The organism is Mesorhizobium sp. LSHC420B00, from assembly GCF_000503055.1.
GTDB lineage: Bacteria > Pseudomonadota > Alphaproteobacteria > Rhizobiales > Rhizobiaceae > Mesorhizobium.
Window position 1 is genome coordinate 1 of record NZ_AYVY01000004.1, and the last position, 110,821, is coordinate 110,821.

General features: G+C 63.6%; 116 protein-coding genes and 10 pseudogenes (1 of these 126 cut by a window edge). 71 read left to right on the plus strand and 55 right to left on the minus strand.

All coding sequences use genetic code 11. From position 1 onward, the window contains the following. From X760_RS49125 to X760_RS49140, 5 genes and pseudogenes are all read right to left on the minus strand, one after another. Positions 1-1,269, minus strand: a 1,269-nt coding sequence (locus X760_RS49125; RefSeq protein ID WP_023718094.1) for a phosphatase PAP2/dual specificity phosphatase family protein, incomplete at its 3' end; no start/stop codon positions are given. Between the two features lie 2 nt (positions 1,270-1,271). Continuing rightward, the gene (locus X760_RS49130) at positions 1,272-3,059 is read right to left on the minus strand and encodes a bifunctional alpha/beta hydrolase/class I SAM-dependent methyltransferase (RefSeq protein ID WP_023718095.1); all 1,788 of its coding nucleotides are present in this window, start codon (positions 3,057-3,059) and stop codon (positions 1,272-1,274) included. Between the two features lie 26 nt (positions 3,060-3,085). Beyond that, positions 3,086-3,688 carry a CDP-alcohol phosphatidyltransferase family protein gene (locus tag X760_RS49135; RefSeq protein ID WP_023718096.1) on the minus strand — a complete coding sequence of 201 codons (603 nt, stop codon included), beginning with the start codon at positions 3,686-3,688 and terminating at the stop codon, positions 3,086-3,088. A 928-nt stretch (positions 3,689-4,616) separates the two neighbouring features. Continuing rightward, positions 4,617-5,087 (minus strand): annotated as a pseudogene (locus X760_RS0137410) (Hsp20/alpha crystallin family protein); the annotation flags it as partial. Positions 5,088-5,116: 29 nt separating this feature from the next. After that, positions 5,117-5,593 (minus strand): Hsp20 family protein, encoded by a 477-nt coding sequence (locus X760_RS49140; RefSeq protein WP_023718098.1) that lies wholly within the window; start codon positions 5,591-5,593, stop codon positions 5,117-5,119. A gap of 341 nt (positions 5,594-5,934) precedes the next feature. Between X760_RS49140 and X760_RS49145 the strand changes: the two genes are divergently transcribed. Together X760_RS49145 and X760_RS49150 are read left to right on the plus strand one after the other, a co-directional pair. After that, positions 5,935-6,147, plus strand: a complete 213-nt coding sequence (locus X760_RS49145) for a hypothetical protein (RefSeq protein ID WP_245278542.1) — start codon at positions 5,935-5,937, stop codon at positions 6,145-6,147. Positions 6,148-6,284: 137 nt separating this feature from the next. Further along, a complete protein-coding gene (locus tag X760_RS49150) occupies positions 6,285-6,554 on the plus strand; it encodes a DUF982 domain-containing protein (protein ID WP_023718100.1) in 270 nt (89 codons plus the stop codon). 191 nt (positions 6,555-6,745) lie between these two features. Here X760_RS49150 and X760_RS0137415 read toward each other — a convergent pair whose 3' ends face one another. Both X760_RS0137415 and X760_RS49155 read right to left on the minus strand, forming a co-directional pair. Continuing rightward, entirely contained in the window at positions 6,746-7,264 is a 519-nt protein-coding gene (locus X760_RS0137415) for a DUF1579 family protein (RefSeq protein WP_023718101.1), read from the minus strand. 355 nt (positions 7,265-7,619) lie between these two features. Further along, the gene (locus X760_RS49155; RefSeq protein WP_023718102.1) at positions 7,620-7,889 is read right to left on the minus strand and encodes an usg protein; all 270 of its coding nucleotides are present in this window, start codon (positions 7,887-7,889) and stop codon (positions 7,620-7,622) included. 288 nt (positions 7,890-8,177) lie between these two features. Here X760_RS49155 and X760_RS49160 point away from each other — a divergent pair, with 288 nt between their 5' ends. The 3 genes from X760_RS49160 to X760_RS49170 all read left to right on the plus strand — a co-directional run bounded on the left by X760_RS49160 (position 8,178) and on the right by X760_RS49170 (position 10,498). Next, positions 8,178-8,492 carry a co-chaperone GroES gene (locus X760_RS49160; protein ID WP_023718103.1) on the plus strand — a complete coding sequence of 105 codons (315 nt, stop codon included), beginning with the start codon at positions 8,178-8,180 and terminating at the stop codon, positions 8,490-8,492. A 59-nt stretch (positions 8,493-8,551) separates the two neighbouring features. Further along, complete coding sequence (gene groL, locus X760_RS49165; RefSeq protein WP_023718104.1) at positions 8,552-10,183, plus strand: chaperonin GroEL; 1,632 nt, start codon at positions 8,552-8,554, stop codon at positions 10,181-10,183. A gap of 102 nt (positions 10,184-10,285) precedes the next feature. After that, positions 10,286-10,498, plus strand: coding sequence for a hypothetical protein (locus tag X760_RS49170; protein ID WP_023718105.1), 213 nt, complete (start codon positions 10,286-10,288; stop codon positions 10,496-10,498). Between the two features lie 67 nt (positions 10,499-10,565). On the opposite strand, the gene X760_RS49175 is transcribed toward X760_RS49170, so the two are convergent. The 6 genes from X760_RS49175 to X760_RS49200 form a co-directional block, all read right to left on the minus strand. Next, a complete protein-coding gene (locus X760_RS49175) occupies positions 10,566-11,045 on the minus strand; it encodes a GNAT family N-acetyltransferase (RefSeq protein ID WP_023718106.1) in 480 nt (159 codons plus the stop codon). Between the two features lie 108 nt (positions 11,046-11,153). Further along, positions 11,154-11,522, minus strand: a complete 369-nt coding sequence (locus tag X760_RS49180) for an endonuclease domain-containing protein (RefSeq protein WP_023718107.1) — start codon at positions 11,520-11,522, stop codon at positions 11,154-11,156. A 293-nt stretch (positions 11,523-11,815) separates the two neighbouring features. Next, positions 11,816-12,832: an ABC transporter permease gene (locus X760_RS49185; protein WP_023718108.1), complete on the minus strand. Its 1,017-nt coding sequence runs from the start codon at positions 12,830-12,832 to the stop codon at positions 11,816-11,818. After that, a complete protein-coding gene (locus X760_RS49190) occupies positions 12,829-14,412 on the minus strand; it encodes a sugar ABC transporter ATP-binding protein (RefSeq protein ID WP_023718109.1) in 1,584 nt (527 codons plus the stop codon). The genes X760_RS49185 and X760_RS49190 overlap by 4 nt, the downstream gene beginning before the upstream one ends. Before the next feature lie 223 nt (positions 14,413-14,635). Then, complete coding sequence (locus tag X760_RS49195; RefSeq protein ID WP_023718110.1) at positions 14,636-15,586, minus strand: substrate-binding domain-containing protein; 951 nt, start codon at positions 15,584-15,586, stop codon at positions 14,636-14,638. 229 nt (positions 15,587-15,815) lie between these two features. Continuing rightward, a complete protein-coding gene (locus X760_RS49200; protein WP_023718111.1) occupies positions 15,816-16,823 on the minus strand; it encodes an aldo/keto reductase in 1,008 nt (335 codons plus the stop codon). A 185-nt stretch (positions 16,824-17,008) separates the two neighbouring features. On the opposite strand from X760_RS49200, the gene X760_RS49205 reads away from it, so the two are divergent. From X760_RS49205 to X760_RS49230, 7 genes and pseudogenes are all read left to right on the plus strand, one after another. Further along, on the plus strand, positions 17,009-17,233 hold the full coding sequence (locus X760_RS49205) for a hypothetical protein (RefSeq protein ID WP_023718112.1): 225 nt from the start codon (positions 17,009-17,011) through the stop codon (positions 17,231-17,233). 155 nt (positions 17,234-17,388) lie between these two features. Further along, entirely contained in the window at positions 17,389-19,875 is a 2,487-nt protein-coding gene (ligD, locus tag X760_RS49210) for a DNA ligase D (protein WP_023718113.1), read from the plus strand. Positions 19,876-20,094: 219 nt separating this feature from the next. Next, complete coding sequence (locus tag X760_RS49215; RefSeq protein WP_023718114.1) at positions 20,095-21,009, plus strand: Ku protein; 915 nt, start codon at positions 20,095-20,097, stop codon at positions 21,007-21,009. Then, positions 21,006-22,100, plus strand: coding sequence for a tetratricopeptide repeat protein (locus tag X760_RS49220; RefSeq protein WP_023718115.1), 1,095 nt, complete (start codon positions 21,006-21,008; stop codon positions 22,098-22,100). Before X760_RS49215 ends, X760_RS49220 begins: the two co-directional genes overlap by 4 nt. Positions 22,101-22,314: 214 nt before the next feature. Further along, a complete protein-coding gene (locus X760_RS49225; RefSeq protein WP_023718116.1) occupies positions 22,315-22,938 on the plus strand; it encodes an alpha/beta family hydrolase in 624 nt (207 codons plus the stop codon). Beyond that, positions 22,905-23,033 (plus strand): annotated as a pseudogene (locus X760_RS77850) (alpha/beta family hydrolase); the annotation flags it as partial. The gene X760_RS49225 and the pseudogene X760_RS77850, both read left to right, overlap by 34 nt. Positions 23,034-23,042: 9 nt before the next feature. Next, entirely contained in the window at positions 23,043-23,813 is a 771-nt protein-coding gene (locus X760_RS49230; protein WP_023718117.1) for an exodeoxyribonuclease III, read from the plus strand. Between the two features lie 39 nt (positions 23,814-23,852). Here X760_RS49230 and X760_RS49235 read toward each other — a convergent pair whose 3' ends face one another. The 4 genes and pseudogenes from X760_RS49235 to X760_RS77855 form a co-directional block, all read right to left on the minus strand. Further along, positions 23,853-24,317, minus strand: a complete 465-nt coding sequence (locus X760_RS49235; protein ID WP_023718118.1) for a GFA family protein — start codon at positions 24,315-24,317, stop codon at positions 23,853-23,855. Positions 24,318-24,414: 97 nt separating this feature from the next. Further along, positions 24,415-24,618: a 4-oxalocrotonate tautomerase family protein gene (locus X760_RS49240; protein WP_023718119.1), complete on the minus strand. Its 204-nt coding sequence runs from the start codon at positions 24,616-24,618 to the stop codon at positions 24,415-24,417. Between the two features lie 34 nt (positions 24,619-24,652). Continuing rightward, positions 24,653-25,255, minus strand: a pseudogene (locus X760_RS49245) (SDR family oxidoreductase); the annotation flags it as partial. A 26-nt stretch (positions 25,256-25,281) separates the two neighbouring features. After that, positions 25,282-25,392 (minus strand): annotated as a pseudogene (locus X760_RS77855) (SDR family NAD(P)-dependent oxidoreductase); the annotation flags it as partial. A gap of 102 nt (positions 25,393-25,494) precedes the next feature. Between X760_RS77855 and X760_RS49250 the strand changes: the two are divergent. Both X760_RS49250 and X760_RS49255 read left to right on the plus strand, forming a co-directional pair. Beyond that, the gene (locus X760_RS49250; protein WP_023718120.1) at positions 25,495-26,406 is read left to right on the plus strand and encodes a LysR family transcriptional regulator; all 912 of its coding nucleotides are present in this window, start codon (positions 25,495-25,497) and stop codon (positions 26,404-26,406) included. Positions 26,407-26,701: 295 nt separating this feature from the next. Next, positions 26,702-27,097, plus strand: coding sequence for an isochorismatase family protein (locus tag X760_RS49255; RefSeq protein WP_245278543.1), 396 nt, complete (start codon positions 26,702-26,704; stop codon positions 27,095-27,097). 25 nt (positions 27,098-27,122) lie between these two features. Here the strand turns inward: X760_RS49255 and X760_RS49260 are convergent, their stop codons facing one another. After that, the gene (locus tag X760_RS49260; protein WP_031193722.1) at positions 27,123-27,602 is read right to left on the minus strand and encodes an Imm8 family immunity protein; all 480 of its coding nucleotides are present in this window, start codon (positions 27,600-27,602) and stop codon (positions 27,123-27,125) included. Positions 27,603-27,783: 181 nt separating this feature from the next. On the opposite strand from X760_RS49260, the gene X760_RS49265 reads away from it, so the two are divergent. After that, positions 27,784-29,406: an ABC-F family ATP-binding cassette domain-containing protein gene (locus tag X760_RS49265; RefSeq protein ID WP_023718122.1), complete on the plus strand. Its 1,623-nt coding sequence runs from the start codon at positions 27,784-27,786 to the stop codon at positions 29,404-29,406. A gap of 50 nt (positions 29,407-29,456) precedes the next feature. On the opposite strand, the pseudogene X760_RS49270 reads toward X760_RS49265, so the two are convergent. After that, a pseudogene (locus X760_RS49270) lies at positions 29,457-29,887 on the minus strand (methyltransferase domain-containing protein). A gap of 477 nt (positions 29,888-30,364) precedes the next feature. On the opposite strand from X760_RS49270, the gene X760_RS49275 reads away from it, so the two are divergent. Next, positions 30,365-31,465: a KamA family radical SAM protein gene (locus X760_RS49275; RefSeq protein ID WP_023718124.1), complete on the plus strand. Its 1,101-nt coding sequence runs from the start codon at positions 30,365-30,367 to the stop codon at positions 31,463-31,465. Positions 31,466-31,818: 353 nt separating this feature from the next. Continuing rightward, positions 31,819-32,637, plus strand: a complete 819-nt coding sequence (locus X760_RS49280) for a hypothetical protein (protein WP_051409634.1) — start codon at positions 31,819-31,821, stop codon at positions 32,635-32,637. On the opposite strand, the gene yghU is transcribed toward X760_RS49280, so the two are convergent. After that, positions 32,634-33,521 carry a glutathione-dependent disulfide-bond oxidoreductase gene (gene yghU, locus X760_RS49285; protein WP_023718126.1) on the minus strand — a complete coding sequence of 296 codons (888 nt, stop codon included), beginning with the start codon at positions 33,519-33,521 and terminating at the stop codon, positions 32,634-32,636. The genes X760_RS49280 and yghU overlap by 4 nt on opposite strands. Positions 33,522-33,808: 287 nt before the next feature. On the opposite strand from yghU, the gene X760_RS49290 reads away from it, so the two are divergent. Further along, a complete protein-coding gene (locus X760_RS49290) occupies positions 33,809-34,714 on the plus strand; it encodes a S1C family serine protease (protein WP_023718127.1) in 906 nt (301 codons plus the stop codon). 15 nt (positions 34,715-34,729) lie between these two features. Here X760_RS49290 and X760_RS49295 read toward each other — a convergent pair whose 3' ends face one another. The 5 genes from X760_RS49295 to X760_RS49310 form a co-directional block, all read right to left on the minus strand. Continuing rightward, a complete protein-coding gene (locus X760_RS49295) occupies positions 34,730-35,341 on the minus strand; it encodes a hypothetical protein (RefSeq protein ID WP_023718128.1) in 612 nt (203 codons plus the stop codon). A 43-nt stretch (positions 35,342-35,384) separates the two neighbouring features. After that, positions 35,385-35,582 (minus strand): hypothetical protein, encoded by a 198-nt coding sequence (locus X760_RS0137435; protein WP_031193725.1) that lies wholly within the window; start codon positions 35,580-35,582, stop codon positions 35,385-35,387. Between the two features lie 209 nt (positions 35,583-35,791). Continuing rightward, entirely contained in the window at positions 35,792-35,974 is a 183-nt protein-coding gene (locus X760_RS49300) for a DUF3606 domain-containing protein (protein ID WP_023675702.1), read from the minus strand. Between the two features lie 11 nt (positions 35,975-35,985). After that, the gene (locus tag X760_RS49305; RefSeq protein WP_023675703.1) at positions 35,986-36,294 is read right to left on the minus strand and encodes a hypothetical protein; all 309 of its coding nucleotides are present in this window, start codon (positions 36,292-36,294) and stop codon (positions 35,986-35,988) included. Further along, a complete protein-coding gene (locus X760_RS49310; protein WP_023718130.1) occupies positions 36,291-36,545 on the minus strand; it encodes a hypothetical protein in 255 nt (84 codons plus the stop codon). The genes X760_RS49305 and X760_RS49310 overlap by 4 nt, the downstream gene beginning before the upstream one ends. 122 nt (positions 36,546-36,667) lie before the next feature. On the opposite strand from X760_RS49310, the gene X760_RS76215 reads away from it, so the two are divergent. The 5 genes from X760_RS76215 (at position 36,668) to X760_RS49330 (ending at position 39,756) form a co-directional block, all read left to right on the plus strand. Continuing rightward, positions 36,668-36,838, plus strand: a complete 171-nt coding sequence (locus X760_RS76215; protein WP_023718131.1) for a hypothetical protein — start codon at positions 36,668-36,670, stop codon at positions 36,836-36,838. A 169-nt stretch (positions 36,839-37,007) separates the two neighbouring features. Continuing rightward, positions 37,008-37,334 carry a PadR family transcriptional regulator gene (locus X760_RS49315; protein ID WP_023718132.1) on the plus strand — a complete coding sequence of 109 codons (327 nt, stop codon included), beginning with the start codon at positions 37,008-37,010 and terminating at the stop codon, positions 37,332-37,334. Next, positions 37,331-37,897, plus strand: coding sequence for a DUF1700 domain-containing protein (locus X760_RS49320; protein ID WP_023718133.1), 567 nt, complete (start codon positions 37,331-37,333; stop codon positions 37,895-37,897). The genes X760_RS49315 and X760_RS49320 overlap by 4 nt, the downstream gene beginning before the upstream one ends. A 46-nt stretch (positions 37,898-37,943) precedes the next feature. Then, a complete protein-coding gene (locus tag X760_RS49325) occupies positions 37,944-38,651 on the plus strand; it encodes a DUF2807 domain-containing protein (protein WP_023718134.1) in 708 nt (235 codons plus the stop codon). A 151-nt stretch (positions 38,652-38,802) separates the two neighbouring features. Further along, the gene (locus tag X760_RS49330; RefSeq protein ID WP_023718135.1) at positions 38,803-39,756 is read left to right on the plus strand and encodes a prohibitin family protein; all 954 of its coding nucleotides are present in this window, start codon (positions 38,803-38,805) and stop codon (positions 39,754-39,756) included. A 59-nt stretch (positions 39,757-39,815) separates the two neighbouring features. Here the strand turns inward: X760_RS49330 and X760_RS49335 are convergent, their stop codons facing one another. Continuing rightward, on the minus strand, positions 39,816-40,382 hold the full coding sequence (locus tag X760_RS49335) for an alpha/beta fold hydrolase (protein ID WP_023718136.1): 567 nt from the start codon (positions 40,380-40,382) through the stop codon (positions 39,816-39,818). Positions 40,383-40,493: 111 nt separating this feature from the next. On the opposite strand from X760_RS49335, the gene X760_RS49340 reads away from it, so the two are divergent. Beyond that, the gene (locus X760_RS49340) at positions 40,494-40,967 is read left to right on the plus strand and encodes an Lrp/AsnC family transcriptional regulator (RefSeq protein ID WP_023718137.1); all 474 of its coding nucleotides are present in this window, start codon (positions 40,494-40,496) and stop codon (positions 40,965-40,967) included. Positions 40,968-40,991: 24 nt separating this feature from the next. On the opposite strand, the gene X760_RS49345 is transcribed toward X760_RS49340, so the two are convergent. Continuing rightward, positions 40,992-41,468: an Lrp/AsnC family transcriptional regulator gene (locus tag X760_RS49345; RefSeq protein WP_031193729.1), complete on the minus strand. Its 477-nt coding sequence runs from the start codon at positions 41,466-41,468 to the stop codon at positions 40,992-40,994. A gap of 156 nt (positions 41,469-41,624) precedes the next feature. On the opposite strand from X760_RS49345, the gene X760_RS49350 reads away from it, so the two are divergent. The 3 genes and pseudogenes from X760_RS49350 (at position 41,625) to X760_RS49360 (ending at position 43,828) form a co-directional block, all read left to right on the plus strand. Then, positions 41,625-42,377: a tryptophan 2,3-dioxygenase family protein gene (locus X760_RS49350; RefSeq protein ID WP_023718139.1), complete on the plus strand. Its 753-nt coding sequence runs from the start codon at positions 41,625-41,627 to the stop codon at positions 42,375-42,377. A 444-nt stretch (positions 42,378-42,821) separates the two neighbouring features. Then, positions 42,822-43,252, plus strand: a pseudogene (locus X760_RS49355) (DoxX family protein). A 222-nt stretch (positions 43,253-43,474) separates the two neighbouring features. Then, positions 43,475-43,828, plus strand: a complete 354-nt coding sequence (locus tag X760_RS49360; RefSeq protein ID WP_023718140.1) for a hypothetical protein — start codon at positions 43,475-43,477, stop codon at positions 43,826-43,828. 76 nt (positions 43,829-43,904) lie between these two features. Here the strand turns inward: X760_RS49360 and X760_RS49365 are convergent, their stop codons facing one another. Both X760_RS49365 and X760_RS49370 read right to left on the minus strand, forming a co-directional pair. Further along, positions 43,905-44,210 carry a hypothetical protein gene (locus X760_RS49365; protein ID WP_023718141.1) on the minus strand — a complete coding sequence of 102 codons (306 nt, stop codon included), beginning with the start codon at positions 44,208-44,210 and terminating at the stop codon, positions 43,905-43,907. Between the two features lie 212 nt (positions 44,211-44,422). After that, positions 44,423-45,241 carry a class I SAM-dependent methyltransferase gene (locus X760_RS49370; protein ID WP_023718142.1) on the minus strand — a complete coding sequence of 273 codons (819 nt, stop codon included), beginning with the start codon at positions 45,239-45,241 and terminating at the stop codon, positions 44,423-44,425. A 399-nt stretch (positions 45,242-45,640) separates the two neighbouring features. Between X760_RS49370 and X760_RS77150 the strand changes: the two genes are divergently transcribed. The 8 genes from X760_RS77150 to X760_RS49395 all read left to right on the plus strand — a co-directional run bounded on the left by X760_RS77150 (position 45,641) and on the right by X760_RS49395 (position 52,686). Next, positions 45,641-46,048, plus strand: coding sequence for a hypothetical protein (locus X760_RS77150; protein ID WP_023718143.1), 408 nt, complete (start codon positions 45,641-45,643; stop codon positions 46,046-46,048). Positions 46,049-46,051: 3 nt separating this feature from the next. Then, a complete protein-coding gene (locus X760_RS0137445; RefSeq protein WP_023718144.1) occupies positions 46,052-46,450 on the plus strand; it encodes a hypothetical protein in 399 nt (132 codons plus the stop codon). A 79-nt stretch (positions 46,451-46,529) separates the two neighbouring features. Beyond that, the gene (locus X760_RS0137450) at positions 46,530-47,081 is read left to right on the plus strand and encodes a terminase family protein (RefSeq protein ID WP_245278545.1); all 552 of its coding nucleotides are present in this window, start codon (positions 46,530-46,532) and stop codon (positions 47,079-47,081) included. Between the two features lie 276 nt (positions 47,082-47,357). Beyond that, positions 47,358-48,113 (plus strand): terminase family protein, encoded by a 756-nt coding sequence (locus tag X760_RS0137455; protein WP_051409635.1) that lies wholly within the window; start codon positions 47,358-47,360, stop codon positions 48,111-48,113. Next, positions 48,110-48,703 carry a hypothetical protein gene (locus tag X760_RS49380; protein ID WP_023718145.1) on the plus strand — a complete coding sequence of 198 codons (594 nt, stop codon included), beginning with the start codon at positions 48,110-48,112 and terminating at the stop codon, positions 48,701-48,703. Before X760_RS0137455 ends, X760_RS49380 begins: the two co-directional genes overlap by 4 nt. Positions 48,704-49,170: 467 nt before the next feature. Beyond that, the gene (locus X760_RS49385; protein ID WP_245278546.1) at positions 49,171-50,343 is read left to right on the plus strand and encodes an acyltransferase; all 1,173 of its coding nucleotides are present in this window, start codon (positions 49,171-49,173) and stop codon (positions 50,341-50,343) included. A gap of 280 nt (positions 50,344-50,623) precedes the next feature. Continuing rightward, positions 50,624-52,366, plus strand: coding sequence for a portal protein (locus X760_RS49390; protein WP_023718148.1), 1,743 nt, complete (start codon positions 50,624-50,626; stop codon positions 52,364-52,366). Then, positions 52,363-52,686, plus strand: coding sequence for a hypothetical protein (locus X760_RS49395; RefSeq protein ID WP_023718149.1), 324 nt, complete (start codon positions 52,363-52,365; stop codon positions 52,684-52,686). Before X760_RS49390 ends, X760_RS49395 begins: the two co-directional genes overlap by 4 nt. A 53-nt stretch (positions 52,687-52,739) precedes the next feature. Here the strand turns inward: X760_RS49395 and X760_RS49400 are convergent, their stop codons facing one another. The 4 genes and pseudogenes from X760_RS49400 to X760_RS74495 form a co-directional block, all read right to left on the minus strand. Next, on the minus strand, positions 52,740-53,342 hold the full coding sequence (locus tag X760_RS49400) for a hypothetical protein (RefSeq protein WP_156948043.1): 603 nt from the start codon (positions 53,340-53,342) through the stop codon (positions 52,740-52,742). A 73-nt stretch (positions 53,343-53,415) separates the two neighbouring features. Then, positions 53,416-53,733, minus strand: a complete 318-nt coding sequence (locus tag X760_RS49405; RefSeq protein ID WP_023718151.1) for a YMGG-like glycine zipper-containing protein — start codon at positions 53,731-53,733, stop codon at positions 53,416-53,418. A 194-nt stretch (positions 53,734-53,927) separates the two neighbouring features. After that, a complete protein-coding gene (locus tag X760_RS49410) occupies positions 53,928-54,329 on the minus strand; it encodes a type II toxin-antitoxin system HicB family antitoxin (RefSeq protein ID WP_023718152.1) in 402 nt (133 codons plus the stop codon). A gap of 9 nt (positions 54,330-54,338) precedes the next feature. Further along, positions 54,339-54,514, minus strand: a pseudogene (locus X760_RS74495) (type II toxin-antitoxin system HicA family toxin). A 109-nt stretch (positions 54,515-54,623) separates the two neighbouring features. On the opposite strand from X760_RS74495, the gene X760_RS49415 reads away from it, so the two are divergent. The 13 genes from X760_RS49415 (at position 54,624) to X760_RS49475 (ending at position 68,849) form a co-directional block, all read left to right on the plus strand. Next, on the plus strand, positions 54,624-55,196 hold the full coding sequence (locus X760_RS49415; RefSeq protein ID WP_023718154.1) for a hypothetical protein: 573 nt from the start codon (positions 54,624-54,626) through the stop codon (positions 55,194-55,196). A 278-nt stretch (positions 55,197-55,474) separates the two neighbouring features. Continuing rightward, the gene (locus X760_RS49420) at positions 55,475-56,383 is read left to right on the plus strand and encodes a hypothetical protein (RefSeq protein ID WP_023718155.1); all 909 of its coding nucleotides are present in this window, start codon (positions 55,475-55,477) and stop codon (positions 56,381-56,383) included. 86 nt (positions 56,384-56,469) lie between these two features. Beyond that, positions 56,470-57,459: a hypothetical protein gene (locus X760_RS49425; protein WP_023718156.1), complete on the plus strand. Its 990-nt coding sequence runs from the start codon at positions 56,470-56,472 to the stop codon at positions 57,457-57,459. 213 nt (positions 57,460-57,672) lie between these two features. After that, positions 57,673-57,918: a hypothetical protein gene (locus tag X760_RS49430; protein WP_023718157.1), complete on the plus strand. Its 246-nt coding sequence runs from the start codon at positions 57,673-57,675 to the stop codon at positions 57,916-57,918. A gap of 287 nt (positions 57,919-58,205) precedes the next feature. After that, a complete protein-coding gene (locus X760_RS49435; RefSeq protein ID WP_023718158.1) occupies positions 58,206-58,808 on the plus strand; it encodes a hypothetical protein in 603 nt (200 codons plus the stop codon). Next, entirely contained in the window at positions 58,805-61,261 is a 2,457-nt protein-coding gene (locus tag X760_RS49440; protein WP_023718159.1) for a hypothetical protein, read from the plus strand. Before X760_RS49435 ends, X760_RS49440 begins: the two co-directional genes overlap by 4 nt. A gap of 196 nt (positions 61,262-61,457) precedes the next feature. After that, positions 61,458-62,549 carry an ISAs1 family transposase gene (locus X760_RS49445; protein WP_245278547.1) on the plus strand — a complete coding sequence of 364 codons (1,092 nt, stop codon included), beginning with the start codon at positions 61,458-61,460 and terminating at the stop codon, positions 62,547-62,549. Positions 62,550-62,568: 19 nt separating this feature from the next. Continuing rightward, the gene (locus tag X760_RS49450; RefSeq protein ID WP_023718161.1) at positions 62,569-64,017 is read left to right on the plus strand and encodes a hypothetical protein; all 1,449 of its coding nucleotides are present in this window, start codon (positions 62,569-62,571) and stop codon (positions 64,015-64,017) included. A 163-nt stretch (positions 64,018-64,180) separates the two neighbouring features. Further along, positions 64,181-65,485: an ABC transporter substrate-binding protein gene (locus X760_RS49455; protein ID WP_023718162.1), complete on the plus strand. Its 1,305-nt coding sequence runs from the start codon at positions 64,181-64,183 to the stop codon at positions 65,483-65,485. An 86-nt stretch (positions 65,486-65,571) separates the two neighbouring features. Next, entirely contained in the window at positions 65,572-66,453 is an 882-nt protein-coding gene (locus X760_RS49460; RefSeq protein ID WP_023718163.1) for a branched-chain amino acid ABC transporter permease, read from the plus strand. Next, positions 66,450-67,412 carry a branched-chain amino acid ABC transporter permease gene (locus tag X760_RS49465; protein WP_023718164.1) on the plus strand — a complete coding sequence of 321 codons (963 nt, stop codon included), beginning with the start codon at positions 66,450-66,452 and terminating at the stop codon, positions 67,410-67,412. The genes X760_RS49460 and X760_RS49465 overlap by 4 nt, the downstream gene beginning before the upstream one ends. Beyond that, positions 67,409-68,137, plus strand: coding sequence for an ABC transporter ATP-binding protein (locus tag X760_RS49470; RefSeq protein ID WP_023718165.1), 729 nt, complete (start codon positions 67,409-67,411; stop codon positions 68,135-68,137). The genes X760_RS49465 and X760_RS49470 overlap by 4 nt, the downstream gene beginning before the upstream one ends. Then, positions 68,130-68,849 (plus strand): ABC transporter ATP-binding protein, encoded by a 720-nt coding sequence (locus X760_RS49475; RefSeq protein ID WP_023718166.1) that lies wholly within the window; start codon positions 68,130-68,132, stop codon positions 68,847-68,849. Before X760_RS49470 ends, X760_RS49475 begins: the two co-directional genes overlap by 8 nt. Here the strand turns inward: X760_RS49475 and X760_RS49480 are convergent, their stop codons facing one another. Then, complete coding sequence (locus X760_RS49480; protein ID WP_023718167.1) at positions 68,850-70,277, minus strand: sodium:proton antiporter; 1,428 nt, start codon at positions 70,275-70,277, stop codon at positions 68,850-68,852. It abuts the gene before it with no gap. Positions 70,278-70,317: 40 nt separating this feature from the next. Continuing rightward, positions 70,318-70,917 (minus strand): bifunctional nicotinamidase/pyrazinamidase, encoded by a 600-nt coding sequence (gene pncA / locus X760_RS49485; protein ID WP_023718168.1) that lies wholly within the window; start codon positions 70,915-70,917, stop codon positions 70,318-70,320. 272 nt (positions 70,918-71,189) lie between these two features. Here pncA and X760_RS49490 point away from each other — a divergent pair, with 272 nt between their 5' ends. The 6 genes from X760_RS49490 to X760_RS49515 are packed head-to-tail and all read left to right on the plus strand — an operon-like array spanning position 71,190 to position 78,251. Then, positions 71,190-72,050, plus strand: a complete 861-nt coding sequence (locus X760_RS49490; protein WP_023718169.1) for a xanthine dehydrogenase family protein subunit M — start codon at positions 71,190-71,192, stop codon at positions 72,048-72,050. After that, the gene (locus tag X760_RS49495) at positions 72,050-74,803 is read left to right on the plus strand and encodes a molybdopterin-dependent oxidoreductase (RefSeq protein WP_031193738.1); all 2,754 of its coding nucleotides are present in this window, start codon (positions 72,050-72,052) and stop codon (positions 74,801-74,803) included. Before X760_RS49490 ends, X760_RS49495 begins: the two co-directional genes overlap by 1 nt. Then, positions 74,800-76,341: a hypothetical protein gene (locus X760_RS49500; protein ID WP_023718171.1), complete on the plus strand. Its 1,542-nt coding sequence runs from the start codon at positions 74,800-74,802 to the stop codon at positions 76,339-76,341. The genes X760_RS49495 and X760_RS49500 overlap by 4 nt, the downstream gene beginning before the upstream one ends. Then, positions 76,341-77,216: a thiamine biosynthesis protein ApbE gene (locus X760_RS49505; protein ID WP_023718172.1), complete on the plus strand. Its 876-nt coding sequence runs from the start codon at positions 76,341-76,343 to the stop codon at positions 77,214-77,216. The genes X760_RS49500 and X760_RS49505 overlap by 1 nt, the downstream gene beginning before the upstream one ends. Continuing rightward, a complete protein-coding gene (locus X760_RS49510) occupies positions 77,209-77,793 on the plus strand; it encodes an amino acid synthesis family protein (RefSeq protein ID WP_023718173.1) in 585 nt (194 codons plus the stop codon). Before X760_RS49505 ends, X760_RS49510 begins: the two co-directional genes overlap by 8 nt. After that, positions 77,790-78,251 carry a MarR family transcriptional regulator gene (locus X760_RS49515; protein WP_023718174.1) on the plus strand — a complete coding sequence of 154 codons (462 nt, stop codon included), beginning with the start codon at positions 77,790-77,792 and terminating at the stop codon, positions 78,249-78,251. The genes X760_RS49510 and X760_RS49515 overlap by 4 nt, the downstream gene beginning before the upstream one ends. 69 nt (positions 78,252-78,320) lie before the next feature. Here X760_RS49515 and X760_RS49520 read toward each other — a convergent pair whose 3' ends face one another. Genes X760_RS49520 through X760_RS49530 form a run of 3 tightly spaced genes read right to left on the minus strand, consistent with a single transcriptional unit; the run spans position 78,321 to position 82,140 of the window. Continuing rightward, on the minus strand, positions 78,321-79,286 hold the full coding sequence (locus tag X760_RS49520) for a substrate-binding domain-containing protein (RefSeq protein WP_023718175.1): 966 nt from the start codon (positions 79,284-79,286) through the stop codon (positions 78,321-78,323). Next, complete coding sequence (locus X760_RS49525) at positions 79,283-80,596, minus strand: ABC transporter permease (protein WP_023718176.1); 1,314 nt, start codon at positions 80,594-80,596, stop codon at positions 79,283-79,285. Before X760_RS49525 ends, X760_RS49520 begins: the two co-directional genes overlap by 4 nt. Further along, positions 80,593-82,140, minus strand: a complete 1,548-nt coding sequence (locus X760_RS49530) for a sugar ABC transporter ATP-binding protein (RefSeq protein WP_245278549.1) — start codon at positions 82,138-82,140, stop codon at positions 80,593-80,595. Before X760_RS49530 ends, X760_RS49525 begins: the two co-directional genes overlap by 4 nt. Positions 82,141-82,393: 253 nt before the next feature. On the opposite strand from X760_RS49530, the gene X760_RS49535 reads away from it, so the two are divergent. Together X760_RS49535 and X760_RS49540 are read left to right on the plus strand one after the other, a co-directional pair. Then, on the plus strand, positions 82,394-83,413 hold the full coding sequence (locus X760_RS49535; protein WP_023718178.1) for a LacI family DNA-binding transcriptional regulator: 1,020 nt from the start codon (positions 82,394-82,396) through the stop codon (positions 83,411-83,413). 254 nt (positions 83,414-83,667) lie between these two features. Continuing rightward, positions 83,668-84,291 (plus strand): L,D-transpeptidase, encoded by a 624-nt coding sequence (locus X760_RS49540; protein WP_023718180.1) that lies wholly within the window; start codon positions 83,668-83,670, stop codon positions 84,289-84,291. A gap of 156 nt (positions 84,292-84,447) precedes the next feature. On the opposite strand, the gene X760_RS49545 is transcribed toward X760_RS49540, so the two are convergent. The 3 genes and pseudogenes from X760_RS49545 to X760_RS49555 form a co-directional block, all read right to left on the minus strand. Further along, complete coding sequence (locus X760_RS49545) at positions 84,448-85,449, minus strand: LLM class flavin-dependent oxidoreductase (RefSeq protein WP_023718181.1); 1,002 nt, start codon at positions 85,447-85,449, stop codon at positions 84,448-84,450. A 157-nt stretch (positions 85,450-85,606) separates the two neighbouring features. Then, positions 85,607-86,767, minus strand: coding sequence for an AI-2E family transporter (locus X760_RS49550; protein WP_023718182.1), 1,161 nt, complete (start codon positions 86,765-86,767; stop codon positions 85,607-85,609). Positions 86,768-86,885: 118 nt separating this feature from the next. After that, positions 86,886-87,937 (minus strand): annotated as a pseudogene (locus X760_RS49555) (LLM class flavin-dependent oxidoreductase). A 231-nt stretch (positions 87,938-88,168) separates the two neighbouring features. Between X760_RS49555 and X760_RS49560 the strand changes: the two are divergent. Continuing rightward, positions 88,169-88,597: a DUF6481 family protein gene (locus X760_RS49560; RefSeq protein WP_023718183.1), complete on the plus strand. Its 429-nt coding sequence runs from the start codon at positions 88,169-88,171 to the stop codon at positions 88,595-88,597. 83 nt (positions 88,598-88,680) lie between these two features. On the opposite strand, the gene sugE is transcribed toward X760_RS49560, so the two are convergent. Further along, positions 88,681-88,995 (minus strand): quaternary ammonium compound efflux SMR transporter SugE, encoded by a 315-nt coding sequence (gene sugE / locus X760_RS49565; protein ID WP_023718184.1) that lies wholly within the window; start codon positions 88,993-88,995, stop codon positions 88,681-88,683. Between the two features lie 153 nt (positions 88,996-89,148). Continuing rightward, positions 89,149-89,274: a hypothetical protein gene (locus tag X760_RS78810; RefSeq protein ID WP_013528464.1), complete on the minus strand. Its 126-nt coding sequence runs from the start codon at positions 89,272-89,274 to the stop codon at positions 89,149-89,151. A gap of 215 nt (positions 89,275-89,489) precedes the next feature. Here X760_RS78810 and X760_RS49570 point away from each other — a divergent pair, with 215 nt between their 5' ends. The 3 genes from X760_RS49570 (at position 89,490) to X760_RS49580 (ending at position 91,840) form a co-directional block, all read left to right on the plus strand. Further along, positions 89,490-90,299, plus strand: coding sequence for a transglutaminase family protein (locus tag X760_RS49570; protein WP_023718185.1), 810 nt, complete (start codon positions 89,490-89,492; stop codon positions 90,297-90,299). A gap of 106 nt (positions 90,300-90,405) precedes the next feature. Beyond that, positions 90,406-91,368, plus strand: coding sequence for a cation diffusion facilitator family transporter (locus X760_RS49575; RefSeq protein ID WP_023718186.1), 963 nt, complete (start codon positions 90,406-90,408; stop codon positions 91,366-91,368). Between the two features lie 67 nt (positions 91,369-91,435). Continuing rightward, positions 91,436-91,840, plus strand: coding sequence for a GFA family protein (locus X760_RS49580; protein WP_023718187.1), 405 nt, complete (start codon positions 91,436-91,438; stop codon positions 91,838-91,840). 43 nt (positions 91,841-91,883) lie between these two features. Here X760_RS49580 and X760_RS49585 read toward each other — a convergent pair whose 3' ends face one another. Continuing rightward, positions 91,884-93,146 carry a DNA recombination protein RmuC gene (locus tag X760_RS49585; protein WP_023718188.1) on the minus strand — a complete coding sequence of 421 codons (1,263 nt, stop codon included), beginning with the start codon at positions 93,144-93,146 and terminating at the stop codon, positions 91,884-91,886. Between the two features lie 103 nt (positions 93,147-93,249). On the opposite strand from X760_RS49585, the gene def reads away from it, so the two are divergent. Genes def through truA form a run of 4 tightly spaced genes read left to right on the plus strand, consistent with a single transcriptional unit; the run spans position 93,250 to position 96,006 of the window. Beyond that, positions 93,250-93,780, plus strand: coding sequence for a peptide deformylase (def, locus tag X760_RS49590; RefSeq protein ID WP_023718189.1), 531 nt, complete (start codon positions 93,250-93,252; stop codon positions 93,778-93,780). A gap of 16 nt (positions 93,781-93,796) precedes the next feature. Then, a complete protein-coding gene (gene fmt, locus X760_RS49595) occupies positions 93,797-94,726 on the plus strand; it encodes a methionyl-tRNA formyltransferase (protein ID WP_031193741.1) in 930 nt (309 codons plus the stop codon). Next, on the plus strand, positions 94,723-95,232 hold the full coding sequence (locus X760_RS49600) for an N-acetyltransferase (protein WP_023718191.1): 510 nt from the start codon (positions 94,723-94,725) through the stop codon (positions 95,230-95,232). Before fmt ends, X760_RS49600 begins: the two co-directional genes overlap by 4 nt. Positions 95,233-95,250: 18 nt before the next feature. Then, complete coding sequence (gene truA, locus X760_RS49605) at positions 95,251-96,006, plus strand: tRNA pseudouridine(38-40) synthase TruA (RefSeq protein ID WP_023718192.1); 756 nt, start codon at positions 95,251-95,253, stop codon at positions 96,004-96,006. Here the strand turns inward: truA and X760_RS49610 are convergent. Then, positions 95,988-96,596 carry a hypothetical protein gene (locus X760_RS49610; protein WP_023718193.1) on the minus strand — a complete coding sequence of 203 codons (609 nt, stop codon included), beginning with the start codon at positions 96,594-96,596 and terminating at the stop codon, positions 95,988-95,990. The genes truA and X760_RS49610 overlap by 19 nt on opposite strands. Before the next feature lie 2 nt (positions 96,597-96,598). Continuing rightward, positions 96,599-97,798: a succinyl-diaminopimelate desuccinylase gene (gene dapE / locus X760_RS49615; protein WP_023718194.1), complete on the minus strand. Its 1,200-nt coding sequence runs from the start codon at positions 97,796-97,798 to the stop codon at positions 96,599-96,601. Positions 97,799-97,927: 129 nt separating this feature from the next. Between dapE and X760_RS49620 the strand changes: the two are divergent. After that, a pseudogene (locus tag X760_RS49620) lies at positions 97,928-98,958 on the plus strand (2-dehydropantoate 2-reductase). Here the strand turns inward: X760_RS49620 and X760_RS0137475 are convergent. The 4 genes and pseudogenes from X760_RS0137475 to dapD form a co-directional block, all read right to left on the minus strand. Continuing rightward, positions 98,948-100,048: a GGDEF domain-containing protein gene (locus tag X760_RS0137475; RefSeq protein WP_023718195.1), complete on the minus strand. Its 1,101-nt coding sequence runs from the start codon at positions 100,046-100,048 to the stop codon at positions 98,948-98,950. The pseudogene X760_RS49620 and the gene X760_RS0137475 sit on opposite strands and share 11 nt — an antisense overlap. Before the next feature lie 233 nt (positions 100,049-100,281). Beyond that, a pseudogene (locus X760_RS49625) lies at positions 100,282-101,110 on the minus strand (hypothetical protein). Between the two features lie 21 nt (positions 101,111-101,131). After that, complete coding sequence (locus X760_RS49630) at positions 101,132-101,503, minus strand: DUF805 domain-containing protein (RefSeq protein ID WP_031193743.1); 372 nt, start codon at positions 101,501-101,503, stop codon at positions 101,132-101,134. A 24-nt stretch (positions 101,504-101,527) separates the two neighbouring features. Beyond that, positions 101,528-102,382, minus strand: a complete 855-nt coding sequence (dapD, locus tag X760_RS49635; protein ID WP_023718197.1) for a 2,3,4,5-tetrahydropyridine-2,6-dicarboxylate N-succinyltransferase — start codon at positions 102,380-102,382, stop codon at positions 101,528-101,530. 145 nt (positions 102,383-102,527) lie between these two features. On the opposite strand from dapD, the gene X760_RS49640 reads away from it, so the two are divergent. Further along, positions 102,528-103,367 carry an LOG family protein gene (locus tag X760_RS49640; RefSeq protein WP_023718198.1) on the plus strand — a complete coding sequence of 280 codons (840 nt, stop codon included), beginning with the start codon at positions 102,528-102,530 and terminating at the stop codon, positions 103,365-103,367. 34 nt (positions 103,368-103,401) lie between these two features. On the opposite strand, the gene X760_RS49645 is transcribed toward X760_RS49640, so the two are convergent. Next, positions 103,402-104,109: a pyrimidine 5'-nucleotidase gene (locus X760_RS49645; RefSeq protein WP_023677476.1), complete on the minus strand. Its 708-nt coding sequence runs from the start codon at positions 104,107-104,109 to the stop codon at positions 103,402-103,404. Between the two features lie 161 nt (positions 104,110-104,270). Here X760_RS49645 and X760_RS49650 point away from each other — a divergent pair, with 161 nt between their 5' ends. Then, positions 104,271-105,032, plus strand: coding sequence for a GGDEF domain-containing protein (locus tag X760_RS49650; RefSeq protein WP_023718199.1), 762 nt, complete (start codon positions 104,271-104,273; stop codon positions 105,030-105,032). Between the two features lie 69 nt (positions 105,033-105,101). Here the strand turns inward: X760_RS49650 and X760_RS77155 are convergent, their stop codons facing one another. Continuing rightward, a complete protein-coding gene (locus tag X760_RS77155; RefSeq protein WP_023718200.1) occupies positions 105,102-105,269 on the minus strand; it encodes a hypothetical protein in 168 nt (55 codons plus the stop codon). Between the two features lie 93 nt (positions 105,270-105,362). Between X760_RS77155 and X760_RS49655 the strand changes: the two genes are divergently transcribed. Beyond that, positions 105,363-105,863 (plus strand): MarR family transcriptional regulator, encoded by a 501-nt coding sequence (locus X760_RS49655; RefSeq protein WP_023718201.1) that lies wholly within the window; start codon positions 105,363-105,365, stop codon positions 105,861-105,863. Here X760_RS49655 and phhA read toward each other — a convergent pair. Further along, complete coding sequence (gene phhA, locus X760_RS49660; protein ID WP_023718202.1) at positions 105,858-106,691, minus strand: phenylalanine 4-monooxygenase; 834 nt, start codon at positions 106,689-106,691, stop codon at positions 105,858-105,860. The two genes, X760_RS49655 and phhA, sit on opposite strands and share 6 nt — an antisense overlap. A 140-nt stretch (positions 106,692-106,831) precedes the next feature. Here phhA and X760_RS49665 point away from each other — a divergent pair, with 140 nt between their 5' ends. The 3 genes from X760_RS49665 to X760_RS49675 all read left to right on the plus strand — a co-directional run bounded on the left by X760_RS49665 (position 106,832) and on the right by X760_RS49675 (position 109,580). Beyond that, positions 106,832-107,308 carry an Lrp/AsnC family transcriptional regulator gene (locus tag X760_RS49665; RefSeq protein ID WP_023718203.1) on the plus strand — a complete coding sequence of 159 codons (477 nt, stop codon included), beginning with the start codon at positions 106,832-106,834 and terminating at the stop codon, positions 107,306-107,308. Positions 107,309-107,410: 102 nt separating this feature from the next. After that, entirely contained in the window at positions 107,411-108,958 is a 1,548-nt protein-coding gene (gene bchE / locus X760_RS49670) for a magnesium-protoporphyrin IX monomethyl ester anaerobic oxidative cyclase (RefSeq protein ID WP_023718204.1), read from the plus strand. A gap of 223 nt (positions 108,959-109,181) precedes the next feature. After that, complete coding sequence (locus tag X760_RS49675; protein WP_023718205.1) at positions 109,182-109,580, plus strand: RidA family protein; 399 nt, start codon at positions 109,182-109,184, stop codon at positions 109,578-109,580. Between the two features lie 132 nt (positions 109,581-109,712). On the opposite strand, the gene argB is transcribed toward X760_RS49675, so the two are convergent. Together argB and X760_RS49685 are read right to left on the minus strand one after the other, a co-directional pair. Next, entirely contained in the window at positions 109,713-110,606 is an 894-nt protein-coding gene (gene argB, locus X760_RS49680; protein WP_023677482.1) for an acetylglutamate kinase, read from the minus strand. Positions 110,607-110,702: 96 nt separating this feature from the next. Continuing rightward, positions 110,703-110,821 carry the 3' portion of an amidase gene (locus X760_RS49685; RefSeq protein ID WP_023718206.1) on the minus strand. Its footprint extends 1,378 nt past the window's final position, so 119 of the gene's 1,497 nt are visible here — the last part of the coding sequence; the start codon falls outside the window, past its right edge; it ends in the stop codon at positions 110,703-110,705.

Below are 110,821 nucleotides of genomic sequence, written 5' to 3' on the forward strand. Positions count from 1 at the left end.
GTCGGCCCGGCCGCTGGCGACCAGCCATTCGGCGACGACGGCGGCGCTGCGCTGGAAGCCAAGCGCACAGCAGACCAGCACCGTGCCCTGGCCCCGCGCCGTCTCGATCGCCGCCACCGCTTGCGCACGCGCCTCGCGAGACGGCGGCAAAAGGTCGACCATGGGCAGGCTCACCCAGCGGATCGAGGCGCCACGCGGCCTTTCCAATTCGCCGGCAAGATCGACCACCGTGCCGAAGGCGTCGGCCTCGGCGGCAGTCGGAAAACGGCCGAGGCAAACACCGTCGGCGATGACGATCTGCGCTGGAAGCTTTCGCGTCCACGCCCACACATTGACCCTGGCAACAAGGCGGTAGGGCCAAAGCAGGAGACGGCTGGCCAGCGACACGCGGCCATCAGCTGTTTTCTGGAACACTTTGGCGCCGGCGCCGGCATAGGCGAAAGCGACGATGGCCAGCGCCAGTGCCGGCCACAACAGGATGAGCCACAGCGCCGAGACCAACGCGCCGGCAGCGGCACTGGCCAGCGCAAGGCTTGCGCCGAGCGCATAGAACAGCGCCAGCCGCCGCGCTTTCGGGTCAACGCTCATACGGAAGCCGGCGAACGGCAGCTCGCCGTCGCGCGGAAACAGCCACAGAGCGAAAAGGCCGAGCAGCGCGCCGGTCGGAATGTCGATGAAATGGTGCTGCCACGTCGTCAGCACCGAGGCGCCGATCAGGAAACACCAGACATGCCAGGCGGCGCCGGCGATGCCGGTCAACCTGTGACGCCAATGGTCCCAGATGATGACCAGTAGTGCGATGTGCAGCGACGGCGCCTGGTTGAAGGGCTTGTCGAAGCCGCCGAGCACGGCGAACATGAAACCGGGCAGGCCGCTTGTCTGCGGACGCACGAAGGTCGCCGTCAGCGGGAACAGGATAAAGCAGGCGACGGCGATGATCTGCGCCGTCAGATAGCGGCCGGCGAGGCGGTCGACGCCGTTCTTCGAATTGTTCAACAGCAGCGACAGGCCGTAGAATAGATTGATCGACCAGTAGGGCACGATCGTCCAGGCAAGGAACGGGATGCCATGCTCCCAGCCGAAGACGATGCTGCCGACATCGTCGCGCCGCGACGCCAGCCAGTTGGCGAAGCCGTAGGTGGAGTAGAAGAACGGCGCCAGAAATGCCAGCCACAGCGCGGCGCGCAGGACTATCCCGGGATACGGCTCGCGCGGCAAGGCCGGAAGGGCAGGGGCATCGCGAGGCAAGGCAGAGGCAGGCAAGTCCATGCTCAGACGCGCCGGGCGATCGAAACGGTGAAGATGCCCCACTGGTCGATGCGCTGGTCGAGCTTCTCGAATCCGGCGCCCGCCACCAGCTGGTCCATCTCGGCCTGCGTGCGCCGACGCATCACCCAGGCCTGGCCGCCGCGATGCGAGGTCAGGCTGCGCGCGATCATCTCGAGCTGCGGATGCCAGGGCTGGTTGGTGTAGACGAGCAGGCTTCCGGGCTGCATGGCGCCGGCCAGTCCACCGAGCGAGCGGGCGATCATGGCATTGTCGGAAAACAATTCGTAGAGCCCCGAGACGATGGCGAGATCCGGCGCCGGGTCGAGGCCGGCCAGCATCGTGGCGTCGAAGGCGTCACCTTGATGGAACGAGACGCTCGCCGGCAGCTTGCGCTCGGCGATCAGCTTGCGGCCGAGCGAGATGTTGAGCTCGGAGAAATCCTGCAGCCGCACGCTGGCCGGCGGCTCGGCGCATTTCTGCACAGCATCGAGCACGTAGCGGCCATGGCCGGCGGCGATATCGACGATATGGACCGGCCGGCCGGCGGCCTTCAGCGTCTCAGCGGCACTGCCGATCAGCTCTTCCAGATGCAGCTTGCGCTGGCGGATGCCGCGCCAGCCAATAGCATCGAGAAAGGTGCGGTCGATCATGCGGCCGCCGGGGCCGATGCCCCGCGCATCGTTCTCGTAGACATAGTCGAGCGTCGAGCCGGAATCGAAGCCGGTGGCAATCCCGGTCTTCATGCCGGACGACAGCCATGCGCCCATGCGGATCGAGGCGCGGCTCGTTGCCCAGTAGAGACCTTTGGGTGACAGTAGCGGCAGCGGCGAGGCCAGCCGGTCGGCCTCGTCGCGTGTGTAGCCGGCGCGGTCGGCCCCGGTCAGGTCGAGCGGCTTTTCCGGCGCCGCGAACTGCTTTTCGAGGAAAGGCCTGATCAGGTCGAGTGCCTTGTGGCGGTCGCGCTCGCCCAAAGTGTCGTGGAAGAAGCCGGGCAGCACATGCCGCTCCTTGGCCGGGCTCGCCAGATTGACGAAAAACTCGTGCTGCGGTCCATGCCGCACCACCCAGTCGCTGCCGGAGATCAGAAGCTGTGTCGGCACGGTGATGGCGCGGGCATCGGCGACGATGCGCGCTGCGTGGTCGTAGAGTTCGACCAGGATGTTGGAGGCGATCGGCCGGGTGATCAGTGGGTCGGCGTCGAAGGAGGCGATGCGCTCGGGATCATGCGTCAGGAATTTCGCCTTGACGTAGGAATTGACGAAGAAACGGCCCTTCAGCTTCTGCCACAACGCAATGCCTTGCTTGGCGAAGGGCACGTAGAGCTTGACCGAGAAGGCCGGCGAGGCCAGCACCAGGGCGCGAATGTCAGGCGCATAGTCGTGCACCCAGGCGGCGGCAAGCACGGCGCCGAAGGATTGCGCGATCAACGCTATATCGCGCCGGGCAAAGCCGTCACTGCCGATCTCGCGCACGAAGCAATCGATGTCGCGCACCAGCGCGGCAAACGACGGCGCATAGCCGCGCTCGCCGGCGGAGCGGCCATTGCCACGCGCGTCCCAGGCATAGAAGGCGTGGTCGGGCATCTGGAGCTCGTCGACCAGATGCGCCATGCGGCCGCCATGCTCGTGGCCGCGATGGAACAGCAGGATGGCACCCTTGCGATGTTCCGACAGCGCCGGCCAATAGCGATAAAAGATCTCGGTGCCGTCATGGCTCTTGAAGCTGCGCTCCTGCGCCACCCGCTCGACGTTGGCTGGAGCCACGGCGGCAACCGTCTGTTGGTGAAGCATGTTGTTCTCCCTGGCGAGACCGGAATTCAGCTGCCGTTCCCGTTAAGGCCGCCGCGTATCCGGTTGATGGCGGTCACCAGCGAGAGTGTAGCCATGGCCGGAAACACGAGCGGCGTGAGCGCCGGGACCCACAGGCCGGACGCGATAAGCACCGCGAGGATGCCAAGCGCCAGCGCCCGATCGCTTTTGCCGAAGGGGCCGGCATAGTTGCGCCCCGCTCCGGCCGCGATGCCGAGCACGCCGGCGAATTCCGCAATCACCGCCGCGATAGCGAATGCAACGACGCCCCAGGCAGGAAAAATGACGGCAAAGGCCAGGATCAAAGCGAGATCGGAGACAACATCGCAGAGCTCGTTGAGATACATGCCGAGCTTCGAGGCCTGGCCATGTTCCCTTGCCAGCATGCCGTCGATGGCATTCAGCGCCATTCGCGTAAACAGCACGAGCGGCATCAGCAGAAAGACCATGCGGTGGCCGGCAAGGGCTGCCACCACAAGGCCGGTGAAGAGCGAGAGGGCAGCGGCCAGCAGCGTGATCTGGTTGGCGGTGACGCCGGCCCTGGCCAGTCCGTCGGCAAGCGGCCGCAACCTGGCCTGAAAGGCCGGTTTCAGCGCATAAAGCGTCGGCATATGCGAACCCCCCGGCCGCGGTGCAAATAATGTTGGCGAGGATGGTCAATTGGCGCGCAAGACGCAAGGGCGTCGCCCTGCCACTTTTCGACATCCGGATGTGTCGGCGCTAGCTTTCGCTGTTGACATTGTCGCCCGGGAACAGTGCGGGCAAGCTTTGTTCGGCCGCCGCCCAGGCGCGACTGTGGTAACGCCGCAGGATGAGAATGCATGCGGCGAAGACCAGCAGCCCGCAAATCACGCCGAGCGTCATGCCCCCGCCAAACGCGGACTTTACAACGATGCCGGTGAAGACGCCGGCGATGGCGCCATTGATCGTGCCCACCATCCCCGCGGTGGTCATGAAATATTGCAGCGGTGAGGGCCTGAGGCCCTTGTCGACCAGCACCGCCGAGGGATCGTCATGGGTGGAATTGACAAGGTATCTTTGCAGGACGGGCGTCAGCTCGACGAAATAGTGGCGGATCCTGGCCATGCCGCGGGCATGCACCATGTCCTCGATGGCAACCTGCACCGCGCGCACGAAGGTGACCAGGCCGATGAAGAAAAGGCAAGGCAGCAAGATCAGGCTGAACAGCACGAACGGCCTGCCCATCTCCGTGACCTGCGCGACGAAGGACAAGGCAATGGTTGCGCTCGAGACCGAGGTCAGGAACAGATCGGCTCGCTGGTTCGCTTCCTGAATGGTCGCGGCGCGAGCATTTTGCAGCACGAAATGCTCGGTCGTCAGGCACTGCAGGGCTTGCTGCGCCTGGTCAGGCGGAACCGGAGCGTCGGGAGAACGGGTCATCGACAGTTGCCCCCTCTGCCCGACGGAACCGGCAGGGCAGAAGGGAGGGTCGTCGTCCTGATGTGAGCCATCAGGACTTGCCGTTGCCGTCGNCGATGATCTTGATCTGCCCTTCCTTGCCGGCGCCCTTGGCGGCAAGGCGCGCTCCGTCTTCGGCAGCGTCACGCTGAGCACTCCGTTCCGGAAGGCGGCGTTCACCTTGCCTTCGTCGACTTCGTAGCCGAGCGGGATACGCCGCTCGAAACGGCCATAGAAGCGTTCGGAGAACTGCCTGTCCTTGTCCTCGGTCTCTTCACGCTTCTCGCCGCGCAGCGTCAGTACGCCGTCATCGAGCAGCAGCTCGATGTCCTTCTCGTCCATGCCGGGGATCTCGGCGGTGACGCGGATCTCCTTTTCGCCATCGGAGATTTCGACACTGGGCCAGCTGGCGCGGGCAGCGGAGAAGCCACCGAGCGACGGCAGCCGCGTGTCGAAGCCGCGGAACGCCTCGTCGAACAAGCGGTTCATCTCGCGATGCAGCGTCAGGAAGGGATCGCGATCGCCGTCGCGGAACAGGCTGGGGGCCTGATTGTTCTCCCGGCCCCAGGGAATGAGATCACGAATAGCCATTGCATAGTCTCCTTTCTCGACTGGTGCATTCAGGCAGCCTGCTTGTTTGCTTCGTCTTGCGCGACCTTCGGCCCGGTCTTCGGCGAGGCGACATCGGTCGCGATGGCGATGCGCCGAGGCTTCATCTCCTCGGGCACCTCACGTACCAGATCGATGCTGAGCAGGCCGTTGTCGAGCGTGGCGCCCGCGACCTTGACGTGATCAGCAAGCTCGAAACGGCGGGTAAAGGGCCGTGCGGCGAGGCCATGATGCAGATACTCCGCGTTATCCGGCTCCTTGTGCTGGCCGGAGACAATCAGGAGGTTGGGTTCATGGGTGATTTCGAGGTCGTCCTCGGAAAAGCCAGCGACGGCGATGGTGACGCGGTAGTTGTTCTCGCCGCTGCGCGCGATGTCATAGGGCGGCCACGCGTCGAAAGCCTGCGGGGCATTTTCCAGCAGGTTGAAGACGCGGTCGAAGCCGATGCTCGACCGATAGAGCGGGGAAAAGTCGAATGCGGTTCTCATAGCTACATCCTCCATCGAGCAACATAGATACGAGGAGCGCCAAAGAGCTGGCGCTCCCTGGTTTCGCCGGCCCCATTTCGGCGACCGGTGCCATCGATCTGGTTATTGTCCGCCGCAAGTCAAGACCCGGCGGCTTTCGCGTTGCCGGTTTTTCGGTCGGTTCGGCGAGGCTGCCAATCTCCCTATTTGCGGCGAGATGTCCGGCAGGAGATTGCCTGTTTGCCAGCTGGCTTCAATCGCCAACGCCGAGTTCCCCGGCGGGTTATTGTCTGCCGCAGGTCAAGACCCAGATTCCTCTGTTGCCGGGGCTCCGTTCCCGGCAATCGCAGATGGAGCTGACCATGACACGCGACGAGATCATTTCTGTGGTGGGCCCGGTCGACGACGCCGTTATCGCCGACATTGCGGCGACAGACGGGACGGTCCAAGAATTGCGTGAGGCCCTGGCCTGGATCGCCGCCGACGAGGCGCTGGTGAACGAGGGCCGACCGCTGCCGACGGCAAGAGTAGCGATGCTGATCGAACTGCTGCAAGGGCCGGACGAGGAGGAATAACCGGCCATTTCCGCGATGCTCTTGAACCGCGCAGAGAGACGAACCATGTCCTTCAGCGGCGCCGGCCGACCGCCGGTGCCCGCCAGCTTGACGTTGCTGCTCAAACAAGAAGACGATCACAAGACACGGAGGAAGTGATGGACGACGTCCGCTTTGCCGAGCCGATCACGTTGAAATTCCAATCCAGCGAGCGCAAGGTCGCCAGCAGTTGGGAGGCCATCGAATGCATGCGCCAGCAGTGGCCGGACCGTGCACGCGGCCGGAGTTGGCGCGCTGCCTATCGGACCTGCCGGGACGCGCTCGACGGTTGGCACACCGCGCGTGATGCGCGCAAGGCCTTCGCCAGGGCGGCGCGCAAGGCCGGGTTGCTCGCATCGGCCCGCAAGCCTGTCGACCACGCCGGCTAGTCCGGACCCCTCCGATATTGTGAGATCCAAAACAAGTGGGGAGAGGCAGCTGCCTTTCCCCCACTCCGGAGACTTTGTCCGCTGTCTAGTGGTACCCACCTGACTTGTACCCACTGACATAAGAGTCCGGCTCGGGATTTCCCTTGGCTACACGCGAAGGAGCGGGATTTTGCTTGGGCCAACTCAGTTAGTCACCGTCGTGAAAAGTTCGAGTACCAATTCCATTCCCACGTTCTGCCTGCATCAGCGGAGAACGCACGGCTGTAAATCGGGGTTTGCGGGTTGCGCTTATCCCAGTGGAATTTTGCGATAACGTCCTTGCCGGCCACAACCTCACGGCCGAAGAATTCGCCTTCGTCGCCATTGAACGAGCCCACCTTTCCGTCGTCGAGTTTGCCCGCGTTGCTGTCGGCCCAGTAGATCGTCCAGAGACGCGTCTTTGGATCGAACAATCGCACGGTGAGGCCCTCGAACGGCTTTCCTCCCAACTCCGTACGAAAAATGTCGAAGTTGCCCAAACCCACCAGGATTTGGCGGAACTCTTGGGTCGCGTCGAATTCCTCCCACTCGTCGCTGCCGGCCAGCGGTTCCTTCAACGTACGGTTCCTGATGTTCCAGTTGCCCACCAAATAGTCGAAGTCATTTTTGGACGACGTCTGGCTCGCCGTTATCGCAAGTTTCCCGTCCGATGAAAGAGAGAACGCACTCATCTACTTTCCTTTGGATCGACGTCGTGCCAGCACTGCCATCGCCGCGGACATGACGAATGTATGGGCGTTTCTGCGATGACTTCGGCGCGCTTCGCATGTCCAATCGCGGCAACAAGTGGATGGGACCCAACCGCGCGTCGTGAGGCACGCCCGCCGTCGCCTCCATGTTGCAACGCGTAAGCCGAAGACCCGTTCCGGACACGATCCGCTTCGGTTAGCTCCGCCACTCCGTCGCGAAGTCGCGTTGCTCCGCGCTCCACACAGGATTTGCTAACCGCCTTGAACCCCTGAACCGACCGCCCAACCGGATACCAAGTGTCAGATTCTGACCACTAGCGGCTGATCGGCTTGCTCTTCAGTGGACGGTGATGATGCCGTTTACGGCCCGCCATTCGGAGGGCTGGATCAGGTGATGATGGGCGACGCGCACCGAATGCAACGGGCCTTCGATCTCGCGCTCCCAGAAATCAAGGAAATGCTTCAGCGTCGGGAAATCAGGGGCGATATCGTATTCCTGCCAGATATAGAGCTGCAGCAGGCTTCGATGATCGGGTAGGCGGTAATGGATCTCCGCCGTGGTGAGGCCAAACCCTTGCATCTGGAGCTGAAAGTCCCTGCTGGTCATGCAATCTTCCTTCCGTTGAAATCTCCGTCCGCGAAAACGCCTCTTGTTCCACATAGGTTCCAGTCGCGTCGGGAGAGCGACGAATGTGCAAGCAATTACAGCACATTGGCACTCTCATTGGTCGAGTGCTAAAATTTTTGCGTGACCCTCTTGAAAGCAGAAAAAAGCGCGACTAGTTCGTATGCACGCGATGCCTGATGAAGGGGTCGCGCACCCCGTGCCGGGCCGATATTGCCGGTCCGGTCAGGAGGATCTTCGAAAATCTGTTTGTCCCGAGAGGAGAACGACATGACGTTCCGTCCATTGCACGACCGTATCCTGGTCCGCCGTATCGAGGTCGACGAGAAGACCGCCGGCGGCATCATCATCCCCGACACTGCCAAGGAGAAGCCGCAGGAGGGCGAGGTCATTGCCGCCGGCCCCGGTGCGCGCGACGACAGCGGCCAATTGCAGCCGCTCGATGTCAAGGTCGGCGACCGCATCCTGTTTGGCAAATGGTCCGGCACCGAGATCAAGCTCAATGGCGAGGATCTGCTCATCATGAAAGAGAGCGACGTGCTGGGCGTTATCGAGGGCGCCGGCGAGATGAAGAGGGCTGCCTGAGGGGGGCCTGAACAAGCATTCCAGTCAACGAAAAGCTGCCTATTCGAAGGAGTGATCCAATGGCTGCCAAAGATGTGAAATTTCATACCGAAGCCCGCGAGAAAATGCTGCGCGGCGTCGATATTCTCGCCAATGCGGTGAAGGTAACGCTCGGTCCAAAGGGCCGCAATGTCGTCTTCGATAAGTCGTTCGGCGCGCCGCGCATCACCAAGGACGGCGTGACTGTCGCCAAAGAAATCGAGCTCGAGGACAAGTTCGAGAACATGGGCGCGCAGATGGTGCGCGAGGTCGCCTCGAAGACCAGCGACACCGCAGGCGATGGCACCACGACCGCGACGATTCTTGCTCAGGCCATCGTCAGGGAAGGGGCCAAGGCGGTCGCTGCCGGCATGAACCCGATGGATTTGAAGCGCGGCATCGACAAGGCGGTCGACGCCGTCGTCGCCGACCTGAAATCCAATGCCCGCAAGGTGACCAGGAACGACGAGATCGCCCAGGTCGCCGCCATCTCTGCCAATGGCGATGCCGAGATCGGCCGCTTCCTCGCAGAGGCGATGGAAAGGGTTGGCAATGAGGGTGTCATCACTGTCGAGGAAGCCAAGACCGCTGAGACTGAGTTGGAAGTGGTCGAAGGCATGCAGTTCGACCGTGGCTACCTCTCGCCCTATTTCATCACCAACCAGGATAAGATGCGCGTCGAACTCGAAGAACCCTATGTGCTGATCCACGAGAAGAAGCTGTCCAACCTGCAGGCCATGCTTCCTGTGCTCGAAGCCGCCGTGCAATCCGGCAAGCCGCTGTTGATCATCGCCGAGGACGTCGAAGGCGAGGCGCTGGCGACGCTGGTCGTCAACAAATTGCGCGGCGGCCTGAAGGTTGCGGCCGTCAAGGCGCCGGGCTTCGGTGACCGCCGCAAGGCCATGCTCGAAGACATCGCCATCCTGACCGGCGGCACGGCGATCTCGGAAGACCTCGGCATCAAGCTCGAGAACGTCACACTGGAGATGCTCGGCCGCGCCAAGAAGGTGCTGATCGAGAAGGAGAACACCACCATCGTCGACGGTGCCGGCCGCAAGGATGAAATCCAGGCGCGCATCAGCCAGATCAAGGCGCAGATCGAGGAAACCACCTCCGACTACGACCGCGAGAAGCTGCAGGAGCGGTTGGCCAAGCTCGCTGGCGGTGTCGCCGTCATCCGCGTCGGAGGCTCGACCGAGATCGAGGTCAAGGAGCGCAAGGATCGCGTCGACGACGCCATGCATGCCACACGCGCGGCGGTCGAGGAGGGTATCCTGCCCGGCGGCGGCGTGGCGCTGCTGAGGGCGGCGAAGGCGCTCGATAACGTTGTCGTCGACAATCCCGATCAGAAGACCGGTGTCGACATCGTGCGTCGCGCCATCGAAGCGCCGGTGCGCCAGATCGCCGAGAACGCCGGTGCGGAAGGTTCGATCATCGTCGGCAAGCTGCGCGAGACGACCGACTTCGGCTATGGCTGGAACGCCCAGACCAACGAGTTCGGCGACCTGTACGGGCAGGGCGTCATCGATCCGGCCAAGGTCGTTCGCACTGCGCTGCAGGGTGCCGCCTCTGTTGCCGGACTGCTGGTGACGACCGAGGCGATGGTGGCCGAGAAGCCGAAGAAGGAAACGCCCATGCCTCCGATGCCCGGCGGTGGCGGCATGGACTTCTAAGATCAGGCTTTCAAAGCGAGATTTCGAAACGGCAGATGGGCCGTGTCCGCCAACGCGGGCACGGGCTTGCCGGTTCGGGTCGAATGCTGAGCAGGTGTTGCCATGGATATGACGGACAGTTTTGGGAAGATCGCGGCGCCGACCCGCCCGAAGAACGATTTCAACTATGAAACCGATTGCAGGGCGGCGCTGGCGCCTTTGGTCGACGGCCTGCTGGATATGGCCGAGTCGGCCGGCTGGGACCGCCGCAAGGCTGCCTACACGCTGATGTTTCTGTCGGCTCAACGCGTGGGAGCCGGCAAGGAAGGAGCGTAAATGATCGCGGCGCGGATGCGCGATTGCCTGCTCTAGTGGGGAAATTGGCAGCTTCGCCGACAGCGCTCTAAGCCATCGGTAGCAACCGGCGCATAATCAGCGAGGCGTGGCCGCCCACCCCGTGTGCAGCCGGCCGGCGCTCGACCACTTCGAAACCGTGCTTGCGATAAAAGGCGATTGCCCGGTCGTTGCCCTCGATCACCTCCAGCGCGATGCTGGGAATCCCCGCATGCGCTGCAAGAACCGCGTGCAAAAGATCGGCCGCCAGCCCGGTGCCGTACTCGCTTTTGTCGATATGGAGCCGCTCGAGCATGACATCGCCCTTGTTGCCCATCGCGGCCATCGCGTAGCCGGCGAGCGAGCCGTCCGCCCGCTCGGCTACGAACCACATCTTGCTGTCGTCCCCGAGCTCGGTCACCAGCCGCTCCGGCGCGTGCTTCTCATCCGACAGCCGTGCCGTGGTCTCGGCACCCAGGATTGGCGAATAGGTGTGGCGCCAGGATTGGCCCAGCAGCCGCGATACCGAGGGCACGTCCTGTTCGGTCATGGTTCTTATTTGGGTCATTGGCACCTCGCCTCAGAAACCTGCCCCTTTTGAGCGGAGATGTTCGGCAGGACAGAGAGGTGCTGTCCCGCCGATCCTGCACGGCCGAGTTCAGCGCACATCCGCGCCGGCCGTCATGACTATGTGCTGGCAGACATTGTCGATATCGCGAATGACGTCGTCGTTCCAGAAGCGCAGGATAGTCCAGCCGCTGCTCTCCAAATAGGCGCTGCGTATCCTATCCCGCTCGGTGTGCTCAACGTCGGCGTGCTGGCTGCCATCGACCTCGACGATGAGGCCGTGCGTCGGGCAGGCAAAATCCACAATGTAGGGTCCAATCGGCACCTGCCGGCGAAAGCTCAAATCCATGAGCCGATGCGCGCGAAGCTCATTCCACAGTTTCAGCTCGGCGTCGGTCATCGCGCGACGCATGGATTTTGCATTCTTGCGCTGGCGTGACGGAACGAGATCGTGCCCCACTAGGCGCTCCTGTCTTCGTGATTGGCGAAGTCATGGGTGACGGCCGATCTCCCCCCTTGCGGGGGAGATGCCCGGCAGGGCAGAGGGGGTGCTGTCCCGCCAGCTTGTCAGCCATTTGCAGTCTAATCCTCCTGCTGGAATGGGCTTGGAAGCGGCTTACATTGAGACGTTGGCGATCCTTCCCACCCCCCTCTGTCCTGCCGGACATCTCCCCCGCAAGGGGGGAGATTGGCTGTTGCCAGCGCTTTCGCCAACCTCTTGCTGCCTTGCAGCGAAAATCGTCGCCCCCGCCATCACCGCCTTACCCGCGATTTCAGCCAGCGGTCGAACGCGACGGCGAGGATGAGGATCAGGCCGATGACGATGCTTTGCGTGTATGACGAGACGTTGTTGAATTGCAGCCCGTTCTGCAGGACGCCGATCAGCCCTGCACCGACCACCGTGCCGCCGACGCTGCCGATGCCGCCGAACAGCGAGGTGCCGCCGATGACGACCGCCGAGATCACCGTCAGCTCGTAGCCGATGCCGGCGACGGCTTCGGAGGAGTTGAGCCGCGCCGACAAAACGAAGGCGGCAAGGCCGGCGAAGAAGCCGACGATGATGTAGACCGAGATCAGGATGCGGTCGACGCGCAGGCCGGAGAGCCGCGCGGCCTCGGCATTGCCGCCGACGGCGTAGACGGCGCGACCGTAGCGCGTGTAGCGCAGCACGATGTGGCACAGGATTGCGGCAATCGCGAAGATGATCGCCGGCACCGGCACCGGGCCGATCAGGCCGGTACCGAACCAGCGCATCGAGGCGTCGAAGCCGGAGATCGGGCCGCCATTGGAGATCGTCAGCGTTAGGCCGCGAAACACGGTGAGGCCGCCGAGCGTGACGACGAAGGGCGGTACTTTCAGCCTGGTGATGGCAAAGCCCTGGACACCGCCGGCCACGGCGCCGACGACGACGGCGGCGAGAAGGGCGGCGAACCAGCCATAGCCCAGCGTGCCCGTTGTCGACAGCGACAGCGTGTTGGCGGTGCCGCCCTTGGCCACCACCGCCGCGACCATGCCGCAGAAGGCGAGCAGCGAGCCGACCGACAGGTCGATGCCGGCGGTGAGGATAACGAAGGTCATGCCTAGCGCGATCAGGCCGGTGATCGAGATCTGGCGCATGATGTTGAACAGGTTGATCGGGTCGATGAAGCTCGGCTTCAGCACGGTGAAGACGACGATCAGCACCGCCAGGAACATCAGCGGGCCGAAGCTCATCAGCAGGCGCGCAAGATTGACGCCGCCGCGCTGGCTCCGTTCGGTCGTGCTGGTCATTGCGTTGCTTCCTGATTCTGGGCTTCCTGCTTCTGGTCGAGCGCCATCAGTTCCATCAGTTTCTCCTCGGTCGCCTCGATGCCAGGCATCTCGCCGGTGATGCGCCCGCGCCGCATGGTGACGATCCTGTCCGACACGGCAAGCACTTCGGGCAGCTCGGACGAGATCATCATGATGGCGATGCCGCGCGCGGCGAGCTCTACCAGGATCTGATGAACCTCCGCCTTGGCGCCGACGTCGACGCCGCGCGTCGGTTCATCGACGATCAGCACCTTGGGATCGCGTGCCAGCCAGCGGGCAAGGATGACCTTCTGCTGATTGCCACCGGACAGTCCCTCGATCGCCTGCTCGGGCGAGGCCATGCGGATCGACAGCATCTTCCTGTAGTTCGCCAGCGCTTCTCGCTCGCGCCGCTCGGCCATGAAACCGACATTGGAGTAGCGGTCGAGCGCGGCGATCGAGAAATTGGTGAGGATGGCGAGTGCGGCGAAGATCGCCTGGTGCTTGCGGTCTTCCGGCACCAGGCCGATGCCGAGCTCGATGGCATCGGCGGGTGAGGCCGGCGCGATCGGCCTGCCATCGAGCCTGATGGTGCCGGCGGCAATGCGGTCGGCGCCGAAGATGGCGCGGGCGAGCTCGGTGCGGCCGGAACCGACGAGCCCGGCGACGCCGAGGATTTCGCCCGCCTTGAGGTCGAGATCGACGCCTTCGAGCACGATGGCGTGCGGCGCCTGCGGATCGCGCACCGTGCGCAGGCCGCGCACCGAGAGCCGGACGTCGCCGGCGACATCGCGCTGCGTCGGCCTCGCATAGAGCTCGGAAGCGGCGCGGCCGACCATCTTCTCGATGATCTTCGGCAGTTTGATCGGCCCACCTTCGCGGTCGAGATGGCCGGCCAGCCTGCCGTCGCGCAGCACCGTCATACGGTCGCAGATTGCCGATGCCTCCTCCAGCCGGTGGGTGACGAACATGATGGCGACGCCGTCTTTGCGCAGCCGGCCCATAATCGCCATCAGCTTCTGCACTTCGGTTTCGGTCAGCGCCGAGGTCGGCTCGTCCATGATGATCAAGCGGCTCTTCAGCGATAGCGCGCGGGCGATCTCGACCAGCTGCTGTTCGGCCACCGACAGTGCGGAAACCGGCGTCGCCGGGTCGAGATCGAGGCCGACACGAGCGATGATCGCGCGGGAATCTTCCTCCATTCGCCGCCAACTGACCAGCCCGAACCGGCCGAGCGGTGCGCGGCCGATGAAAATATTCTCCGCCACGGTCAGCGTCGGGATCAGGCTCAGTTCCTGGTAGATGGTAACGATGCCGTGGCGTTTCGCATCCTGCGGATTGTGCGGATTGAATTCGACGCCGTCGAAGACGATGCGACCGCTGGACGGCGGCATCACGCCGGACAGGATCTTGAGCAGCGTCGATTTGCCGGCGCCGTTCTCGCCGAGCAGGCCGAGTATCTCGCCGGGGCGGACTTCGAGCGAAACGTCGTTCAGCGCGGTGACGCCGGCAAAGCGCTTGGTCACGCCCTCGACGGTGAGCAGGGCGGGGGAGGGCACAATAGCGGCTGCCTTGGGCAAAGTTTGCTCCTCGATCATTCGGTTGTACGCAAGGCTGGCGGGACAGCACCCCCCCTCTGTCCTGCCGGCCATCTCCCCCTCAAGTGGGGAGATTGGCAGCCTCGTTGGCCTCGCTTCTTCTGCAAGATCGAAAATTAGCGAAAGCCCGGGTAACATCCAATCTCCCCCTTGAAGGGGGAGATGGCCGGCAGGCCAGAGGGGGGTGCTGTCCCGCCGGCTTCGCCTACTTCGTCTCGCCCAGCCTCTCCGCCTTGTCGAGATTGTCCTTGCCGATGACGATCGGCGTCAAAAGCACCAGCTTTTCCTTCGGCTCGGTCTTGTCCCTGGCGTAGGCGACCGCGATCTGCACGGCGGTGCGCGACTGCTCGCCGGGGAATTGCTCGACCGTGCCGGCCAGCTTGCCGTCGCGCACAGCGACCAACGCTTCGGGAAGCGCGTCGAAGCCGTAGATCTTGACGTCGGTGAAGTTGCGCGCCGCGCAGGCTTCAACCGCGCCAAGCGCCATGTCGTCATTGGCGCAGATGATCGCGTCGGGCTTGCCGTTGGCGGCAAGGCCGGCCTCGGTGACGGACAGCGCCTCGGCGCGGGCGAAGTTGGCGGTCTGCTCGAAGATGATCTGGTACTTGTCCTTCATGGGATCAAGGACGTTGTGCACACCCTTGTTGCGGTCGATCGCCGGGCCGGCACCGGGCTGGCCCTGCAGATGGAAGATCTTGGCGCCGTTCGGGAACGCCGCCACCATGGCCTGTGCTTCGGCCTCGCCGCCCTTGACATTGTCGGCGCCGACATGGGCGAGGATGCCTTCGACGCCCTCGACGCGGCGGTCGATAGTGACGACGGGAACGCCGGCCTTCACCGCTTCCTCGATGGCTGGGGCCAGCGCGTTGACGTCGAGCGGCGAGATGACGATGGCGTTGACCTTTTGCACCAGTGCCGCCTCGATGTCGGCGGTCTGCTTGGGCGCCGAATTCTGGCCGTCGCTCTCGACCAGGTTGACGCCTTGCGCCTGCGCCTCAGCCTTGATCTGGTTCAGCATGTGCACGAAGAACGGAAAGCCGAGGCTCGGCACCGAACCGAGGATGGTCAGCTTGTCCTGGGCGAAAGCCAATTGCGGAGCGGCCAGCGCCAAGGCGCCCATCGCCGCGGTCGACAGCAGGAATTCACGTCTGTTGATCAATTTAGTCTCCTCCCAGATGAGCGCACGACCCCGAAACCGGAATGGGTTTTCCGGAAGGTTCCTTGCGTCGATTCAAAAATGGAGTGTCCTTCGAGCGCCCAACTCGTGTTTGAAGGGACGCAACGGCGCTCCAGCCGGTCCACCGCGACGTTCTCCTCCGCTCGGTGCCTGCCGGCGGATGCTAGCCAAGGCCGGAGCTTTGCGCAAGAACGGGAGAAGGCAAGACCTACCGATCGATCATCACCATGGTGCGCTCGCCGTAGCGCGGACCGGCGACCTTGCCCGGCGCCAGCGCGTCGTCGAGCACCTGCATCTCGGCGGCGTCGAGCCTGATCGAAGCCGCGGCGACGTTCTCCTCGAGATATTTTCTGCGCTTGGTGCCGGGGATCGGCACGATGTCGATGCCGAAGTCGCTCCCCTTGTGGAGCAGCCAGGCCAGCGCGATCTGGCCTGGCTTGACGCGCTTGGCCGCGGCGATGTCGAGTACCGTGGCTGCCGCCTGCATGTTGGCGTCATAGTTGGCGCCCTGGTAGCGCGGATCGCCGCGCCGGTAATCGCCCTCTGGATAGTCTTCGGCGCGCCTGACATCGCCGGTGAGAAAACCGCGGCCGAGCGGCGAGAACGGCACCAGGCCGATGCCGAGCTCCTTCAGCAGGGGAATGATTTCCGGCTCGAGATTGCGCTCCCACAGCGAGTATTCGCTCTGCACTGCCGACACCGGATGCACGGCATGCGCCCGGCGGATATTGGCGGCGCCGGCCTCCGAGAGGCCGAAGAAGCGGACCTTGCCCTGAGCAATCAGCTCGCCGACAGCACCCGCCACCTCCTCGATCGGTACCGCCGGATCGACGCGGTGCTGATAGAGGAGGTCGACGTGGTCGCTGGCTAGCCTCCTCAGCGAACCTTCGACAGCCTCGCGGATATGCTCCGGCCGGCTGTCGCGCTCGGTGCCGACTTGCTTGCCGTTTTCGATGCGAAAGCCGAATTTCGTCGCGATCGTCACCTCATCGCGCCGGCCCTGCAGCGCGCGGCCGAGCAGTTCCTCGTTAGCGTGCGGCCCATAGACTTCCGCAGTGTCGAGGAAGGTGCAGCCGAGTTCGATGGCGCGGTGCAGCGTGGCGGTCGATTCCGCCTCGTCGGCCGGGCCGTAGGACTGGCTCATGCCCATGCAGCCGAGGCCGATCATGGAAACCTGCAGCCCCTGGCCGCCGAGTTTGCGTGTCGTCAACGTCATGTGAAGTTCTCCAGGTCAGCATCGCGTTCCAAGCCGCCACGTTCAATATAGCGCGCCGGCTCGGTTTCCACAGAGCGAGAGACGCCACCGCGCGAGGGCTCGCAGCGGCCGCCAAATTGACAGCCGACCCGCTCTCGGCCATCCTTAGGCATGCCGCCTTGCGGCTTTGTGCGTGAGTAACCAGCATGGCCAGTTCCGTCACCAGCCAGAAATCCAAGCGCGCCGCGGTGCGCAAGGCGCTCGACCGCCACAAGGTCTACATCACCGCGCAGCGTTTTTCCGCCGGTGGCTACAGTGCGCGGGTGCTGGTCGACGGCGAGGCCTATTGGGTCGACGAATTCCGGCTCAGCCAGCTGCAGCAGGGCCTGTCGCCGGCCGAGCTCGAATTGACGCCGGCCACCGACGATTGAGCGGCGTGACCTCCCATCCTTCGTCATCCCAGGGCGGAGCAGGAGCGAAGCGACGTCGCGGAGACCCTGGGATCCATGCCGTGACATTGGAGTGCCGCTGCGATGGGATTTTGATGCTGCGCTCGTTGCTTTTGCCCACCACCTACGCCTAGTCCATGCCAGCTCCTTCGAAGCTCAAGGCCTATCGCGCCAAGCGCGAGTTCACGAGGACGCCGGAACCGGCCGGTGGCCTGGCTGCCGGTGAAGGCAACCGCTTCGTCGTCCACAAGCACCACGCCACCGCCGATCACTATGATTTGCGCCTGCAGGTCGGCGACGTGCTGAAGAGCTGGGCGGTGCCGCGCGGCCCGTCGCTGAACCCGGCCGACAAAAGGCTGGCGGTCGAGACCGAGGACCATCCGCTCGAATATATCGATTTCGAGGGCGTCATTCCCGAAGGTGAATATGGCGGCGGACCGATGATCGTCTGGGACACCGGCGTCTGGGCGCCGATGGACGATGTCGAAAAGAGCCTGCGCACCGGCTCCTTCAAGTTCCGGCTCGCCGGCGAGAAGCTCAATGGCGGCTGGATGCTGACGCGGCTGAAACCGAAGCCCGGCGAGGATGAGGGCAAGAAGAACTGGCTGCTGTTCAAGGAGCGCGATCTCGCCGCCGATGCCACGCTCGACATACTGGAAGCCCGGCCGGAAAGCGTCAAATCCGGCCGTCGTATCGAGGAACTGGTGGCACCGCCGAAGCCTGCCGCCAAACCTGCCAAGCCGGTGGTGCTGAAACCCGGCGCTTTGCCGGGCGCCGTCAAGGCGCCCCCGCCTTCCCGGATCGAGCCGCAGCTGGCGACCTCCGTGGCCAAGCCGCCGGACGGTGAGGATACTGGGGTGGAATGGCTGCACGAGATCAAGTTCGACGGCTACCGCACCATGGCGCACCTGGCCGACGGTGCGGTCAGGCTGATCACCCGCGCCGGCCTCGACTGGACGAAGCGCTATGGCGACCTGCCGCTTGCCTTCGCCAGGCCGCCGTGCCGGGAGGCGATCATCGACGGCGAGGTCGTCGCGCTCGACGCCAAGGGCATCAGCCGCTTTGCCCTTCTGCAGGACGCGCTGGCCGAAGGCGCCGGCAACAAGCTCCACTTCTACGCTTTCGACCTCGTCTATCTCGACGGCTGGGACCTGACAAAAGCGCCGCTTCGGCGGCGCAAGGCGCTGCTTTCGCAACTTCTGTCCGGTCTCGGCGCCAACTCCGCCATCCAGCTCAGCGATCATGTCGAAGGCGACGGCCAGGCGCTCTATGACCAGGCATCCGAGATGGGGCTGGAGGGTGTGGTGTCGAAACGCGCCACGGCGATCTACCAGAGCGGCCGCACCAAAACCTGGACCAAGACCAAGGCGCTCCAGACCGGCGACTTTGTCATCGCTGGCTACACCGTCTCCGACGCGGCCGAGGGACTCGCTGCACTTGGCCTCGGCGAATTCGAAGACGGCGAGCTGCACTATCGCGGCAAGGTCGGCACCGGCTTCGATGCCGCGACCGCAGGCGAATTGCTGGCGCGGCTGGAGCCGTTGCGGGCCGGTGCATCCGCGCCCGAGGGCGTTCCGCGCGAGATCATGCGCGAGATGAACTGGGTGCGGCCGCTGCTTTCGGCGCATATCCATTACGCCAACCGGACCACCGACAATGCGCTGCGCCATGCCGTGTTCCGCGGCCTGCGTGACGTCGGCCTGTCGACGCCGGTTTCGGCCAAGCGCAAGCGGCTGATCGCCGAGGCCGACCTCGCCACAATCTGGGTGACCAACCCGACGCGGCGGCTGTTCGGCAAGACCGGCCCGACCAAGCTCGATATCGCCGTCTATTACGCGCTGGTCGGCGATTTCATGCTGCCGCACATTCTCGGCCGGCCGGTCTCGCTGGTGCGCTGCCCGACCGGCAAGCCGCAGGACTGTTTCTTCCAGCGCCACGCCTTCACCGGCATGCCGTCCTCGGTGGCGACCTTCGAGGCGACGAATTCGGAGGGCGAGACCAAATCCTATCTCTCGGTGGAAGACGCCAAGGGCTATCTGGCTCTGGCGCAGTTCGGCGTCGTCGAGTTCCACACCTGGGGCACCCATCGCACGCGGCTCGACAAGCCGGACCTGATCGTTTTCGACCTCGACCCGGGCGAAGGGATCGCCTGGCGCGAGGTGGTTGAGGCGGCGGTGCACATTAAGGGCGAGCTGGAAGCGCTAGGGCTGGTGCCGTTCGCCAAGACCTCCGGGGGGCACGGCATCCACATCACCGTGCCGGTGACGCAAAAGCAGAACTGGAAGAAACTGCACCAGGCGACCAGCGCCATCTCCACGCATCTTGCCGCCACCGCGCCCGACACTTTCACCACCACCATGGGCAAGGACAACCGCAAGCGGCGCATCTTCATCGATTTTCACCGCAATGCGCGCGGCCACACCTCGGCGGCTCCCTATTCACTGCGCGCCCGCACCAATTTGCCGGCCTCGACGCCGGTCAGCTGGAGCGATCTGGAATCCATCGATGCTCCACAGGATCTGAATTATTCCTCGCTGCCGGGCCTTCTGGCGACGTCAGGCGACCCTTGGGCCGACATGGAAGATTTCGCCAGGGATTTGCCGGCGATAGGCACCGCGACGTAGTTCTGCGAGCGCGGCCAGACTCCATCGACGCTCCGGAAAATTTGAATTATTCTTCGCCACGGACCTCTTGCCTGCAGGCGGCTCCCAGCGGAGGAAGATTTCGCTAGGGATTTGCCGGTATTGTAAGGGGCAATGTAGGATTTCGGCAGCCGCATTCGTCCTCCGGACGAAACAGCGCTGCGAACAGTTCGACAGCACAAGGCCGCGTAGGAGTATTTCATGGCGCCCAGGGCAAGTTGGAAAGGTTACCTCAAGCTCAGTCTGGTCAGCTGTCCGGTCCGGCTCTATCCGGCGACCAGTGCCAGCGAGCGCATCAGCTTCAACCAGCTGCACAAGAAGACGCACAACCGCATCAACATGAAGCCGGTCGACCCTGAACTCGGGTTGGTCGAGCGTTCGGACCTGGTCAAGGGCTACGAATACGAGGACAAGCAATACATCATCATCGACGATACCGATCTCGACGCGGTGCGCATCGAATCCAACCATACGATGAACATCGAGGCCTTTGTCGACGAGCGTTCGGTCGACGTCATCTACCAGGACGCGCCCTATTACCTGGCGCCGGATGGCGCAATGGCCGAGGAGACCTTTGCCGTGTTGCGCGAAGCGATGCGCAAATCCGGCAAGCTGGCGATCGCCCGCCTCGTGCTGTCCAGCCGCGAGCGCGTGGTGACGATCGGCGCGCGCGAGAACGGCATGTTCGTCTGCACCTTGAGGAATCCGAACGAAGTGCGTGGCACGGCTGAATATTTCGGCAATATCCCGGCCGGAAACCCCGATCCGGAAATGCTGCAATTAGCCGAAGCGCTGATCAAGCAGAAGGAAACCACCTTCGACCCGAAGAATTACGAGGACCGCTACGAGATCGCGTTGATGACGATGATCCGCGAGAAGCTCAAGGGCCACAAGCCTATCATCGCGGCGGCACCTGAGCGCGGCAACGTCATCAATCTCATGGATGCGCTGAAGGCGAGCCTGTCGCAGTCGGCCAAGCCACCGGCCAAGTCGAAGAGCAAGGCCGATGAAACAGCCAAGCCTGCGGCGAAATCCGCCAAGGCCGGCGCTGGCGCGGCCAAGGAAAACCCGCTCAAGGCGAACCTTCTCAAAGCCGTCGGCAAGAGCAAGGCGTGACGGCTCTTGCCGGCACGGTCTTCGGCATCGTCGGCGCGCTGGCGGCCTTTCCGCTCAGGCTGGCGGCGCGCGAGGTCGCGCGCCAGCACGGCCAGTTGCGGCGCGGCGTCACTCGGCGTACCACGCATGTCGTGTTGGGCCGCATGTTGCTCGCCAGGGCCGGCGACATCGAGATCGAGCGCCGCGTCGCTGCGGAACGTGCAGCCGGGCGCAGGCTGGTCAGCGAGAACGGCTTCCTGCGGCTGCTCGGGTTGATGAAGGCACCGGAAGCCTCGATGCTGTCGCGGCAGTCGCTGATCGATCAGTCGCGGCTGACCGGCGCCGATCTCGACCTTTTGTCGCTGTTCGACGCCTTCGAGCATGATTGCGAACCGTATTCCTTCCGCGACCTGATCCTCGCCCGCAAATATGCCGGGCTGGTCGCCGGCGGCGCCTCATGGGGGGCGATCGTGCGGTCGGTGCATCGCTCCGGCCCGATCGCCTCGCTCACCGCCAAATCGCTCAATGTCGGCTCGCAGCACGGGCGGGCCGACGCGATCTATCTCGAGGGCGGCCAGAGCGAAGTCAACGGCCAGCTGCTGTTCGATCTGGGAACGCAGGATGACGACACGCTGGAAGAGCTGTTCGCCGATGCCGAGGCGGCGGAAGAGGCTGAAGACCACGAGCAGGCCGCGGCACTCTACCAGCGCTGCCTAGCCATCGACCCGAGCGATGCCATCGCCGCCTTCAACCGCGCCAACTGCCTGCGCGCCTCCGGCCACGCGGCCGAGGCGGCGCACGACTATGCCCGCGCCATCAAGTGCGACCCGGTGTTCGTCGAGGCATGGTTCAATCTGGCCGGGCTGATGAGCGAAGAGGGGCGGGTGGCGTCGGCTCGGCGGCATCTGCTGAAGGCGATTTCGCTAGATGCGAAGTACGCCGATGCCGTGTTCAACCTTGCGAGGCTGGAGTTCGACGCCGGCAATCTAGCCGAAGCGCGGCGGAACTGGGCGCGCTACCTCGAACTCGACGCGGATTCCGAATGGGCACGTATGGCGGCCAAGGGTATCCAGTTCGTCGATTTGCAGCTGGCGCGGATGTCGGCGGGTTAGGGCTTCATTTGGTCGCGCTTGAACACCCCCCTCTGTCCTGCCGGACATCTCCCCCGCAAGGGGGGAGATCGGCAGCTTCTCCTTACCGCCCGCCTTCCAACGTTGGTGATTGGCGAAAGCGATGGCGACATCCAATCTCCCCCCTTGCGGGGGAGATGGCCGGCAGGCCAGAGGGGGGTGCGAAGGAACTCGGCCTTCATCTGCGGGCCACCCCATGACGACCTTCCTCTTCGACGGCCCCGACACCGCCCCAATCACCATCCTGCTCGCCCATGGCGCCGGGGCGCCGATGGATTCGCCCTCGATGACCGCGACGGCAAAAGCGCTGGCCGAGGCCGGCTTCCGCGTTGCGCGCTTCGAGTTCCACTACATGGCGGCCCGCCGCTACGGCCATCGCAAGCCGCCGCCGCGCGCCGAGACGGTTAACCCGGAATATATCAAGGCAATCGCCGATCTCAGGGCGAAGGGCGTGAAGGGTCCGCTCATCATCGGCGGCAAGTCGATGGGCGGACGCGTCGCTTCGATGATCGCCGACGAGATGTTTTCAAAGGGCGAGATTTCAGGGCTGCTGTGTCTCGGCTATCCCTTCCATCCGCCGGACAAACCGACGCAGCTTCGGACAAAACACCTCGCCGACCTCAAGACGCCGACATTGGTCTTCCAGGGCAGGCGCGACGAGTTCGGGACCAAAGACGAGGTCGCGACCTATGCTCTGTCCGACGCAATCGAGATCTTCTGGCTGGAAGACGGCGACCATGATCTGAAGCCGCGCAAAAACATCTCCGGCTTCTCCACCGCCGATCNATCTTCTGGCTGGAAGACGGCGACCATGATCTGAAGCCGCGCAAAAACATCTCCGGCTTCTCCACCGCCGATCATCTGAAGACGCTGGCTGATGCAGTGAAGGCGTGGACCGAACGGATCGTGCGCTGAAGCAGGCCGATGAAGATCGCCACCTTCAACGTCAACAACATCAACGGCCGGCTGCCAAACCTGCTCGCATGGCTGGCCGCCGCCAAACCCGACATCGCCTGCCTGCAGGAGCTCAAGGCCAGGCAGACGCAGTTTCCGCGCACCGCGCTTGCGGCGGCCGGCTACGGGGCGGTGTGGGTCGGGCAGCCGACCTGGAACGGCGTCGCCATCCTTTCGCGTGGCTCGGAGCCGGTGCTGACGCGCGAGGCGCTGCCCGGCGACGACGGCGACCAGCAGGCGCGCTACATCGAAGCGGCGGTCAACGGCATCCTCGTCGCCTGCCTCTACGCGCCGAACGGCAATCCGCAGCCCGGCCCGAAATTCCAGTACAAGCTGGCCTGGCACGAAAGGCTGGAGACGCATGCGGCGCAGTTGCTCGACACCGGCCTGCCGGTGGTGCTGGCCGGCGACTACAACATCGTGCCCGAGCCGCGCGACATCTACCCGACCCGCTCCTATGACGACAACGCGCTGGTGCAGCCGGAAAGCCGGGCATCGTTCCAGCGGCTGCTCGACCAGGGCTGGCTTGATGCGCTGCGCAAGAAGCACCCGACGGAGACGCTCTACACATTCTGGGACTATCGCCGCAATCGCTGGCCGCGCGATGCCGGCCTGCGGCTCGACCATATCTTGCTCAGCAAGAAGCTGTCGCGCCGGCTAGTAGCGGCGGGCATCGACCGCGACGTGCGCGGCGAGGTCGGCGCCAGCGACCACGCGCCGGTCTGGCTGGAGTTGAAGTGAGGCACGAAAGCTGGCGCCGCCTTTCCGGGCGGCAACCAGTCAGGTTGGCCGCGCCGCTCCGCGGGCGAACGCCTCGATCAAAGGGGCGTATCCCTCAAGGTCGGGCTGAGTAGCGAAACTGTAGGTAGCGGCGGTCGAAGCCCAGGGCAGCTTTTCCGAAGTGAAGACTTCGACGAAGGGCACGTACCAATGGTGCTCGTCCAGCATGGTCGCGCGCACGTTGACAAGGAAATCCAGGCCATGCGGACGCGTGAACATCCAGTTCTTGCAGTGCGGGCAATAGAGCTGCCGGTGCGGGCCGTGCAGGCCGCCGACCACCGGCTCGCCTTGCGTCATGGCGAAACCGTCGCTGGGCACAGCGATGGTCAGGGAATACGCGCTGGCGCTCAGCTTCTTGCAGCCGGTGCAGTGACACGCCGTCGTCAGCAAGGGCGGCGCGCTGATGCGAAAGCGTATTCCACCGCACAAGCAACCGCCGTCCCAAGGTAGCTTCCAATCGTCCATCGCTGGCCTCGCCTTAGCCTCTGCCAGCGATCTAGCGCGCGACCGCCAAGCTGCAATCTCACCCTTGAGGGTCCCAGAAGGCAGGAGATCGGCAGCTTCACGTCCTTCCCCCAGGAATCGTGAACACCACGTCGGCGCGGCCGTAGCCGCCATCGGCGACCTCCTCGATCAGCACCATCGTGTAGGGGCGCATGCCTTCGCCGAACATCTCGACGAACAGGGCTGTGGTCTTGTGGACGAGGTCCTCCTTCTGTCCGGCGGACAGCGCGCGCTCAGGCACCTTGAAATTTGCAAACGGCATGATGTCGATTTCCTGTTGATTGTTGGAGGTAAAGTCAGACCGTGCCGCCATTGGCGCGCAGCACCTGGCCGTTGACCCAGCCGCTGTCCGGTCCGGCGAGGAACGACACCACGCCGGCGATGTCGGCGGGCTGGCCGAGCCGCCCGAGCGGGATCATCCTGGTGATCGTTTCGACCAGTGCCTCGGACTTGCCGCCGAGGAACAGTTCGGCGGCCACCGGCCCCGGCGCCACGACATTGACGGTGATGCCGCGCGGCCCGAGTTCCTTGGCCAGCACATGGGTCATCGCCTCGACGCCGGCCTTGGTGGCAGCGTAGACACCGTAGGTCGGCTGGTAGAGCCCGACCACGCTGGACGAGAAGCTGATGATGCGGCCGCCCTCGCGCAGCCGCCTTGCGGCCTCGCGCATGCCGCGGAAGACGCCGCCGAGGTTCACCGCGACCTGTTGCTCGAAACCGGCGTCGTCCGTCTGCGCGATCGGCGCGAGCTTCATGATGCCGGCATTGTTGACCAGCACGTCGAGGCCGCCAAAGGCCTGCTCGGCTGCGTCGAACAGATGCGCGACCCCCTTGGGATCACCGACATCGGCTTGAACTGCGATCGCCGTGCCGCCTGCCGCCTCGTCTCGCGCACCACGCCTTCGGCGGCTTCTGCGCCTCTGGCATAGTTGATGACGACCGAAAAGCCGTCGCGCGCCAGCCGCCTGGCAATTTCGGCACCGATGCCCTTCGAGGCGCCGGTTACCAGTGCCACCTTTCCATTCCGCGTAATCATGTCAGCTCTCCAAAATTTTTGTCGACTGAAAATAGGTGATAAATCTTGCGGGATAATCGCCCGGGACTTGCCAACACCATTCGGATATGGCGAACAATGGCGATGGACAGTCTCGACCGGATGCGCCTGCTTGCCCGTGTGATCGAGCGCGGCAGCTTCACTGCGGCGGCCGCCGATCTGTCGATGTCGCGATCGACCGCCACCGAGGCGATCAAGGGCCTGGAGGCGCGGCTGGGGGTCAGGCTGCTCGAACGCACCACGCGCCATGTCACGCCGACGTTGGACGGCCAGGCCTATTACCAGCGCTGCCTCGCCATCCTTGCCGATGTCGAGGATGCCGAGGCAGGCTTTCAATCGGCGCAGCCGCAGGGCCTTTTGAGGATCGACGTGCATGGCTTCATGGCCCGCCATTTCATCCTGCCGCGGCTCTCCGAGTTCCTCGACCGCTATCCCGGGATCGACCTGCATATCGGCGACGGCGACCGGCTGGTCGATCTGGTGCGCGAGGGCATCGACTGCGTGCTGCGTTCCGGCGAACAGGCCGACAGCGGCATGATCGTGCGGCGGGTGGCAACATTGCGCGAAGTCACCTGCGCCAGCCCCGCCTATCTCGAAAAGCACNAGCACGGCATGCCGGCAACCCCCGACGATCTCGAAGGCCATCTGATGGTCGGCTTCCGCTCGTCGCGGACCGGCGAGGTCATGCCGCTCGAATTCACCGTTGGCGGCGCGTTGCGCTATGTCAGCCTGCCCAACCGGGTGACGGTCAACGGCTCCGACACGATGGCGGAGCTGGCGCGTCTCGGCTTCGGCCTGGTGCAGGCGCCGCATTACCGCTTCGCCGGGGATTTCGCACGCGGCACGCTTGTCGAAGTGCTGCCGGACTACCCGCCGTCACCGACACCGCTGTCGGCGCTCTACCCGCAGAACCGCCAGCTCGCGCCGCGGGTACGCGCGTTCATCGACTGGGTGACCGGGATTTTTGGCGAGGATGGGACATCGGGCCGGGTGTGATCGTGCACCGGGGGCCGCCGGGCTACTTTGCGAAGGACCGCGATCCTTCACGCCCCCCTCTGTCCTGCCGGACATCTCCCCCACGAGGGGGGAGATCGGCGGCTTCAACGGCGGCGCCGAGCATCCTTGACCCACCTACCACCCACGCTATGCTCGCATCCATGTCAGGGACCAGCCCCGCGGCCACTGCGCCGCTGATCGTGATCGACCTTCAGACCGGCATGTTCGACGGCGTTGCCGAGCCGCCGATCCATGATGCCGACGGCATGGTTGCCCGCACCCGCGCGCTGATCGAATGGGCACGGCTGAGCGGGCGCAAGATCGCCTTCATCAGGCACGACGGCCCGCAGAGCCGGGCTGGCCGGTGTGGCCGGCGCTCGGCCAGGCCGAGGACGAGCCGACTTCCGCCAAGCGTGTCGGCGATGCGTTCAGCAATGCAGCCCTTGCAGAATGGGTGGCCGGGCAGGGCGCCGGCGAGGTCATTCTGATCGGCGCGCAGACCGATTTTTGCGTGGCGGCCACGGTGAAGGGCGCCTTTGCGGCGGGCCTGGGCGTCACCGTGGTTTCCGACGCCCACAGCACGCTCGACACCACCAGCGAGACCGCGGCGGAGATCATCGTCCGGCACAATGCGGCATTTGCCGCCGCCGGGGTCAAGCTGGCGACGACAAAGGCCCTTACCGATAGCTGATCGCCGGCTCATTCGGCAGGGCTACTTAAGCCAAGACTCGTATGCGGCCATTCCGTCGTATTCCCATTCGAAGCGTTTTCGTAATGCGCGGACGCTTTCCTTCCACGTTGTTCCTTCGCATTTTATCGAGAATGTTGAGGAGGCTTTGTTTGAGACTGGGCCAGTCAAACTCTTCGACGAAGATGACCGCGCGCCGATTGAGATTTATCTGGTCTCTGATCTGGTTAGCGATGACGTACACCTCGAAGTAATCGCTTCCAATATCCTCGTCCCACCCGATCGCCAGGGTTAGTGCTAGAGCGAAGCTCTTGGGATCCGTCGGCCGCCACTGTTCCAGTATTTTCTCGCTGTCCGGGATTTTCATGCCGGAGCGGATTTCCTGCTCGGTACACCCCTCGCTGATCAGGCTTTCCGTAACAAGATGACCGTTTTTCAATATTGGACCGAGATTCCCTGCGCTAACGCCTCTCAACCTCAGCCGGGATGGATAGACGATATTTGACATGGCCGTCTTTGCAAGCTTGCAATCACCGCAAGGTAGTGACCAATTCTCGGCCGGGCAATCGATGTCCATCGACCCTGAAGGCTTTGGGGGATTTGGCGCAGGCGTTCATGATTTGCAGGCTTCCTCTGAGGGGGCCGATCGCGTAAGGCGCGGGGAAATCCCTGAAGCCTCGCGTGGAAGCATGATACGTCTCGAAAATATCAGCAAGCAGAACGGCCGGCAGATCGTCTTCATCGAAGCCTCCGCCGCGTTGCAGAAGGGCGAGAAGGTCGGGCTGGTCGGGCCTAACGGCGCCGGCAAGACGACGCTGTTTCGCATGATCAACGGCGAGGAGCAGCCCGACGAGGGCCAGGTCTCGGTCGATCGCGGCGTCACCATCGGCTATTTCAGCCAGGATGTCGGCGACATGGAAGGCCGCAGCGCCGTTGCCGAAGTGATGGACGGCGCCGGGCCGGTGAGCGAAGTGGCGGCCGAGATGCGCGAGCTCGAGCACGCCATGGGCGACCCCGATCGCGCCGGTGAGATGGACGAGATCATCGCCCGCTACGGCGAGGCGCAGCACCGCTTCGAGGAGCTCGACGGCTATGCGCTGGATGGGCGGGCTCGCGAGGTGCTGGACGGGCTCGGCTTCAGCCAGGAGATGATGGACGGCGACGTCGGCAAGCTGTCCGGCGGCTGGAAAATGCGCGTGGCGCTGGCCAGGATCCTTTTGATGCGGCCCGACGCCATGCTGCTCGACGAGCCGAGCAACCATCTCGACCTCGAAAGTCTGATCTGGCTGGAGCAGTTCCTGAAGAACTATGACGGCGCGCTGCTGATGACCTCGCACGACCGCGAGTTCATGAACCGCATCGTCAACAAGGTGGTCGAGATCGACGGCGGCTCGCTGACCGCTTACTCCGGCAACTACGAATTCTACCAGCAGCAGCGGGCGATTGCCGACCGGCAGCAGCAGGCGCAGTTCGAGCGCCAGCAGGCGATGCTGGCCAAGGAGATCGCCTTCATCGAGCGCTTCAAGGCGCGGGCGTCACATGCCGCCCAGGTGCAGAGCCGGGTGAAGAAGCTGGACAAGATCGACCGTGTCGAGCCGCCCAAGCGGCGCCAGAAAGTGTCGTTCGATTTCCAGCCGGCGCCGCGCTGCGGCGAGGACGTGGTGACGCTGAAGAACGTGCACAAGGGCTATGGCAGCCGCTCGATCTACGAGGGGCTGGATTTTCAGGTGCGTCGCCGCGAGCGCTGGTGCGTGATGGGCATCAACGGCGCCGGCAAGTCGACGCTGCTGAAGCTGGTGGCTGGCGCTTCCGAGCCGGATAATGGCACGGTGGCGCGCGGCCCGAGCGTCAAGATGGGCTATTTCGCCCAGCACGCCATGGAAGTGCTGGAGGGCGAGCGCACCGTGTTCCAGACGCTGGAAGACGCGTTTCCGCAGGCCGGCCAGGCGCCGCTCAGGGCGCTGGCCGGCTGCTTCGGCTTTTCCGGCGACGAGATCGAGAAGAAATGCCGCGTGCTGTCGGGCGGCGAGAAGGCGCGGCTGGTGATGGCACTGATGCTGTTCGATCCGCCCAATTTGCTGGTGCTGGACGAGCCGACCAACCACCTCGACATCGCCACCAAGGAGATGCTGATCACGGCACTGTCGCAGTACGAGGGGACCATGCTGTTCGTCTCGCATGACCGGCATTTCCTGGCGGCGCTGTCGAACCGGGTGCTGGAACTGACGCCCGAGGGGATTCATACCTACGGCGGCGGCTATACGGAGTATGTCGAGCGCACCGGGCAGGAGGCGCCGGGGTTGAGGAGCTGAGGCGCGGACCCAGCTCTGCCGCTCGATTCCTGAGGCTAAGCACGAGCTGTTCAGCCGTGTATCGCAATTTCGCGCAGCGGATCGCCGCCGTCGATGAACAGCCGGCCTTGCGCGGTCAACACAGCGCCGAGCCGTTGCAGGGCGATTTTTCCCGCTTCGGGATGACGACCGTCCAGCGCGCCGACGCGCACCCAACGGCAATGTCGAAGCGCTTCTCGTCGGCCTCCAACTCGAAATCTTCGATCGCGACCTGGCGAAGACTCAACCGGCCTGCCGCAATCTCGGCGCGCGAGGCGGCTCCGGCCTGTGCGATGGCCTTGGCGGAGCGATCGATCGCCAGCACATGCCCGCCGCCGATCCGGCGCGCGATCTCGCGCGCCGCAGCACCTGGTCCGCAGCCGATCTCCAGCACGCGCATGCCCGGCCGCAAAGGCAGCGCGTTGATGATCGCCAAAAGCCTTGGCGACAAGTCGTTCGCCATTCCCTGTTCTCCAGCTTTTTCGCGATCCGAGATTAGCGACCGCGGCCGGCGACGGGAAGAGACGCGGACATCGCCGATGCATTCACCCAGCTGCCGGGTCGAGGAGGGACATGATCAACATCGAAGAGAACTGGTCGGTCGCCTCAATTGCGGCGGCCGAGCGGCCCGGCGTCGTTGACCTGAGGGGTAGGGAGGGACTGGCGCCGAGCCTAACCGGTGGGGGGTAGATTACCGGCCGTTTATGTGTATACGCTCAAGCTAATATAAGAGCAAGCTAATGTTATGCGTCAGCGGGCGGGACGTTGGTTTCTGATCAGTGGACGGCCGCCGCCTCCTGCCGCGCACTCCAACCGGCCCAACACCGCTTATTGCCTTCAAGTCGTGGCTCCAATGCTGTACCCAGCCCGAATTCAAGGAGCCTCCATGACCTCACATCCCGACATCCCCGACGCCAGCATGGCCGTCGATGCGGCCGGCATGACAGCCGATGACGAGCGTGCCGACGAGGCGGATGCCGCATGGCAGGACGATGTTCGCGAGGGCGTGCGGCACATAGGCGATCTGGATTCCCTGCCGCTGTCGCCTGCCGAGCGCGCGGCGGCCGAAGCCGCGGCCATGCGTCACAAGGTTCGCATTCCCAAGGCCTATCTCGACCTGATCGACTGGAGCGACCCGGCCGATCCGATACGGCTTCAGGTCATCCCGTCGCCCAATGAACTGACGGAGCAGGAGGGCGAGCTCGACGATCCGATCGCCGACCACGCCTTCAGTCCGGTGCCGAGATTGACGCATCGCCATGCCGACCGGGTTCTGCTGTTCCCGACCTATCAATGCGCGGTCTATTGCCGGTTCTGCTTTCGCAAGGAGTCGCTGACCTCGATCGGCCGGGGTTTTTCGCGCGAGGCGCTGGAGCCGGCGTTCGCCTACATCGAGTCCCATCCGGAAATCCGCGAGGTGATTCTGACCGGCGGCGATCCGCTCTCCCTGCCGGACAAGGCGCTGACGGAAATCCGCGCCCGCGTCGAGGCGATCCAGCATGTGCGGCTGTTGCGCATCCACACCCGCGTGCCCGTGGCGCTGCCCTCGCGCGTCACCGGCGGGCTGGTTCAAGCCTTGCAGGGCCGGCTGATGGTCACGGTCGTCACCCATTTCAACCATCCGCGCGAGATCACCGAGGCGACCGAGCGGGCCTGCCGTACTTTAAGGCAGGGCGGCTTCGTGCTGCTGAACCAGAGCGTTCTGCTGAAAGGCGTGAACGACACGGTCGAGGTGCTGGAAGAGCTGTGCCGCGAGCTGATGTACCGCCTTGGCGTCAAACCCTATTACCTGCACCACGGCGATCTCGCGCGCGGCATGGCGCACCGGCGCACCACGATCGCCGAGGGCCAGGCGCTGGTCAGCGCCTTGCGTGCGCGCCTGTCGGGCATCTGCAACCCCGTCTATGTGCTGGACCTGCCGGACGGCGGAGGGAAAGTGCCGCTCGGCCGGTCCTATCTCGAGGCGCGGGACGGGGAGACGTGGCAGATACGTGGGCTTGATGGGGTTGTGAGGGCGTACAGGGAGGTTGCTGGGGAGTAGGGGACGCGCAGCCACCGAACCGTCGAGGTCGCGTTCAGCTTATGTAGTAATGTCCCATATAGATATCATGGTCTAGACAGGACATGTTCGGTTCTGGGAATGTGCATTGGACGTTCCGCTAGTTTAGTCAACTAATATATATCGCCCAACTCATATCGTCGGTTTTGGGCTAGCGGGAAAACCTGCCTCCTGCTTGTACGACGGTGCCTGAGGCCACACTTTACAACCGGCTGGCAAAGCTCCCTTTTGTTGATGTCAGCCTAAATCCGGCTGGTGTTTCGATGCGGCGTTGAGGCTATAAAGCCGTTCAACCGGGCGGCCTTGAGATGCATTTCGGTCGGTCGAGAGGGGGTATGGTGATCGACGGAACGCCAAACGTGATTCTGCTGATCGGCAGCGCCCCCGATGTGGTGCGCTGCGCGGCCTGGCCCAAGCAGGCCTTCGGCAAGATCGTCGCCATCAACAATGCCTGGCGCGTGCGCCCCGACTGGGATTTCCTCGTCCATGCCGGCGATTTCCCGGCGGAGCGGATGCCGCAAGGCGATCCCCTGCAGCAGGCGCAGATCTTCAGCGCCTCGCATTACGTTCCGGCGCAAAACAGCTTTGGCGGCTTCGTCTATGCCGGCGGCACCATGTCGATGACGGCGGCCTACTGGACGATCCACAGCCAGAAGCCCGACGTGCTGGCATTCCTTGGCTGCGACATGATCTACGACCAGCCCGGCAACACGCATTTTTACGGCGTCGGCCGCGCCGACCCTTTGCGCAACGACGTCACGCTGCGCAACCTCGAGGCGAAGTCGGCCCGCCTGCTCATCCATGCGCTCCGGCGCGGGTGCCTGTGCGTCAACCTATCCGACCTGCCGCGCAGCCGGCTGATCTTCCCGCGGCTGACGCTCGACGAACTCGGCGCGCTGTCTTCCTCGCAGCTTTCGGAAATGAAGGCGGAGATGCTTGCCGGCCTGCAACTCGATCAGGCGGAGGAGGCCGACAGGATCGAGAAGGAACTCGGCTATTTCTTCGAGGACGGCATGTACTGGAAGCACCTCGACAAGCTCGACGAGAAATTCCTGGCCGATATCGACCGGCTGTGGATGGCGGCGGTGGAGGCGAGCCAGCCGAAGCTGCCAATCTCCCCCACGAGGGGGGAGATCGGCGTGGCATCCGCTTAGCTTTTGGCCGCCTCGAGCTTGTCTTGCGTCTTCGTCTCGAAATCGCTGGCGTCATGGCGCTCGTGCAGCTGCATCGAAGGCTCGCCGAAGGTGCGATTGACCATGCGGCCGCGCTTGATCGCTGGCCGGGCGTCGATGGCGTCGGCCCAGCGCTGCACGTTCTTGTACTCTTCCACCTGCAGGAACTCGCCGGAATCATCATACATGCGGCCCTTGGCCAGGCCGCCATACCAGGGCCACACCGCGATGTCGGCAATCGTGTAGTCGCTGCCGCCTAAATACTCGCTTTCGGCCAGGCGCCGGTCAAGCACGTCCATCTGCCGCTTGGTCTCCATGGCGAAGCGGTCGATGGCATATTCGATCTTCATCGGCGCATAGGCATAGAAATGGCCGAAGCCGCCGCCGAGATAGGGCGCCGACCCCATCTGCCAGAACAGCCATGACAGGGTTTCGGCACGAGCCGGCTGCTCTGTCGGCAGGAATTCGCCGAATTTTTCGGCGAGATAGAGCAGGATCGAACCGGATTCGAAGATGCGGATCGGCTTTTCGCCGCTGCGGTCCATCATGGCCGGGATCTTGGAGTTGGGGTTGACCTTGACGAAGCCGCTGCCGAACTGGTCGCCGTCATTGATCCTGATCGGCCAGGCGTCGTATTCGGCGCCGCTGTGGCCGAGCGCCAGAAGCTCCTCCAGCATGATCGTCACCTTGACGCCGTTCGGCGTCGCCAGCGAATAAAGCTGCAGCGGATGCTTGCCGACCGGCAGTTCCTTGTCATGCGTCGGGCCGGCGATCGGCCGGTTGATGCTGGCGAAAGCGCCGCCATTTGGCTTGTTCCAGGTCCAGACTTTTGGCGGCGTATATTGGTCCGTTGTGTAGTCGTTCATGTCGGGAGGCCTTTGGATTGGAAGGATTGGGGATTGGAAGGATTGGGGAGGATCTCAGGGTATCAACTTGGGTGATGGAGGAGGAACTTTGCATAGGACAGCTTCGGATAGCCGTAGGTACAGATAGGGCGGCCGGCGCTGTTGCAAAACCCCGGCGCCAACGGCGAGGCGCCGGTCCACACCAAAGCCGGCGCCGCCTCTTGCGCCTGGTCACCTGCGCCATACCTATAGCCCATATCGGCCTGCGAACCTCATATCAGCCTGCGAACATTGCCAGGAACCAAAGCATGAATATCGAGCCCCTTTTGCGATCCATCGTGGCCGTCCGCGCCACCGTCCCCGAAGACGCCTTCACGGCAGACGCGCTGGGCACCCGCCGCGAAGGCAGCGGCGTCGTCATCCGCGGCGACGGGTTGGTGCTCACCATCGGCTATCTCATCACCGAGGCCGAGGAGGTCTGGCTGGCCGACCAGGACGGCCGCGTGGTGCCCGCCCATGCGCTCGCCTACGATCAGGAATCGGGCTTCGGCCTGGTGCAGGCGCTGGCGCCGCTCGGACTGCCCGCCATTGCGCTCGGTGATGCGTCCAGGGCGAAGATCGGCGATCCCGTCGTGCTCGCCGACGGCGTCGGCCGCTCGGTGCGGGCGCAGATCGTCACCAAGCAGGAATTCGCCGGCTATTGGGAATATCTGCTCGACGAAGCGATCTTCACGGCGCCGGCCCACCCCTCATGGGGCGGCGCCGGCCTCATCGGCGCTGATGGCAGGCTGCTCGGCATCGGTTCGCTGCGCCTGCAGATGAGCCGCAACGGTGAGGTCGCCGACATCAACATGGTGGTGCCGATCGATCTGCTGCCGCCTATCCTCGACGATCTCCTGACGCGCGGCCAGGTCGCCAGGCCGCCGCGGCCGTGGCTCGGCGCCTTCTCGGCCGAGAGCGACGGCAAGGTCGTGGTGATGAGCGTCGCCGAGGGCGGCCCGGCCGCCCAGGCGGGCCTACGCCAGGGCGACGTCATCTCGGATGTCCGCGACGCGGCGGTCGACGGGCTCGCCGATTTTTATCGCAAGCTGTGGAAGAGCGGCCCGGCGGGCGCCGAGATCCCGATCCGCGTGCTGCGCGACGGCCGCGAAACCTGGCTGCGCGTCAAATCCGCCGATCGCAACAGCCTGCTGTGGAAGCCGCCGCTGCAGTGAGGCAACCGAAACCTCTCACGCTCCGCAAGCGCTGAAGCCAGTGCCTGGGGTCCACTCCGCGAACGGGATGACCTTGCCTTCGACCGATACGGTCGCGTGCCTGGTGGTGCCGTCCGCCAGCTTCTTGCTGCTTTTGCCCTTGCCGGTCAGCACATTGTAGTCGCAGTCGCCGGCAACATTGTCGTCCATGTAATCCCAATATTCGTAGGCGAAACCGGCGACGACGAACGTGCCGTTGCGCCAGGCGAGCGTCAGCGTCTTGTTGGTCCGCTCGCTGCCGATCTCCATCGCCGGAATATAGAGCTTGATCGAGCCGTTGGGGAGCGCGGTGAGTTCGGGCTCGGCGTCGGATGTGGCGGGGCCTGGCCGGTCGTAGTCCTTCCATTCCGCGTAAATCTGTTCATGCACGACCCCGGCAGGCCTGAGAAAATTGCCGTCGCGGTCCCTGAGGAACAAATGCAGGTCCATGGAATAGCCGGGCTCGGTCTCAACGATCATCGCCAGATCGGCGGCGCCATCGCCGTTCCAGTCGCCGGTCGCCGCCGTGATGATCTTCTGGGTCTCGATCGGCTCCGCCAGGGCGGCGGCCGGCAGCAACAGGACCAGACCGAATATTGTCGATCGCATGTAAATCCCCCGAGCTTGGGCAGGCCTGAGACGCACGCGCTTCTCAGGAGGCCCGGCTCTGCCGCGTCTCGGAACGGCTCGTCTCGTTGAGCAGCCGGCAGAGCGAAACCGCTTCACGACGGCTCAGGCCGATCAGCGCGATCTGCGAAAATTGCGCCGGCAGATCGTGAACGATGTCCCACACCATCCATCGTCCGTTCGGCTCCAAGACACATTCGTAGCGCAATAGTTGTTCCTGCATCCGACCCCCCGGCTTTGCTCACCGGACTGGTACAGTGTCGAGGTAAATGAGTTGTTGCGCCGCGAGAGTATTCCACGGCTATCAAAACCAGGCGTTGAATCCCGCAGCGGCGAGCCTGACACACAGCAGGCCGCCCGGCGGGGCGGATCTCGACAAGGCGGCAGGGCAGGGACGCTTCTGGCGTGAGCGGCGCCGGCCGCCAACGTGGATCAGGCGTTGCGGCTCGCCATATGCGCGTCGAGCTTCCTCCTCGAGGGGCCGTAGCGCTTGATAATGGTCGCGGCCTCGCTTTGCGGTATGCCGTATTTGCGGGCAAACGCAGCGACCTCGTATGGCTCTTCGCCGGAGACCAGTTTGCGATCCTGCTTGGTCTTGGATTTGTCGTCGGCCATGGCGTCCTCCATCACATCTGGTCGTTATAGGGCTCCTTGGTCCGGCCGACCATCCTGGCCAGTTCGGCAAAGGACGGCACGCCGGTTTCGCCCTGGGCATTGTTGGCCGCCTGCAGCAGCCTGAGCGGAAAGCAGACGGCGTCGCGGTTGGACGGCGACATGTCTTCATAGAGACGCTCGTCGCTGGTCATCGCCGCCTCGGCCCGGCGCAACGCCATGTCGACTTCGTCGACCGACAACAGGCCCTTGTGGACCAGCGCGTTGTTGACGGCCGCGATTGCCATCATCAGTCCTTCGAGCTGGAGATTGGCGACGTTCATCGTCTTGCATCCTTGCCGGGCTTCTTGACGGTAGCCTTGCCGTCTGGACGGATCGCTGCGCGCGGCGGGTTCTGGCCCTCCGAATGCCGGGTCTTGTCGTCGAAATCGTCAGCCGGCCTGGTCAATCCCATGCCGCCGGGAGGTGGCTTGTTGCCGGCCGCATCCTGCGAGAATTCGTCGGCCGCGTCGGGGCTCGTCTTTGCCGGATATTTCCTCGCTCCGGTCTCGTAGCGGTTCTGGTCGTCGGCCATGTCCTGTGCTCCGGTTGCAATGAGCAGATAACTTTCATGCGACGGCAGCGGTTCCGTGGCGAAATCGACCTTGCCGGTGCCGCAGCCTTAGCAATCTGTCGGGTTTTCGTGCATTCTTGTGCATGCCAACGATGCTTCGCTCCGACGCGCCGGCAAAATGCTGCTCCTACTGCGGTGGGCGCGACCACAATTACGAGGATTGCCCGAAGCGCAAAAGCGATGCCGAACGGCAGAAGGACGCGTCAGGCAACGCCTACCAGCGCGACGCTGCGGCTGGAGTGGAAGTCCGCTAAAGCGGTTCCAGAAAAGTGTCGGCGGTTTTCCGTCCGAAACTGCGTCAAACAGACAAACGGTTTTCAAAGCCAATCTCCATTGTCCGCCTAGCCTGATGGCGAGCTACCAATCGCTACCTTGCATAAACAGGTAGCATGTTATATACAGCCATTGAATTGGAAGTTACGCATGACCGACTCGATCCAGGTGCAGTTGCGAAAAGGCGCTCTCGAGTTGTGCGTCCTGGCCGTGCTGTCGCGGGGCGAAAGCTATGGCTACGAGATCGCCAGCACGCTGGTCGCCGCTGTGAACATGGGAGAAGGCACGATCTATCCGCTGATGCGGCGGATGCAGAATGACGGCCTCGTCGCCACCCGCATCGTCGAGTCGAGCAGCGGGCCGCCGCGCAAATATTACCGGCTCACGCCGCTCGGCCAGCAGGCTTTCGAAGCTCATCGCCGCGACTGGCGCTCGCTCGCGGGCGCAGTCGACAAACTTCTTGAGGATTTGCCATGACCAGGGATGCCTTCCTGCGAAAATTGAGACTGGGGCTCGCCGGCCTGCCAACTCAGGAGATCGAGGATATTATTGGCGACTACGCCGCCCATTTCGCCGATGCCTCGGGCCGCAGCGAAGCGGAGGTCGCGGCGGCCCTGGGTGACCCGGCCAGGCTTGCCCGCGAACTCCGCGCCGAAGCTGGGCTGCGCCGTTTTGAAACTCATTGGAGCGTGTCGAACATGTTGGCGGCGACGTTCGCGCTTGCCGGCCTTGCCTTCGTCGACATCGTCTTCCTGCTGCCGCTGCTCATCACCGCGGTCGTGCTTGCGCTCGGCCTTGGCATCACGCTTGTCGCCATCGGTGCGCTGGGCATCAAGATCATTCTGACCACGCTGCTGTTCGAGCCCGGCGGCACGCTCACGGCGATGCTTGGCCGCGTCTTCATCGGCGCCGGACTGGTGTGCGGGTTCCTCGGCGGCGGCGCCCTGCTGTTGCTGGGGTCGAGCGCCGGCATACAGGTCTTCGGGCGCTATGCCCGGATGCATTCCCGTCTGACCCACCCGGACCGCAACCAGGCTTGAGCGGTGCCAAGATCGCAATTTGTCATCACGTTGAAGGAAACGGACCATGACTGGAAAACTGGCATTCGTCGCAGCGGCGGGACTGGCCGGCGCCGCGCTCTTCCTGGCCGTCGGCATCGGGCTGGCCGGGCCGGACTGGATCAACGCCGGGGGTTCATGGATTGGCGGACAATCCACCTGCGGAGCAACCACATCGACCAGAAAAGAGGTCACGCTGCCGTTCCGCAACGACGGCAGTTTCACGATCGCTTTGCCGGCTTCAGTCCGTTATCAGCCGGGTGACAAGGCCGAGGCCGTCGTCAGCGGCGAGTCGACCCTGATCGACCATGTGCGGATGGAAGGCAGCAGGCTCACCTTGGATTGCGAACCGGGCTGGTTCGCGTCCCGGTTCGATGTCAGCGTGTCGGGGCCGGCAATTTCAGACTGGAAAGTGGTCGGCAGCGGCGACCTTGCCCTGTCGCAGATCAATCAGCCCGGGCTGCAGCTGAACATCCGCGGCAGCGGCAGCGTTACCGCAACCGGAACCGCCCAGACGGTCGATCTGGATATCCGCGGTTCGGGCACCGGCCGGCTCAGGAACCTTATCGCCCAATCCGCGCGGATCGAGATCCGCGGCAGCGGCGATGCGGAGATTACCGCACAAGCGGTTGCGGACGTCACGATTTCCGGCAGCGGTGACGTCGACGTCTATGGGCACCCGACCATGCGGCGTTCGGAGGTCAGAGGCAGCGGCAGCATTACGCAGGTGCCGTAAAGCAATTTCGGCGTAGGGAATTGCCCTGGCCGGCCCGAACCACCCGGCCGGTCCGACCGGCCGGCGCGAACATCCTTCCATGTCCAGAGGATTGCAATGCCGCCACTATTGTGGGCAAAACCAGCACGGGCAATCAAGTTGGGGTGGGGCAATGACCGATACGCAAGGCAATTCGGGCCGTCCGCAGGGCAAGCCGGGGACGGCGTCGATCGGTTCCGGCCTGATCGCCCTCGTCATCGTGGCGCTCGGCGTCTTTGCGCTCCTGGGATCCTGGTACACGATCGACCAGGGCGACCGCGGCGTGCTCTTGACCAACGGGGCGCTGAGCTCGGTCGTCGATCCCGGGCTGCATTTCAAGCTGCCATGGCTGCAGCGCGTCGAGAAGATCAGCCTGCGCCAGCAGGTGCTCAAATGGGGCTGCGAGAACCAGAACGATTGCAGCGGCCTGCCGGCCATGCAGGCCTATTCGCGCGACCAGCAGCCGGCGGACATGCGCGTCACCGTCAATTTCCACGTGCCGGCCGCCGAAGTCAGCAACGTCTACACCAATTACGGGTCGATCGAGGCACTGGCCGACCGTGTCATCGCCAGGAAAGCACCGCAGGAAATCAAGACGGTGTTCGGCCAGTACGACGCGGTGTCGGTGATCCAGAACCGGGCGAAGTTCAACAAGGACGTCGCCGAGGCCATTGCGGCGGTAACCGATGGCCCGGTGATGATCGACAGCGTGCAGGTCGAGAACATCGACTTCTCCGACGCCTACGAGCAGGCGGTCGAAGCCAGGATGACGGCGCAGGTCGAGGTGCAGAAGCAGGAACAAAACCTGCAGCAGGAAAAGATCAAGGCCGACATCGCCGTCACCCAGGCCAAGGGCCGCGCCGACAGCGTCAAGGCCGAAGCCGAAGCCAGCGCCTACAAGACCAGGATCGAAGGCGAGGCGACCGCGGAAGCCATCAAGGCCCGCGCCGCCGCAATCGCCAACAATCCGCTGCTGGTCGAACTGACCAAGGCGGAGAGATGGAACGGGGAATTGCCGAAGTCGATGATCCCGGGCTCAACCGTACCGTTCCTCGAACTCAGCTCGCCGGCCGCAGCATCGAACTGAGGCGCGGCATCGCGGCGCAACCAGGTCAGGGCGGCGGCGCGGTAGCCGTCCTGATGCGGTCACGGCTGAAGCACGGCGCCTCGGGCGCTTGCTTGCGTTTGCCCGAGAAAAGCCGTCAGCAGCTCTATTCCCGCCGGCCAGTCGCCGAGCCCGCTGTCGCCATTGATGTGGCCAAGCGGTCCGGCGATATGGAGATCGCTGCCCCAGCGCTCGGATTTTGCCCTGACATAGTCCAGCGAGCCGTAGGGATCGTTGGTGCTGGCGACAATCAGCGAGGGAAAGCGAAGCCGTTGTTGCGGTGTCTCGGCGAAGGCGCGGGCGGAGGAGGGGAAGGCCGGCGACGCAGGGTCCGGAACCGCAACCAGCAACGCGCCGCCGACCTCGCGGGGCGAGATCCGCTGCCAGTGCGCGACCAGCAGGCAGCCGAGGCTATGGGCGACGAGCACCGGTGGTGTCCTTGCCGGGCCTACAGCGGCTTCCAGCGCAGCCACCCAGTCGTCGAAGTCCGGCGCGTCCCAACTCGCCGGGCTGAACCGCCGCATCGCCAGGTCCGCCTGTTGCCAACGTGTCTGCCAGTGGGCTTTGCCCGATCCGCCGATGCCCGGCACAATGATGAATTCGGTCATGCGAAGCCCTTCTCTCCTGATGCAACGCGCGCAATTCTAGGTCTTCTCCCAGGCGGCGGAATGAGAGATCATCGGAAAGCAGCGAAGAAATCCGATGGATTAAAGGTGATCATGCGGAACGGCGATTATCGGCCAAGGCTCGATCCCACCGATCTGGCGATCATCGAGATCATGCAGGAGGATGGCCGCATCGGCATCTCCGAGCTTGGCCGCCGCGTCGGCCTGTCCCAGCCCGCCGCTTCGGAACGGGTGAAGCGGCTGGAGGAGCGCGGCGTCATCACCGGTTACAAGGCGGTGATCAATTCGGCAGCGCTCGGGCTCGGCACCATGGCGGTCATCCGCTTGCGCACCACGCATGAGCATATCCAGGCCTGCCTGAAGAAGTTCGCCCAGTTGCCGGAGGTGATCGAGGTGCTGCGCGTGACCGGGGAGGACTGTTTTCTGGTCAAAGTCGTAGTCCCGTCACCGCCCGACCTTGAAAGCATCGTCGACAGCATCGGCCACTACGGCACGGTGACGACAAATGTGGTTCTGCGCGCCGAGCCACCGAAGCGGCTGGGGCGCGAATTGGTGACGAGAGCCTGACCGGGGCGCCGCCCCGCCGCCCGTCTATCGCTTTGTCTGCGTATGCCCGACGGCATTGGCGAACGAGATGCCGCCCTTGATCTCGCGCATCGCCATCGAGGTAATCGTGCGCCGCACGCCGGGTAACCGGCTGAGTTCCTCGCGCAGCATCCTGTCGAGCGCCATCATGTCGACGGTGACGATCTGCAGGAGATAGTCGGCCTCGCCTGTCGTGGCGTGGCAGCGGCGGATCAGCGGATGCTTCTGCACCGCCGCCTCGAAGGCGTCCGACAGCTCGAAATCGATCGACACCTGGATAAAGGCTTCGATGCCGAAGCCGAGCTTGGCCGGGTCGATGCGGGTCGAGTAGCCGCGGATGACGCCGGCGTCCTCCAGCGCCTTGACCCGCTTCCAGCACGGCGTCTTGCTCAGGCCAACCTCGTCGGCGAGCGCGGCAAAGGAGATGCGGGCATCGCGTTCGAGCGCCGCGACGATCTTCCGGTCGACCGCATCCAGCAGCATTCGTTCTTTCCTTCCGCTTCAGATGCAGTTTTTGTCCTTTGTTTCCCGCCAGCCGAATAACAGAAAGGGACAATGTTCGGCAAGAAAGCGATTAGACTCGGGGACCGGGACCCAACAAGCGCCTGCGGCCCGACGGCCGGGGCAAGGAGCATGGCCATGGACAAGCAGGACTATTATGCCCGCATCGAAACGCCTGAGATGCGCGACTATGGCGTCTACCTCAAATGCGACAGGCTGCTCGCCTGCCAGAAGCCGCTGGCCGAGATGGTCAATGCCGACGAGCTGCAGTTCCAGATCGTGCATCAGGTCGAGGAACTGTGGATGAAGCTCATCGCCTATACGCTGGTCGACGTCGTCGATTTCCTGGAAAAGCAGGACACGCATCGCATCGTCACGCTGATGGGGCGCGTGCACCGGCTGATGCGCATGATGACGGCGCAGCTCGACCTGCTCGAAACCATGTCGCCCAAGGAATACCAGCAGATCCGGTTGCAGCTCGGCAATGGCAGCGGCCAGGAATCGCCGGGCTTCAAGCAGCTGCTGCGGCTGCCGCCCGATCTGTGGCGGGCCTTCAAGGCGTCCTACCTCGATGGCCGCGGGCTCTCGGTCGAGGACGTCTACGATGCCGGCTACGATCACGGCGACAGCTATGTCGTTGCCGAAGCGCTGGTCGAGTTCGACGAGCTGTTCCAGAAATTCCGCGCCAACCACCTCTACCTCATCCACCGCACGATCGGCCTCGGCGCGAAATCGCTGAAGGGCCGGCCGGTCGAATTGCTGGAGGCCGGCGCCCGCCACCGCTTCTTCCCGGAGCTCTGGGACATACGCTGGGCGATGACCGACCGCTGGGGCAGCCAGCATGGAACGATACGGGAGCCGATCAGCAAGCCGGGGGCCAAGGTGGGGTAGTCCTGAACCTGGTTCCTCGCCCTAGTAAAGGCAGGCAATCGATAGGGAGTCCCCCTCATCCGGCCGCGGAGCCTGTCCTCGGGCTTGCCGGAGGCAAGACCCGTGGGCGGCCACCTTCTCCCCGCTGGGGAGAAGAGGCTGGCATCAACGCAGGCGACCTCCTCTCCCCTCGGGGAGAGGTCGGATTGCCCCGAATTGCCCTTCGCAATTCGGTTGGCAATCCGGGTGAGGGGGCACTTGCCCATAAGATCGGAAGAGCGTCGTGTAGNGGGTGAGGGGGCACTTGCCCATATGCGCCCTGCCTCCATTGGGCGAGGAACCAGGTTCTGCAATGTCTGGCCCGCTACGCGCTTGTATCCTGCAGGTTTTTCGGGGGATGATGTCGGGCTTGCGGCTGGTGGTGCGTCCTTGGGGCGAAACCGTCGCAACTCTTGGGAGGACATCATGACCTTGGAAACCACTCAATCATCCGTTCAGTCGCCGTGGCAGACCGCGGCAATCCTTGTCGCCCGCCTGATCTTTGCCGCCGTCTTCCTGTGGCCGTGACCTTCAAATTCATCGATATCGGCGCCACCGCCGGCTATATCGCGGCGGCCGGATTTCCGTTCCCGCTGTTCCTGGCCTGGTGCGCAGCCCTGCTCGAGGTCGTCCTCGTCCTATGCTTCCTGACCGGCGCCTTCTTCTCCTGGGCAGCACTCGTCGCCGGCGCCTATGTGCTGTTCCTGGGCTTCGCCTTCCACGGGCCATCGCACTGGGCCGGCAACCAGGCGGAGTTCGGCTTCTTCGTCAACCATTTCACCTTCCTGGCCGGGCTGCTGTTTGCCGCCGTGCACGGGCCAGGCCGCGTCCTGGCGCTGAAGCTTGGCAGGGGGTGATGCCGGAATTTCGGATCCGGCGTCTCGATCCGCACCAGCATCGTCGTGACATCGAGCACGGCCGGGTCCCGTCATTCAGGCCATCGCAGGTCGAGTGCAATAAAAGCGACAGCTAAAGTAACGGGCGTTCTAGGTTTATGCTTTTTGTAGAGGCGCCTGCATTCCCTCTGTACTTCCAACTTTCGACGGGCTAAGCAAGACACGGGTCTTGAGGGGGAATTCATGAACATCGCCACGCGTTTTGCTGCCGCCATGATCGGCGCGTCACTGCTTGCCGGCTGCACCACGTTGACCGAAGGCGAATTCAACACGATGCATGCCACGCTTGAAGGCAGCCCTGCCGTGAAGCGCCTGGTCATCAAGGACTGCATTGCAAGAGAGAAATCCACGTCGCTCGGCGAAAAGAAGACTTACGCTGCGTTCATGAACGTGAGCGTGGCGAAGTACGAGACGGCCCTGTGCAGCCGTATCAGCAATGCCATTGCCAGTGGCAGACTGACCTACGCCGACTATGTGAAGCTGCATTCGCCAACCGCCGACAACAGCAAGGTCATCAGGATCATGCAGGGCCGCTAGCAGTCGCCGCCAGCCCGGCACGGCAGCCGTTATCGCTGTGTCAACTCCGATCGCGGCGCCAGTTATGATCGCCGCGTCACATCTGGTCGTTGTAAGGTTCCTTGATCTGACCGACCATGCGCGCCAGTTTCGAGAAGGACGGCATGTCCGTCTCCGGCTGACACTGATTGGCCAACTCCAGCAGTCGGATCGGGAAGTTGACGGCGTCGCGGCTCGACGCCGACATGCCTTCGGACCTTTCCTCGTTGGTCTCGCTGGCTTCGGCCTTGCGCAAGGCGATGTCTATCTCCTCGACAGAGAGCACGCCCTTGCGGACCAGCATCTGATTGATCGATGCGATGGCCATAAGCAGGCCTTCGAGTTGCAGATTGGCGACATTCATGGCTTTTGCTCCCATTGGCTAAGCTTCAAACGCGCGAATGCCTGTTCTGATCCGGACGGTGGCGTCTCGCCGGCCGGTGTGCCTCGCCCACCACCTCGCATTTTTTGCTGCCGCCACATTTTGTTCTTGCTTTGTGCCGGCAGCTATGCTACTAATCTGGGTATGGTGCTGATTCACACCGACGACCCGCCTCCCGAGGCGGGTTTTTTGTTTCAGGCCGGTTTGGAGACTATCACGGCGAGCGAGGCGAGCTTTCCGTCACTCAGGCTTCGGATGTAGTTGCGGCGGCGCTGCAGGAATTCCGCGCCCATGACGATTTCATTTGCCTGCTGCTGCGCCGGCGAGGGCACGATGCCGGAATTGGCTCTCTTCAGCGCCAGCTCAACATGTTCGCCGGTTTCGTCGACGATCTCGTCGATGCGAAACCCGGCATCGCCAAACAGGGCTTTCAATTTTTCCCGATCGGCGAGGTGACTGGTCGCCGGCGAAACCGCCCATGGCATGGGGTAGTATGGCGCGCCGCCGGCGAGCACGGCCTCGGTCCAGATCAGCCTGCCCCGCGGTTTCAGCACGCGCCAGGCCTCGTCGATGACCGCGGCCTTATTCTCGATGTTCATGCCGACATAGAAGCAGATCGCCGCATCGAAGGTGCTGTCGCCAAAAGGCAATTTCGTCGCGTCGGCCTGATGGAAGCGAACCTTGTCGGACAATCCGCTGAGGGCGGTCAGTCGGCTCGACGCGGCGACAAAGGCCGGCGTCAGGTCGATGCCGTCGACCTGGCAGCCATAGGTCGAGGCCAGAAACCTTGCCGGCCCGCCAATGCCGCTGCCGATATCCAGGATCCGATCTGTCGGCGAAGGCGCAAGACGGGCCGCATGCTCCCGCGTGGCGATCAGTTCGCGGCCATGGAGCTGATCGAATGGATAGAGTTGCGCGGCGGCGAGTTTGCCGGCCGGGTCGGCGTCCGGGATCGCGGCCAAGATGCGATCGATGATGCCGTCGCTGCCGTAGTGACTGGTGACATTGTCCATGACGCGTTCCCCTCAAGCGCAAACACCATCCCATCAACGCAAGTCTCACGCAATGCCCCGCCTTTCTCGCCAAAGAACCCCTCTTTCCAGCCGTCCACCGATGAAGGGTGCGAGGTCGTCAGTGCATTTTTTTCCGCTGATGCCACATTTTGTTCTTGCTTTGTGCCGGCAGCTATGCTACTAATTTGGGTATGGTGCCAATTGGCTCCAACGACCCGCCCGCCGAGGCGGGTTTTTTGTTTCAGGCTTCCTTTTCGACCAAACGTTACGTGAGCTGCCAGCTGTGGGGCCGGCAGGACAGGGGCGCGAAGGAACGCGACCTGACGATCGTCGGAACCGCGAAATCACCAACCATGAATCCCGCAACGCGCTCGTGCGCCCACCCCAGAGAACATCCCCATGTCCAACCGTTACGCCACCATCATCACCGACGATGACGGCCACGAGGTCGTCAGCGCCATTGGCGAGTTCGCCGGCGCCGCACCCTATGCACGCATCGGCCGCTTCGAACTGGTCGCCGCCGGCGTGCGGATCGGTATGCTGCGTGGCGGTATCGTCGATGCGGTCGGCGGCTTCGGCTTCCCGTCGGAAGCACTCGACGGCAAGGCGGTGGCAATTCTCAGGGCACGGCTGAATGCCTTGCTTGACGCCGGTGCGATGAAGCCCGGCACGCTGACTGATGCGAAGCCGGCGAGCCAGCCGCACAAGCCGAAGTCGGCACGCGCCGGCAAGAAGGCCAAGCCGCGCAAGCGCATTGTGCGGCCAGCCAACAAGAAGCCGGCGATCTCCGCCGGGACGGCAGAGTAGGGCATGGCCAAGGCTCCTTCCACCGGCGATCCCCAGCCGCACGATCAAGCACCCGGCAAGCGAACCAAGCGGGCGAAGAAGACGCTGGCCGACGGCTTCCTCGAAGCGATCCGCGCCGATTTCCGCGCCCATGGCGCCGGCGTCATCGCCGAGGTGCGCGCCGAAAAGCCCGATCAGTATCTGAAGCTCGTGCTCTCGGTGCTGCCCAAGGATCTTAGTGTCAACATCAACAATCTGGATGCATTGAGCGATGACGAAATCAGGCAGCGCATCCGCGGCCTCGAAGCCGTCCTTAGGCCGTTCCTCGAGAAGCCGGACTTCGCAAAAGGCTTCGCCCAGCCGGGCGGCAAGGAAGGAATATCTCAGCCTGCTGGCGGAGCTGGACCGGAGGCGCCGCACTAACCAGCTTGCCGCCTATCGGCCTTATCCCCGACAGGCCGAATTTCACGCAGCCGGCGCGACCAATCGCGAGCGCCTGTTCATGGCCGGCAACCAGCTCGGCAAGACCAGGGCGGGCGGCGCCGAGTGGGCGATGCACCTCACCGGCCGCTATCCCGATTGGTGGCAAGGCAAGGTTTTCGATTGTGCGGTACGGATGTGGGCGGCCGGCGTCACCGGTGAAAGCACGCGCGACAACCCGCAGCGCATCCTGATCGGCCCGCCACAGCAGCAGGCGGCCTGGGGCACCGGGATGATCCCGGCCGACGCCCTCGTCAGCACGATGGCGGGACGGGCGCCGGGCGCGCTCGACAGCATCGTGGTGCGCTGGGGCGGCGGCGGCGATGTCCAGGCCGACGAATCGGTGCTGTCGTTCAAGAGCTACGAGAAAGGCCGCGAGAAATGGCAGGGCGAAACGCTGCACGGCGTCTGGTTCGACGAGGAGCCGCCGCTCGACATCTATTCCGAAGGGCTGACCCGCACCAACGCCACCGGCGGCATCACCATCGTCACCTTCACGCCGCTGCTCGGCATGTCGGACGTGGTGCTGCTGTTTTTGTCCGCGGAGCAGGTGGGAGGGATGGGGAGGGGATGACAGCGCTGCGAAATCGCGCAACTCGCGTTCCTTCGCGCCCCCCTCTGTCCTGCCGGACATCTCCCCCTCTAGTGGGGAGATTGGATGTCGCATTGGCTTTCGCCAATCTCCAATGCTTGCGGATAAGCGAGACGCTGAAGCTGCCATCTCCCCCCTTGGGGGAGATGGCCGGCAGGACAGAGGGGGCGCTGTCCCGCCATCATGAAAACATCTTACCGAACAGCAGCATACGTCCAACACCTGCCACCATGATTCAATGCCGCGAGGGTGAAAACAATGACCCGTCACGTCACCTTCATGACCATCGACGATGCCGAGCATTATACGCCGCAGCAGCGCGCCGAGATCATTGCCGCCTATCCGGCGCATGAGCGTGAGGCGCGGGCCAAAGGCATTCCGGTGCTCGGCTCCGGCCGCATATTTCCGGTGGCCGAGGAGCTGATCGCCTGTGAGCCGTTCCCGCTGCCGCGCTATTGGCCGCGGCTCGGCGCACTCGATTTCGGCTGGGACCATCCCTCGGCGGCGGTCGAGCTCGCCTGGGATACGGAGGCCGACGTCGTCTATGTCACAAAGGCCTGCCGCGCTTCGCAGCAGACTCCCGCCATGCAGGCGCTGACTCTGAAACCGTGGGGCGAATGGCTGCCATGGGCATGGCCGCGCGACGGCCGCCGCGAGACACTGGAGGGTGCCGGCACCGCGCTTGCCAAGCAATATTCGGCACATGGGCTGAACATGCTCGCCAGCCATGCGCAGTTCGCCGACGGTTCGGTATCGGTCGAGGCCGGGCTGATGGACATGCTCGATCGCATGCAATCAGGCCGCTTCAAGGTGTTTTCGACGCTTTTGCCGTGGTTCGAGGAGTTCCGGCTCTATCACCGCCGGGATGGCCAGGTGGTGAAGTTGCGCGACGATTTGATGGCGGCGACCCGCTATGGCGTGATGATGCTGAGGGAAGCGGTGGTCGACCCGGCGGTGTTCAAAGCCGCGCGGCGGAAGGCGGGGCAGGCCGATCCGCTGGGGGCGTTTCGGTGACCATCCGCATCATCCCCGCCACACTGCGCGATCTCTCCTATATTGCCGCCAACCTGCGGCCGGAGGATCGAGCCGAGATCGACTGCCAGTTCGACGAGTGGTCGCCGGCTTTGCTGGCGCTGACGGCGCTGCAGGGGTTTGCCTATGTTGCCGAGCTCGACGGCAATCCGGAGGCCGGCTTCGGCGCCGCCGAACAGCGCAGCGGGCTGTGGATCGCCTGGAACTGGGGCACGCGCCGCATGAGGCGCTGCGTGCCTGGGATTACGGAATTCTTTCACGCCGTGCTCGGGCCGCAGGTTGCGGCGCACGGCGCCTGGCGGGTCGAGGCGCGAGCGCTGGCCGCCAATGAATTGGCGCTGCGCTGGCTGGCCCGGCTTGGTGCCACGCAACGCTGCCGCCTGCCGGGCTACGGCCGGAACGGCGAGGATTTTCTGCTCTACGACTGGACGAGAATCTCTCACTTTGGAGAAAACCATGTGCCTTTTTCAAAAGCCGCCGGCGCTGAAGCCGTTGCCGCCGACACCGACCATTGCCGACAAGGACGTGCAGGCGCGCGAGGCCGCGTTGCGGGCCCAGCTGGCGGCCAATGATGGGACCGCGGGAACGGTGAAGACCGATTTGTCGCCCAGTGAGCTCACCGGCCAGCGCCGCGTGCTGCTGGGGGTTTGACATGGGCGCGATGAGAAGAGTGTTCCGCAACCGCGTGCTGGCGTGGTGGTACTGGCGCCGGCACGCAAGGTTGGTGAAGAAGAGAGGCGGGTGATGCTGCCGATCTCCCCCCTCGTGGGGGAGATGCCCGGCAGGGCAGAGGGGGGCACTGTCCCGCCGGCCTTGGTGATCAATTTGTAAGTTGCCGCCATCGGCTCATTCCGGCGGGAAACGAAAACAGAGGCTGGCGTTCCTTCGCGCCCCCCTCTGGCCTGCCGGCCATCTCCCCCCTCGAGGGGCCTCGAGGGGGGAGATCGCAGCTTCCGCGTTTTCCGTAACAACCGAGCGCAAATCGTGTTCCTTCCGCACGGTTGACATTCTTCCCTCAGCCGCCATGCTGCATTGCAACATGGCTATCGAGAAGTTCGGCATGACGGAAACATCGCGCATCGAGTGCCTGGACGGGCTTCGGGCGCTCGCCGCGATCTGGGTGCTTATCGGGCACTGCCTGCTGTTGACCGGCTGGCAGGTTCCTATCCTCGGCGAACCGGACCTCGGCGTCGATCTGTTCATCATGCTGTCCGGCTTCCTGATGGTGTTCCATTACCAGCTGCGCCAGGACAAGGAGCCCTGGCAAAGGCCGGAAACCTGGCTGAAATTCTGGACCCGCCGCTACTTCAGGATAGCGCCGCTGTTCTACATCATGCTGTTCGCTGCCCTGGCTCTTGGCCCCTATCTCTACCAGTCGAGGATGGTCATCGACGAGTTCCTGCTGAGGTCGCCGCAGGCGCCCGAGCGTTATCTCGACAGCGGCCTGAAGAATATTGGCGCCCATCTGCTGTTCCTGTTCGGCCTGGTGCCGAATTTCGCCTATCGCACGCCGCTGCCGGACTGGAGCCTCGGGCTGGAGATGCAGTTCTATGCGGTGTTTCCGGCGATCATGCTGCTGGTGCGCAGGCTTGACTGGGTATGGAGCGCCATTCTGGTCGCGGCCACCGGCAGCGCGATCGTGTTGTTGATGGGGCAATTGTCGGTGCATTTTCCGATGCCGTCGTTCCTGCCGCTGAAGATGCAGATTTTCCTGTGCGGGATGCTGCTGGCGGGCATCGTCCATCAAAGGCAAAAGCGGCCCTTCGCATATCTGGCGTTGGCCATGGCTCTGGCCGCGCTGCCCTTCGGCGGCGGCTATGGGCTTGGCAAGCTTTTGATGCGGGAAGCGCTCGTATTGGGTTTCTTTGCCCTGGTTCTCTACCGGATGCTGCCGGGAATGATGGGCATCGTGGCCAGAAAGATCGCCATGACGCTCGCCAACAGGTTCTTTCATCTGATGGGTGAGCTTTCCTTCAGCATCTATTTGATCCATCTGCTGGTTCTCCAGCCGGTCGCGGCCCTGGTCATCACCCAGTTCGGCCACGAATTGTCGGCGCCGCTGCGCTTTGCGGTCGTCACTGTCGTCGTTCTGCCGGTGGTGTGCCTGCTGTCCTGGATCACCTACACGCTGATCGAAGTGCCCGGCCAGAAGATGGGACGTTTCGTGGTGCAGCGTTTTGGGCGGAGCCCGGCGCTCGAGGGCAGCGCATGATCAGCTGAAACTGCCGATCTCCCCCCTCGTGGGGGAGATGCCCGGCAGGGCAGAGGGGGGCGCTGTCCCGCCGGCTTGTGGATCATTTGTAACGCGACGTTAGGCGAATTCCGGTTGGGCGAATCCGGTCGGAAAAACATAAAAAACGCAGGCTTGCGATCCTTCGCGCCCCCCTCTGTCCTGCCGGACATCTCCCCCACAAGGGCCCCACAAGGGGGAGGTCGGCAGCTTCGGCGTCCCGCCGCTTCTTTTCAATCAAATCCATCAAGCGAGGCTGACCATGAGCGATTCCCGTGCTCGCGATATTCTGTCGCGACAGGCAGAACTGGAGAGCGAACGCAGCCAGTACGAGCATGTCTGGGAGGCGGTGTCCGAATTCTGCGACCCCGATGCGCCCGATATGTGGAGCGGCCGCCGCCAGGCCGGCACGGATTCGCAGGCCGAACGGCAGGAGCGGCGCGGTGCGCGCGTCTACGCCAACACCATCAACTCGGCCGCCAACCGGCTGGCCGCCGGGCTGGAAAGCCTGATCATCCCGCAGTCAGAGAAATGGCATGGGCTGTCGACCGCGGCAATCAACGACGAGGAAACCGACGAGGAAAAGGAATGGGCGGAAGCGCTGCGCGATTTCCTGTTTTCGCTGCGCTACTCCGCCAATTCGAACTTCGTGCCGGCAACACAGGCATGCCTGCGCAATGTCGTGCGCTACGGCCCAGCCTATCTCTACGCCGAGGAGGGTTTTGGCGGCACGCTGATCCGCTATGCCTCGATCCCCGTGGTCGAGGGCTATCTCTCGCGCAACCGCTGGGGCCAGGTCGATATTTTCCACCGCCGCTACGAGCGCACGGCGCGGCAGGCGGCGCAACTGCTCGGCTATGAAAAGCTGCCGGTGCGGATCAAGGTTCTGGTCGACGACCCCTCGAAATGCGAGACGAAGATCTCGCTGATCCAGTGCATCCAGCCGCGCGACGAGCGCAAGATGTACAGTCTGAGCGGCACCTATCAGTATCTCGATACGGCGTTCGCTTCCTATCACGTCATCGAGGACGAGGAGGTGATCGTCAGGGAAAGCGGTTTTCGCTCGTTCCCGGTATCGTGCTTCAACTGGCGCCGCTACGAGGGCGATCCCTACGGCATCTCGCCGACCATCGAGGCGCTGACGACGGTGCGCGAGGAGAACGCCGTGCGGCGCTCCGGCCTGCGCGCCCTGCAGCAGATCACCGATCCGGCGACCGCGTCCAAGGCGCGGCTCGACTATGTGCCGGTGCTCAATCCCGGCGAGAACTATCCCGGCCTCATCGACGACGCCGGCCGGCCGCTGATCGCGCCGATCGCCACCGGCCAGAACCCGACCTATGCCTTCAACTATGCCGACAGCCGGGCCGAGGAGATCCGGGACATGATGTTCGTCAACCTGTTCCAGACGCTGGTGCAGAACCCGCAGATGACGGCGACCGAGGCCTTGATCCGGCAGGAGGAGAAGGGCGCGCTGCTCGGGCCGTCCGGCTCGATCATCCAGGCCGGCTTTGCCAGCAATCTCGACCGCGAGCTGGGTATTCTGGAAGACAAAGGACTTTACGAGGAAGACAGCCGCTTCCTGCCGCCGGCGAGCCTCGCCGGCAAGGCGCTGCGGCCGACCTTCACCGGCCCGCTCGACGTGCTGCGCCGCTCGGCCGAAGCCCGCGACACCATCCAGGTGGTGACGACGGCCATGCAGATGGCGCAATTCGATCCCGGCATCATGGACAATATCGACGGCGATGAAGCACTGAAGATCGTGCAGGGCGCGGGCCGCAGCCCGCAGCGCATCTTTCGCCGCCAGGACGAGGTGGCCGGTATTCGCGATGCTCGTGCCAAGGCCCAGCAGGATCAGGCCGGCATGGCGGCGGTCGCCACCGCCGGCAAGGTCGCCAGGGATGCCGTGCCCGCCGCAGTGCAGGCGCGCGACAGCGGCCTGCTCGATGGGCTCGGCGGGCTGATGCCGCAGGGTGTGCAAGATGCTTCGGGCGGGCAGCGCGCATGAGCGGCAAACGCTTCGCCCATTCCAGCCAGGCCGGCGGCCCGGCCAAGGCGCGGGATGCGCTGGCCAAGGCCTATCTCAGGGTGTTCTCAGGCCAGGACGGCGAAATGGTGCTGGCCGACCTGACGGCCGCGACCGGCTATTATCGCCGGCCATCCTATGGCGAGTGGCTGGCCAAGACGAAAACTCCGAACGGCTTCGAGCTGCACAGCGCGCTGAGCAACGCCCGCGCCGAGGTGGTGCAGCACATCATGGGGTTCCTGACGCTGGACGAAGCGCAACTGGCGGCACTGGAGAAGGCGGCGAGGGCGGAGGGGAGGTAGGGTTTGGGGCTACAGGATATCTGAACGCGAATAGCCATCGGTTCTGCGGTGCATCAATTCTGCAAGGCGCAGTCCAAATACCACGTGTTCAGATATGTTGGAGTTTGCAGCGTGACCCGCGCCTTGGTCGGAGGACCTTCAACATCTGCTGTCCTCATAACGAACGTGTCGAGCATGAATGTCGTGCTATCAAATGCAGCGACCTGATACACGCTGCGTTGGAAGATATCGTATTTCGTTGAGGATGGTTTGAACGTGCTCGATTTGCTGGTTACAATGAAGTGATCGGCAAATTCTTGGATATCGAATTTCCTGGCCTTGTTATTTGCGACGAATTCCGGGCTACCAGATGACGGTATGTCGGACCACGTGCGGAAGTCGCTCACCGTACATAAGAAGACGTCGCCGTCTTTCGAGTTTGCCGGCTCCATCGCAAACAAGCAAGCCAGCAAAAGGATTACGAGGCGGAGGATCACCGGCCTCGAAGTTGCAATAGCCCGCATCGCTCGTCCCCCTTGGTAGGGAAGATAGCGCTGACCTCTAATCAGCGGAAGGACCAAATCAGGGAAAAGGATGCGCCGAGGCTGAAGCTGCTTCCCTCTCCCCGTTTTACGGGGAGAGGATGCCGGCAGGCAGGTGAGGGGCGGTGCCGGCATTTCAGAAGTTTGCGCTGCCCCTCATCCCCCTGCCGGGACCTTCTCCCCGCAGAACGGGGAGAAGGGGGCACGCTCAATAATCGCCGTTATAATAGCGGTCGTCACAGGGGGCGGTGTAGATGCGGCCGCTGTTGCGATCCTGATAACGGCAAAGCTGTTCGCCGCGCGGCTGCGGCGTGGTGGCGTTGCCAACCACGGCACCCAGAAGGGCGCCGGCGCCCGCGCCGATGACCGTGCTCTTGGTGTTGCCGCCGATCGCCTGGCCGGCGAGAGCGCCGGCGCCGGCACCGAGCAGCGCACCGGTGCTGGTTCTCTGCTGTGCTTCGGTCTGCGCGCAGCCTGCCAATGCGGCGGTTACGAGCATGGCGGCAATGGCTCTGGAAATGGTCATCGTCTGGTACTCCCTTGAAGTCTATGAACTAATACACGGGCCGATTTTGCCAAGTGCGGTGGCATTTGCGGCGGAACATAGGCACTGAGCCTCACGAAATAAGACATGGTTGTTTTAGTCTGACAGCTCGGTTTCGGAAAGAAATGTAACCGAACAAGACGACGGAGCTTCATCTCAAATCGACCTTCGAGGGGCTACGCTGCCTCGATCTGCATCACCTTTTTTGCCGCAGCGGTCAGAAATCCGGATCGGCTGTAGCCGTGGCGCTCTGCATATCGATCGATCTGATCGAGGATATCTTCCGGAATGGTGACATTGACGCGCACGACTTTCGCCGCTTCGGCTTTCAAGGGAACCAGGATGGCGACACCGCTCAGATTGTCCTTGTCCGACATCACTTCCTCCAGGGACGACGGCTCGGGAATTGCTTCGCCATCCTCGACCAGCCCCTCGACATGAAAGGCCAGTGCTTCCTCGGCCATGGCGCGGGCATCATCCAGATTGACGCCTGCTGTCACCAGGCCCGGAAAATCGGGGAAGGAGACGCCGAAGTCGCTGTCCGCTTGCTTGTGGATCAGTCCGATGTAGTTCCGCATTTCTCTACCTCAGCTCAAGCCGGATTGTTTTTCGATACTCTTGAGAGTGCCGATCGGGATGTCGCGCTTGGGATGCGGAACTGTCACGCGGCCCGGCTTGGCTTTGTGCTTGAACTGGGCGTGACTTCCTTTTCGAGCCACTTCGCACCAGCCATCCGCCTATGAATGACATCGGCGCTCTTTATGTTGTGTATACATACACACAGAAGGCCTAAATGTCCATGAGATTTGCGGCAGATTACGTGCCGCGGTCCAGTTGAACCTTCCTCAAATCCCCAAAAATGGAGATACCAGATGACCCGAGGTCTTCCCCGGACGCTTTCGCGTGCCGCCGCCAGAGAAGCCGGCCTTGCCCCGCCCAAGGCGGGACTTACCGCCAGGACGATCGGGCAGGGCGGCGCCTACCGCACCGTCTTCTCCTTCAATGCCATGCCGGTGCCGGTCACCGATGCACTGGCCTATGCCAGTCAGAAGCTGTTCGATTTCATCGATGGCAAGATCCGTATCAAGGGCGGCACGGCAAGATTGCAGTTCGCGGTGCTGACTACCCGCGCGTCGACCATCAACGACAATGCCGCGCTGACCTGGTCGCTCGGCTCGACGGCAGCATCGAGCGCTGTGCTTGCCGGCACCATGGTCAATGTGCTGGGCGCGACCGGCCGCACGCTGGATGGCGCGGGTGCCGCGCTGTCGAGCGCATCGATTGCCGATGTTGCCGCAGCCGCTACGCTCGACGGCACCGTGACGCCGGTCGACCTCTATCTCAACCTGGCGTTTGCCACCGGCACGGATATCGACGCTGACGGCACGGTTGCCGTCACCGGCACTATCACGCTGCTCTGGGAGAACTGGGGCGACAATATCTAGGTTCCCTCCAGATATGGGTGATTGGCGAAAGCGGAAGTGACGGCCAATCTCCCCCCGCGTGGGGGAGATGCCCGGCAGGGCAGAGGGGGGCGCTGTCCCGCCGGCTTATCCAGCTGATTCGTGCTTGCAATCTTTCCCGGGGCGTTGGTGACGAAGTGCACCGGATCCTCGCGTTCCTTCGCGCCCCCCTCTGTCCTGCCGGACATCTCCCCCACGAGGGGGGAGATTGGCAGCTTCGCCGCTGGCTCTCTCTAAACCTCAACATAAGGAATCTTTTCATGACAGATCTGGCAGACGCCGGGTCCGCGGTGGCGGCGCCACCGGCGGGCAACCTTGCACGGCCACCGGCCAACGGGGACAACGGGTCCGCCCCGCCTGCGGCCAAAAGCTGGTTTGACGGTCTTTCCGAAGGCAACCGCAAGCTTGCTGAAACCAAGGGCTGGACCAAGCCTGAAAGCCTCGATCGGGTTTTCACCTCTTATGCGGAGCTGGAGCGGCAGCAGGGTGAGAGCCTGCGCGTTCCGGCAGCCGATGCAGCCGCGGAAGACTGGGACAGGTTCCATGCCCGACTGCCCGAGGCGATGCGTCCGCTGACCTCGCCCGACAAGGTCGAGTACAGGCGCCCCGACGGGCTCCCCGAAAACTTCGCCTATTCGGACGAGCTCGCCAATGCGTCCAAGGCCTGGGCAGTCGAGGCAGGTGCTACCCCGAAGGTCGCGCAGGCCTATCACGACCGCTTCGTCGGCTACATGGCCGAGCAGGCCAAGGCACAGCAAATCGCCGTTGCCCGCTCGGTCGAGACGACCCACGACGACCTTGTGCGGGATTGGGGACCGACCGGCAGCGATGGCTTTCGCCAGAAGCTCGAGGTCGCCAACAGGGCGATGAAGAAGCTCGGCCTGGTCAATGCCTATAAGGCGAAGGGCATCCTTCTGCCGGATGGCGCCTTGACCGACCCGCAGATCGCCAAGGCGTTCCACGCCATCGGCGAGGCGATGTTCCGCGAAGACACGATCGACGGCGGCGCGGCCTTGAGTGGAGGCAATCCCTTCAAGCGCAATGCCGCCGGCGAGCGCAACCTGACTGGCATCTCAGCGCTGGTCAAAAGCGACCCCGCCCGCGCCCGGCGGCTGGCACGCGAGGCCGGCGAAAACCCCGATCTGTGGATGCCCAATAATCCTCTCTGAAATTGGACCATGATCTTTTCCGAAACCGGTTTCCACTTTTCTGGATCATGGTCCGCCAATCCCCACAAACCTGAAGGAAGACAAAAATGGCAGACGCCTATACCCGCATCGCGGACGCGATCGTTCCGTCCGTCTATGCGCAATACTCGTTCGAAGAGCATGTCCAGTCGCTCGACATCTACCAGGCCGGGATCCTGTTTTCCGACCCGGCCATCGCCTCGAAGCTCTCCATGGGCGGGCGTTCCGTCGACATGCCCGGCTGGAAGGATCTCGGCAACGATCCCTCGGAGCCGGTCAATGACGACCCGGCCGACTCGATCGAGATGAAGAAGATCGGTGCGCGCCGCGAAGTCGCGGCCCGCAATGTGCGTGCGCAGGCCTGGGGCATCCCGGACCTGACTTCGATCCTTGCCGGCGATGATCCGCAGAAGCTCATCGTGCGTCGCCAGACCGACTACTGGCAGCGCGCCAACAAGCTGACGCTGCTCGGCATCCTGAAAGGCGTGCTGGCCGACAACATCGCCAATGACGGCAGCGATCTGGTGCGCGTTACCGGTGCTTCCATCGTCGACACCGACATCATCGAGGCCGCCTATCTGATGGGCGACCGCGCCGACAAGTTCAAGACGATCTGGATGCATTCGAAACAGATGAAGGCGCTGAAGCTCGCCGACCTCATCGACTATGTGCCGTCGTCCGAGCAGGGCGGGCCGCTGATCCCCTACTACATGGGGCTCAGGGCCGTCGTCGATGACGATATTCCGGTCGCCGGCGGCGTCTACACCGCCTTCATGTTCAAGGACAAGGCGATCCTGTGGAACGAGCTGCCGGTCAACACCGAAGGCGGCCCGCTCGAGTTCGACCGCAAGCCGCGGCAGGGCCATGGCGGCGGCGTCACCGAAATGGTCGGCCGCCGGCATTTCGTGCCGCATGTGCCGGGCACCCGCTTCCTCGACGCGTCCTCGGCCGGCGAATTCGCCACCGATGCCGAGCTGGCACTGGCGGCAAACTGGGACCGCACGGCGTCGAGCGTCAAGCACATGACGTTCATCGCGCTGAAAACGATGGAGGCCTGATCCGGCCGGAAGGGGCGGGCATCAGACGTCCCGCCCCTTCTGGACACCAGGTCGGCCGGTGTGGCGAATCCCAAGTTCACCCGCTGCGCCGCGCCGGAGTGATGCGAATTTTGCGGTTCGCCACAACGTTCATGTTGCTCGTTTGGCCAATCGACGGCACCAAACAGTTACAAGAAAGGGCGATGCTGCCTTGTCTGAGCAAGGGAGGTAACTATGAACGTGAAGTACAAAACAGTTCAGGAAGTGCTCCGAAAAGCGGGCATTGTCATGAGCAAGAAGGGGGAAGTTCATCGCATAAACTTCTTCAGCGGTCTGGAGGACACCGCCTACTACACACCAAGTCTTCAAGATGCCCTGGACAAGGGCTTGGCTATGGCGGGAGGTATCGGAAGGGTGAAAGCAAGCGTCTTTGCCAAGTCAGCCGAAACAGGGATCTCGACCAGCGCACGCATCGGCTGACTCAATCCAGGCAAGACATCGCCGCATTGTGCGGCGGTGTCGTGAAACCGCAATAACCGAAGCATTGCCGTCTTCCTTGCTCGAATGGAAAAAAGACGGATCACGCAGCACGTGCCACCCATTCCCTGACGGGCGGCTGGCATCGTGACGGCTCCCTGCACGAGACGTGCAACGTTCTGCCCAAGCCACAATCACAAGAAATCCCCAGCCGCCTTGAAGCGGCTTTTTGCCGTGGAGGCACCATGCCCCGTTTTCCCCGACCAACCACACAGACAGAGGCCTGAGCCATGGCCATCACCCCGCTCGACATCGCCAACATGGCGCTCGCCGTGCTCGACGAGGCGCGGATCGACAGCCTCGACCAGGACGCCAAGGCGGCGCGTCTGCTCAATCTGCACTTCGACCTGACCCGCGAGGCCGAATTGACCAAGCACGCCTATGTCTTCGCTATCCTGGCGGCCTCGGTCGCCGGCTTCGACACCGGCAGCGGCGCTGGCACGCTGAACTTTGCCTATGAACTTCCCGCCGACTGCCTGCGGCCCTTGCCGCTGACCCATAATGGCGAGCCGGACGGCGTGCCGCTCTCATGGCGGCAGGAGGCCGGGTTGGTCTATTCCGATCAGGCCGGGCCGCGCATCATCCGCTATATCGCCAACCTGACCGACCCCAACGACTGGGACGCGCTGTTCACCGAGGTGCTGATTGCGGCGCTCGCCATCAAGATCGCGCATCCCTTGACCCACAAGTCCGGCATGATCGACGTCGCCCGCAGCGCCTATGACAGGGCGCTGGATGCCGCCTACTCGGCCAATGCCATCCAGCGCGGCGGCAGATTTTCCAATATGTCCTGGGCTTTCCAACGCGGCGACAACAGGTTCGCCGGCCGATGACCACGCTCTATCCGGTCCAGGACGCATTCATCCGCGGCGAGATTTCTCCCCGCTTGCACGCTCGCGCCTCGCTCGAGCTCTACCGGGCGGCGCTGTCCAAATGCACGAACTTCGTCACGCTGCCGCATGGCGGCATCAGAAAGCGTGGCGGCACGTATTTTTGCGCGGAGGTGAACAACTCGTCGAAGGCGACACGGCTGATCCCGTTCATCTTCTCGGCCGATCAGGCCTATGCGCTCGAATTCGGCGATCTTTACATCCGCGTCTACGCCTATGGCGCCCGCGTCGGTACGGTCGAGGTGGCGGCCCCTTATCTCGAGGCCGATCTCTTCGACCTGCAGTTCGTCCAGTCGGCAGACCAGATGTGGATCACCCACAAGGATTATCCGGTCAAGGTGCTGACGCGCACCGCGCACACGACTTGGACGCTCGCCGATTTCGTCTTTCTCGACGGCCCATACGACAAGATCAACACCACCGCCACGACGTTGACGCCGGCCGCAACCGGCAACGCCATGCCGGTCATGACCTCGAATACGCTGCCAAGCGGCACGGTCAGCAACAGCAACGGCTCATCCGACGTGTGGCAGGTGTTCGACGGCGACAAGCAGGAGGGGGTGGACATAGCGGGATTTCCGAGCGGGTATCTGCGCTACCAGTTCGGCGGCGGCGAGGCCAAGACAGTCGACGCCTACTGGATTACCGCGACGAATGATCACTCAGACACTGTCTCGCCGACCCAGTGGCAATTCCAGGCCTCGCACAACGGCACCGACTGGACGACGCTCGACAGCCGGGACGGAGAGACCGGCTGGTCCAAATCGGAAACCCGCTTCTTCGACGGCTTCAACAACACGGTTGCCTACGAATTTTATCAGCTGCTGTTTTCGGGCGGCGACAGCGACGGAACCGCTATCGCCGAACTGGCCCTGCACGAATACGCGCCGTCGCAAACGCCGTTTGATCTCTCGGCCTCCTCGGCCGTCGGTATCAATGACGGCACTGGTTTCCAGACGAGCGATGTCGGCCGCGCCATTCGTCTGCTTGGCGCGGATGGCTTCTGGCGCTGGGCCAAGGTCACTGCCCGCACCAGCATGACGGTGGTCACGGTCCAGTTGTATGGACATGCTCTGCCCGATCTCAGCCCGATCATCCGCTGGCGTCTCGGCACGTTCGTGCCCGGCAAGTACGTGCAGAGCGGTTCGCTTTACGAGGAGCGCCTGGCGTTCAGCCGAAAATTCTCGGTCTATGCCTCGCAAACCGGCGATTTCGACAACTTCGCCACCGGCGAGAAAGACACCGACGCGCTGGAATTCGTGCAGGCCGGCGGCGGTCAGGCCAATGACATCACGTGGGTGGCGGAATCGGACGGTGCGCTGATCATCGGAACGCTTGGCGGGGTGAGGGCGCTGTCCGGCTCTGGCATCGACGAGGCGCTGACACCGTCCTCGTTCAAGAACCGCCGGTCGCGGACCTTCGGCTGTGCCCCGATGCGTCCTGTCGATGCGGGGCAGTCGTTCCTCTATGTCACCCGCTCCCGCAAATCGATCGCCGAGCTGACACAAAACGCCACCGGCCGCTTCACCTCCGACGACGTCGGTCAAATATCGGAGCACATTCCGAAGAAAGGCGTCGTCGAACTCGCCTTTCAGACCGACCCCGACCCGCTGCTCTGGTTCCCGCTCGGGAATGGCGAACTCGGCGGCTACACGCACCAGCCGTCGCAAGACGTGCGCGGCATGCATATCCACCAGATCGCCGGAAGCTTCGCAGGATCCAACTGGGCCGTTGTCGAAAGCGCCGTGGTGACGCCCGGCCAGGACGGCAATGACGACCTGTGGCTGATCGTCAAGCGCACGATCGGCGGCGTGACCAGGCGCTATATCGAAATAAAGACCGTGCCGTTCGAATATGCGGCAATCGAGGACGCTTTCGAGGTCGACTGCGGGCTGACCTATTCGGGTGCTGCCGTCAATGTCGTCTCCGGCCTCGATCATCTCGAAGGCCAGGCGGTCGACGTGCTGGCCGGCGGCAAGGTCTACAAAGGGCTCACGGTCGCTTCCGGCCAGGTGATGCTGCCCGGCGGCGCCACCGCCGCCAAATGGCAGGTCGGGCTCGGCTACCAGTCCGAGGCCAACACGCTGGAGCTGGACGTCGGCGGCCGCGACGGCTCGATCGTCGGCCGGCGCAAGAAGGTCGCCAAGCTCATTCTTTCGCTGCTGGAAACCGACATCGCCGGGCTTCAGGTCCAGTCGTTTATCCGCGGCCGATGGGAGCAGGTTCGCATCCCGTCCGTGGTTGCTCCGGGTGCCATGGCGAAATTGTTCACCGGCAATGTCGAGGTGCCGATCGACGACAGCTGGGAAGGGCAGGGGCGGGTGAAGATCCGCCACGTCAATCCGACGCCCTGCACGATCAGGGCGATGACACCGGTGTTCGACGCCGAGCCTTAGACGCATTGCAGATTGGCGAAACTCTTGACGACGGCCGATCTCCCCCCTCGTGGGCAGGGGAATCGCATATGGCGATTTTGGGGTTGAGTTTAGGCTGAGAAAGGATTCTTTGGAGAGGCAGTTGANGGGCAGGGGAATCGCATATGGCGATTTTGGGGTTGAGTTTAGGCTGAGAAAGGATTCTTTGGAGAGGCAGTTGAGCGAAGGAGCGACTGCCATTTCCTGCCTTGAGAGCTACTTTGGCGCGGTGCCTGATCCACGCGCGCCCAACGCCACGCACCGGCTTGGCGACTTGATCGTGATGATGATCGCAGCAAGCCTGTGCGGCGCCAGCAATGCGACGGAATTTGCCCTGTTCGCGCAGGAGCGCAAGCAGGCGCTGTCGCGGCTGATCGACTATGACGCAGCCCCCAGCCACGACACCTTCTCGCGGCTGCTGCGCCTGCTCGACCCGGAGGCCTTCGGTCGCGCCTTTGCTGCCTTTGCCGCAGCTTTCGCCCGAGCCAGCCGAGAGACGCCCGAGGTGGTGTCGCTTGACGGCAAGGCTTTGCGGCGGGCCTATGAGAAGGGCTTGGCAGCCAGTCCGCCGTTGACGGTGTCGGCCTTCGCCGCCGAGACCCGGCTGTGCCTGGCGGCAGTCTCGCCAAGCGATGGTGAGAACGAAGTCGAGGCCGCGCTCAAGGTCGTCGAACTCATTGATCTTACGGGCCGATTGGTCACCGCCGATGCGCTCCACTGCCACACCCGCATGGCTGCGGCCATTACCCAAAGAGGTGGCGATTACCTGCTTGCGCTGAAGGGCAACCGTCGTCATTGGCTGCGCCGTGCCAACCTGCAACTGGCCGACGCCACCCCTTCCATTGCCGAGCGCACCGAGACCAGCCACGGCCGCAACGAGTGGCGGCAGGCCGAGATCGTGGCGGCGGCCGAGCCGCTGATGCCTGGCCACCAGGCCTTCATCCGCATCACCAGCCGGCGCGATCAGGCCAGACCTTTGATGCGCCTGTTCATGGCCTCCACGCTCATGTCGCCGCAGCGGGCGCTCGACCTCACCAGAGCTCATTGGCAGATCGAGAACGGCCTGCATTGGATGCTCGATGTCCATCTCGATGAGGATCTCAGCCGTGCCCGCAAGGACAATGCTCCCGCCAACACAGCCCTTCTCAATCGCCTCGCCAGAAACATCCTTCAGGCCGCCGATGCTGCCAAAGTTCCCATCAGCCATCGCATCAAGAAATGCGCCTGGAACGACGACTATCTCATCAATGCCATCACTCATATGCGATAGCCCTGCCCTCGCGGGGGAGATGTCCGGCAGGACAGAGGGGGGTGCCGTAGAGCGCTGCCATAACCTAGTAGCCCTGCCGCGGTTCTCCTTCTTCCTGGCCCTTGCACCTGTATTCCTGCCCACCCCCGCCTTCGCCCACGCCTCCGACCGCGGCCACGTCCTGCTCCTCCCCACCGGCTACTACGTCGCCGGCGGCGCGCTCGCCGTCGCCGCCAGTTTCCTTGTCCTGGCGCTACTGAGGCCGGACTCCCTCGACCGCTTCTGGCACAAACGCCTGCCGCTTTTCACCTTCGGCGACGGCGCGCGGACTGCCGTCAGCCTGATATCCTTTGCCGGCTTTGCAATTCTCATTGCCGCCGGCCTGTTCGGTAGCCGCGATCCGCTCTCCAATCCGCTGCCGCTGACCGTATGGACATTGCTCTGGGTTGGGCTGGCTTTGCTGCAAGGGCTCGGCGGCGATCTCTGGTCGTGGCTCAATCCGTGGTACGGGCCTTGCCGCGTCGTCTCGCGCCTGTCCGACAGAACCGAGCCACGGCGGCCGCCCCAGTGGCTCGGCTATTGGCCGGCTTTCGTGCTGTTCTTCGCCTTCGCCTGGTTCGAGCTGATCGACCCGGCGCCCGATGACCCGGCGCGGCTGGCCTGGGCCGCCGGCGTCTACTGGCTGCTAAGCTTCGCGGCCATGCAGGTCTTCGGCTACCGCGGCTGGACCCGCAGCGGTGAGTTCCTGACAGTGTTCTTTTCGATGGTGGCGCGCTTCGCCATTGTCGAACGCAACGAGGACGGCCGGCTCAAACTCTGCTGGCCGGGCGCTAAGCTGCTCGAGGTTGCGCCGCTGTCGCTCAGCGGCGTCGCTTTCCTGCTGCTTGCGCTGTCGTCGGTATCCTTCGACGGCCTGTCGAAAACCTTCTTCTGGCTAGGCCGGTTCGGCATCAATCCGCTGGAGTTTCCGGGACGCACCGCCTTGATCGGCATCGGCAGTTTCGGCCTTGTGCTGACCTTTGTTGTGCTTGCGGCCGTGTTCGCGCTTGCCGTCTTTCTTGGCCAGCACCTTGCCGGCAGCAAGCATTCCCTCGCTCACGCCGCAGGGCTGCTGGTCCGGTCGATCGTGCCGATCGCGCTCGCCTACCACTTCGCGCACTATCTGACGGCGCTGCTGGTCGACGGCCAATATGCGATTGCCGCGCTCTCCGACCCGTTTGCGCTGGGCTGGAACCTGTTCGGTACCGCCGACATGCCAATTGAAGCCGGCGTCGTCGCCGGCGCCGGCTCGGCCTGGTGGCTGTGGAACCTCCAGGCCGGCGTCATCATAGCCGGTCACATGTTTGCAGTGCTTGTCGCCCACGGTTTGGCCGGGCGGCTGCATCCCGTTCCCGCTCGCGCCGCGCTCAGCCAGTTCCCGCTCACCGCGCTGATGATCGCCTACACCGTCTTCGGCTTGTGGCTGCTTGCGACGCCAACCGCCGGGTGAACGAGATGCGCGATGCCCGTCAATCGAACCTTGGGGAAAGCTCGCTTGCCACGTCAGAGCTTTGGTGATTTAGTTTGTACACATGCAATTTTCGGCCCTCTTAGCAAGAGTGGCCCGCCTCGCTACAGCCATTGGTCAAAGCTCAAAAACAAGGGGAACTGCCGTGACTGACAAGAATGGGTTTTTCGATCTCTCCAGATCCGCTCTCACCCGCCGCACGGCGCTGAAGGTCCTTGCCGCCGGCGCCGGTCTTGCCGTCGCGCCGGGCTTCGTGCGCTACAGCCAGGCGCAGAGCTCGGCGCCGATCAAGATCGGCTTCCAGTCGCACCGCACCGGCATCGGCGCCGCCTATGGCCGCTGGTACGAGAAGACCACGGCCGCGGCGGTCAAGGCGATCAACGATGCCGGCGGCATCAACGGCCGGCCGGTCGAGGTGATCATCGAGGATGACGGCACCGATCCCGGCCGGGGCGCCGAAGTGGTCGGCAAATTCGCCTCCCAGCACAAGACCGACATCGTCTACGGCACGCTGTTTTCGCATGTCGTCATCGGCTCGGCGCCGGCCGCCGGCGAGGCCAAGATGCCCTATTTCGTCGTCAGTGAAGGTCACCACGTCGCGTCGACCAAATTGAACCGCTACGTCTTCCAGCCCGGCATCACCGACGTGAAGAGCCAGATCCAGTCGATGGCGCCGTGGATTGCCGCCAATGCCGGCAAGAAGGTGACGCAGATATTCCCCGATTTCGCTTTCGGCTACGATCATCGCGACTACCTGCCGCCGGCGCTGAAGGCGCAAGGCGCCGAGGTCATCGCGCAGATCGCCATCCCGCCGACGGAATCCTCCTTCACCAAATATTTTCCGCAGATCCCGGCCGAGACCGAGGTGATTTACCACGTCATGGTCGGCCCGGCGGTGCTCACCTTCGTCAAGGAACTCGGCGAGTTCTACGGCTCCAACCGGCCGCAATTGTTCGGCTTCATCGATTCGCTCGAAGCCACCGACATCAACAGCCCCGGCCTCGAATTCCTCGACGGCAGCCATTTCTGGGAAGGCTCGCCACGTTATGCGCAGCCCGATGACTCCCCTGCACAGAAGGCCTATCGTGCCGCCGTCGGCATCGACGACAATGGTGCATCTGTCGGCGATCCCAAGGACGTCTCCACCGCCGCGCACATGTTCGGCTGCTGGGAAACGCTCTACGTCGTCAAGAAGGCGATGGAGGATGCCGGCTATAAGGGCCCGGAAGACCGCGCCAAGCTGGTCGAGGCGACCGAGGCGTTGACCGAGTTCGCCGAGGGGCCCGAGCATCCGCAGGGACCGAAAACCTTCAACGGCAAGATCCACCAGTGTTTTGGTATCCAGAACATCTCCAAGGTCGAAGGCGGCCGGCTGAATGTCGTCCACAAGACCAAGATCGAGGACGGCCTCTACGAGCCGGAAGGGGATTACACGACGCAGGCGCTGTGAGCTTGGCTGCTGCAGCAAGCGTGAGCGCCAAGACACCCCCCTCTGGCCAGAGGGGGGTGCTTCGCGCATCCGCCGGTGCTTAGCCGATGCACTTCGGACCCCACCTGCTCCTCGCCGCCCTCGAAGGCCTCGTCACCTCCGCCGTCCTGGCGCTGACGGCGCTTGGCCTGTCGCTGGTGTTCGGCGTCATGCGCGTCGTCAATGTCGCGCATGGCGAGTTCTTCATGCTGGGCGCGGTGCTTGCCTGGGCGATTTCTACGGCGATATCCGGCCATCCGGCGCTCGGCTTCCTGGCCGCCCTGGTGCTGGCGCCGCTGATCGTCGGCTTGATCGCACTGCTCGCCGAACGGCTGGTCCTGCGCCGGCTCAACTACAATCCGGAAGCCACCATCGTCGCCACCATCGGCATGCTCTACATCATCCAGCAATTGGCGCTGACCTTCTACGGCCCGGAGGCGCGGCCTGTGGAGCCGCCGTTCAGCTACCGCATCCTCCTGCCGTGGTTCGGCTATTCCGGCTACAAGCTGTCGATCATCGCCGCATCCGCGCTGCTTCTGGTCGCGACCTGGCTGGTGCTGACGCGCACGAAAATCGGCCTCATCATGCGCGCCACGCAATATGACAGCGAGACGGCGCAGGCCTTTGGCATTCCGGTGACCAGAGTCTATGCCGGCGTCTTCGCGCTCGGCGCCATGTTGGCGGCTGTGGCCGCGGTGCTGATCGTGCCGATCAGCCAGGCCCACTATCTGATGGGACAAGACCCGCTGTTGCTGTCGTTCATCGTCGTCATCATCGGCGGCCTCGGCTCGCTGCGCGGCACGGTCGTCGCCGCGGTGCTGATCGGCCTTTCCGACGGCATCATCTCGGTGTTCTTCTCACCGACGCTGGCCAAGATCATCGCCACCTTGCTCGTCGCCATGGTGCTGGTGTTCCGGCCGCAGGGCCTGTTCGGGACGGCATCGCGATGAAGGATGCTTCGCCGGCAAAGCCATATGCGCTGCACCTCGGCGTCATCGCCCTGCTTTTCGCCCTGAGCTTCGTCTTGCCGGAATACCATCACGGCCTGCTCGCTCGCATCATGGTGCTGGCGGTCTTCGCCATGGGCTACAATCTGCTGTTCGGCTATGTCGGGCTGCTCAGCCTCGGCCATGCCATGTTTTTTTCAGCCGGGCTCTATGGCGCCGGCCTCGCCGTCATTCATCTCGGCTGGAGCGTATCGGCCGCCTTTGCAGCCGGGCTTGCCTGCGGCGCACTTCTCGCGCTGGTGATCGCGCTGCTGGCGCTGCGCACCTCCGGCGTCGCCTTCATGATCGTAACAATGATGTTCGCTCAGGTATTCTATCTCGTCATCCTCTATCTCGCCGCCTGGACCGGCGGCGACCAGGGCATGGTCGTACCGCAGTCGATGCGTGTCCTTGTCCTGGGCAGCACGTCGCTCGACCTCACCAACCCGACCGTGCGCTATATGAGCGCGCTGGCGCTGTTCTCGATCGTGCTGCTTATAAGCCTGGCCATAGTCCGCTCCGGCTATGGCCGCGTGCTGGTCGCCATCCGCGAGAACGAGGAGCGGACAAAAATGCTCGGCTACGATACGTTTTCCAACAAGCTCGCCGCCGTCATCGTCTCCGGCACCATCTGCGCGGGTTCCGGCGCCGCCTATGCGCTGCTGTTCGGCTATGTCGGCTCGAGCTTCGCTTCGGTGCAGTATTCCATCCTGCCGCTGCTCTGGGTGCTGCTGGGCGGTGCTGCCACCACGCTCGGGCCGCTGATCGGCACGCTGTTCATGTACTATGTCATCGACGTCGCTAGCGGCTACACCTCCGCCTATCTGCTGATCGTCGGCATCGCGCTGATCCTGCTGGTTTTGTTTTTCCCAAAAGGCATTCTCGGCAGCATTCGCCAGCGCTGGCTCGGATGGCTGCCATGATGCCGCTTTTGACCACCAAAGACCTGTCGCGCAGTTTCGGCGGCTTGCGCGCCGTCGACGGCGTCGACTTCGCGCTGATGCCGGGCGAGATCCGCGCTGTCATCGGCCCCAACGGTGCCGGCAAGACCACCTTCGTCAGCCTGGTCAGCGGCCGCATCCAGCCCTCGTCGGGCACGATCATCTTCGACGGCGCCGATATCACCAGCCTGCCTGCCTACGCCAGGGTTCGCCTTGGCATCGCCTATACATTCCAGATCACCAGCGTCTTTGCCAATCTCAGCGCCTACGACAATGTTGCCCTGCCGGTGCAGCGCACGCTGACCGACAGCCGCTCGAAGGGCGCGGTTCACACCGGCGTCATGGCGGCGCTCGAGCGCACCGGACTTGCCGACTGGGCGCAAATGCCGGCCGGGCAGTTGTCCTACGGTCACCAGCGCCTGTTGGAAGTGGCGATGGGGCTGGCACTGAAGCCGCGGCTGCTGATCCTCGACGAACCGACGCAAGGGCTGGCCGACAGCGAGATCGACAATTTCATCGAGCTGGTGCGCGAGATCGCCGATAGCGCCACCGTGCTTTTGATCGAGCACAACATGCCGGTGGTCATGCAGCTCGCCGACCGCATCACCGTCTTCAACGCCGGCAGGATTTTAGCTGAAGGCACGCCCGAGCAGATCCGCGCCAATGCCGCGGTGCAGGACGCCTATCTGGGGACGACCCATGGCTGAGGCCCAGTCCAGGGCACTGACGATCTCCGGGCTTCATTGCTTCTATGGCGAGGTCCAGGTGCTCTATGGCCTCGATCTCGTCTTGAGCGAGGGCGAGGTGCTCTGCCTGTTCGGCCGCAACGGCGCCGGCAAGACGACGACGCTGAAGGCGATCATGGGCCTGGTGCCGGCAAGCGCCGGCTCGATCCGGCTCGAAGGGCGGGAATTGACCGGCCTGCCGGCGCACGAGGTGCCCAAGGCCGGCGTCGCCTATGTGCCGCAGGGCCGGCGGCTGTTCGCCGAGATGACGGTGGCTGAAAACATCGAGATCGGCCTGATGGCCCGCAACAAGGGCAAGGCGACGCGCGAAAACGTACTCGATCTCTTCCCGCTGCTGCGCCAGCGCCTTAGGCAGCGTTCTGGCACGCTATCGGGCGGCGAGCAGCAGATGCTGGCCATGGCCCGCGCCCTGTGTCTGGAACCACAGGTGCTCCTACTCGACGAGCCGACCGAAGGGCTGATGCCGTCGATGATCGCCAAGATCCGCGAAACCGTTTCGAAGCTGCGTGCGCTTGGCGTGTCGACAATCCTTGTCGAGCAGCGCGTCGATGCCGTGCTCTCGGTCGCAGACCGCGTTTGCTTCATCGAAAACGGCCGCAACCGCGAGACGGTCGACGTTGAGGAACTGCGTGCTGATCCCTCGGCGGTCCGCCGCTATGTCGGCGTCGGCTGATCAGGCAAAAAACAGCAAGCCGGCGAGCAGGAAAGTCGGGATCAGCACGGCGCCCGACCACGCCATGTAGCCAAAGAAGCTCGGCATCTTGATGCCGCGATGCCTGGCAATGGCATAGACCATGAAATTCGGCGCATTGCCGACATAGGTGTTGGCACCCATGAACACCGCGCCGGCCGAGATCGCCGCCAGCGTCGAGGCGAGCTCGGTCATCAGATGCTGCGCATCGCCGCCGGCCAGCTCGAAGAACACCAGATAGGTCGGCGCATTGTCGAGGAAGGACGACAGCGCCCCGGTCAGCCAGAAATAAGCGAGATTGTCGGGCGCGCCGGTCGGCGAGCTGACCAGCAGCACCAACGGCGCCAGCGCGCCGTCGAGGCCGGCCCGCAATATGGCGACGACCGGCACGATGCAGATGAAGATGCTGGCGAACAGCTTCGCCACCTCGGCAATCGGCCCCCAGCTGAAGGCGTTTGCGCCGCGAAACTCCTTTGGCGAGACGACAAGCGACGTGAAGGCCAGTATCAGGATGGCGGCGTCGCGCACCAGATTCTGCAGCTCGAGGCTGACGCCCTGAAAAGAGAAACTCACTCCCGGCTTCCAGGCAGCGGAAATCAGGATCGCGGCGATCACCCCTGCCAGCAGCGGGATGTTGGCCAGGCCGCGAATGCGCACCTTGCTGTCGGGCGTCGGATCCTTGATCTTCGGCGCGCCTTCCTCCCGGTGATGCATGATGATGTCGATCGCCAGGAAAACCGCCAGCACCACGCCGGCGACGAACAGTGTCTCGGGCAACAGGTGAACTGTCGTCCAGAAGAAATCGACGCCGCGCAGGAAGCCGACGAACAGCGGCGGATCGCCGAGCGGCGTCAGCGACCCGCCGATGTTGGACACCAGGAAGATGAAGAAGATGACGACATGGGCGTTGAAGCGCCGGTTGTCGTTGGCGCGGATGAGCGGCCGGATCAGGATCATCGAGGCGCCGGTTGTGCCGATGATCGAAGCAAGCACAGCGCCGCCCAGCAACAGCCCGGCATTGACCAGCGGCGTGCCGTGGATGTTGCCGGCAACGAAGATGCCGCCCGAAATGGTGAACAGTGCGAACAACAGGATGATGAACGACATATATTCGGTGAGCAGCGCGTGCAGCACCGCCTGCGTTGCCGACGGGATGCCGAAGGCGAGCGCCAGCGGCCCGATCACCAACGCTGCCCAGAAAGCGGCAATCTTGCCGTAATGGTGCTCCCAGGCATGACGGAAGAGCAACGGCCCGGTCGCGATGCAAAGCAATAGCCCGGCAAACGGCAGCACCCACCACAGCGACATGGCGGCGCCCGGCAATTCGTGCGCTTCGGCCGCGAGAACCGCTCCCGGAGAAAAGATTGCGGCAATCAGTGCAGCACTTGCCGTCAACGCCGCAAACCGCATGAAGCCCCTCAAAAGTCTGTCAGGTTCGGCTGGATGACGTTCAAATCAGTGCCACGCCGGCATCGCGCATCCGGCCCAGCATCCTCTCCACGGAGCCGTTGAGATCGATGCCGCGGCAGGCGTCGAGCCGCACGGACGTCTCAAAACCGAGCTTGACCGCGTCGAGCGCCGAAAAGGCGACGCAGAAATCCGTCGCTAGGCCGACCAGGGTCAGCGTCTCGATGTTCCGATCCCGAAGATAGCCGGCAAGGCCGGTCGGCGTCGTCCGGTCGTTCTCGAAGAATGCCGAATAGCTGTCGATCGCAGGACGGAACCCTTTGCGGATCACCAGCTCGGCCTTGCTCCAGGCGAGGCCCGAATGGAAATCCGATCCCAGGCTGCCCTGGATGCAGTGATCCGGCCACAGCGTCTGGTGGCCATAAGGCACATCGATCGTTTCGAACGGTTGCTTGCCGGGGTGGCTGGAGGCAAAGCTGGAATGGCCGGCAGGGTGCCAGTCCTGCGTCAGCAGGACGTGCTCGGTCCGCCGGATCAGGTCGTTGACCAACGGCACGATTTCGTCGCCGCCGGCCACTTCCAGGGCGCCACCCGGGCAGAAATCGTTCTGCAGGTCGATGACGACAAGCGCTTCGTCGGCCATGGAGCCTCCTTATTTTCTTGGTCTTGAGCTTAGGCTCCAATGAAAACGCGACCGGACGCAGAAACTTGACCAGATGGCCGGCTGCGTCAACCTCTCACGACATAACAAATGCGTTCCGGGCGCACCGGTGCCCATAGCCGTGCAAACTCTGGCTTTGACAATTCCTGCCGGCTTGATATCATTTGCATACGAATGAATTTCCTGCCTTGCATGCTCGGGAAAATCTTTCGGCAGGATCCCCTCTCGGGAAGTCCATTCTGGGAAGGCAAAGCGTGATCCGTTACGCAAAACCCACCACGGTCGACGACGCCCTCGCTTTGCTGGGCGAAGGACAATGGCGCATCCTCGCCGGCGGCACCGACTTCTATCCGGCACAGGGCAGCAAGCCTTTCCGCGACAATGTCCTCGACATCAATGGCTTGGCGGCATTGCGCGGCATTGCCGAAGCCGAGAACCATTGGCTCGTTGGCGCGCGCACCACCTGGACCGATCTCGTCCGCCATCCGCTGCCGGCGGCTTTCGACGCGCTGAAGCAGGCGGCGCGGGAAGTCGGCTCGGTGCAGATCCAGAACGTTGCCTCGATTGCCGGCAATCTTTGCAATGCCTCGCCGGCCGCCGACGGCGTGCCGGCGCTGCTGGTGCTCGACGCCGAGGTCGAACTGCGTTCCTCGGTGGCGACCCGGCATCTGCCCCTTGCAGAATTCATCCTCGGCAACCGTTGCACCGCTCTGCAGCCCGGCGAAATGGTCACGGCAATCCGCATTCCCAAACCCGCGACCGCCGGCAGCTCCGCCTTCGTGAAGCTTGGCGCACGGCGTTATCTCGTGATCTCCATCGCCATGGCCGCCGCACGCCTGGCCATCGAAGATGGCATCGTCAGGAACGCGGTCGTCGCCGTCGGGTCCTGCTCGGTCGTCGCCAGGCGCTTGGCGGGCGTCGAGGCGGCGCTGCGCGGCCGTCCGGTCGGCCCCGCGCTGGCCACTGCCATCCAATCCGCGCCAATGGACGAGCTGTCGCCGATCGGCGACGTGCGCGGCAGCGCCGAATATCGGCTGGATGCGGCGCGCGAGATCGTTGCCCGTGCCGTGCTTGGTGCTGTGGGCGCTATTCCCGGCGAAAGGGCGGCAGCATGATGGGCATGGAGCGCGCCGACATCGCCTTCGAGGTCAACGGCGCCGCCGTCAGCGTTTGCGTGCCGCCGGTGCGGCGGCTATCCGCCGTGTTGCGCGACGAGCTGCGGCTGACCGGCACCAAGATCGGCTGTGATGCCGGCGATTGCGGCGCCTGCACGGTGCTGGTCGACGGCGAGCCGGTCTGCGCCTGCCTGATGCCGGCGGCTTCCGCCTCCGGCACCGTGGTGACGACCGTCGAAGGTCTCGGCGATGGCAGGCTGTCGGCGCTGCAGGCCTCGTTTCTCAGCCATGGCGCAGCACAATGCGGCGCCTGCACGCCCGGCCTGCTGGTCGCCGCAACGGCACTCCTGGACAGGACGCCTTACCCGAGCGAGGCCGAAACGCAGGATGCGCTGGGCGGCGTGCTCTGCCGCTGTACCGGCTACCGCAAGATCGTCGCCGCGGTGATGGATGCTTGGCGCCACGCCGATGGTCTCGATCCGCGCATGCCATTGTCCGGCCATGCCGTCGGCTCCTCTCCGATCCGCCTCGATGGCGTGCCGAAAGTCACCGGCGTCGAAAAATTCGGCGGCGATTCCTTTCCCATGGATGCACTGTCGGTGCTGGTGATCCGCTCGCCGCATTATCATGCGGCCTTCAGCTTCGGCGATCTCGATGGCTGGGTGAAATCCCGTCCCGGCATTGCCGGCGTCTTTACCGCCGCCGACATTCCGGGAAAGAATTGTTTCGGCGTCATCGCGCCCTTCGCCGACCAGCCGGCGCTGGCCGAAGCATTTTCGCGCTTTCGCGGCGAGGCGGTGGCGCTGGTTGCCGGCGAACGCGAGGCCATCGTCGATCTCGACCTTGCTGATTTTCCTGTCAGTTGGACCGAATTGCCCCATTTTCTGGAGCCTTGCGAAGCACAGGCCGGCGGTGCGTCACTGGTCCATGAAAACCGGCCCTCGAACTTGCTCACCTCCGGCTTCGTCGAGCGTGGCGACCCCGAGGCCGCCCTTGCCGGTGCGGCTTTCGTCGTTTCCGGCGCCATCGACACCTCCTATGTCGAGCATGCCTATATCGAACCGGAAGCCGGCTATGCCTTCATGGACGGCGATACGCTGGTCGTCGTCGCCTGCACGCAGGCCCCCTATATGGACCGCGACGACACGGCAAAAGTGCTCGGCCTTGCCCCGGAAAAGGTGCGCATCGTGCCGACCGCCACCGGCGGCGGCTTCGGCTCCAAGCTCGATGTCTCGCTGCAACCGCTCATCGGCCTCGTCGCCATGAAAACCGGCCGGTCGGCGGCACTCGCCTATACCCGCACCGAATCGATGATCTCGACCACCAAGCGCCATCCCGCTCGGATGAGAGCGAGCATCGGCGCCGATGCCGACGGCCGCGTCACCGGCATGGTCTTCGCCGGCGATTTCAACACCGGCGCCTATGCCAGCTGGGGGCCGACGGTCGCCAACCGCGTGCCGGTGCACGCCTCCGGCCCCTATGCGACGCCGAACTATCGCGCCGAAGGCCGCGCCATCCACACCAATGGCCCGATTGCCGGCGCCTTTCGCGGTTTCGGCGTGCCGCAGGCGACGATCATGCAGGAGACCCTCTATGACGAGTTGGCCGACAAGCTAGGCATGGACCGGCTCGACTTTCGCCTGAAGAACTGCCTTCGGAACGGATCCGAAACAGTTACCGGGCAGCGGCTCGAGTCAGGCGTCGGCATCGCCGACTGCCTGGAGGCCCTCCGCTCACATTGGCGGCGTGCCCTTCGTGATGCCGAAGCGTTCAATGCCGGTAGCAGCATCAAAAAACGCGGCGTCGGCGTGGCCTCTTGCTGGTACGGCTGCGGCAACACCTCGCTGCCCAATCCGTCGACCATCAAGGTCGGCATCTCGGTATCGGGTGAAGTCGTCCTGCATCAGGGGGCGGTCGATATCGGGCAAGGTTCGAACACTGTCATCGCGCAGATCTGCGCCGACGCGTTGGGGCTTCCGCTTGAAAAGCTCCGGCTGAAAGGCGCCGACACGGCGATCACCCCCGACGCCGGCAAGACATCGGCCTCGCGCCAGACCTTCGTCACCGGCAAGGCCGCCGAAAAGGCCGGCCGCGCCTTGCGCGATGAGATCTTGCGTTTCGCCAATGTCTCGGAAAAGGCGGCGATTGCGCTGGACGGCACAAGTCTGAGCATCGGCGAAGGCGAAGCGACGCGCCGCATCGATCTTTCCTCGCTGAAGGCAGACGCCGAAGGATTCGTCTTCCGGGCCGAGGAAAGCTACGACCCGCCGACGCAGCCGCTCGATGCAAAAGGTCAGGGCAAGCCTTACGCCGTCTATGGCTATGGCGCCCAGATCGCCGAACTGGAGGTCGACCTCAGGCTCGGCACCGTGAAGCTGATAAAAATCACCGCCGCGCACGATGTCGGCAAGGCCATCAATCCCTTGCTTGCCGAAGGCCAGATCGAGGGTGGCATCGCCCAGGGCATCGGCATGGCGCTGATGGAAGAATACATCCCCGGCCGCACCGAAAACCTGCACGACTATCTGATCCCGACGATCGGCGACGTGCCGCCGATCGAGACCATCTTGATAGAATTTCCGGATCCGGAAGGACCCTTCGGCGCCAAGGGTTTGGGCGAGCATGTGCTGATCCCGACGGCGCCGGCGATCCTCAACGCCATACGCCATGCCGCCGGTGTGGTGGTCACCAAAATTCCGGCGACTCCGACCCGCATCCGCGCCGCCATCCTCGACAAGGAGGCGCGCCGATGAGCGAGCTTGCCGAACGCTTCGAGACACACGATCCCGGCGAGAAGCTGGTGGCGGAGAAGATCCGGTGCGATGCCTGTCCGGTCATGTGCTACATCGCCGATGGCCGCACCGGCGCCTGCGATCGCTACGGCAATGTTGGCGGCAGGATCGTGCGGATGGATCCGCTGACCATCCTCGACCACGCGGCCGAGACAGGCGGCGCGGTCTTGCCCTTTGCCGAGGAAGGCAAGGGCTGGGACGGCGAACTGGTCAACACCGGCCGCCGCTTCGTCACCGCGATCGGCGCCGGCACCACCTATCCCGACTACAAGCCGGCGCCCTTCATCGTCAGCCAGGAGGTCGAGGGCGTCGATCTGGTCACCGTCGTCACCGAGGGCATCTTCTCCTATTGCGGCGTCAAGGTGAAGATCGACACCGACCGTCATATCGGCCCCGAAACGGCAACGGTCCGTGCCGAAGGCGAGGCGATCGGCCATGTCACCACCGGCGAATACGGCTCGCAGATGCTGTCGCTGGGCGGCGTGCATCATTTGACCGGCGGCTCAAAGGCTGAAGGGCGCGCCACCTGTGATGCCATGCTCAGGCTGTGCAACCGCAAGCCGGTCGAGCTCGTCATCGACGGCGGCGCCACCGTCATCGTCGAAGCCGGCAAACCGCCTGTCATCGACGGCAAACTCGAGCAGCGCATGCGCGTCGGCTGCGGTTCGGCCACCATAGGCATGTTCGCCACCCAGTGGCGCGGCCTTGTCGACGAGGTGGTGGTGGTCGACGACCACATCACCGGCGTCGTCTCCGAGCATCAGGCGGGCAAGGTGCTTGGCTGGCAGGATACCGGCATCAAGATCATCGGCCGCCGTTCGACGCCGGGCCGCTATTTCAAGGTGTCGGAGCCCGGCCCCGGCTGGGGCGGCACCAATATCTCCGACCCGCTGTCGATCCTTGGTGAATGGAGCGCCAAAAAGGGTGCGCGCCCCGGCATGTCGCTGCTGATGGTCTCGACCACCGGTGAGCAATTCGCCTATTACGAGCTCGACGACGAATTGAAGCCGGTGCAGAAACCGTTCCCGGAGCGGCTGCGGAAGTCGGTTGAACTGATCGAGGACAATTGCGAGCCGGCGCTCTGCACCGTGCTTTTCGTCGGCGGCGCCGGCGGCTCGCTGCGCGCCGGCGTCACCGAGAACCCGGTCAATCTGACCCGCTCGGTGCAGGGCCTCAAGACCTATGTGACGGTCGGCGGCGCGCCGGTCTATGTCTGGCCGGGCGGCGGCATCACGCTGATGGTCGACGTCATCCGCGTGCCGGAAGGCGCCTTCGGCTATGTCCCGACGCCGGCGCTGGTGGCGCCCATCGAATTCACCATGCGCCGCGACGATTATGTCAGGCTCGGCGGCTATGAAGCCGAAATCCGCAGCGTCGACGATATCCTGGCCAAGGGCGGCGAGTATCTCAACCCGCGCCGCGGTAAGGCCGCACCTCGCGACAATCCCTGGCCGCCGCTGGTGCAGCTGCGGCGCGCGACGACAAATGGGGCAGGGTGATGAACGGCCCGCAGGCGCATTGGCTCGAGGACGGCCGAAGGCTTCACCTCAATCATGGGCCGATCGATCTGATCGTCGAGGCCTTCGGCGAGGCGAGCGAATGCCGCGCCGCCTATCATCAGGCGGCAACGCGCTTCCAGACAATCCTGCCCGAACTGGTCGAAGAGTTGCCCGAACTGCGTCGCCAGGCGCCGCTGCGTCCTCGCATGTTTGTCGGCCCGACGGCACGTCGCATGGAAGCGGCGGTCGTTCCGCTAGCGAAACAATTCATCACGCCGATGGCGGCCGTCGCCGGCTCGGTAGCCGACGAAGTGCTTGGCGTTCTGCTCGCCGGCCGCCGGCTCGAGCGCGCCTATGTCAACAATGGCGGCGACAGCGCGATCCATCTCGGCCACGGCCAGTCGATGACGCTTGCCATTGCCGGGACAGGTCACGGGCTGGCAGACCGTCTCACGATCCGCGCCGAAGACGGGATCCGCGGTGTCGCGACAAGCGGCTGGCGCGGCCGTTCGTTTTCGCTCGGCATCGCCGACGCGGTCACGGTGCTGGCGCGGACGGGTGCTGAAGCCGATGCCGCCGCGACCTTGATTGCCAACGCCGTCGACGTGCCCGGTCATCCGGCCGTTAGGCGCATACGGGCGCACGATCTCGCACCGGACAGCGATCTCGGCGACCGTTTGGTGACGCAGGGCGTGGGGCCGCTTTCCGCCGCTGAAATCGCTATTGCGCTGGAAAGCGGATTTGCCGTTGCCGAGGAGTTTCGGCGGCGCGGCCTGATTGCCGCCGCGGCGCTTTTCCTCGGCGGTCAGGTGCGCATCGCAGGTCCGATGGCGCTCGCCAACAAAGTTTTAGAGAGGGAAATTGCTCATGCCTGAGTTTCCGATCCGCAAGATCGCCGTGCTGACCGAAGAGATTTTTCACGAAGGCGGGCCGGTGGCGAAGGTGCCGCGGCGCCGCGCCGCGGCCATGGCTGTGGTGAAGAACCCGTTCGCCGGCCGTTACGTCGAGGAACTGCAGAGCGCGATGGAGGATTTGAAGCCGCTCGGGCTGCTGCTCTCCGACAGGCTCATTGCCGCATTGGGCGGCGACGTGAAACAGATCGACGGTTACGGCAAGGGCGCCATCGTCGGCGCGGCGGGCGAGCTGGAGCATGGCGCGCTGTGGCATGTGCCGGGCGGCTATGCCATGCGCGAACGGCTTGGCGACGCCAAGTCGATCGTGCCGTCGTCGAAGAAGGTCGGCGGCTTCGGCGCGCGGCTCGATGTGCCGCTCGGCCACATCAACGCGGCCTATGTGCGCAGCCATTTCGATGCCATGGAAATCGGCATCAGCGATGGCCCGCGTCCCGACGAGATCCTGTTTTGCCTCGCAATGACCTGCGGCCCGCGCGTGCATGACCGCATGGGCGGGCTGGCTGCCAAGGACATCAAGGCATGGGATGGGCTGAGGTGAGCGCCGAAGACAATCTGCTCAAGCTGGTCGAGGCCGAGGAGCCTGACGAAAACGACTATCGCTTGCAGGAGCAGGTCGGCTTTATCCTGCGCAAGGCGCACCAGCGCCATGTCTCGATCTTCGCCGCACACATCGCCGATCTGACGCCGCCGCAATTTGCCGCCCTGGCCAAATTGCGCGACGTCGGCGAGACCTCGCAGAACCAGCTTGGCAGCCTGATCGCCATGGATGCGGCGACGGTGAAAGGTGTCATCGACCGGCTGAAAGCGCGAGGCTTTGTCGAACTTAGCAAACACGAAGTCGACAAACGGCGCCTGCTGGTCAATCTGACGGCCGAGGGGCGCGACGCGATCGAGCGGCTGATTCCGCTTGCCCGCGAGATTACGCAGGAAACGCTGGCGCCGCTTTCCGCCAAGGAGGCGGCCATTTTCATGAAGCTGCTGGCCAAGCTGGCTTGAGCTGCCACCTGCCGAGCGTTTAGTTGTTACTCCTGCCGGGCGCTGAACGCCCGGCAGGAAACCCTCGTCTCAGAGGCCGTTGTCCTTCAGGATCTGGGCAGCATTTTCCTTGGTGATCTTCTGCGTCGGCAGGATGATGGTCTTTTCCACCTTCTCGCCGTTCAGGAACTTGATCGCCTGCCGCAGCCCTTCGGCGCCCGGCGTCACATAAGTGAACGTCGCCGTCAGCTCGCCATTGGCGACGAGTTGCACGCCTTCATTGGGCAGGCCGTCGATGCCGATGAACTTGATGTCCTTCTCACGTCCGGCGTCCTTGGCGGCAAGATAGGCGCCATAGGCCATTGGATCATTGTGGCCGTAGACGAGATCGATCTTTTCGTTGTTGCGCAGCGCCGTGGCCATGATGTTGTAGGCCTGGTCCTGCTTCCAGTCGCCCGACTGCTGGTCGAGCAGGTTCTTGATACCCGGCTCCTTGTCGGTGAATTCATGGAAGCCGTCATGGCGGTCATGCGCCGGCTGGGTGCCCATGCCGCCCCAGATTTCGACGACGTTGCCGGCGGCCTTGCCCTTGCCGCCAAGCAGCTCGACGGCATATTCACCGGCAGCCCGGCCGATCAGCTTGTTGTCGCCGCCGACGAACTGCGTGTAGTCGTTGGTTTCGACGTTGCGGTCGAGCACGAAGACCGGGATCTTGGCATCGATCGCCTGCTGCACGACGCCGGTCAGGCCGGCGGACTCTTTCGGCGACACCAAGAGCGCATCGACCTCCTGACGGATCAGGTTTTCGACATCGGCGACCTGCTTCTCGGTCTTGTCCTCGCCGTCGGTTACGATCAGCTCGACTTCCGGATGCTTGGCCGCTTCGGCCAGGATGTCCTTGTTGAACTGGGCACGCCAGGGTTCGATGGTCGTAACCTGCGAGAAGCCGATTTTCCATTTCTTGTCCTGCGCGTGGGCACCGCTGGCAAGCATCGCGGTCGTGGTCAGGAGTGCCGCTGTCAGCGCGGCAAGCTTCAACAATTCACGTCGTTTCATTTCTTGTTTCCTCCAATATTCAGAGACGCGGTCTCTTGCGACGGCCGCTTTGCCGCGGCCGTTTCCTTGTGCGCTTGCCCACCGGGCAATCGCAGATAGAAGAGAAGATCGCCGGCATTGCGCTCCTGTACGAGCACGGTACCGATGATGATCATCCCCTTCAGCACCAGCTGAAGGTTCGAATTGATGTTGTGCAGCTGCAGGATGTTAGAGAGCAGCCCGAAGATCAGCACGCCGCAGAACGTCCCGGTGAGGCTGCCGCGTCCGCCCATCAGGCTGGTGCCGCCGATGACCACGGCGGCGATCGCGTCGAGTTCCAGCCCGGCGCCGGCGTCCGGCTTGCCTTGCCGGTATTGCGCGACATAGAGCACCGCCGCGATGCCGGCCAGCAGCCCCGAAACCGCGTAGGTGGCGATCTTGACGCGGCCGGCGGCGATGCCGGACAGCCGGGCCGCTTCCTCATTGCCGCCGATGGCATAGACATAGCGGCCAAACGGCGTGAAGCGCAGCACGGCGCCGTAGATCAGGATCGCGCCGAGGAAGAACAGGCCCGGCATCGGAATCACGCCGAACACCAGCGAGCGCAGCATTTCGAAATCGGCGGTGGCATTCGAGCCGGTGTAGACCGGCAGCACCGCATTGTTTTGGCCGGCGGTCAGCCGGGCGATGCCGAGCGCAGTGACCATCATCGCCAGCGTCACGATGAAGGGCTGCAGCCGCCCGGCGACGATGATGAAGCCGTTGAGCGCGCCGAACAGCAGGCCAACGCAAGGCGCCACCAGCAACACGCCGAGCACGCCGAATTTTGAGCCTACCTGGGGCAGCAGGAACCACAGCACCAGACTGCACAGGATCACCCCGACAATGCCGGGGGTAACCAGCCCACGAACGCTATCCAACCTGATGTCGTGCGTGGCCTGCGCGCCGGCGCGGGATTTTTCGATGTTCAGCAGGATGAAACGGGTGACGAGAATGCCGAGGCAAAGGGCTGCCACAGCAACTGTCGGCACCCCCAGCACCACCGCCGGCGTCACGCCGGGGACCGTCAGCAGCATGGCACAGACTACCGTGCAGATCGCCATCAGCGAGCCGACGGAAAGGTCGATACCGCCAGTGATGATTACCGCCGTCATGCCAGTGGCAATCAGCCCCGTGGTCGACACCTGGCGCAGCACATCGAGCAGGTTGCCGTAGGACAGGAAGATGTTGTTGCCCTTGGAGCTGATCGGCGAGCCAAGCACGCCGATCAGGAAGATTGCGATCAGGCCCCAATAGAGCTTCGTCCGGGACAGGATATGCAAAATGCTCATGCAGCAGGCCTCGTCATGGTCCGTCGCGGCGCTGCAAGCCGCATGATGGCCTCCTCGCTGGCTTGCGCGCGGGACAGGATTCCCGTCTGGCGGCCATCGGCCATGACCAGGATACGGTCGGAAAGATGCAGCAGCTCCGGCAATTCCGAGCTGACGACGGCGATCGCCAGCCCGTCTCGCGCCAGCTTGAAGATGAGATCGTAGATTTCCCGCTTGGCGCCGACATCGATGCCGCGCGTCGGCTCGTCGAGCAGCAGCACCCGTGGCCTCGTCGCCAGCCATTTGCCGATGACGACCTTCTGCTGGTTGCCGCCGGACAGCGTGCCGGCCGGCTGCTCGACGGTTTCGCAGCGAATACCGAGCGCCTTGACGGCGTCCCGTGCCAGCCCTTGCTCGCCGGCCAGCGAGCGCAGGCCGAACCGCGCCAGCGCGCCGACCAGCGGCAGCGCGACATTGTCGGTGATCGAGGCCTCGAGATGCAGGCCTTGCGTCTTGCGGTCTTCTGTGACCAGGGCGATGCCGAGCCGGCGCGCATCGCGCGGCGAACGGATTTCTACTGCCTCGCCATCGAGCCTGATCTCACCGCCAGCACGTCCTCCGCTGGACCCGAAGATCGTTTCCAGGATTTCGGTACGGCCCGAGCCCAGCAGCCCGCCGATACCGAGGATTTCTCCTGCGGCAAGATCGAAGCTGACGCCGTCGAGCACGGTGCGCCAGCCATGGCGATTGGGCTTCGATAGCGACAGCTCGCTTACGGAAAGGATGGTGTTGCCACCGGGGATGCGGTGCTCCTGGGAGGAAGCAAGCAGGTTTCGCCCGACCATCGCCGAAATTATGGCGTCTTCGTCGAGCTTGTCCATCGTCTGCGTCAGGACGTGGCGTCCATCGCGAAACACGGTGACCCGGCTGGCCAGATGCATGACCTCGTCGATGCGGTGCGAAATGTAGACGATCGCCACGCCGCTATCGGCGAGCTGGCGGATAATGCGGAACAGCCGCTGGCATTCGGCTGGCGACAGCGCCGAGGTTGGCTCGTCCATGATCAGAATGCGCGCCGACATAGACAGCGCCTTGGCGATCTCGACCAGCTGCTGTTCGCCGACGCGCAAGGCACCGACGCGCGCATCCGGGTCGAGCTCGATGCCGAGCCTTTGCAAGAGCGCGCCGGCAGCGCGGCTGCTCGCCTTGCGGTCGACAATCAGCCCGGCGATCAGCTTCTCGCGGCCGAGAAAGATATTGTCCGCGACGCTGAGTTCGGGAACGAGGTTCAGCTCCTGGTGGATGATGGCGATGCCGGCGCGCTCGGCTTCGCGGACGCCGGCAAAGCGCACCGGATGGCCATCGATACTGACCGTTCCGTTATAGTCCGTATAGACGCCGGATAGTATCTTCATCAGCGTCGACTTGCCGGCGCCGTTCTCGCCCATCAGCGCATGGACCTCGCCGCGCCGCAGTTCGAAGCCGACATCGACAAGCGCGGCGATGCCGCCGAAGGACTTGGAGATGTGCTCGGCGCTCAGCACGATAGCCGAGCCGTCCGCCATAACGCCTTCCGCAGGGATGGAATTGCCGTGCTGCATGACAAGGACGGCCTCCCTCCGTCGTCACCGAACGCCTCAAACGCTAATCTAAACGTTTCGATCATGTCAAGCCAATATCTGGTGTCTAAGATTGTTCCATTTCAATTCTTGCGCAAAACCATAAGATTCCGTACGTATTGCTGCCGCGGAGTGGTGAAACGTTTCGAAAATGACAGCGTCAGGACGAAAAAAGCAGCGCAAATCCACTGCACCGACCATGCTTCACGTGGCCGAAGCGGCGCGTGTTTCCGTGGCCACCGTATCGGCGTTGATCAACGGCACCGCGACCGTCAGCCCCGAGCTCAGCCAGCGCATCGAACAGGCGATCCGCGACATCGGTTACAAGCGCAACGCCATCGCCCGCAGCCTCAAGATGGGCACCACACGCACCATCGGGCTCACCGTCCCACACATCACCAACCCGTTCTTTACCGACGTGGTTTCGGTGATCCAGCAGGCTTTCGACAGGGCCGGCTACGCCGTCATGCTGTGCTGCACCGACGAGCACCTGAACACGCAGGACGACCAGATCAGGCTGCTGCTCGACCGGATGGTCGACGGGCTGATCGTCGCGCGTGTCGGCGACGGCGCGATCCTCAAACGGATTGTCGACGACGCCAATGTGCCGGTCGTGCTACTCGACCGTGTTTGCCAGGGTGTCGACACCGATGCCGTCGTTCTCGACAATCAGCGCGCGGTGTTCGACGCCATCACTTATCTGATCGATCTCGGCCATCGGCGCATCGGCTACATCTCCGGCTCGTTCGATATCTCGCCGATGCATGACCGCATGGCGGGATACCGGGAAGCCCTCCAGACCGCGGGCCTGCCGGCCGAGCCCGAGCTCGTCCGCTTCGGCAATTTCCACGAAGTCGATGGCTACAACGCCACCATGCAGCTGCTTTCGCTGCACGACCGGCCGAGCGCCATCTTTTCGGCCAACAACCCGATGGTGATCGGCACGATGAAGGCCATCCGCGATATCGGCCTGTCCTGTCCGGAGGATATTTCGGTCGCCTGCTTCGACGATTTTCCGTGGTCGGATGTGTTCCGGCCGCAATTGACCACGGTCGCACAGCCGGTGCAGGCGATTGGCGAACAGGCGGCCAATCTGCTGCTCGACCGGCTCGCCGGCAACAGGGATGCGCCGCCGCGCAAGCTGACGCTCAAGGGACGCCTGATGATCCGCAATTCATGCCGGCCACTTGGCGCGATCGCACAAAGCGTCAGCGCGTAGCGCTTGGGCTCTGTTCAGAAACGTTGTAATGCCGGACGGACAGCGCTCCCTCTGTCCTGCCGACCCCGGCCCTTCGCAGCCGCTACGGGCGTTCGTCGTTCGAAAACCAAGCAATTGAAGGACGCGGCGCCGATCGAGCCAAGTGGGCAACAATCAGCCCGCCGACAAGCAGGAAAATCTTGGCAATCGAAGCATGTCGGATTAGGAATATGACGAGATGCGGCTGATCGCCTACACGGGCGCCGGCTTGAGTCATGTGCGTGAAATCGATCCTAATCGGGCTGGTACTTGCTGGGATGGTCGCATTCTTCGGCTGCACCACCGGCGGCGCATTAAAGACTTTCCCCTCGGCCTATGGCGGCCTCACCGACGCCGGTTTTCGCGTTCCGCCGGTTCCGATCTACAAGGTTGACCAAAAGTTCCATCGGCAGACAGTGCCTTATGCGACTGAAGAGGCGCCTGGCACCATCATTGTCGATACAGGAGCGAAGTTCCTCTACTACGTGTTGGGAGACGGTCAGGCGCTGCGCTACGGAATCGGCGTTGGCAAGGCGGGCTTCGAGTGGCATGGCACTGCTCACGTTGCGAGGAAGCGCGAATGGCCGGATTGGAGCGCGCCGTCTGCGATGATTGTGCGCGAGGAGAAGCGGGGCCGCATCATACCGGCTCATATGGAGGGCGGACTCATGAACCCGCTCGGGGCGCGGGCGCTCTATCTTTTCAACGAGAAAGGTGACACTGGATATCGCCTGCACGGTAGCCCTGAATGGTGGTCCATCGGCAAAGCTGTGTCGGCGGGCTGCATTCGCCTCATGAACCAGGACATCATCGATCTCTATAACCGCTCCACAATCGGCACCAAGGTGATCGTCATTTAGTAGACCCGCGTTTCCGTCTAACAGACGAGCATGACGGATCGAAAACTCTCCGCGTAAAGCGCGCGAACTGTTCGCGATGTCTTCGCACACCTGTTCGCGATGTTCCCTGCCTAAGGCCGGCCTTGCCCGCAACAGTGCCAAGTGGCGAACCAGCTCTCAGGCAGCTTCCGACAGCGATTTGTGGGCGTCGGTCAGTATCTCGAACGAGCGCACCCGCGCCGCATGCTCGAAAATCTGCGCTGTGACCATCAGTTCGTCGGCGCCGGTGCGGCGCACGAATGCCTCGATGCCTTGCCTGACCGTTTCGGGGGAGCCGACGACGGCGCAGGAAAGCGCCTGGCCGAGCATGGTCTTGGCCATTGGATCGAGGTCGCGCTCATATCCTTCGACCGGCGGCGGCAATCGGCCGGGCCGGCCGGTGCGCAGATTGACGAAGGCCTGCTGCAGCGAGGTGAACAACAGCCGCGCCTCGGCATCGGAAGGAGCAGCGAAGACATTGAGGCCGAGCATCACATAGGGCTTGTCGAGCTGCTCCGAAGGCTGGAAGCGCGAGCGGTAGATCTCCAGCGCATGGTCGAGCTCGGCCGGCGCAAAATGCGAAGCGAAGGCGTAGGGCAGGCCGAGCGTGGCGGCAAGCTGCGCGCCGTAGAGGCTGGAGCCGAGAATCCAGATCGGCACCTTTTCGCCTTCGCCGGGCACCGCGCGGATGCGTTGGCCGTCTTCGGCTGGCTGGAAGTAACCGATCAGCTCGACGACGTCCTGCGGGAAATTGTCGGCGCCAGCGTCGAGGTTGCGGCGCAGCGCCCGTGCCGTGGGCATGTCGGTGCCGGGCGCCCGGCCGAGGCCGAGATCGATGCGGCCAGGATGCAGAGCGTTGAGCGTGCCGAATTGCTCGGCGATGACAAGTGGCGAATGATTGGGCAGCATGACGCCGCCGGCGCCGACGCGTATCGTCTTGGTGCCGCCGGCAACGTGGGCGATGACTACCGAAGTGGCGGCGCTGGCGATGCCGGGCATGTTGTGATGCTCAGCCAGCCAGTAGCGCTTATATCCCAGCCGCTCGGCATGACGGGCGAGATCGAGCGAATTGGCGAGCGACTGCGAAGCATTGCTACCTTCGACGATCGGCGACAGGTCGAGAACGGAAAGAGCGGTCATCGGCGGGGATTCCTGTGGACCGGACGGATGTAGGAAGCCGTTGCCGGGGCGGCAAATTCAAAATGTTGATAGAGCGCTGTGCGCCCGACGGATGTGCAACCGATGCAAGGTCGTTGATATGCACACCAATCAGTGACGCTTTTGGGCTCTTAAGCCGCTACCTTTTTGGCTCGGAAATCTCTTCATCCTCGATTACCGCCGTGTGCTGCGCCGCGAGGAAATTGCCGACATGGCTGAGACCGTCGAAATGATCGCAGAATACCTTGATGACGACCAGCAGCGGCACCGCCATCAGCGCGCCGACGAAACCCCATAGCCACGACCAGAAGGCGATGGCGATCAGGATCGCCACGGCGTTGATTTCGAGACGGCGGCCGACCACCGTCGGCGTCACGAACTGGCCTTCGACGACGTCGCATAAGAGGACGAAGGCCGGCGCCAGCAGCGCATAGGAAATCGTGTCGAAGCTGATCAGCGCGATGATCGTGACCAGCGTGATGGTGGTCAGCGCCCCGATATAGGGCAGGAAATTGAGCAAGGCCGCTGCCGCGCCCCAGACCTGCGCGTTGGGCACGCCGAGTGCCCACAGGCCGAGCCCGATGACCACGCCGAGACATGTATTGATGACCGTGACAGTAAGCAGATAGTGCGAGATTTCACGCTCGACGTCATAGACTACGCGCAGCGCCCGCTTCTTTTCGCTTAGACTGGGGAAGGACTGGACGATCTTTTCATAGAACATCGTGCCCGAGGCGAGCAGGAACAGCGACAGGACGAAGACGATGGTGACGCTGGCGCCGGCCGACAGCACATTGCCGGCGGCCTGCGAGAGAATACCCGATGGCGCCATCGCCACCCTCTGAACGCCCGGCTCCTGGGACGTCTGTGTCAGGCCCTCGATCTGGCGCGAAATCTCCACGATCCGTTCGAACGGACGGCGCAGTTGTGCCAGACGTTCGGTAAGCTGCTGGCCGATCGTCGAGGTGTTGTTGATGAGGTCGATGACCGGGCCGCTGAGCAGATATCCCGCGACGGCGACGAGGCAAAACGAAAGCAGCACCAGCAGTGTCGCCGAAATGACATCGGGCATGCCATGCTTGCGCAGGAAGCGAACGATCGGCGTCAGCGTCAGCGCCAGCAGAAAAGCCAGAATGACCGGCATGAAGAAGGCGCGGGCGAAGTAAAGCGCGTAGATCGCCATGAGGATGAAGATGCCGACGAGCAGCGAACGCATCAGATGCGCATCCGCCCGCGCCTCGACGCGCGAATCCGGGCTTTCGGCAGCGCTTGCGCCCGAAGCGGCGGGTTCGGCCTTCATTCTGACCCTCGGCGGCACACCGCGATTGGTGTAGACCGTTGGCGAAAACGCCTCTGCGGCTTCAAGGTTCCGTTAGCCGGCGTCACCGGCAAGGCCGCCTCGCGGCTTTGCTGGTGAATCAGGCAACCGGCGCTGCCGCGGCGACGGCCTTCGCAGTTTCCCGGCGCACGATCGGCGCCACCTTGGTGCCGTAGAGTTCGATAGCCTTCATGACCTTGGCGTGCGGCATGGTGCCGATCGCCATTTGCAGCAGGAAGCGGTCGTTGCCGAATATCCTGTGCTGGGCAATGATCTTGTGCGCCACCTGTTCTGGATTGCCGACGAACAGGGCGCCGTTCGGGCCGCGCGATTGGTCGAAATGAGCCCGCGACGTCGGCCCCCAGCCGCGCTCGCGGCCGATGCGGTTCATCACTTCGGCCTGCGGCCTGTAGAAATCGTCGGCTGCCTGGTCGGCGGTGTCGGCGATGAAGCCGTGCACGTTGAGGCTGGTGGCAAGGCTCGCCGGATCGCTGCCGGCCCGCCTGGCTGCATCCCTGTAGATGTCGAACAGTGGTGCAAACCGCGCCGGTTCGCCGCCGATGATCGCCAGAGCCAGCGGCAACCCGAGTACGCCAGCCCGCGCCGCCGATTGCGGCGTACCACCGATCGCGACCCAGATCGGCAATTTGTCCTGAAAGGGCCGGGGATAGACGCCGCGATCGTTGATCGGCGCGCGCAGACTGCCCGACCAGGTCACCTTGACATGATCACGGATGGCGAGCAGCAGGTCGAGCTTCTCGGCAAAGAGCTCGTCATAGTCTTCGAGATTATAGCCGAACAGCGGAAAGGATTCGATGAACGAGCCGCGCCCGGCCATGATCTCGGCCCGGCCGCCGGACAGAAGATCGAGGGTGGCAAACTGCTGAAAGACGCGCACCGGATCGTCGGAGGACAAAACGGTGACCGCGCTGGTCAGCCTTATGCGCTTGGTTCGTTCGGCAGCCGCCGCCAGCGCCACCACCGGAGCGGAGGCAGCATAGTCGGGACGGTGGTGCTCGCCGAGACCAAAGACGTCCAGCCCGACCNGAGCTCGATCTCCTCGATCAGGTTGCGCAGCCGCTCATGCGCACCGATCGCACCGGGACCCGGTTCCGGGCTGACGTCAGCGAAGGTGTAGAGACCGAGTTTCATAGTGGTGTCATCCTAGCGTTTTGTCTTGGCGCTACAGGTAGCGATCAGTCCGCTGCGCCGCCAGAGGCCTGGATGGTGAACAGTGCGGGTGGCTTTCAGCCGAATTCGATCGAAATGGCGTCTCCCGGTTGCAACAGATCAGAATTTCATGGCTGGCATACCGTTTTGGCGCTTGAACTCTCGGTTTTCACGCGTATGTAAGCCTCGCAAATTGACTCCAGGGAAGTGGACTTGGCTATCTACAGGGAAAAAGACGTTTTCGAGCGGCGCAATGCCGCAAACGAGGCAAAGAAGGCGCTTCTGGAGCGCTTCAAGGCAAAGCCGGCGGCAGATGATCCAGCGGTGCTGGCACGACAGGCCGAGCGCAAGGCAATCCTCGAGGCCCGCGCGATACGCGAGGCCGAAAAGGCCAGGCTGAAGCAGGAAAAGCTGGCGCGCGAAGCGGCCGAAAAGGCCGAGCGCGAGGCAGCTGCCGAAGCGGCACGCATTGCCGCCGAAGAGGCAGCACAGGCCGAAGCGAAGATCCGGGAAGCTGAAGAGAACGAGCGCATCGCCCGTTTTCTTGCCGACGAGGCCGAACGCAAGGCCAAGCGTGACGCACGCTATGCCGCGCGCAAGCAGCGCACCGGCAGGACGCCGCCCGGCTTCTCCGCCCGATAGCGCCTTCCGGCGCTGATCAGCCGAATTCAAGAATCAGGGCCGCCTTGCAGCGGCCCTGAAGGCGTTTGGTCTGTCGGGCCGACTTAAGCCGCGAGCTTCAGTCCCATGATGCCGCAAACGATGAGCGCGATGCAGGCCAGCCTGATCGCGGTCGCCGGCTCCCCGAGCAGCCATATCCCCAACAGCGCCGTGCCGACGGTGCCGATGCCGGTCCATACCGCATAGGCTGTGCCGACCGGCAGTGCCTTCAGCGCCAGGCCGAGCAAGGTCAGGCTGACAATCATCGAGGCTACCGTCAGGACGGTTGGCAGCGGCTTCGAGAATCCGTCGGTGTATCTTAGGCCGATCGCCCAGCCGATCTCGAACAGGCCGGCGAAGAACAGGAAAATCCACGACATCGGAACGCTCCGTTTCGATGGCTCCCGGCCGATCTCTTGAAAGCGCAAAAACTATCTTCGCCGCATCCATATGGGATGCTCGTGCGCTTAATGAACAACAATACCGGCCGCATTTGCGGCCGGTCGAAATAAGCCAAAACGGTAGCTGTGGCCCTACTTGTCCTTCAGCTTCATCGCCTTCACCGGCGGTGCCTTCAGGGCCGGCGCCGGAGCGGGTTTCTTCGCGTCCTTCTTCGGCTTGCGGGCTTCCTTGCCTGCCTTCATCGCACCTTTAGCCATGATTCGTTCCTCCGGTTGATGTCTGGCGAAGTGAAACAAGAGAAAACGCTAGACTGCAAGAGGCCGCTGCCGTGCAGTCGCCTTGGCCGATGGCTGTCAACCGGTTTCTAATTCCCTCGTAAACCGCAGCGGTCCGTGCGATGGTCCTCTTCGCACTGCAGCATCAGCCCTTGCGTTTCGCCGGCTGATGATCGCGCAGTCCGGTCAGGACGACAATGCGGATCCACATCGGTTGCCAGATGAGCTTCGACTTCCCGCAGGAAACACCGCTGATCGCGATGCTCAACGTCCATTATTCGCGCGCATCCGATCTCGAGCGGCCGGACTTCCTGACGTCGAACCCGCCGGTGCCGATCGAAAGCTATCGCGACAGTTTCGGCAATTGGTGCAACCGTCTCGTTGCGCCGGCCGGGCGCTTTGCGTTCGGCACGGACGCGGTCATCCGCGACCCCGGCTCCTTCGAGACGCGCGAGCTGACGGCATGGCAGCATGAGGTGCGCGATCTGCCGTCGGAGACGCTGCTGTTCCTGCTGCCCAGCCGCTATTGCGAGAGCGACGTGCTGGCGAACGAAGCCTGGCGGCTGTTCGGCAATACCCCGCTCGGCATCCCGCGCGTCCAGGCGGTCTGCGACTTCGTCCATAACCATATCGTCTTCAACTATTTCAATGCACGGCCGACACGCACCGCAGCCGAAGCCTATCGCGAGCAGAGTGGTGTGTGCCGCGACTTTGCCCACCTCGCAGTCGCCTTCTGCCGCGCCCTGAACATCCCGACCCGCTACTGCACCGGTTATATCAGCGATATCGGCCTGCCAAAGCCGTGGTCGGACATGGATTTCGCCGCCTGGATGGAGGTCTATCTCGGGGGCCGCTGGCACGCGTTCGACCCGCGCAACAACGCGCCGCGCATCGGCCGCATCCTGATTGCCTCCGGACGCGATGCCGCCGATGTCCCACTCACCCACATTTTTGGACCGGGCGCGCTGGCTGGCTTCAAGGTCTGGACGGAGGAGGTCATCGAATAGCCTCTCGCGCTGCCCTTTTGAACAACTCGACACTTCGGGCGTTGTTCGAGCTGTGGAGCGTGGGCGTGCTCCGCTAATCTCGGTGCATCAACCAAGGCAGCACACCATGGCGGCGCATGGCGGGTCGAAAAAAGTGATCCATGCGGCGCTCGCCGGCAATCTTGCGATCGCCCTGACCAAATTCGCCGCTGCCTTGTTCACGGGCAGCTCGGCAATGCTCTCGGAAGGCGTCCACTCGCTCGTCGATACCGGCAATGGCAGCCTGCTGCTTTACGGCATGCACCGCGCCGCCCGGCCGGCCGATCGGACGCATCCGCTAGGCCATGGTCGCGAGCTGTATTTCTGGAGCTTCATCGTCGCGCTCCTCGTCTTTGCACTGGGCGCCGGCATATCGTTCTACGAAGGCGTGACGCACATCATGGCGCCGGAGCCGATTGCCAACGCAAAGGTGAACTACGCTGTACTTGGCCTTTCCTTCCTGTTCGAAGGCACCTCCTGGCTGGTGGCGCTGAACGAGTTCCGCCACCAAAAAGGCAGCCACGGCTGGCTCGAGGCGGTGCAGCTCAGCAAGGACCCGAGTGTCTACACCGTACTCTTCGAGGACAGCGCGGCACTTCTCGGCCTCGTTGTCGCCTTCGCCGGCATATTGGCGGCGGAACTGCTGGACATGCCGAAGCTCGACGGCGCCGCGTCGATCGGCATCGCGCTGATCCTGGGCGCGACCGCGATCTTCCTGGCCCGCGAAAGCAAGAGCCTGCTGCTCGGCGAGCCGGCCTCGCCCGAGGTGCAAATGAAAGTGCTGGCCATTGTCCAGCAGGACCCGGCGGTGCAGCGGGCAAATGGCGTACTGACGCTCCATATGGGGCCTCAGGAGATCGTCGCCGCTCTGAGCATCGAGTTCGAGGACCACTTGTCGGCGCCCGAGATAGAGACCTGCGTCGAACGCCTCGAGACACGGCTGAAGGCGGAGATGCCGGAGGTCACGCGCCTGTTCGTCAAGCCGCAGACCACCGGCACCTGGGAACGGCGGAGCAAGGCCTTGGCGGCGTCCGGAGGGGAGCCGGCCTGAGGAAAATGGCTGCGCCATCGGGCAGTCCCGGTTATGATTGCGCGCAAAAGCTCCAGGAGGAACGAAGATGAAAATCGACGGCGGGTGTCATTGCGGCGCCATTACTTACGAGGCCGAGGTCGATCCGGAAAAGACCACCATTTGTCACTGCGTCGATTGTCAGAAGCTAACCGGAACGGCCTTTCGCGTCACCGTGCCGGCGTCCGAGGACAATTACACGATCACCAAGGGCGCGCCGAAAATCTACATCAAGACCGGTTCGAGTGGTGCCAAGCGCGCTCAGGCATTTTGCGGTGAGTGCGGCTCGCATCTCTACGCCACGTCGGCGGGCGCGGGACCGAAGGTTTACGGCATCAGGGTCGGCACGGCATGGCAGCGCGATCAACTGGTGCCGAGAAAGCAGATCTGGCATCGCTCGGCGCTGCATTGGCTGCCGGAATTCGAAGGCACAACCATCATCGAGGAGCAGTAGCGCCAGACCGGGCGAAGCCTCGGCTCCGGTTCCGGCGTAGCTCTCAATCGTCGCCTTCGACGACCCTTAGCCTCAGCTGCCCGGTTTTCGAATCGGCAACACGCGCGCTGCTTTCCGCTTTTGCTCCGCTGCCATTCGACCCAGCGGTGTCCTCCGCCGGCTGCACGCCAAACTCCAGCGCCTCGATCTTTTGTCCGCGCCTGGTCACCTTCGATGTCGAGACGAGGATGTCCTCGATATCCTTGGCCGATTGACCGAAATGCGTCTGCAATTTGCGCACCCGCTCGTCGAGCCGAGAGACGTCTTCCATCAGCCGGATGACCTCGCCCTGGATCAGGTGCGCCTGCTCGCGCATACGGGCATCCTTGAGGATCGCCTGGATGACCTGGATCGACAGCATCAAAAGCGATGGCGAGACGATGACGATCCGCGATCGATGCGCCTTTTGGACAACGGCCTCGAAATTCTCGTGGATTTCGGCGAACACCGATTCCGAGGGCACGAACATGAAGGCAGTGTCCTGCGTCTCGCCCTGGATCAGGTATTTTTCGGAAATATCCCGGACATGCACCTCGATGTCGCGGCGGAAAGCCTGAGCGGCGGACTTCTGCAGGTCGGCGCCTTCGGCGGCACGGATGGCATTCCAGGCCTCGAGTGGAAACTTTGCATCGATGGCAAGCGACGGTGCGCCGTTCGGCATCTTCACCAGGCAGTCGGGCCGGCTGCCATTCGACAAGGTCGCCTGGAATTCATAGGCGCCGTGGGGCAATCCGTCGGCGACGATGGCTTCCATACGCGACTGGCCGAAGGCGCCGCGCGTCTGCTTGTTGGAAAGGATCGCCTGCAATTGCACGACCTGGCCGGCCAGCGACTGGATGTTGCCTTGCGCGATATCGATGACCGCCAGCCGCTCCTGCAGCTTGGCGAGGCTCTCATGCGTCGATCTCGTCTGCTCGGTCATGGTCTGGCCGAGGCGGCCGGTCATGGCGTCGAGGCGCTGGCCGATCGACTGGGTCAGTTCGGCCTGACGCGCCCCGAACACTTCGGCGATAGCGCCCATACGGCCCTGCATTTCCGCCTGGCTTGCCAAGATGCCGGCCATCCGCACCTCGGCGTCGCGGGCGTGGTCGGCGGCTTCGGCGGCCGCCATTGCACGCGCCTTGGCCGATCGCCAGAGCGCAATGACGAGCGCCACGAACAGGCCGAGGAACAGCATTGCGCCGAAACCCAGGGCATGGCCGAGCGTGATCGTGGTGGCGCCGAGGCGGGCGACAGGTTCGGACAGGATGGTGGCCAGATCGTTCATGCCGACAGCATAGATGATTCGGTCTGGCGGCACAGATCAAAACGTGAACGACCAGAAGGCGTCCCGGTTGACGCTTTTCCTGCGAGGTCTTAGGTGAGACGCCATGTCGATCAAGCCGCTTATCATCCTCCCCGATCCCGTCCTGCGTCAGGTTTCAAAACCGGTCGAGCGTGTCGACGGTGATTTGCGTAAACTGGCCGGCGACATGCTGGACACCATGTATGACGCGCCCGGCATCGGCCTCGCGGCGATCCAGGTCGGCGAACCCTTGCGCTTGCTGGTGATCGACCTCGCCAAGGAGGACGAGACGCCGGCACCGCACGTCTTCATCAATCCCGAAATCCTCGACAGCTCCGACCAGCGTTCGGTCTACGAGGAAGGCTGCCTGTCGATCCCGGATTACTATGCCGAGGTCGAGCGTCCGGCAGCGGTGCGGGTGAAGTATCTCGATCGCGACGGCAAGCTGCAGGAGATCGAGGCCGAGGGGCTGATGGCGACCTGCCTGCAGCATGAGATCGACCACCTAAACGGCGTGCTGTTCATCGACCACATCTCCAAGCTGAAGCGCGACATGGTGGTCAAGAAATTCAAGAAGCTCGCCAGGGACAAGGCGCCGGGCAAGATGGTGGGATAGGGGTCGACGAATGCCCCTGCGTGTCATCTTCATGGGTACGCCCGAATTCTCCGTGCAGACGCTGCGAGCGATCGCCGGGGCAGGGCATGAATTGGCAGCCGTCTACACGCAGCCGCCGCGCGCCGCAGGCCGGCGCGGGCTCGAGCTGACGCCGTCGCCGGTGCAGCATGAGGCGGAGCGGCTTGGCATCGAGGTGCGGTCGCCGGTGTCGCTGAAGAGCGAGGCGGAGCAGCAGGCGTTCCGCACCTTGCGCGCCGATGTCGCCGTGGTCGTCGCCTACGGGCTGCTTCTGCCCAAACCTATTCTCGAGGCGCCGCGGCTCGGTTGCCTCAATGGCCACGCATCGCTATTGCCGCGCTGGCGCGGCGCTGCCCCTATCCAGCGCGCCATCATGGCCGGCGATACCGAGACGGGCATGATGGTGATGCGGATGGAGGAAGGCCTCGACACCGGGCCTGTGGCAATGGTTGAAAAATGCGCCATTGGACCGGACATGACGGCCGGCGATCTGCACGACCGGCTGATGATCCTGGGTGCTGCGCTGATGGTGCAAGCGCTCGAACGGCTCGAGCGGAATACGCTGACATTTACCACACAGGCGGAGGTGGGGGTGACCTACGCCAAGAAAATCGATAAATCGGAGACTCGCATAGACTGGCTGCGACCTGCCGGCGACGTGCACAACCAGATTCGCGGCCTGTCGCCCTTTCCCGGTGCATGGTGCGAGGCCGAAATCGGCGGCCGCATGGAACGGCTGAAACTGCTTCGCTCGACGCTCTCGCAAGGCGCCGGCGAACCGGGAGGAATTCTCGATGACCGGCTGACGGTTGCCTGCGGGTCAGGCGCGATCAGGCTGGTCGAAGTTCAACGTGCGGGCGGAAGGCCCATTGCCGCGCAGGAGTTTCTGCGCGGGGCCAAGCTCGAAAAAGGGATGAAATTGTCATGAGCATGATGTCCATACGCGCGGCGACGCCGCGGGACCGCGAGGCGATCCGCCTTGTCGAAGAACACGCATTCGGCCAGCAGGCGGAGGCCGGACTGGTCGACGCGCTGGTCACCGGCGGTGATGCCGTCGTCGAACTGGTGGCGGACGAAGACGGGCAAGTGGTCGGCCATATCCTGTTTTCACGGCTCTTCGTGCAGAATGGCGGCAAGAGCTTCCCGGCAGTCGCGCTGGCGCCGCTGGCAGTCGAGCCGTCGTTCCACGGCACCGGCATCGGCGGTGCCCTGGTCCGCGAGGCTCATATCCGCCTGAAAGCCGCCGGCGAGACGCTCGCTGTGGTGCTCGGCGATCCGGCCTACTATGGCCGCTTCGGCTACAGCCGCGCCCGTGCAGCGAAATTCGAGAGCGACTACCAAGGCGAGGCTTTGCAGGCGCTTGCCTGGGACGAGGCGCCGGAGACCGGCAGGCTGGTCTACGCCTCGGCCTTCGGCTCAGCCCTCGCCGCCTGATTTCGCCTCGATCCGGGAATGCCGCGTTTTCGCCTCGACATCGAATATGACGGCAGTCTCTTTGCCGGCTGGCAACGCCAGGCCAATCAGCCTTCGGTGCAGCAGGCGATCGAGCAGGCGATCGAGAAGTTCTGCGGCGAGCAGGTCTCTCTGCGCGCCGCCGGCCGCACCGATGCCGGTGTCCATGCGACCGCTCAGGTGGCGCATGTCGATCTGGTCAAGGCATGGCCCGGCGACAAGGTGCGCGACGCCGTCAACGCGCATCTGCAAGCGGCCAAGGCGCACATCGCCATCCTGAAGGCCGCCGTCGTGCCGGATGGCTTCGATGCGCGTTTCTCGGCGATCGGCCGCCACTATCTCTACCGTATCGTCAACCGCCGCGCGCCAGCAGCGCTCGACAAGGGTAAGATCTGGTGGGTACCGAAGCAGCTCGATGCCGCCGCCATGCACGAAGCGGCAAAAGTGCTGCTTGGCCGGCATGATTTCACCACCTTCCGCTCGACCCAGTGCCAAGCCACCAGCCCGGTCCGCACGCTCGACCGGCTGGATGTCAGCCGGGCGGGCGATTTCATCGAAGTCCGCGCTTCGGCGCGGTCATTCCTGCACAACCAGGTGCGCTCGATGGTCGGCTCGCTCAAACGTGTCGGCGAAGGCGGCTGGGCCATTGCCGACCTCAAGGCCGCGCTCGAGGCGCGCGACCGTGCGGCCTGCGGTCAGGTGGCGCCGCCCGACGGGCTGTTTCTAGTCGGCGTCGATTATCCGACGCCTGGCTGATCCGGCACGCTGATACCGAGCAGCGCCTGCAGGCCGAACAGGACGATCAGCGACGCCACGAACATGCCGGCAAAAACAGCGCTGCCGACAGCCGCACCCCTGCCGATGGCAACGTTGGTCATCCGCCAGGTCAATACCATTGACAGCGCGAACAGCAGCAGCGACACCAGCCCGGAGACTTCGTTGGCCGATGTCAGGAAAAGCCGGATCAACGCCGATGGCAGCATCATCCAGGCGATGATCGCCGAGGCCCAGTTGCTGGCGACGACATAATGGACGAAACGGCTGCCGACGCCGACCCGCGGCGCGACCAGGGCCAGGCCGATGAGCGGCAGCACCCAGGCGCCGATATCGACGGTGGCCAGCCGGATCAACATGCTGAAACGGCCGACGAATGCGTCGGGATCGCCGATCTCGTTGGCAATGCCGACCCAGCCGACGATCAATGCCGGCGCCGCGACGACGATGGCAAAAAAGGAGTTCCAGAAACCGTCCGCCGAAAGGTCGAGCAGGCGAAATCCGTCGGCCTTGCCGAGCATCAGCCGCCAGGCGCCGGCAAGCGAAGCATAGGTTTCATCCGCTGAAAGCATCACTAGGATATGTCCTGCGCAAACCAGTCTTCAACGAAGCGCAGATAAATCTGCGTCAGCGTCTCGAGATCGGCAATCGCCACACGTTCGTCGACCATGTGCATGGTCTTGCCGACCAGGCCGAATTCGACCACCGGACAATAATCCTTGATAAAGCGGGCATCGGAGGTGCCGCCGGAGGTGGAGAGCGCCGGCTTCCTGCCGGTCACCGCTTTGACCGAACCGCCAAGCGTCTCGATCAGCCTGTCGTCGCGTGTCAGGAAAACATGGCACGGCCCGTCGCGCCAGACGATCTCGTAGTCGACCGGCGTCTTCTTGCCGGCGCGGTATTTCTTGCGTTTCGCCGCCCGGTCGAGGCGGTTGTGGATCTCGGCCTGGATCGTCTCGGCGGTCCATGTGTCGTTGAAGCGGATATTGAAGGTAGCTGCTGCCTTCGCCGGGATGACGTTGGTGGCGGGATTGCCGACATCGATGGAGGTCACCTCAAGATTCGTCGGCTGGAAATCCCTTGTTCCGTTGTCGAAGACGGGGTGCAGCAAGGCGTCGACCAGCGTCACCAGGCCGCGCACCGGATTGTCGGCTAGCTGCGGATAGGCGGCGTGGCCCTGGCGGCCGTTGACGACGACCGTGCCCGATAGCGAGCCGCGCCGGCCGATCTTGATCATATCGCCAAGCGCGTCGGGATTGGTAGGCTCGCCGACGATCGAGGCATCCCATTTCTCGCCTTTGGCGGCCGCCCATTCGAGCAGCTTCGTCGTGCCGTTGATCGCCGGGCCTTCCTCATCGCCGGTTATCAGCAGCGAGACCGACCCCTTCGGGCCGCCCTTCTGCTCGACATGTCGCGCCACCGCCGCGACGAAACAAGCAATGCCGCCCTTCATGTCGACGGCGCCGCGGCCGAACATCTCGCCATTGGCGATCTCGGCGCCAAAGGGCGGGTGCGTCCAGGCTGCCTCGTCGCCCACCGGCACCACGTCGGTATGGCCGGCAAACATCAGATGCGGGCCATTGCCGGAACGCCGCGCGTAAAGGTTCTCGATGTCCGGTGTGCCGGCTTCGGAAAACACCGGTCGCTCGACCGCAAAGCCGAGCGGCTTCAACATCGCCTCCAGCGCGCGCAGCGCACCGCCTTCGGCGGGCGTCACGGAAGCACAGCGGATGAGTGCAGCGAGATTTCTAACCGGATCGGTAGGCAGCATCATGGGCAAAAGCGATAGTCGAAAGCGCAAGGTCTGTCACGGCCAGACGTGAGGGCCAGCCATGCCGCCGACATTATGGTTTTCATGTCGTATAATTGCGGCAAGGTCTCTCGACCAGAACAGGGCCATCGCATGGTCACGCGTGGCAAGACGATCGTAATCGCCGGTGCCGGCAGTATCGGCTGCTACGCCGGCGGCTGCCTGATACTTGCCGGGCGAAAGGTGTTTCTGCTGGCGCGACCGCGCGTCGAGAAGGCCCTGCAAGAAGCTGGATTGCGCATCACCGACCCTGACGGCCGCGACCGTTCTGTCAAACCGGACGCATTGTCGGTCACCGCCGATCCGGCGGTAGCATTCTCCGATGCCGATGTCATTTTGGTAACGGTCAAGAGCGGCGCGACGCAAGACATGGCCGGGCTGATTGCCGCCCATGCCCGACCGGACGTGGTGATACTCAGCCTGCAGAACGGCGTCGACAATGCCGATAAATTGCGAGCCCATCTCACCGCCCAGCCGGTGCTCGCGGGCATGGTGCCGTTCAACGTGGTCCAATCGCCGGAGGGCGAATTGCCGCTTCGCCTGCACCGCGCCAGCGGCGGCAAAGTGATGATCGAACAGGGCTCGGCGGGCCTTGACGAACTGCTTGATGTCGAGGGGTTTGCCGTCGCGACGCATGGTGACATCGACGCGGTGTTATGGGACAAGCTGCTGCTCAACCTCAACAACGCGCTGGTGGCGCTTTCCGGTCTGCCGCTGGCGGCAGAGCTTGCCGATCGCCGCTGGCGGCTGATCCTGGCCGGTCAGATCGACGAAGCATTGGCGGCAATGACGGCGACAGGCATCGAACCCGCTCGCATCGCCGGCCTGCGTCCCGCACTGCTGCCGAAGTGCTTCGCCTGCCCGACGGGCTGTTCAAGTTCTTGGCGCGGCGGATGCTTGCCATCGATCCGGCCGCGCGTTCGTCGATGTGGGATGACCTGCGGCGCCGCCGGTCGACGGAGATCGGCGAACTGCAAGGCGCGGTCCTGCGTTTGGCCGAAAAGGCCGGCACGCCGGCGCCTTTGCTGAAGCATGTCACTGCACTGGTGCGCGCGGCCGAGCAGGAGAGGCGCGGATCGCCTTGCTTGCCGCCGGAAGCTGTCGCTGCGACCGTCAGATCGTAGCCCGCACAGGCGCCCAATAACGGCCCTTGCCGGTGCGCTTGGCTTCGTAGAGTGCATGGTCGGAACAGGTGAGCAGGATTTCCGGATCGCCGCCGTCGGCGGGTGCAAAGGCGCTGCCGACGCTCAAGCCGACATGGATGGCGGAACCGACCCCGAGGTCGAAAGGCACCGAGACCTTTTCGATGGCCCGCTTTGCCAGATAGGTGGCCTCGATCTCCGAGGTTGCGGGCAAAAGGATGACGAATTCGTCGCCGCCGATACGGAAGACCACGTCCCCCGGCCGGAAGCCGCGCTTCAATCGTTCGGCCACCTTGCGCAGCAGCACGTCGCCGACCGCATGACCAAAACGGTCGTTGACCTGTTTGAAGCCGTCGAGGTCCATGCTGAGCACGGCAAACGGCTTGCCGCCATTGGCGGCCGGCGCCGCAAGGTCGCGGCACATGTCGCGCAATTTTTCCTGCAGGAAGATGCGGTTTGGCAGGCCGGTCAGCGCGTCCTTGATCGCCAGGTCGCGATTGTCCAGCTCGGCGCGGATCATGCGGGCGTTGATTGCGTGGTTCTGAAGCAGCACGATGATGACGCCGGCCACATAGAACGGCGTTTGAATTCCGACGATCGGCATTCCGGGCGCTGCGGAAAACAATGCACCGACCACGTAAGGCAGGCTTACGGCCAACATGACGAATATGGCGAAGCGCGGGGTGGCCGCATTGCGTGACGACACCACGCCAACGACACCTGCGACATTCAAGGCGGCAAGTACGGAAAGCGCCATATTCCCGCTGGCAACACAGCCATAGCAGCCGAGGCCGAAAACGACCGACCATACACCGCTGGCTGCCATCAGGCCCGCCAGCGGCCCTTTCGAGCCGCGCCTGCGGGCCTGCTCGCATTCCCGCATCAGCAGAACGCGGACGACGAAAAGCATCAGGTCGGCTGCGATCCAGGCGTAGGGCCACCAATCCTTCGTGGCAAGTGCGGCGCTGACCGCAACCACCAGAACGCTGATGGTGCCGAACAAGACTGCGAATTTGCGGTCGAAAGTGGTGTCGAGAAGCCGGGCGCGGACGGCTTCCGGTTCCAATCTCATCGGCGAAGAGAACCAGGCAAACAGGCGAGCGGCGGCGCTCCACGTTTTGCGCGGCTCCTTGGTGGTCAGGGATAGGTCGCTTGCCAGTCGAGCGCTCCGTGCCGGTCGACACAGTTTTCGCCGGCATGCTGGGCCAGGGTGATTAACATTCGCTTAGAGCGTCCGGCGCAAAACCGGGGTTTCGGAACTCCCCCCTCTGCCGCTCTAGCGGATCTGCCGCCGGCTCGCGGGTCTTAGCTTGCCGGCCCCGGTCGTCTGCGGACTGCAGGCCGACGCGGCGGACCCGGCTCGGGATCGGTTTTCTTCGCATGTGCCGGCTGCCCATGAGGGGTTTCGATCAGCGTGATCTTCTGCCAGATCTTTCGCGACAGGTTCGACGCCAGGTTCTCGATGTCATTGACCCCATCGATGACCACGGCGTCATTGACCGACTGGGCAAACAGCGCGGCGATCTTGCCGGTGATCGACAACATTTCGGAGCAATAGTCGAGATAGCGGGCAAGGTCGGCGGCGTTGGTGATGCGGGCTGGCGAATGTGCAGTCGGCTTGAAACTGGCTGAAAGTGCTGCCGGATCCTTGGTCAGCTGGTGCATGTCGATGACGTGGATGAGCGACCGCAGCCCGTGGAGTTGGCGGAACACCCGCTTGCGCTTGATCCGCTCCTCGGAGCGGATCAGGGCCAGGAAGCCCAGCACGGCGAGGATGATCATGTTGAGGGAGGCTTCGATGCCTTGCACCGACTGGAAGGCATCGTGGTTTCCCGAGATGCGGCCGAGCGGCAGGATTGTGCCGACGAACAGGAACATCAGCGCTCCGACGACGAAAGCGGCGATGATGAGGCCGCGCAGCCACCAGATCGGCGCCTCCAGCGCCTTGGCTGCCTTTGCCAGATCGCGCGACAGCGACACGAGCTCGGCGGCGACGCCGCGCAGGCCTGCATCGGGAAAGCGCTCGGCGACGCGCTCNATCCGCGATTGCCGCACCAAAGCGCTCGGCGACGCGCTCTTCCAGCCGTTCGGCGGTTTCGAGGATCAGTTTCGAATCAAGCGAGCGGTAGCGCATGACGAAATGTCCGATTGGCGCTCAGGGTTCGGCCGGTGCGTTGGTGCGCTTGCCGTAGCGGTTGGGGCCTGGGTCACTTTTGAAAAAAGCCAGGATAAAAAGCAGGACGAAGCCGATAATGAGAGAGATCAATGCGTAATAGGCAGGCTTGCCGAAATCATGGAACCGCTTCGCCGTTAGCGCAAAGGTCGACCATGTCGAGACGAACACAGCGATCCATAAGGCGAGCGCCCAATACTGGCTCGCGGCAGTGCCTAACGGCGTTCGCGCGAACTGGTAGAGCAGAAAGAGTTGAACGATGACCGGCAAGAGGCCAGCCAAAACATAAGCGCTCGGATTCACCCGCCCAGAAAGGCTGAAGAAAAGCCATAGGAATTGAGGTTTGTCAGTCAACCCGGTGCATCCGTTCTCGGGAGATCAATCGCGCAGCAATTCGTTGATCGAGGTCTTGGAACGGGTTCTTGCGTCGACCCGCTTGACGATGACGGCGCAGTAGAGGCTGGGGCCGGGCTCGTTGTTTGGAAAAGGCTTGCCCGGCAGTGAGCCGGCGACGACGACGGAATTGGCCGGCACTTCGCCGTAGAAGATCTCGCCGGTGGCGCGGTCGACGATCTTGGTCGATTGGCCGATGAAGACACCCATGCCGAGCACTGAGCCCTCGCGAACAATGCAGCCCTCGACCACTTCGGAACGGGCGCCGATGAAGCAATTGTCCTCGATGATGGTTGGGCCGGCCTGCATCGGCTCCAGCACGCCGCCGATACCGACGCCGCCCGACAGATGCACATTCTTGCCGATCTGGGCACAGGAGCCGACCGACGCCCAGGTGTCGACCATGGTGCCGCTATCGACATAGGCGCCGACATTGACGAAGGACGGCATCAGCACGGCGCCCGGCGCGACATAGGCAGAGCGGCGCACGATCGACGACGGCACGGCGCGGAAGCCGGCCTTCTCGAAATCGACGGCGCTCCAGCCGTCGAACTTCGAAGGCACCTTATCCCACCATACCGCCTGACCGGGACCACCCTTGATGATCTCCATCGGGTTGAGCCGGAAGGACAGCAGCACCGCTTTCTTCAGCCACTGGTTGACGTGCCATTTGCCGTCGGCCTGCCGCTCGGCGACGCGGGCGACGCCCCGGTCGAGCAGGTCGAGCGCCGATTGGATGGCCTCGCGCGTCTGGCCGCGGGTTGCGGTCGAAATGGTGTCGCGTTCCTCGAAGGCGTTCTCGATGATCTTCTCGAGACTCGCGAGATCGGGCTTCGACATGAATTCGCTCCATTACCAAGCTGTTAAGGGCCGGCGCCTTAACCTGTTTGAAAGTCGCGCGGACCCTATGTGAAGGCTTGGGGAGGGTCAATCGCGGCAGCGTCACGGGACGGCGCAAGTGAATGATTGGACGGGTAAAGCAAATATGACTCCCATGGAAAAGGCGGGGTGGACGCCGCTACCGCATTCGGACGAGGATCTGGAGCGGTCGAAAAGCGTGCCGGACACGCCGCAAACGCGCGCGGAGACATATCGGCTGGCCTGGAACGACCCCGATTTCATGACGCGGCGCGAGTTGCGCGCGGTCAGGCTGCAGCTCGAACTGCTGAAACCGGAGATGATCCTGGCCGAGCGCGGCATCCAATCGACCGTCATCCTGTTCGGCGGCGCGCGCATCCCCGAGCCCGGCGGTGAAGCCTGGGCGGCCAAGAACGAGACGCAGAAGAAGAATCTCGAGCAAAACAGCAAATACTATGAGGAGGCGCGCAAATTCGCCCGCCTCTGCTCGCAGCAGTCGGCCACTTCGTACTATCGCGAATTCGTCGTGGTGACCGGCGGCGGGCCTGGCGTCATGGAGGCCGGCAATCGCGGCGCCGACGATGTTGGCGCGCCGTCGATCGGTCTCAACATCGTGCTGCCGCACGAGCAGGCGCCAAACGCCTACGTGACGCCGGAACTCTGCTTCAACTTCCACTATTTTGCGGTCCGCAAGATGCATTTCGTCATGCGTGCCAAGGCCGTTGCGGTGTTTCCCGGCGGCTTCGGCACGATGGACGAGTTCTTCGAGACGCTGACCTTGATCCAGACCGGCCGCATGGAACGCGTGCCGGTCATCCTGTTCGGCAAGGCTTTCTGGGCAAGGGCTATCGACCTCGACTTCCTCGCCGAGCAAGGCACGATCACGCCCGGCGACCAGGATATCATCGATTTCGTCGACACCGCCGATGAGGCCTGGGGGATCGTCAGCCGCTTCTATAAACTTTGACATGCAAGCAAGGACTTGAAGCGCGCCGGCTGCCTCAAGCGGGGACTTCGACGATCGCCGTGAGAAAGCCGGCGAGATCGTCGGTGACGAAGTCCACGTCGTCCTCGTTGGCCGGGTCGCGTTCCCAGATTTCCGAGAAGGTCGGCTCGAAATTGCGCGGCACCACCAGCACCGTGGTCATGCCTAGCGATTTCGGCACCGACAGGTTGCGGGCGAGGTCTTCGAACATCACCGCATTTTGCCCGGTGACGGCGTGGAGTTCGGCAAATTTCTCGTAGGATTGTCGCGCCGGCTTGGGGTTCAGCCCGGCTGCGACGATATCGAAAATGTCGTCGAAATGCTCGAGAATGCCCAGCTGCCGCGCGGTGCGTTCGGCATGCCGGCGATCGCCATTGGTGAAGATGAATTTGCGGCCGGGAAGCTGGCGTATGGCGGTGCCGAGGACGGGATCTGGCACCAGCCAGGAATAATCGATGTCGTGGACCTTCTCGAGAAAGTCGTCGGGGTCGATGCCGTGGCGCGTCATCAACCCGTTCAGTGTCGTGCCGTATTCCCGGTAGAGCTCCTTCTGCAGCTTGCGTGCTTCCTCGCGCGGCAGCGTCAGCAATTCTCCGACATAGGCGGTCATCTTCACATCGATCTGCGAGAACAGATTGGAATGGTGCGGATAGAGCGTGTTGTCGAGATCGAACACCCAGTCGGTGACATGGGCAAAGCGGGCGGGGTCGGGAAGCGTGGTCATACCGTCCTTATGGCACGAAACGATCTTTCTAACAGGAGGTTTATCCACAACCTATGCGCGCCCTGGGTGGTGAAAATGGTGCCGTGATTAAAATCTTAAGCATCGCCGAAAGGTGACATTCAGCGCTTGCTGGCACCAAGACGGACCAGTGGGAGCAAGCGATGAATCGCATATTTCTAAAGTCTGCCGCCATCGCTTTCGCCTCCGTCGCCGTCTCACTTTTGCTGACGCTGATCGTCGTGCCGGCAATGGGTTTTCCGATCAATCGCACCATCTGGTTGACGTCTACCGTATGCCCGCTGGCTCTTGCCTGGGGCGCCGGCGCCTATACGGTCTGGCAGGGCGAAAGGTTGAAGACCGCGCATCGCGAACTCGCCCGCGCCCATGCCCAGCTCGCGGCCGCCCACAGGCGCTTGGCGGAAAAGGCGAGCCGCGACGACATGACCGGCATGCTCAACCGCGAAAGTTTCTTTGCCGCCCTCGACGGCTCTCGGCGTAAATCCGATCGCGGGGCATTGCTGATCGTCGATGCCGACCATTTCAAGACCATCAACGACAGCTACGGCCATCTGATCGGCGACGAGGCGCTGCTCCTGATCGCAAGTGCGATAGAGCGTGGCGTGCGCAGCGGCGATGTCCTTGGCCGCATCGGCGGTGAGGAATTCTGCGCCTTTCTGATCGGCGCCACCGAACACGAAGCCAGGCGCGTCGCCGAGCGCATCCGCCGTGAAGTAGAGCGTATCCGTTTCCGGCCCGTCGACGAACGAACCGTTCCGCTGACGGTCAGTATCGGCGGGACCACCTGCGGCGAGGACGCCGCAGTGTCGGAGCTGATGCGCGCCGCCGACCAGCGGCTCTACGAGGCCAAGCATCGCGGCCGCAACCTGTCGATCATCGATCGTGACATTTCCGAAGCGGCGTGAGCTCAGCCCTAAGCCTTGTGCTGGAAAAATTCTACCTATCAGAATTCAACCGCGCCGCGGCCAGTGCTGTCAAAATCCGAAGATGGCGATGCGGAACAGCAGGGCAGCGGCCGCCAGCGCGACCAGTGCAATACCAAGGCCAATGGGAGAACCCCAGCCATACCATTCCATCGCCAGCTTGGCGTATTTGAATTCTTCGGCCGGTGTGAGTGGGCCGCGCGTCTGGTTCTGGTTCATTGTCCACTCCTTGCGTGCTGCGACAGGCCGTGCCTTGCGCCCGACGCAGCATATTACTATAATAGCCGTAATGTTAGGCAAATTGATAGTTAGATGATCGAAGTAAATTCGTCAAGCATGAATCGGGCCGACATGAAGACGGCCATCAGCCTCGCCATTATGGGCTGGCAGGACGCGACGCAGGCTTATGACGAGGCAGTAGGCGATAGGCTTGAGCTGAGTACGGCGGAACGCCATTGCCTGGCGCTGCTCTATGGCGGCCCGCAATCGGCTGGCGAGGTCGCGGCCGCAACAGGGTTGACGCCGGCCGCAGTCACCGCGCTGATCGACCGGCTGGAGGCGCGCGGCCTGCTGACACGAACGCGCAGCCTCGAGGACAGGCGCAAGGTGGTCGTAGAGGCGACGGAACTCACGCGAGAACTATCGGCGCGCTATTATGGTGCGATCGCGCAGGAGGGAGAAAGGGTGATCGCCACATTTAGCGACACCGAGCTGGCCACGATCCTTCGCTTCGTCACCGCATCGCTCGACCTTCAGCGCGACCAGCTTGCCCGGCTGAAAGCCGAGGCCCTGGAAACAGCCGACAGCCTATAGGCTCGCCGGGTCGAGCGCCGGCTCGCCTTTGCGGCGCGCCACGATCGCCGCAAGATCGGCGGTCTCGAAAGCATCACGCAGCACGTCGAAAGACGGCAGCACAAAATAGGCACGCTGGAACTTGTCGATCTCGTAGCCGGTGCGCATTACGGTTTCCAGGTCGAAGGGGACATCGTGCGCGTCGCCGCCTTCGACCGCGAACTGAAGCTCGGTGAAGGATGACATCAGCCCGGCGCCGAACGCCTTCAGCGGCTGGCCCGGCTCGCGTATCAGCCCGTATTCGACGGTGTACCAGTAAAGCCTGGTGATCATCTCGTCGCCGCCGAGCGCAATCACGCTGTCGGCCCTCTTGCCATACATCTGCATGAAGTCCGCAAAGACCGGCTGCGTCAGGATCGGCACGTGACCGAAGAAATCGTGGAACATGTCGGGCTCGACGATGTAGTCGAGCTCCTTTTGGGTTCGCAGCCAGTTGGTGACCGGGAAGCGGCGGTTGGCGAGGTGGTCGAAGAACGGCTGGGCCGGAATGAGCCCCGGCACCGCGACGATCTCCCAGCCGGTGAGCTTGCGCAGCTTCTCGCTGACCTCACCGAAATCCGGGATCTTGTCGAGAAGGCCGAGCGCCGCAACGCCATCGAGATAGGAATGGTGGGCGAGCTTCCTGGTCAGCTTCGTCTGGCGGTCGCACAGCGTGCGCCACACCGCCTGTTCTTCGTCGCTATAATTGTAGCCCTGCGCCACGGTGAAATCGGCACGGCAGACCGAATAATCGCCGCGAAGGCCTCGCGCCGCGCATTCGCGGGCGTAGTCGGCAACGTTCATCGTCATGGCTTGCTCTCCCTGGAAATCATGATCAGCGGATCGTCGGAAATTCTAGCCGGATGGCGTGAGGCAAATCAGCTTTGATGGTGGCTCAAATGCGGGGTTGGAGGTAAAAGACTCCACGATCGAGCTTTGGGAGAGTGAAAATGCCTCAGTTTGACGAATTCGAGATCAAGATGCTCGACAGCCTGCAGCGCGACGGGCGCAAGCCGGTATCCGAACTGGCGCAGGAGATCGGCCTGTCGACGACACCTTGCGCGCGGCGCTTCGAGGCGCTTCAGCAGGCGGGCATCATCAAGGGCTTCGCCGCGGTGCTCAGCCGTCGCGCCGTCGGGCTGATGGTCGAGGTGTTCATCCAGGTGCGCCTGACCAGCCACAGCGACGGCTCGCCCGAAAGCTTCATCGCCGCCGTCCAGCGGATGGACGAGGTGTCCTCATGCTGGACCATGACCGGCGATCATGATTTCCTGTTGCATGTGATGGTGCCGTCGGTCGACGAGCTCAATGCCTTCGTCATGCACCGGCTGATGCGGCTCGAAGGCGTGCGCGACGTCCACACCCAGCTTGTGCTGCAGAACATCAAGGGGCCGGGCCATGTCCCGCTTGCACATCTCAGACGGTAGGCGTTTCTGCGGAAAAGCTGCACACAAACTGCTGAAGCGAGCCAATCTCCAGCGCTAGATCGCCGACTACGACATGCGGACCGCCATTGCATAAGGTCCGCCATGAAAATCGTCCTGATCAACCCGCCACATACGGCCATCGGCAGCCGTGTGCCGGACGACCATCTGCCGCCGCTCGGTTTGCTGGCACTGGGCGGTCCGCTGATCGACGCGGGACATCAAGTGCGACTTGTGGACGCCGAATTCGGGCCGATGCCGCTTGCCACGCTGGTCCGGGACGCCTTGAGCGATCATCCCGACTGTATTCTGATCGGCCATTCCGGCTCGACCTCTGCGCATCCGACAGCCCTAATGATCGCCGGCATGGTCAAACACATCGACCCGGCGACAATCCTGATTTATGGCGGCGTGTTTCCGACCTATCACTGGCGCGACATACTGGCCGAAACGGAGGCCTTCGACTTCATCGTTCGTGGCGAGGGGGAGGCGACCATCGTCGCGCTGGTCGAAGCGCTTGAAAAACGCAAGCCGCTGTCGGATGTGGCGGGCATCGCCTTTCGCGACGATTTGCGCCGGCCTTTTGCTACCAAGCCGGCAAGGACGATCGCCAATCTCGACGACTACCGCATCGGCTGGGAACTGATCGATATCACTCGCTATAGCTATTGGGGAGGCAAGCGTGCGGTGGTCATGCAGTTCTCGCGAGGCTGTCCGCATCTGTGCAACTATTGCGGCCAGCGGGGGTTCTGGACGCGCTGGCGGCACCGCGACCCCGTGAAGTTCGCGCGGGAGATTGCCTGGCTATACCGCGAGCACCGCGTCGAGCTGATCAACCTTGCCGACGAGAACCCGACCTCGTCCAAAAAAGCCTGGCGCGCCTTTCTCGATGCGATGATCGCCGAGAATGTGCCGGTGCTGATCGTCGGCTCCACCCGCGCCGACGACATCGTCCGCGACGCCGGCAGCCTGCATCTCTATCGCAAGGCCGGCGTCATCCGCTGGCTGCTTGGCATGGAAAATACCGACGAGCAGACGCTCCAGTTGATCCGCAAGGGCGGCAGCACCTCATCCGACCGCGAGGCGATACGGCTGCTGCGCCTCAATGGCATCTTGTCGATGGCGACCTGGGTGGCCGGTTTCGAGGACGAAAGTTTCCGCGACCTCTGGCGCGGCTTCCGCCAGCTGATCGCTTATGACCCCGACCAGATCCAGGCGCTCTATGTGACGCCGCACCGCTGGACGCCGTTCTTCAGGATTGCCAGGGACCGCAAGGTGATCCAGCTGGACGCCCGCCTGTGGGACTACAAGCACCAGGTGCTGCAGATGACCCGCCTCAAGCCGTGGATGTTGTTCTTCGCCGTCAAGCTGATCGAACTGGCCGTGCAGTCGCGGCCCAAGGCCTTGGCGCGCATCCTGTTCCACAAGGATCCGGAGCAACGGCATTCGATGCGCTGGTACACCAAAATGGGCCGCCGCGTCTGGTTTCGTGAAGTCTGGGGCTTTCTGGTCCGCGACCGCCGCCTGAAGAATGGCCCGACGCTCGCCGAATTCTGGGGCGCGCCGCAAGACCAGGAAGAGGAATCGATGGTGGTCGCGCACCCGGCGCGCAGGCTGACACCGCCTGCGACCACGATTTCGCCGCGCGCCTGACCGGCTCGGGCAATCTTTTAACAAGCATACGCAACGTATGTATATTGACATACGGAATGTATGTACCCACTTCGGGATACGGGACGGATATCAGCGACCGTCCCGGAAAAAATGGAACGCAGCGATCCAAAACCCCGAAGTCTTGCGAGCGGCTCTCACCTTCTCGGAGAAGCCACATCGCGATGGTCGGGACCGGCCTGCCTTGTTTGAATGGAGTGAAACAATGACCAAACGCGATGCGATCTTCCCTGCCGGTCGGCAGGCCCTCTACGAAATCAATCGCTATTCGGCGGCGATCCGCTCAGGCGGCTTTCTGTTCGTCTCGGGCCAAGTCGGCAGCCGCGAGGACGGGTCGCCGGAGCCAGCCTTCGAAAAGCAGGTCCAGCTTGCCTTCGACAATCTCGCGGCGGTGCTGAAGGCCGCCGGTTGCACGTTCGACGACATCGTTGACGTGACCACGTTCCACACCGACCCGGCCAAGCAGTGGGAGGCGATTGACGCCGTTCGACTTAGGGCGATCGGTGAACCGCCCTACCCGAACTGGACCGCGGTGGGGGTGAATTGGCTGGCGGGCTTCGATTTTGAGATAAAGGTCATCGCGCGCCTTCCTCAGCCCGGATGATCGATTGGCGGCGAGCGACGAAGGCGGAGACTACCTAGTCGATCGTTCGCCCGCCCGCCTGTCTCGACAAGCGGCGCGATGGTGATCGGATGGTCTTCCGGTCTGTCGCGGCGTTGGACAGACTGAGGCCACTCACGGCACGATCAGCGTGCCGGCGCCGTGTTCGGTGAACAGCTCGAGCAGCACCGCATGCGGCGTCTTGCCGTTAAGGATGACGACGCCTGCGACGCCGCGCTCGATTGCCTCGATGCAGGTCTCGACTTTGGGGATCATGCCGCCCGAGACCGTGCCGTCCTTGATCAGGGCCTTGGCCTCGGCCACGGTCAACTCGTCGATCAGCTTCTTGTCCTTGTCGAGCACGCCGGGCACGTCGGTGAGGAACAGCAGGCGCGTCGCCTGGCAGGCGCCTGCGATGGCGCCGGCAAAAGTGTCGGCATTGATGTTGTAGGTATGGCCGTCGCGGCCGGGCGCCACCGGCGCCAGCACCGGGATCATTTCGGATCGTGCCAGGAGGTCGAGCAATGTGCGGTCGACCTCGACCGGTTCACCGACGAAGCCCAGGTCGAGCACCCGCTCGATGTTGGAATCAGGATCGATCATGGTCTTGCGCGCCTTTTCGGCAAACACCATGTTGCCGTCCTTGCCGCACAGGCCGATCGCCCACTCGCCCTCGGCATTGATCAGCGCGACGATTTCCTTGTTGATCGACCCGGCCAGCACCATCTCGACAATCTCGACGGTCTTCTGGTCGGTGACACGCAAGCCGCCCTCGAATTTGGATTCGATGCCCATCTTGCTGAGCATGGCGCCGATCTGCGGCCCGCCGCCATGCACGACGATCGGGTTGACGCCGGATTGCTTGAGCAGTGCGATGTCGCGGGCGAAGGCTTTGCCGAGCGCGATGTCGCCCATCGCGTGGCCGCCATATTTCACCACGACCGTCTTGTTCTCGTAGCGCTGCATATAGGGCAGCGCCCTTGAAAGCAGCGCGGCCTGCATTTCGGCGGTGGCGGCGACATCCGTCATCGGCGTGGTTCCCAGCTTGGCATGAACGGCGGCGTCTTAGCGGGAATTGGACGAGGGGGCAAACGGCTTTGCTGTCACGATCGATCAAATCACCGCCTATGCCGGCACCTGCAGCGGCGCCCGCCGGCCCAGCCATCCCGAGATCTTTTCCATCTGCGCGGCGAACGACAAAAGCGTCTCCTCGTCACCGGGGCGGCCGGCGGCCTGGACGCCGA

Coding starts and splice junctions, on each gene's coding strand:
- X760_RS49315 (WP_023718132.1), top strand. CDS start 37,008: ATGACCGACTCGATCCAGGTGCAGTTGCGAAAAGGCGCTCTCGAGTTG.
- bchE (WP_023718204.1), top strand. CDS start 107,411: ATGAAAATCGTCCTGATCAACCCGCCACATACGGCCATCGGCAGCCGT.
- X760_RS49145 (WP_245278542.1), top strand. CDS start 5,935: ATGACACGCGACGAGATCATTTCTGTGGTGGGCCCGGTCGACGACGCC.
- X760_RS49260 (WP_031193722.1), bottom strand. CDS start 27,602: ATGTCAAATATCGTCTATCCATCCCGGCTGAGGTTGAGAGGCGTTAGC.
- X760_RS49265 (WP_023718122.1), top strand. CDS start 27,784: ATGATACGTCTCGAAAATATCAGCAAGCAGAACGGCCGGCAGATCGTC.
- X760_RS49255 (WP_245278543.1), top strand. CDS start 26,702: ATGGGCACGGCTGAGCGGGCGCAAGATCGCCTTCATCAGGCACGACGG.
- X760_RS49450 (WP_023718161.1), top strand. CDS start 62,569: ATGTCCGGCAGGACAGAGGGGGGTGCCGTAGAGCGCTGCCATAACCTA.
- X760_RS49295 (WP_023718128.1), bottom strand. CDS start 35,341: ATGCGATCGACAATATTCGGTCTGGTCCTGTTGCTGCCGGCCGCCGCC.
- X760_RS49275 (WP_023718124.1), top strand. CDS start 30,365: ATGACAGCCGATGACGAGCGTGCCGACGAGGCGGATGCCGCATGGCAG.
- X760_RS49240 (WP_023718119.1), bottom strand. CDS start 24,618: ATGCCGTTTGCAAATTTCAAGGTGCCTGAGCGCGCGCTGTCCGCCGGA.
- X760_RS49290 (WP_023718127.1), top strand. CDS start 33,809: ATGAATATCGAGCCCCTTTTGCGATCCATCGTGGCCGTCCGCGCCACC.
- X760_RS49340 (WP_023718137.1), top strand. CDS start 40,494: ATGCGGAACGGCGATTATCGGCCAAGGCTCGATCCCACCGATCTGGCG.
- sugE (WP_023718184.1), bottom strand. CDS start 88,995: ATGTCGTGGATTTTCCTGTTCTTCGCCGGCCTGTTCGAGATCGGCTGG.
- X760_RS49470 (WP_023718165.1), top strand. CDS start 67,409: ATGATGCCGCTTTTGACCACCAAAGACCTGTCGCGCAGTTTCGGCGGC.
- X760_RS49135 (WP_023718096.1), bottom strand. CDS start 3,688: ATGCCGACGCTTTATGCGCTGAAACCGGCCTTTCAGGCCAGGTTGCGG.
- X760_RS49185 (WP_023718108.1), bottom strand. CDS start 12,832: ATGACCAGCACGACCGAACGGAGCCAGCGCGGCGGCGTCAATCTTGCG.
- X760_RS49405 (WP_023718151.1), bottom strand. CDS start 53,733: ATGACCATTTCCAGAGCCATTGCCGCCATGCTCGTAACCGCCGCATTG.
- X760_RS49580 (WP_023718187.1), top strand. CDS start 91,436: ATGAAAATCGACGGCGGGTGTCATTGCGGCGCCATTACTTACGAGGCC.
- dapE (WP_023718194.1), bottom strand. CDS start 97,798: ATGATGCTGCCTACCGATCCGGTTAGAAATCTCGCTGCACTCATCCGC.
- X760_RS49475 (WP_023718166.1), top strand. CDS start 68,130: ATGGCTGAGGCCCAGTCCAGGGCACTGACGATCTCCGGGCTTCATTGC.
- X760_RS49230 (WP_023718117.1), top strand. CDS start 23,043: ATGAAGATCGCCACCTTCAACGTCAACAACATCAACGGCCGGCTGCCA.
- X760_RS49420 (WP_023718155.1), top strand. CDS start 55,475: ATGACAGATCTGGCAGACGCCGGGTCCGCGGTGGCGGCGCCACCGGCG.
- X760_RS49510 (WP_023718173.1), top strand. CDS start 77,209: ATGCCTGAGTTTCCGATCCGCAAGATCGCCGTGCTGACCGAAGAGATT.
- X760_RS0137445 (WP_023718144.1), top strand. CDS start 46,052: ATGGCCAAGGCTCCTTCCACCGGCGATCCCCAGCCGCACGATCAAGCA.
- groL (WP_023718104.1), top strand. CDS start 8,552: ATGGCTGCCAAAGATGTGAAATTTCATACCGAAGCCCGCGAGAAAATG.
- dapD (WP_023718197.1), bottom strand. CDS start 102,382: ATGTCGAAGCCCGATCTCGCGAGTCTCGAGAAGATCATCGAGAACGCC.
- X760_RS49155 (WP_023718102.1), bottom strand. CDS start 7,889: ATGACCAGCAGGGACTTTCAGCTCCAGATGCAAGGGTTTGGCCTCACC.
- X760_RS49505 (WP_023718172.1), top strand. CDS start 76,341: ATGAACGGCCCGCAGGCGCATTGGCTCGAGGACGGCCGAAGGCTTCAC.
- yghU (WP_023718126.1), bottom strand. CDS start 33,521: ATGAACGACTACACAACGGACCAATATACGCCGCCAAAAGTCTGGACC.
- X760_RS49585 (WP_023718188.1), bottom strand. CDS start 93,146: ATGAACGATCTGGCCACCATCCTGTCCGAACCTGTCGCCCGCCTCGGC.
- X760_RS77150 (WP_023718143.1), top strand. CDS start 45,641: ATGTCCAACCGTTACGCCACCATCATCACCGACGATGACGGCCACGAG.
- X760_RS49350 (WP_023718139.1), top strand. CDS start 41,625: ATGGACAAGCAGGACTATTATGCCCGCATCGAAACGCCTGAGATGCGC.
- X760_RS49495 (WP_031193738.1), top strand. CDS start 72,050: ATGGGCATGGAGCGCGCCGACATCGCCTTCGAGGTCAACGGCGCCGCC.
- X760_RS49345 (WP_031193729.1), bottom strand. CDS start 41,468: ATGCTGCTGGATGCGGTCGACCGGAAGATCGTCGCGGCGCTCGAACGC.
- X760_RS49215 (WP_023718114.1), top strand. CDS start 20,095: ATGGCGCCCAGGGCAAGTTGGAAAGGTTACCTCAAGCTCAGTCTGGTC.
- X760_RS49575 (WP_023718186.1), top strand. CDS start 90,406: ATGGCGGCGCATGGCGGGTCGAAAAAAGTGATCCATGCGGCGCTCGCC.
- X760_RS49200 (WP_023718111.1), bottom strand. CDS start 16,823: ATGACGTTGACGACACGCAAACTCGGCGGCCAGGGGCTGCAGGTTTCC.
- X760_RS49425 (WP_023718156.1), top strand. CDS start 56,470: ATGGCAGACGCCTATACCCGCATCGCGGACGCGATCGTTCCGTCCGTC.
- X760_RS49400 (WP_156948043.1), bottom strand. CDS start 53,342: ATGCCGGCACCGCCCCTCACCTGCCTGCCGGCATCCTCTCCCCGTAAA.
- X760_RS78810 (WP_013528464.1), bottom strand. CDS start 89,274: ATGGCTAAAGGTGCGATGAAGGCAGGCAAGGAAGCCCGCAAGCCGAAG.
- X760_RS49600 (WP_023718191.1), top strand. CDS start 94,723: ATGAGCATGATGTCCATACGCGCGGCGACGCCGCGGGACCGCGAGGCG.
- X760_RS0137450 (WP_245278545.1), top strand. CDS start 46,530: ATGGCCGGCAACCAGCTCGGCAAGACCAGGGCGGGCGGCGCCGAGTGG.
- X760_RS49645 (WP_023677476.1), bottom strand. CDS start 104,109: ATGACCACGCTTCCCGACCCCGCCCGCTTTGCCCATGTCACCGACTGG.
- X760_RS49205 (WP_023718112.1), top strand. CDS start 17,009: ATGGCCAGTTCCGTCACCAGCCAGAAATCCAAGCGCGCCGCGGTGCGC.
- X760_RS49520 (WP_023718175.1), bottom strand. CDS start 79,286: ATGAAACGACGTGAATTGTTGAAGCTTGCCGCGCTGACAGCGGCACTC.
- X760_RS49330 (WP_023718135.1), top strand. CDS start 38,803: ATGACCGATACGCAAGGCAATTCGGGCCGTCCGCAGGGCAAGCCGGGG.
- X760_RS49530 (WP_245278549.1), bottom strand. CDS start 82,140: ATGGCGGACGGCTCGGCTATCGTGCTGAGCGCCGAGCACATCTCCAAG.
- X760_RS49170 (WP_023718105.1), top strand. CDS start 10,286: ATGGATATGACGGACAGTTTTGGGAAGATCGCGGCGCCGACCCGCCCG.
- X760_RS49310 (WP_023718130.1), bottom strand. CDS start 36,545: ATGGCCGACGACCAGAACCGCTACGAGACCGGAGCGAGGAAATATCCG.
- X760_RS49535 (WP_023718178.1), top strand. CDS start 82,394: ATGCTTCACGTGGCCGAAGCGGCGCGTGTTTCCGTGGCCACCGTATCG.
- X760_RS49500 (WP_023718171.1), top strand. CDS start 74,800: ATGAGCGAGCTTGCCGAACGCTTCGAGACACACGATCCCGGCGAGAAG.
- X760_RS49325 (WP_023718134.1), top strand. CDS start 37,944: ATGACTGGAAAACTGGCATTCGTCGCAGCGGCGGGACTGGCCGGCGCC.
- X760_RS49385 (WP_245278546.1), top strand. CDS start 49,171: ATGGCTATCGAGAAGTTCGGCATGACGGAAACATCGCGCATCGAGTGC.
- X760_RS49160 (WP_023718103.1), top strand. CDS start 8,178: ATGACGTTCCGTCCATTGCACGACCGTATCCTGGTCCGCCGTATCGAG.
- X760_RS49320 (WP_023718133.1), top strand. CDS start 37,331: ATGACCAGGGATGCCTTCCTGCGAAAATTGAGACTGGGGCTCGCCGGC.
- X760_RS0137415 (WP_023718101.1), bottom strand. CDS start 7,264: ATGAGTGCGTTCTCTCTTTCATCGGACGGGAAACTTGCGATAACGGCG.
- X760_RS49390 (WP_023718148.1), top strand. CDS start 50,624: ATGAGCGATTCCCGTGCTCGCGATATTCTGTCGCGACAGGCAGAACTG.
- X760_RS49655 (WP_023718201.1), top strand. CDS start 105,363: ATGATCGAAGTAAATTCGTCAAGCATGAATCGGGCCGACATGAAGACG.
- X760_RS49175 (WP_023718106.1), bottom strand. CDS start 11,045: ATGACCGAACAGGACGTGCCCTCGGTATCGCGGCTGCTGGGCCAATCC.
- X760_RS49640 (WP_023718198.1), top strand. CDS start 102,528: ATGACTCCCATGGAAAAGGCGGGGTGGACGCCGCTACCGCATTCGGAC.
- pncA (WP_023718168.1), bottom strand. CDS start 70,917: ATGGCCGACGAAGCGCTTGTCGTCATCGACCTGCAGAACGATTTCTGC.
- X760_RS49305 (WP_023675703.1), bottom strand. CDS start 36,294: ATGAACGTCGCCAATCTCCAGCTCGAAGGACTGATGATGGCAATCGCG.
- X760_RS49480 (WP_023718167.1), bottom strand. CDS start 70,277: ATGCGGTTTGCGGCGTTGACGGCAAGTGCTGCACTGATTGCCGCAATC.
- X760_RS49550 (WP_023718182.1), bottom strand. CDS start 86,767: ATGAAGGCCGAACCCGCCGCTTCGGGCGCAAGCGCTGCCGAAAGCCCG.
- X760_RS49465 (WP_023718164.1), top strand. CDS start 66,450: ATGAAGGATGCTTCGCCGGCAAAGCCATATGCGCTGCACCTCGGCGTC.
- X760_RS49300 (WP_023675702.1), bottom strand. CDS start 35,974: ATGGCCGACGACAAATCCAAGACCAAGCAGGATCGCAAACTGGTCTCC.
- truA (WP_023718192.1), top strand. CDS start 95,251: ATGCCGCGTTTTCGCCTCGACATCGAATATGACGGCAGTCTCTTTGCC.
- X760_RS49675 (WP_023718205.1), top strand. CDS start 109,182: ATGACCAAACGCGATGCGATCTTCCCTGCCGGTCGGCAGGCCCTCTAC.
- X760_RS77155 (WP_023718200.1), bottom strand. CDS start 105,269: ATGAACCAGAACCAGACGCGCGGCCCACTCACACCGGCCGAAGAATTC.
- X760_RS0137435 (WP_031193725.1), bottom strand. CDS start 35,582: ATGCAGGAACAACTATTGCGCTACGAATGTGTCTTGGAGCCGAACGGA.
- X760_RS49430 (WP_023718157.1), top strand. CDS start 57,673: ATGAACGTGAAGTACAAAACAGTTCAGGAAGTGCTCCGAAAAGCGGGC.
- argB (WP_023677482.1), bottom strand. CDS start 110,606: ATGACGGATGTCGCCGCCACCGCCGAAATGCAGGCCGCGCTGCTTTCA.
- X760_RS49150 (WP_023718100.1), top strand. CDS start 6,285: ATGGACGACGTCCGCTTTGCCGAGCCGATCACGTTGAAATTCCAATCC.
- phhA (WP_023718202.1), bottom strand. CDS start 106,691: ATGACGATGAACGTTGCCGACTACGCCCGCGAATGCGCGGCGCGAGGC.
- X760_RS49435 (WP_023718158.1), top strand. CDS start 58,206: ATGGCCATCACCCCGCTCGACATCGCCAACATGGCGCTCGCCGTGCTC.
- X760_RS49410 (WP_023718152.1), bottom strand. CDS start 54,329: ATGCGGAACTACATCGGACTGATCCACAAGCAAGCGGACAGCGACTTC.
- X760_RS49460 (WP_023718163.1), top strand. CDS start 65,572: ATGCACTTCGGACCCCACCTGCTCCTCGCCGCCCTCGAAGGCCTCGTC.
- def (WP_023718189.1), top strand. CDS start 93,250: ATGTCGATCAAGCCGCTTATCATCCTCCCCGATCCCGTCCTGCGTCAG.
- X760_RS49395 (WP_023718149.1), top strand. CDS start 52,363: ATGAGCGGCAAACGCTTCGCCCATTCCAGCCAGGCCGGCGGCCCGGCC.
- X760_RS49570 (WP_023718185.1), top strand. CDS start 89,490: ATGCGGATCCACATCGGTTGCCAGATGAGCTTCGACTTCCCGCAGGAA.
- X760_RS49525 (WP_023718176.1), bottom strand. CDS start 80,596: ATGAGCATTTTGCATATCCTGTCCCGGACGAAGCTCTATTGGGGCCTG.
- X760_RS49610 (WP_023718193.1), bottom strand. CDS start 96,596: ATGCTTTCAGCGGATGAAACCTATGCTTCGCTTGCCGGCGCCTGGCGG.
- ligD (WP_023718113.1), top strand. CDS start 17,389: ATGCCAGCTCCTTCGAAGCTCAAGGCCTATCGCGCCAAGCGCGAGTTC.
- X760_RS0137455 (WP_051409635.1), top strand. CDS start 47,358: ATGACCCGTCACGTCACCTTCATGACCATCGACGATGCCGAGCATTAT.
- X760_RS76215 (WP_023718131.1), top strand. CDS start 36,668: ATGCCAACGATGCTTCGCTCCGACGCGCCGGCAAAATGCTGCTCCTAC.
- X760_RS49130 (WP_023718095.1), bottom strand. CDS start 3,059: ATGCTTCACCAACAGACGGTTGCCGCCGTGGCTCCAGCCAACGTCGAG.
- X760_RS49415 (WP_023718154.1), top strand. CDS start 54,624: ATGACCCGAGGTCTTCCCCGGACGCTTTCGCGTGCCGCCGCCAGAGAA.
- X760_RS0137475 (WP_023718195.1), bottom strand. CDS start 100,048: ATGAGATTGGAACCGGAAGCCGTCCGCGCCCGGCTTCTCGACACCACT.
- X760_RS49335 (WP_023718136.1), bottom strand. CDS start 40,382: ATGACCGAATTCATCATTGTGCCGGGCATCGGCGGATCGGGCAAAGCC.
- X760_RS49665 (WP_023718203.1), top strand. CDS start 106,832: ATGCCTCAGTTTGACGAATTCGAGATCAAGATGCTCGACAGCCTGCAG.
- X760_RS49540 (WP_023718180.1), top strand. CDS start 83,668: ATGTGCGTGAAATCGATCCTAATCGGGCTGGTACTTGCTGGGATGGTC.
- X760_RS49370 (WP_023718142.1), bottom strand. CDS start 45,241: ATGGACAATGTCACCAGTCACTACGGCAGCGACGGCATCATCGATCGC.
- X760_RS49650 (WP_023718199.1), top strand. CDS start 104,271: ATGAATCGCATATTTCTAAAGTCTGCCGCCATCGCTTTCGCCTCCGTC.
- X760_RS49280 (WP_051409634.1), top strand. CDS start 31,819: ATGGTGATCGACGGAACGCCAAACGTGATTCTGCTGATCGGCAGCGCC.
- X760_RS49365 (WP_023718141.1), bottom strand. CDS start 44,210: ATGAATGTCGCCAATCTGCAACTCGAAGGCCTGCTTATGGCCATCGCA.
- X760_RS49440 (WP_023718159.1), top strand. CDS start 58,805: ATGACCACGCTCTATCCGGTCCAGGACGCATTCATCCGCGGCGAGATT.
- X760_RS49140 (WP_023718098.1), bottom strand. CDS start 5,593: ATGAGAACCGCATTCGACTTTTCCCCGCTCTATCGGTCGAGCATCGGC.
- X760_RS49360 (WP_023718140.1), top strand. CDS start 43,475: ATGAACATCGCCACGCGTTTTGCTGCCGCCATGATCGGCGCGTCACTG.
- X760_RS49235 (WP_023718118.1), bottom strand. CDS start 24,317: ATGGACGATTGGAAGCTACCTTGGGACGGCGGTTGCTTGTGCGGTGGA.
- X760_RS49545 (WP_023718181.1), bottom strand. CDS start 85,449: ATGACCGCTCTTTCCGTTCTCGACCTGTCGCCGATCGTCGAAGGTAGC.